The sequence below is a fragment of the Clostridioides sp. ZZV14-6154 genome, from assembly GCF_020657785.1.
Lineage (GTDB): Bacteria > Bacillota > Clostridia > Peptostreptococcales > Peptostreptococcaceae > Clostridioides.
Genome location: NZ_JAGWCY010000004.1, coordinates 173,015 through 270,791, shown reverse-complemented (window position 1 = coordinate 270,791; position 97,777 = coordinate 173,015). Strand labels below are relative to the sequence as shown.

General features: G+C 28.5%; 82 protein-coding genes and 1 rRNA gene (1 of these 83 only partly in view). 13 read left to right on the top strand and 70 right to left on the bottom strand.

The annotated features are described in order from the left end of the window. A 16S ribosomal RNA gene (locus KGF45_RS11755) occupies positions 1 to 316 on the bottom strand; the annotation flags it as partial. Positions 317 to 657: 341 nt separating this feature from the next. Here KGF45_RS11755 and pdaA point away from each other — a divergent pair. Then, complete coding sequence (pdaA, locus tag KGF45_RS11750) at positions 658 to 1,599, top strand: delta-lactam-biosynthetic de-N-acetylase (RefSeq protein WP_227827488.1); 942 nt, start codon at positions 658 to 660, stop codon at positions 1,597 to 1,599. 243 nt (positions 1,600 to 1,842) lie between these two features. Here pdaA and KGF45_RS11745 read toward each other — a convergent pair whose 3' ends face one another. The 7 genes from KGF45_RS11745 to glyA form a co-directional block, all read right to left on the bottom strand. After that, positions 1,843 to 3,216 (bottom strand): hypothetical protein, encoded by a 1,374-nt coding sequence (locus tag KGF45_RS11745; protein ID WP_227827489.1) that lies wholly within the window; start codon positions 3,214 to 3,216, stop codon positions 1,843 to 1,845. Positions 3,217 to 3,328: 112 nt separating this feature from the next. Further along, positions 3,329 to 4,651 (bottom strand): sensor histidine kinase, encoded by a 1,323-nt coding sequence (locus KGF45_RS11740; protein ID WP_227827490.1) that lies wholly within the window; start codon positions 4,649 to 4,651, stop codon positions 3,329 to 3,331. Next, complete coding sequence (locus tag KGF45_RS11735; protein ID WP_227827491.1) at positions 4,644 to 5,348, bottom strand: response regulator transcription factor; 705 nt, start codon at positions 5,346 to 5,348, stop codon at positions 4,644 to 4,646. The genes KGF45_RS11740 and KGF45_RS11735 overlap by 8 nt, the downstream gene beginning before the upstream one ends. A 179-nt stretch (positions 5,349 to 5,527) precedes the next feature. Next, on the bottom strand, positions 5,528 to 6,592 hold the full coding sequence (locus KGF45_RS11730) for a lysylphosphatidylglycerol synthase transmembrane domain-containing protein (protein WP_227842606.1): 1,065 nt from the start codon (positions 6,590 to 6,592) through the stop codon (positions 5,528 to 5,530). A 2-nt stretch (positions 6,593 to 6,594) separates the two neighbouring features. Then, positions 6,595 to 7,293 (bottom strand): polysaccharide deacetylase family protein, encoded by a 699-nt coding sequence (locus tag KGF45_RS11725; protein WP_227827493.1) that lies wholly within the window; start codon positions 7,291 to 7,293, stop codon positions 6,595 to 6,597. Then, complete coding sequence (locus KGF45_RS11720; protein WP_227827494.1) at positions 7,284 to 8,381, bottom strand: MGDG synthase family glycosyltransferase; 1,098 nt, start codon at positions 8,379 to 8,381, stop codon at positions 7,284 to 7,286. Before KGF45_RS11720 ends, KGF45_RS11725 begins: the two co-directional genes overlap by 10 nt. A gap of 247 nt (positions 8,382 to 8,628) precedes the next feature. Beyond that, positions 8,629 to 9,873, bottom strand: a complete 1,245-nt coding sequence (gene glyA, locus KGF45_RS11715) for a serine hydroxymethyltransferase (RefSeq protein WP_227827495.1) — start codon at positions 9,871 to 9,873, stop codon at positions 8,629 to 8,631. Between the two features lie 317 nt (positions 9,874 to 10,190). Between glyA and KGF45_RS11710 the strand changes: the two genes are divergently transcribed. After that, positions 10,191 to 10,979 carry a threonine/serine exporter family protein gene (locus tag KGF45_RS11710; protein ID WP_227827496.1) on the top strand — a complete coding sequence of 263 codons (789 nt, stop codon included), beginning with the start codon at positions 10,191 to 10,193 and terminating at the stop codon, positions 10,977 to 10,979. After that, complete coding sequence (locus tag KGF45_RS11705) at positions 10,979 to 11,452, top strand: threonine/serine exporter family protein (RefSeq protein ID WP_227434511.1); 474 nt, start codon at positions 10,979 to 10,981, stop codon at positions 11,450 to 11,452. Before KGF45_RS11710 ends, KGF45_RS11705 begins: the two co-directional genes overlap by 1 nt. Positions 11,453 to 11,540: 88 nt before the next feature. Here the strand turns inward: KGF45_RS11705 and KGF45_RS11700 are convergent, their stop codons facing one another. From KGF45_RS11700 to KGF45_RS11690, 3 genes are read right to left on the bottom strand one after another with little or no spacing between them, the layout of a single operon-like run. Continuing rightward, entirely contained in the window at positions 11,541 to 11,981 is a 441-nt protein-coding gene (locus tag KGF45_RS11700) for a SoxR reducing system RseC family protein (RefSeq protein ID WP_227827497.1), read from the bottom strand. A 14-nt stretch (positions 11,982 to 11,995) separates the two neighbouring features. Beyond that, complete coding sequence (locus tag KGF45_RS11695; protein ID WP_227434509.1) at positions 11,996 to 12,289, bottom strand: metal-sensitive transcriptional regulator; 294 nt, start codon at positions 12,287 to 12,289, stop codon at positions 11,996 to 11,998. 42 nt (positions 12,290 to 12,331) lie between these two features. Beyond that, positions 12,332 to 12,733: a hypothetical protein gene (locus tag KGF45_RS11690; RefSeq protein WP_227827499.1), complete on the bottom strand. Its 402-nt coding sequence runs from the start codon at positions 12,731 to 12,733 to the stop codon at positions 12,332 to 12,334. Between the two features lie 224 nt (positions 12,734 to 12,957). Here KGF45_RS11690 and KGF45_RS11685 point away from each other — a divergent pair, with 224 nt between their 5' ends. The 4 genes from KGF45_RS11685 (at position 12,958) to KGF45_RS11670 (ending at position 17,934) form a co-directional block, all read left to right on the top strand. Next, entirely contained in the window at positions 12,958 to 15,069 is a 2,112-nt protein-coding gene (locus KGF45_RS11685) for a sigma 54-interacting transcriptional regulator (RefSeq protein WP_227827500.1), read from the top strand. Between the two features lie 232 nt (positions 15,070 to 15,301). Beyond that, positions 15,302 to 16,468 carry a MalY/PatB family protein gene (locus KGF45_RS11680; RefSeq protein ID WP_227827501.1) on the top strand — a complete coding sequence of 389 codons (1,167 nt, stop codon included), beginning with the start codon at positions 15,302 to 15,304 and terminating at the stop codon, positions 16,466 to 16,468. A gap of 24 nt (positions 16,469 to 16,492) precedes the next feature. Beyond that, on the top strand, positions 16,493 to 17,026 hold the full coding sequence (locus KGF45_RS11675; RefSeq protein ID WP_227842605.1) for a hypothetical protein: 534 nt from the start codon (positions 16,493 to 16,495) through the stop codon (positions 17,024 to 17,026). After that, positions 16,996 to 17,934, top strand: a complete 939-nt coding sequence (locus KGF45_RS11670; protein ID WP_255647245.1) for a Na+/H+ antiporter NhaC family protein — start codon at positions 16,996 to 16,998, stop codon at positions 17,932 to 17,934. The genes KGF45_RS11675 and KGF45_RS11670 overlap by 31 nt, the downstream gene beginning before the upstream one ends. 361 nt (positions 17,935 to 18,295) lie before the next feature. On the opposite strand, the gene KGF45_RS11665 is transcribed toward KGF45_RS11670, so the two are convergent. The 3 genes from KGF45_RS11665 to KGF45_RS11655 all read right to left on the bottom strand — a co-directional run bounded on the left by KGF45_RS11665 (position 18,296) and on the right by KGF45_RS11655 (position 22,129). Then, on the bottom strand, positions 18,296 to 19,723 hold the full coding sequence (locus KGF45_RS11665) for a cell wall-binding repeat-containing protein (protein WP_227842604.1): 1,428 nt from the start codon (positions 19,721 to 19,723) through the stop codon (positions 18,296 to 18,298). A gap of 109 nt (positions 19,724 to 19,832) precedes the next feature. Next, a complete protein-coding gene (locus KGF45_RS11660; RefSeq protein WP_227842603.1) occupies positions 19,833 to 20,768 on the bottom strand; it encodes a DUF1177 domain-containing protein in 936 nt (311 codons plus the stop codon). A gap of 299 nt (positions 20,769 to 21,067) precedes the next feature. Next, a complete protein-coding gene (locus KGF45_RS11655) occupies positions 21,068 to 22,129 on the bottom strand; it encodes a DUF917 family protein (RefSeq protein WP_227842602.1) in 1,062 nt (353 codons plus the stop codon). A 171-nt stretch (positions 22,130 to 22,300) separates the two neighbouring features. On the opposite strand from KGF45_RS11655, the gene KGF45_RS11650 reads away from it, so the two are divergent. After that, complete coding sequence (locus tag KGF45_RS11650) at positions 22,301 to 23,170, top strand: LysR family transcriptional regulator (protein WP_227827506.1); 870 nt, start codon at positions 22,301 to 22,303, stop codon at positions 23,168 to 23,170. Between the two features lie 122 nt (positions 23,171 to 23,292). Here the strand turns inward: KGF45_RS11650 and KGF45_RS11645 are convergent, their stop codons facing one another. From KGF45_RS11645 to KGF45_RS11540, 22 genes are all read right to left on the bottom strand, one after another. Further along, complete coding sequence (locus KGF45_RS11645; protein WP_227827507.1) at positions 23,293 to 24,099, bottom strand: nitrilase-related carbon-nitrogen hydrolase; 807 nt, start codon at positions 24,097 to 24,099, stop codon at positions 23,293 to 23,295. Between the two features lie 13 nt (positions 24,100 to 24,112). Next, complete coding sequence (locus tag KGF45_RS11640; protein WP_227842601.1) at positions 24,113 to 25,345, bottom strand: cytosine permease; 1,233 nt, start codon at positions 25,343 to 25,345, stop codon at positions 24,113 to 24,115. 704 nt (positions 25,346 to 26,049) lie between these two features. Further along, on the bottom strand, positions 26,050 to 26,892 hold the full coding sequence (locus tag KGF45_RS11635; RefSeq protein ID WP_227840130.1) for a PTS system mannose/fructose/sorbose family transporter subunit IID: 843 nt from the start codon (positions 26,890 to 26,892) through the stop codon (positions 26,050 to 26,052). Further along, positions 26,876 to 27,634, bottom strand: coding sequence for a PTS sugar transporter subunit IIC (locus tag KGF45_RS11630; RefSeq protein WP_227842600.1), 759 nt, complete (start codon positions 27,632 to 27,634; stop codon positions 26,876 to 26,878). Before KGF45_RS11630 ends, KGF45_RS11635 begins: the two co-directional genes overlap by 17 nt. Before the next feature lie 17 nt (positions 27,635 to 27,651). Further along, positions 27,652 to 28,122: a PTS sugar transporter subunit IIB gene (locus KGF45_RS11625; RefSeq protein WP_227434498.1), complete on the bottom strand. Its 471-nt coding sequence runs from the start codon at positions 28,120 to 28,122 to the stop codon at positions 27,652 to 27,654. After that, the gene (locus tag KGF45_RS11620) at positions 28,122 to 28,865 is read right to left on the bottom strand and encodes a BtpA/SgcQ family protein (protein WP_227827511.1); all 744 of its coding nucleotides are present in this window, start codon (positions 28,863 to 28,865) and stop codon (positions 28,122 to 28,124) included. Before KGF45_RS11620 ends, KGF45_RS11625 begins: the two co-directional genes overlap by 1 nt. 3 nt (positions 28,866 to 28,868) lie before the next feature. After that, positions 28,869 to 29,282, bottom strand: a complete 414-nt coding sequence (locus KGF45_RS11615; RefSeq protein ID WP_227434496.1) for a PTS sugar transporter subunit IIA — start codon at positions 29,280 to 29,282, stop codon at positions 28,869 to 28,871. A gap of 24 nt (positions 29,283 to 29,306) precedes the next feature. Then, positions 29,307 to 30,059 carry a GntR family transcriptional regulator gene (locus KGF45_RS11610; protein WP_227827512.1) on the bottom strand — a complete coding sequence of 251 codons (753 nt, stop codon included), beginning with the start codon at positions 30,057 to 30,059 and terminating at the stop codon, positions 29,307 to 29,309. Between the two features lie 336 nt (positions 30,060 to 30,395). After that, positions 30,396 to 32,183: an aspartate--tRNA ligase gene (aspS, locus tag KGF45_RS11605; RefSeq protein ID WP_227840125.1), complete on the bottom strand. Its 1,788-nt coding sequence runs from the start codon at positions 32,181 to 32,183 to the stop codon at positions 30,396 to 30,398. Between the two features lie 73 nt (positions 32,184 to 32,256). Further along, the gene (gene hisS / locus KGF45_RS11600; RefSeq protein ID WP_227827514.1) at positions 32,257 to 33,519 is read right to left on the bottom strand and encodes a histidine--tRNA ligase; all 1,263 of its coding nucleotides are present in this window, start codon (positions 33,517 to 33,519) and stop codon (positions 32,257 to 32,259) included. Next, positions 33,509 to 35,068, bottom strand: coding sequence for a coproporphyrinogen III oxidase (locus tag KGF45_RS11595; protein ID WP_227842599.1), 1,560 nt, complete (start codon positions 35,066 to 35,068; stop codon positions 33,509 to 33,511). Before KGF45_RS11595 ends, hisS begins: the two co-directional genes overlap by 11 nt. Positions 35,069 to 35,159: 91 nt before the next feature. Further along, positions 35,160 to 35,774 (bottom strand): MBL fold metallo-hydrolase, encoded by a 615-nt coding sequence (locus tag KGF45_RS11590; protein ID WP_227827516.1) that lies wholly within the window; start codon positions 35,772 to 35,774, stop codon positions 35,160 to 35,162. A 14-nt stretch (positions 35,775 to 35,788) separates the two neighbouring features. Further along, positions 35,789 to 36,238 carry a D-aminoacyl-tRNA deacylase gene (dtd, locus tag KGF45_RS11585; protein WP_227827517.1) on the bottom strand — a complete coding sequence of 150 codons (450 nt, stop codon included), beginning with the start codon at positions 36,236 to 36,238 and terminating at the stop codon, positions 35,789 to 35,791. A gap of 24 nt (positions 36,239 to 36,262) precedes the next feature. Then, positions 36,263 to 38,470: a RelA/SpoT family protein gene (locus KGF45_RS11580; protein ID WP_227827518.1), complete on the bottom strand. Its 2,208-nt coding sequence runs from the start codon at positions 38,468 to 38,470 to the stop codon at positions 36,263 to 36,265. Positions 38,471 to 38,543: 73 nt separating this feature from the next. Further along, entirely contained in the window at positions 38,544 to 39,056 is a 513-nt protein-coding gene (locus KGF45_RS11575; protein ID WP_227840122.1) for an adenine phosphoribosyltransferase, read from the bottom strand. A gap of 12 nt (positions 39,057 to 39,068) precedes the next feature. Further along, positions 39,069 to 41,519, bottom strand: a complete 2,451-nt coding sequence (gene recJ, locus KGF45_RS11570) for a single-stranded-DNA-specific exonuclease RecJ (protein ID WP_227840121.1) — start codon at positions 41,517 to 41,519, stop codon at positions 39,069 to 39,071. 12 nt (positions 41,520 to 41,531) lie between these two features. After that, positions 41,532 to 43,196 carry an ABC1 kinase family protein gene (locus KGF45_RS11565; protein WP_227827521.1) on the bottom strand — a complete coding sequence of 555 codons (1,665 nt, stop codon included), beginning with the start codon at positions 43,194 to 43,196 and terminating at the stop codon, positions 41,532 to 41,534. Positions 43,197 to 43,477: 281 nt separating this feature from the next. Then, positions 43,478 to 43,972, bottom strand: a complete 495-nt coding sequence (locus KGF45_RS11560) for a gamma carbonic anhydrase family protein (RefSeq protein WP_227824277.1) — start codon at positions 43,970 to 43,972, stop codon at positions 43,478 to 43,480. Positions 43,973 to 44,000: 28 nt separating this feature from the next. After that, the gene (scfB, locus tag KGF45_RS11555) at positions 44,001 to 45,380 is read right to left on the bottom strand and encodes a thioether cross-link-forming SCIFF peptide maturase (RefSeq protein WP_227840120.1); all 1,380 of its coding nucleotides are present in this window, start codon (positions 45,378 to 45,380) and stop codon (positions 44,001 to 44,003) included. 357 nt (positions 45,381 to 45,737) lie between these two features. Further along, positions 45,738 to 45,884, bottom strand: coding sequence for a cyclic lactone autoinducer peptide (locus KGF45_RS11550; protein WP_227434483.1), 147 nt, complete (start codon positions 45,882 to 45,884; stop codon positions 45,738 to 45,740). A gap of 3 nt (positions 45,885 to 45,887) precedes the next feature. Continuing rightward, complete coding sequence (locus tag KGF45_RS11545) at positions 45,888 to 46,496, bottom strand: accessory gene regulator ArgB-like protein (RefSeq protein WP_227827523.1); 609 nt, start codon at positions 46,494 to 46,496, stop codon at positions 45,888 to 45,890. A gap of 305 nt (positions 46,497 to 46,801) precedes the next feature. Next, positions 46,802 to 48,232 (bottom strand): DUF4116 domain-containing protein, encoded by a 1,431-nt coding sequence (locus KGF45_RS11540; RefSeq protein ID WP_227842598.1) that lies wholly within the window; start codon positions 48,230 to 48,232, stop codon positions 46,802 to 46,804. 343 nt (positions 48,233 to 48,575) lie between these two features. Between KGF45_RS11540 and KGF45_RS11535 the strand changes: the two genes are divergently transcribed. Further along, on the top strand, positions 48,576 to 49,241 hold the full coding sequence (locus KGF45_RS11535; RefSeq protein ID WP_227840118.1) for a hypothetical protein: 666 nt from the start codon (positions 48,576 to 48,578) through the stop codon (positions 49,239 to 49,241). A 442-nt stretch (positions 49,242 to 49,683) separates the two neighbouring features. Here the strand turns inward: KGF45_RS11535 and KGF45_RS11530 are convergent, their stop codons facing one another. The 9 genes from KGF45_RS11530 to KGF45_RS11490 all read right to left on the bottom strand — a co-directional run bounded on the left by KGF45_RS11530 (position 49,684) and on the right by KGF45_RS11490 (position 60,780). Beyond that, positions 49,684 to 50,961, bottom strand: a complete 1,278-nt coding sequence (locus KGF45_RS11530) for a DUF4830 domain-containing protein (RefSeq protein WP_227842597.1) — start codon at positions 50,959 to 50,961, stop codon at positions 49,684 to 49,686. A gap of 312 nt (positions 50,962 to 51,273) precedes the next feature. Continuing rightward, positions 51,274 to 52,986 (bottom strand): phosphoenolpyruvate--protein phosphotransferase, encoded by a 1,713-nt coding sequence (ptsP, locus tag KGF45_RS11525; RefSeq protein WP_227842596.1) that lies wholly within the window; start codon positions 52,984 to 52,986, stop codon positions 51,274 to 51,276. Positions 52,987 to 53,247: 261 nt separating this feature from the next. Then, positions 53,248 to 53,508, bottom strand: coding sequence for an HPr family phosphocarrier protein (locus KGF45_RS11520; protein ID WP_227827528.1), 261 nt, complete (start codon positions 53,506 to 53,508; stop codon positions 53,248 to 53,250). 191 nt (positions 53,509 to 53,699) lie between these two features. Beyond that, positions 53,700 to 54,911: a patatin-like phospholipase family protein gene (locus KGF45_RS11515; protein WP_227827529.1), complete on the bottom strand. Its 1,212-nt coding sequence runs from the start codon at positions 54,909 to 54,911 to the stop codon at positions 53,700 to 53,702. Between the two features lie 230 nt (positions 54,912 to 55,141). Further along, positions 55,142 to 56,875 carry an Eco57I restriction-modification methylase domain-containing protein gene (locus KGF45_RS11510; protein ID WP_227827530.1) on the bottom strand — a complete coding sequence of 578 codons (1,734 nt, stop codon included), beginning with the start codon at positions 56,873 to 56,875 and terminating at the stop codon, positions 55,142 to 55,144. 39 nt (positions 56,876 to 56,914) lie between these two features. Further along, positions 56,915 to 57,313 (bottom strand): RrF2 family transcriptional regulator, encoded by a 399-nt coding sequence (locus tag KGF45_RS11505; RefSeq protein ID WP_227434474.1) that lies wholly within the window; start codon positions 57,311 to 57,313, stop codon positions 56,915 to 56,917. After that, the gene (locus tag KGF45_RS11500) at positions 57,313 to 58,863 is read right to left on the bottom strand and encodes a GGDEF domain-containing phosphodiesterase (RefSeq protein ID WP_227827532.1); all 1,551 of its coding nucleotides are present in this window, start codon (positions 58,861 to 58,863) and stop codon (positions 57,313 to 57,315) included. The genes KGF45_RS11505 and KGF45_RS11500 overlap by 1 nt, the downstream gene beginning before the upstream one ends. A 324-nt stretch (positions 58,864 to 59,187) precedes the next feature. Then, positions 59,188 to 60,012 (bottom strand): N-acetylmuramoyl-L-alanine amidase, encoded by an 825-nt coding sequence (locus KGF45_RS11495; RefSeq protein WP_227827533.1) that lies wholly within the window; start codon positions 60,010 to 60,012, stop codon positions 59,188 to 59,190. 123 nt (positions 60,013 to 60,135) lie between these two features. Further along, positions 60,136 to 60,780, bottom strand: coding sequence for an undecaprenyl diphosphate synthase family protein (locus tag KGF45_RS11490; protein WP_227842595.1), 645 nt, complete (start codon positions 60,778 to 60,780; stop codon positions 60,136 to 60,138). A gap of 137 nt (positions 60,781 to 60,917) precedes the next feature. Between KGF45_RS11490 and KGF45_RS11485 the strand changes: the two genes are divergently transcribed. Further along, positions 60,918 to 61,388: a DUF4358 domain-containing protein gene (locus tag KGF45_RS11485; protein ID WP_227827535.1), complete on the top strand. Its 471-nt coding sequence runs from the start codon at positions 60,918 to 60,920 to the stop codon at positions 61,386 to 61,388. A 138-nt stretch (positions 61,389 to 61,526) separates the two neighbouring features. Here the strand turns inward: KGF45_RS11485 and KGF45_RS11480 are convergent, their stop codons facing one another. Continuing rightward, entirely contained in the window at positions 61,527 to 62,315 is a 789-nt protein-coding gene (locus KGF45_RS11480) for an HAD family hydrolase (protein ID WP_227827536.1), read from the bottom strand. 368 nt (positions 62,316 to 62,683) lie between these two features. Between KGF45_RS11480 and KGF45_RS11475 the strand changes: the two genes are divergently transcribed. Further along, a complete protein-coding gene (locus KGF45_RS11475) occupies positions 62,684 to 63,640 on the top strand; it encodes an LCP family protein (protein WP_227842594.1) in 957 nt (318 codons plus the stop codon). Positions 63,641 to 63,974: 334 nt separating this feature from the next. Beyond that, on the top strand, positions 63,975 to 64,940 hold the full coding sequence (locus KGF45_RS11470) for an LCP family protein (RefSeq protein ID WP_227827538.1): 966 nt from the start codon (positions 63,975 to 63,977) through the stop codon (positions 64,938 to 64,940). Between the two features lie 241 nt (positions 64,941 to 65,181). Here the strand turns inward: KGF45_RS11470 and KGF45_RS11465 are convergent, their stop codons facing one another. The 21 genes from KGF45_RS11465 to KGF45_RS11365 all read right to left on the bottom strand — a co-directional run bounded on the left by KGF45_RS11465 (position 65,182) and on the right by KGF45_RS11365 (position 93,672). After that, positions 65,182 to 67,296, bottom strand: coding sequence for a cell wall-binding glycosyl-hydrolase Cwp19 (locus KGF45_RS11465; protein ID WP_227842593.1), 2,115 nt, complete (start codon positions 67,294 to 67,296; stop codon positions 65,182 to 65,184). Between the two features lie 299 nt (positions 67,297 to 67,595). After that, positions 67,596 to 68,303, bottom strand: coding sequence for an SH3 domain-containing C40 family peptidase (locus KGF45_RS11460; protein WP_227842592.1), 708 nt, complete (start codon positions 68,301 to 68,303; stop codon positions 67,596 to 67,598). Positions 68,304 to 68,501: 198 nt separating this feature from the next. After that, positions 68,502 to 70,415, bottom strand: a complete 1,914-nt coding sequence (locus KGF45_RS11455) for a polysaccharide biosynthesis protein (protein WP_227827541.1) — start codon at positions 70,413 to 70,415, stop codon at positions 68,502 to 68,504. 84 nt (positions 70,416 to 70,499) lie between these two features. Continuing rightward, entirely contained in the window at positions 70,500 to 71,591 is a 1,092-nt protein-coding gene (locus tag KGF45_RS11450; protein WP_227842591.1) for a glycosyltransferase family 4 protein, read from the bottom strand. A 5-nt stretch (positions 71,592 to 71,596) separates the two neighbouring features. Then, positions 71,597 to 72,964 (bottom strand): UDP-glucose dehydrogenase family protein, encoded by a 1,368-nt coding sequence (locus KGF45_RS11445; RefSeq protein WP_413840562.1) that lies wholly within the window; start codon positions 72,962 to 72,964, stop codon positions 71,597 to 71,599. Then, complete coding sequence (locus tag KGF45_RS11440; RefSeq protein WP_227842590.1) at positions 72,918 to 73,670, bottom strand: glycosyltransferase family 2 protein; 753 nt, start codon at positions 73,668 to 73,670, stop codon at positions 72,918 to 72,920. Before KGF45_RS11440 ends, KGF45_RS11445 begins: the two co-directional genes overlap by 47 nt. 47 nt (positions 73,671 to 73,717) lie before the next feature. Further along, positions 73,718 to 74,626, bottom strand: a complete 909-nt coding sequence (locus KGF45_RS11435; RefSeq protein ID WP_227827544.1) for a glycosyltransferase family A protein — start codon at positions 74,624 to 74,626, stop codon at positions 73,718 to 73,720. A gap of 21 nt (positions 74,627 to 74,647) precedes the next feature. Next, on the bottom strand, positions 74,648 to 75,397 hold the full coding sequence (locus tag KGF45_RS11430) for a glycosyltransferase family 2 protein (RefSeq protein ID WP_227827545.1): 750 nt from the start codon (positions 75,395 to 75,397) through the stop codon (positions 74,648 to 74,650). Positions 75,398 to 75,425: 28 nt separating this feature from the next. After that, positions 75,426 to 76,601 carry a CDP-glycerol glycerophosphotransferase family protein gene (locus tag KGF45_RS11425; RefSeq protein ID WP_227827546.1) on the bottom strand — a complete coding sequence of 392 codons (1,176 nt, stop codon included), beginning with the start codon at positions 76,599 to 76,601 and terminating at the stop codon, positions 75,426 to 75,428. 14 nt (positions 76,602 to 76,615) lie between these two features. Next, positions 76,616 to 77,455 carry a glycosyltransferase family 2 protein gene (locus tag KGF45_RS11420; protein ID WP_227827547.1) on the bottom strand — a complete coding sequence of 280 codons (840 nt, stop codon included), beginning with the start codon at positions 77,453 to 77,455 and terminating at the stop codon, positions 76,616 to 76,618. Between the two features lie 2 nt (positions 77,456 to 77,457). After that, entirely contained in the window at positions 77,458 to 78,615 is a 1,158-nt protein-coding gene (locus tag KGF45_RS11415) for a polysaccharide polymerase (protein WP_227842589.1), read from the bottom strand. Positions 78,616 to 78,630: 15 nt separating this feature from the next. Then, complete coding sequence (locus KGF45_RS11410; protein WP_227827549.1) at positions 78,631 to 79,353, bottom strand: glycosyltransferase; 723 nt, start codon at positions 79,351 to 79,353, stop codon at positions 78,631 to 78,633. An 11-nt stretch (positions 79,354 to 79,364) separates the two neighbouring features. Next, a complete protein-coding gene (locus KGF45_RS11405; RefSeq protein WP_227827550.1) occupies positions 79,365 to 80,438 on the bottom strand; it encodes a mannose-1-phosphate guanylyltransferase in 1,074 nt (357 codons plus the stop codon). 21 nt (positions 80,439 to 80,459) lie between these two features. Next, positions 80,460 to 82,166 (bottom strand): phospho-sugar mutase, encoded by a 1,707-nt coding sequence (locus KGF45_RS11400; protein ID WP_227842588.1) that lies wholly within the window; start codon positions 82,164 to 82,166, stop codon positions 80,460 to 80,462. 45 nt (positions 82,167 to 82,211) lie between these two features. Then, positions 82,212 to 83,768, bottom strand: coding sequence for a murein biosynthesis integral membrane protein MurJ (gene murJ / locus KGF45_RS11395; protein WP_227842587.1), 1,557 nt, complete (start codon positions 83,766 to 83,768; stop codon positions 82,212 to 82,214). Between the two features lie 114 nt (positions 83,769 to 83,882). Then, positions 83,883 to 84,938 carry a cell wall-binding protein Cwp7 gene (locus KGF45_RS11390; protein ID WP_227827553.1) on the bottom strand — a complete coding sequence of 352 codons (1,056 nt, stop codon included), beginning with the start codon at positions 84,936 to 84,938 and terminating at the stop codon, positions 83,883 to 83,885. A gap of 94 nt (positions 84,939 to 85,032) precedes the next feature. After that, positions 85,033 to 85,719 carry a sugar transferase gene (locus KGF45_RS11385; protein WP_227827554.1) on the bottom strand — a complete coding sequence of 229 codons (687 nt, stop codon included), beginning with the start codon at positions 85,717 to 85,719 and terminating at the stop codon, positions 85,033 to 85,035. A gap of 219 nt (positions 85,720 to 85,938) precedes the next feature. Continuing rightward, positions 85,939 to 87,963 (bottom strand): N-acetylmuramoyl-L-alanine amidase, encoded by a 2,025-nt coding sequence (locus KGF45_RS11380; protein ID WP_227842586.1) that lies wholly within the window; start codon positions 87,961 to 87,963, stop codon positions 85,939 to 85,941. Positions 87,964 to 88,211: 248 nt separating this feature from the next. Further along, positions 88,212 to 89,363: an acyltransferase family protein gene (locus tag KGF45_RS11375; protein ID WP_227842585.1), complete on the bottom strand. Its 1,152-nt coding sequence runs from the start codon at positions 89,361 to 89,363 to the stop codon at positions 88,212 to 88,214. 109 nt (positions 89,364 to 89,472) lie between these two features. Then, positions 89,473 to 91,050: a cell wall-binding repeat-containing protein gene (locus tag KGF45_RS11370; protein WP_227842584.1), complete on the bottom strand. Its 1,578-nt coding sequence runs from the start codon at positions 91,048 to 91,050 to the stop codon at positions 89,473 to 89,475. Between the two features lie 210 nt (positions 91,051 to 91,260). Next, positions 91,261 to 93,672, bottom strand: a complete 2,412-nt coding sequence (locus tag KGF45_RS11365; RefSeq protein WP_227842583.1) for a cell wall-binding cysteine protease Cwp84 — start codon at positions 93,670 to 93,672, stop codon at positions 91,261 to 91,263. A gap of 227 nt (positions 93,673 to 93,899) precedes the next feature. On the opposite strand from KGF45_RS11365, the gene KGF45_RS11360 reads away from it, so the two are divergent. Next, positions 93,900 to 94,307: a GtrA family protein gene (locus tag KGF45_RS11360; RefSeq protein ID WP_227842582.1), complete on the top strand. Its 408-nt coding sequence runs from the start codon at positions 93,900 to 93,902 to the stop codon at positions 94,305 to 94,307. 101 nt (positions 94,308 to 94,408) lie between these two features. On the opposite strand, the gene KGF45_RS11355 is transcribed toward KGF45_RS11360, so the two are convergent. From KGF45_RS11355 to KGF45_RS11345, 3 genes are all read right to left on the bottom strand, one after another. Further along, positions 94,409 to 96,553: a cell wall-binding repeat-containing protein gene (locus KGF45_RS11355; protein WP_285891646.1), complete on the bottom strand. Its 2,145-nt coding sequence runs from the start codon at positions 96,551 to 96,553 to the stop codon at positions 94,409 to 94,411. A gap of 31 nt (positions 96,554 to 96,584) precedes the next feature. Further along, the gene (locus KGF45_RS11350) at positions 96,585 to 97,292 is read right to left on the bottom strand and encodes a PIG-L family deacetylase (RefSeq protein ID WP_227842581.1); all 708 of its coding nucleotides are present in this window, start codon (positions 97,290 to 97,292) and stop codon (positions 96,585 to 96,587) included. 106 nt (positions 97,293 to 97,398) lie between these two features. Then, positions 97,399 to 97,777: the 3' end of a cell wall-binding repeat-containing protein gene (locus KGF45_RS11345; protein ID WP_227842580.1), read on the bottom strand. It continues 1,493 nt past the right edge of the window; only the last 379 of its 1,872 coding nucleotides appear in the window; its start codon lies beyond the right edge, outside the window — the gene reads right to left on this strand; its stop codon occupies positions 97,399 to 97,401.

Here is a 97,777-nt window from a genome sequence, read left to right as displayed (position 1 = left end):
TGTCTCAGTTCCAATGTGGCCGATCACCCTCTCAGGTCGGCTACTGATCGTCGCCTTGGTAAGCCGTTACCTTACCAACTAGCTAATCAGACGCGGGTCCATCCTGTACTGGCTCACCTTTGATATTCAAGAGATGCCTCTCAAATATGTTATCCCGTATTAGCATACCTTTCGGTATGTTATCCGTGTGTACAGGGTAGGTTACCCACGCGTTACTCACCCGTCCGCCGCTCTTTACCGAAGTAAATCGCTCAACTTGCATGTGTTAGGCACGCCGCCAGCGTTCATCCTGAGCCAGGATCAAACTCTCAAATAAAAGTTTATCAGGCTCAGATACTATTGTTATCAAAATATCTGGCTTTATGGTTTGTTTCTTGTTTTATAAATTAACCTACTGTTTAATTTTCAAAGTTCATTTTATTAAATCAATCATTTTGTACTCATTATTTTCTTGTTCCTTGTTGAGCACATTTATTATAATAACACCTTATCATAATATGGTCAACTACTTTTTTACATTTTTTTTTAAATTTATTAATTATTCATATTTTATAATACTATTGCGACTTTATTTTCAAATATGTAACTATTATTAATAACAATTTCCAACTATAATAATACTATATAATTACTATTAATTTAGAAGGGAGCTATAAAATGCTTAGAAAGATACTCTACTTTTTGACAATACTTTCTATATCTATTTTTTTCATTGTTGGATGTTCAAACTCACAAAAAAAACAAAACACAGACCAGAATAGGGAAATATCAACGCAAGAAGATTCTCAAAATGTTGATGATAATAAATATACTTCCAATATAACTGTTTCAGATGGAACAGACAGTCTATCAAATAAAGATACTGTGAACAATGATAATGAAAAATTAGACGTGTCATCTTTGGACAATACCGCTCTTGATTGGTTTTATATACCAAATACTAAACATCAAACTCCAGAAGTAAATACTGATATCAAATTTAATTTTTCTGACTATAGTGCTATATATAATGGTCCCATCAAAGATGGTCAAAAAACATTATATCTTACATTTGATGAAGGTTATGAAAATGGATATACATCAAAGATACTAGATGTTTTAAAAAAAAATAAAGTAAAGGCTGTTTTTTTCGTTACATCTCCATACATAAAAGAAAATAAAGATTTGATAAAAAGAATGGTTGCAGAAGGTCACATAGTTGGAAGCCACAGTAAAACGCATCCTTCTATGCCAACAAAAACAAGCAATCTAAAAAGCTTTAATAATGAATTTGAAGATGTTGAAAAACTTTATAAAGATTTAACTGGAAAAAATATAGTTAAGTTTTTCAGACCTCCTATGGGTAAGTATTCAGAAAAAAGCTTAGCAATGACTAAAAATCTAGGCTATAAAACTGTATTTTGGAGTTTCGCATATAGGGACTGGGACACTGAAAAACAACCATCACATGAGGAAGCCAAGAAAAAAATAATGGATAATTTACACGATGGTTCTATCTTATTACTACATGCTGTTTCTAAAACTAGTACAGAAATTCTAAGTGATTTTATATCAGATGCTAGAAAGCTAGGATACAATTTTGAACTTCTAAATTATTAACATTTAGAAGTATATTTAAAAGCTATACTTTAAGTCTAATATTTATATATTAATTTACATAAACGATTTCAAATTAAATACTTCCAATAAAAAATAGATGTATAGTTTTTACATAAACAAAAGTCTTTTGATAGGTAATAACTGTGCATCTATTTTTAATTTATATATTTATATAATCTTTTATTTTTAATTTATATATAAGTTTTGTTAATCTACAAGTAAAATAATATTAGTTTTTATTTGCTAAATAATGAATACTGCTACTATAGTTGTTACAATGAGTCCTGTTATAACAGGAATAAAATTCCTTTTTGCCAACTCAATAGGACTAACTCCACAAATTGCGGCTGCTGAAATAAGACCCCAAGGAACTAGACATCCTCCACCAACCCAAATACCACTAATTTGACCTAATGCTGCTAATGCACCAACACTTGCATTAATAGCAGTTCCAAATACAGATGCAAGTGAACCAACTAATGAAATTCCAGAGAACCCAGAACCATCAAGCCCAGTTATTGCACCTACTACAGTTTCTATACCTGATACTGCAAATTTATTAAGTGGTATCGTTTGAGAAAGGGCTATCCCTATATCTGATAATAATCCTTGAGAACCAGGGGTTAATACCTTACCAAATACACCAGTTAAAGGTGCAACTTCTCCCATGTAGAAAAACGCTGCTATTGGTATAATCGCACCAAATATCTTTATACCAAACACAAAACCATCTATTATATTTTCACACACATTTTCAAGACTATCTTTGCCGAAATTTATAGTATTTATAATAATTATTAGAAACACTGCTGTTCCTCCTAAAAGAGCTGATGCATCTCCTCCTTTTAGGTCAAACATATACATAGCAATTATATCAGCAAGAAATCCTAAAGCTACTAAAATAGTTGCTATCTTAGATTTTCCATTAAATTCTTTTACTTCTTCACTTTCAAAATCTTTAAGCTCTTCTCTAAACATTCCTTTATTGATATCCCTTTTTAATGTATAAAATGCCATCGATATCGTTACAATTCCCATTACCCAAAATAAAATCATACCATCATTTATGACATATGATACTGCTACTCCTGCTGCACCAGCTGTTATACTTGGAGCTCCCTGAATAACAAAGTCTGTAGATAAGGCAAGACCATGACCAAATAAGTTTAATGCTACTGCAACACCAATCGCTGGTAATCCAGCTCTAATAGCAACAGGTAAAAATACAGCCCCAACTAAGGCAACGGCTGGAGTTGGCCAGAAAAACCAAGAAAGAATCAACATTACAAATCCAGTTACAAAAAATGCTGTGTTAGAATTTCTTATAACTTTGGAAAATGGTCTTACCATATACTGTATTGCATTATTCGCTTCTAGAGCTTTAGATAAAGCTACCATAATCGCTATAATTAAAATAATCGGTCCCAACTCATTTAAAGATATAATAAACGAGTTAAACACTGCTGTTATAGCTCCAAAGATATTTTTTTCAAAGAATAACCCCATGAAGAAAACACCTAATATACATGGTACTATAGTATCTTTTTTCATAAGCATAGTAATTAAGATAATTACCATAAATACAATGTAAATATAATGCGCTCCTGTTAAAACCATATTATTATGTCCCCTTTTTTTAAGATAATAATATTATATGGTCTTACAAGTAAACTTGTTACTTGGTCATAGGTACATAACAATTAACATGTGCAGTACTTAATTTAGACATTTATGATTCATTTACTGGAATAGATATTTCAATAGAAAACTCTTTGTCACCTGAGTTTATAGTTATACTTCCATTGTGATATGCAATTATCTTTTCACAGTTTTTTAAACCAATTCCAAAACTTTCTACATTTTTATGAATGTTACTAACTTTGTTTTTTTGTATAATTAGCAACTTACCATCTTCAACTTTAATTAAAAATACTATTGGTCTATCCCTTCTTGCATACTTTATTATGTTAGAACATAAATTATCAAATATTCTTCTAAATTGTGTTACATCTACATAAATATGATATTGATTATAAAGTTCATTCTCTATTTTTATATGAAATCCCTTTTCTTCCAATGTATATGAACTATCTAAAAGCAGTTGAAATATAAATTCATTTGCATTAATCTTTTCATACTTTTTAGACACTTCTTCTTCGCAATTAACAAAATGTGTAAAAAGGTCATCTGTCAAATCTTTTATCTGATATGCCTTTAATCTTACATTTTTTATATATTGCTCCAATTGCTCAGGGCTATTATACTTATGATCTTTAATTAAATCCAAATAGCAAATTACTGATGTCAATGGAGTTCTGACATCATGTGATATTGAAGTTACTATATCTTTATTTTTATTCTTCATTTCTCTTTCTTTTATAAGCTGATTATCAAGTGCTTGACTCATCTCATTAATACTAGATGCAAGTGATGATAATTCATCGTTCCCCTTAACAGGAATTCTATACTTTAAACTACCACTTTCTACTATCTTTATACCCATCTCTATTTTTCTTAGATATTTAATCTTTCTACTCAACAACAATAAAAATGTTACAATAAATGTAATTGCCATAAATGTGATAGAAACAGCATCTATAAAGTTTTGAAATCGAAATCTAAACAGTGCTACTATAACTACACTGGCTTTAATATCAGAAAATTGTATCTCATAATGTCTAGCCATAGAGCTACTATAAAATTCATTTTCTTCACTTTTATCAGGTAATTCATTTGGATAGTACAATGTATCATAAAAAATCTTATCTCCTTCATATACTTTCATAGATACAAACCAATTGTCATTATTCCAATTTGATATATCTTCTACATCATTTGAACTTATATTTTTATCATTTACATAGATTTGAAAATCATCCATTAACTGGTCTGCTTCTCTTTTAAAATATGTTTTACCTTCTGATACATCCTTTACTATTGACTCAACAGCAGAATAAAATGGTATATTTAAAATAAAAGCCACCACAGCTGAGATTACTACATATACCAATAGTATGACACCCAACTTTGATGGCTTAATTTTGCTAATCAATATAGTACCCCTTTCCCCATGCAGTTTTTACATATTGTGGATTTTTCTGATCTTTCTCTAATTTTTTTCTTAAATTTCTAATATGTACCATTATAGTATTATTTGCTGTATAAAAATATTGCTCATCCCAAATACTTTCATATATATTTTCAGACGAGAAAACTTTTTTTCTATTTTTTAGCATAAGAACTAATATGCTATATTCTATAGTTGTCAAAAATATAGTTTCTCCATCTAATATGACATCTTGAGTATCCAAATTTACACATAAACCTTTTGTTTGCAATATATTTGGCTCCTTATTCTTTTCCTTCCCCTGATATATATAATAACGTCTAAGTAGTGACTTAACTCTTGAAATTAACTCAGAATATGAAAAAGGCTTTGATAAATAGTCATCTCCTCCTGCTGAAAACCCAATAACCTTGTCGGAATCTTGAGTTTTCGCAGTTAGAAATAATATTGGAGCTGTTGTTTTTTCTCTAATCTCATTACATGCAACAAACCCTGTCTTTACTGGCATAACAACATCCAAAATAATCAAATCAATTGTACTGTCTACTAAATTTACAGCCTCTTCTCCGTTCGTCGCCATAACAACTTCATAACCTTCGCCAGTCAAAAGTATTTCTACAATTTCCCTAATTTCTGGATTATCATCAGCTACTAAAATTTTTTTTGGAATCTCTTTAATCATCGCTAAACTCCTTTTTTACTATATTTCTTAAATATTTCAAACTATATAAAATATTATACTTTATTAGTAAAAGCTTAGCAATGTCATACGTTTTAATACTTTCTACTATTGTAAGTGCTCTTAAAGTTTAATCAAAACGTATACATATATCACTTATATAAAAAATAAACTATACAATACTATCTTACATAAATAACTTCTTTTACTGACTTAACTTTTTCAGAAGACTTAACATGTGCTACAATACATACTAAACCACTTATAGCAACGAATGCATAAAAACTTATTCCTCTGCTAAGTAACATCGCTGGCACTAGTAAATGACCTGGGAAAAATATCTTAAATAATATCATAAAACTATTTTCAGATGCTCCAACAGCTCCTGGTAATGGTAAAGATGAAACAGCAATATTAAGTAATGATTGTATTGCTAATATTTCAAACACAGTATATGTTGATAGATGGAAAGCTTTGTATACAAAGAATGGTACTAAAAACATAGCTGTTATTTGCACAATAGTTATAAGTAAAATCTTAATTACTAACTTTGGATTTTGTTTTATATATTGAGCACCTTTAATATATTCTTCAATTTGAGAAGTTATCACTTTTCGTGAACCTTCAACATCTTTTATTATTCTTAGTTTTCCTAATAAATTTGTTATGGATATTATGAAGTTATTTACTAATTTTTTTGAAAATATAACTGCAATTACTCCAACAACAAGAGCAACATTCGTTATTACACCATATATCAATAAAATATTCATCCCTCTTACATTGTTTAGTATAAATTCACGTTCCATAATGAACATTATTCCGCTATATGCCAATACAACAACTTGGTGAATGACAACAATAACTAATAATATAAGTGAAGAGTAAGATATGTTTATATCATCCTTCTTCATGTAATAAACTTGTGCTGGTTGACCTCCAGATGCTGAAGGTGTAATTGAGCTAAAATAAAATCCAACAAACGCATATCCCATACATTTTAAAAAAGTAGTTTTTTGATTTAAAGCCTTCATACCTAAATATATATTTATACCTTCGCAAGCAACATATATAAACATCATTGCAAATCCAATTAATATAAACACAGGACTTGCACCTTTTAATGATTTTATTAACGATTCAATTGATTGACCTCTAAAAACAAAGTATCCAGTTATGCCCATTAGTAAAACTAAGAAGGCTACACTACCTAAGGATTTATTTCTCTTTTCAGTTTTACTTATCATAACTACATCCTTTCTGGTGTTACAAATTTGAAACCACTGGCTTTAAGTTTTGGAATAGCTATCTTTAATGCTTCAATAGTACGTTCAGGTGCTCCAACTGCCCCTCCTGAGTTTTCTCCTGCATCATGCAAACAAATTATAGAATTTTCTTTTGTTCTATCTATTAATTTATTTACTATAATCTCTACTGTGCTATCTTTACTCCAATCTTCTGCCATTACATCCCATAAGGTCATTTTTAAATTATATTTTTTAACAAATTGATTTGAAAATATATTAGTATGCCCCCATGGTGGACGATAGTAGTTTACGTCTACACCTAAATTTTTCATTATATCTGTACTTTCAATAAAATCTTTTTTAGCATAATTATAACTATAAAGCCATGCATTCTTATGTTCTAGTGAATGTAAGCCAACTATGTGATTTTCTCTTAACATTCTTTTTATAATTTCAGGCTCTTTTTCAGCATTCTTTGCCACTACGAAAAACATGGCCTTTATATCATTTTCTTTTAGTACATCCAACAATTTTTCTGTATACCTTTTGTCTGGTCCATCATCAAATGTAAGAGCAATTTCATTCTTCTCAGTCATATTTTTCAATACATCTTTATTTAATAATTTATTATAATATGTAGGTATAATTGAATGGATTAAAAAAATCAAAGCAACAACTATAATTAAACCTACTACATACATTCTCTACACACTCCTTGTCCATCAAATGAAAATAAAATATTTTCTAATGTATTATTATCAAATTGTTTTTTAAGTTTTTTCATATTCAAACTCATTTCTTTAAGTTTAACATCATCATAGATTAAGTCTTTTATCTCATCTACATAGTATTTTTTATTTTTATCAAGTATTTTTCCAATTCCATTATTTAATATAAAATCAGCATTATTTATCTCTTGTTGCAAAAATGGATTGAATGCTAATATTGGAAGCTCTGAATAAATTGTTTCAAATAATGTTATTCCACCTGGTTTAGAAATAATAAGGTCAGCATTTTCCATATATTTGTATACTTCGTTAGTATAGCCTACAACCTCAATATTTTCATATCTATTGTACAATTTATAGTACATTTTTTTATTATTGCCAGTTATTACAGTAGTTTTTACTCCTTCTAAACTATTTAGCTCTTTATAAAATTGTTCTGACTTAGGTAATAAACCTAATCCTCCACCCATTATAAGGATGTTTTTTTTATCTAAATGATTTATATGTTCTATTTTTTTAAATTCTTTTTTTACAGGTATTCCATTAACTTTTATTTTATCTTCATCTATTCCTTTTAAAATAAGTTCTTCTTTAGTAGATTCACTAGCTACTAAGTAACAATCTGTATTTTTACTAATCCATTCTGAATGGCTACTTATATCTGTTATACATGTTATCAAAGGAAGATTTGAGTTATACTTTTCTTTATATCTTGATACTACTTGAGAACAAAATGGAAAAGTTGAAATAACTACTGTTGGTTGTATTTCATTAAGTAACTTGTCTAATTTAGTTAAGAAATAATCTGAAAAGGTAAATTTTATATCCTTTTTTCCATTTTCAGTACACTTGTAAAATAAATTATAAAGACTGCTTCCCCGATTTACAAGAATAGAAAAAGTTTTATACATTTTATCTGAGTAGTTAGGCATAATATATTCAAATATATCTTTAATTATTATTTCAGAATTATTAAATTTTGTTTTTATATCTTCACTTAAAGAGTTTGATGCTGAGTAATGACCCATACCAAATTTTCCTGTAAGAATTAATACTTTCATAAGATTCCCTCCTCATTAGAGCCTTTAAATACCTTTAATTACTATATTTATAAGTATAAACTTTAAATCTTTAGAAAAACCTAGTATAATTCTTAAGAAATCTTAAAGTTTTAATTAAAAAATACAAAACCCAATTAATATTGGAAGCTATCTCCTAATTAATTGGGTTTTATCTTTATATATATATTTAAATATAAATACTATTATTGTAATTATTTAAATATCTCTTATTTAATTATACTTTTAATTAATCCATAATATTATATTCTTCATATAGAGGATAATTTTCAGTTAAACCAACAACCAGTGTTCTTGCTTTAGATTCTTCATCATAAGTTAAACATAGGTCTATAGCCTCGGCAATTATTGCCATATCTTCCTCTTTCATGCCTCTAGTAGTTACAGCTGGAGTACCAAGTCTTATTCCACTTGTAACAAGTGCTCCATTTGGATCAAATGGTATTGTGTTTTTATTAGCAGTTATATAAGCATCATCTAATCTTTTTTCTGCTGCTTTACCAGTTATATTTTTATTAGTTAAATCTAATAATATTAAGTGATTATCTGTTCCTCCAGAAATCAATTTAAAATCTCTCTTAATAAGTTCTTCAGCTAAAGCTTTTGCATTTTTAGCAACCTGTTGTTGGTATGTTTTAAATTCATCACTTAAAGCTTCTTTAAAACATACTGCTTTAGATGCAATTATATGCTCAAGAGGTCCCCCTTGAATTCCAGGGAATATTGCTTTGTCTATAGCTTTAGCATATTTTTCTTTACAAAGGATAACTCCTCCACGAGGCCCTCTTAAAGTTTTATGAGTTGTTGTTGTAACAAAATCAGCTACTTCACATGGATTTTGATGAAGACCAGCAGCTACAAGACCTGCTATATGAGCCATATCTACCATAAGTAATGCTCCAACCTCATCAGCTATTTCTCTAAATTTTTTAAAATCTATCTCTCTAGGATATGCACTTGCTCCCGCAACTATCATTTTAGGTTTTACTTCGTGTGCTATTTTTCTAACATCATCAAAATCTATAAGTCCACTATCTCTATTTATTCCATATTCATAAAATTTATAATATTGACCAGAAATATTAACTGGAGCGCCATGAGTTAAATGCCCACCTTGAGATAAATTCATTCCCATAACAACATCACCTGGTTTTAGCATAGCAAAATATACACCAATATTTGCATTTGCTCCAGAATGAGGTTGAACATTAGCATGTTCTGCTCCAAATATCTTTTTAATTCTATCTATTGCAAGAGTTTCAACTTCATCTATGTACTCACATCCACCATAATATCTTTTGCCTGAGTAACCTTCTGCATACTTATTAGTAAGATGACTTCCCATAGTTTCCATTACTGGAACTGATACTATATTTTCAGATGCTATCAACTCAATATTCCTTTGTTGTCTTTTTAACTCTCTTTTCATACTTTCATAAATCTCAGGGTCCGCTTTTTTCAAGTTCTCAAACATATTACTCCTCCTAGTTATTATTTAAATTTTACTTTTACAGACATTTCATAATTTTCATTTTTATCAATATGATAATTTATTATTATAGTCTTTTATAAATTAATAGTCAAGTGTTTTACTACTTTTACATGTTTACTTTCTGTATTTTAAGTTAAAATATAATAAATAATATTGTCTAATTCTTTTAATTGGATATAATTTAAATGTGACTATTTTTAAATAAAAAAAAGATAATATAATTTATATATATATAAGGAATATTACTTAAAAATTTGATATAATTTCAATATTATGTTTTTTAATTTGGAGGTGTATTTATGAATCAAAATGAGGAACTTGAATATAAAAAAAATATTCTAAAATTAGCTCTATTTGTAGGGGAACTTATGATAAAAAATGGAGCTGAAACATCTAGGGTTGAAGACAGTGTCCTTAGAATCTGCAGGTCAAGAGGATTTTATCATGTAAATATTTTTACAACTCCTACAGTAATAATTATTTCAGATGAAAAATTTGACGGTTTTTCGTTTATGAAAACGATTCAATCAAGGGGTATAAACTTAAATAAGATTTCCTTATTAAACAGTTTTTCTCGAGAATTTGTAAATGATAAAGAGTATGATATTGATACTGCTATTGCACGTCTTTATGAAATACAAGAGGTAAAACCTTATCCTTTATGGTTGTTTTACTCTTGTACAGGAATTGCATCTGCTTGCTTTGCTTGCTTGCTTGGAGGGAATTATATATTAAATTTTATTCTTACATTTATAATAGCAATATTTGCTGCAATTACTTATGATAAAACCATGAAGATAAGTGCAATATCTGCATTTTCATGTTTAGTATCTTCTTTTTTAATAGCACTTTCAGGAGTTTTACTAGTTGAAATAGGTATTTTGAGTGACCCTAAAATGCTCATAGTTGGAGCAATAATGCCACTACTCCCAGGAGTTGCTTTTATAAAAGCCATCAGAGATTTAATATCAGGTAATTTAATATCAGGAATTTCTCGTGCTTTCGATGCTGCTATGATTATTATTGCAATTGCTTCTGGAGTCGGTTTTGTCCTTGATACATGGTATAGAATTGGAGGTTCTTTCTAATGACTGATATGTCGATGATTTTACATTTTTTATTTTCAGGCATTGCAACTGCTGGATTTGCTGTCTTTTTTAATGCACCACTTTATCTACTTCTTCCAGCTGGAATAACTGGTGGAGTTGGTTGGATTGTGTATGTATATTTATTTAATTTCACTACGAACTCAATTTTTGCGGGTTTTATAGCTGCTGCTTTGGTTTCAGCGTGTAGTGAGATATTGGCTAGAAAACTAAAGCAACCAGCTATTGTATTTGTAATTCCAGGGATTCTTCCTCTGATACCAGGAATTGGATTATACAATACAATGTTATCTTTAATTCAAAAAAATTATGATTTAGCGATGTCAAAAGGTACTGATGCACTATTTTTAAGCGCTGCAATATCGCTTGGTGTATTGGTTGTAACTTCTTTTGTAAGAACATTAAACCTTTTGAAAATACGAAAGAATTTTATTCCTCAAAGAAAATCAAAATAAAAATATAAAAATAGCAATGTACCTAAATCCTATAAATATACATTAAGCATTTATAAGAGTACATTGCTATTTTTAAATTGTAATCATTTTAAAGGTCAATTAATATTCTTGTGATTACTGGTATAAATTCTCTACTATCTCTAAATTTTTTATCATTTTTCTTTAAATACAAATAACAAATTACTGTAAGACAAATCCCAACTAATCCACTTATAGCTTCAACCCCAGAGGTCATGCCAATTGCTTCCAATATATAGTATGTTCCTATTGTTCCAACAAGAAGCGCTACAAGAGGTATTATATAAGCCATCGCAGCTGCTTTTAATACATTCATGTTATCCATACTCACTTCTACATGGTCACCAACCTTCGCACCAATTGTATTGTCTACCTCTACTAATATCTCTTTTGACTCTGATGAGTCAGCAGTAGCACATTTTCCACAAGCAGCACAAGCTGAGTGTCTTTGCATTTTTAATTTTGCAGTTCTATCATCAACAATCTCCATAATAAATCCTTGTTGATTCATACCTAACCGCCCCCTTATTTTGTAAATTTATTTATGGTATCCATAAGTTCTTTTATCATCTCTTCAGTTTTTTCACTATCATCATGTTTGATACTTTCTGCTACACATCCTTTTATATGATTTTCCAAAATAATTGTGCCTACTCTATTTATAGCAGACCTTATAGCGGATATTTGAACTAATATATCAACACAATAACGCTCCTCTTCTACCATCTTTTGTATTCCTTTAACTTGACCTTCTATTCTTTTTAATCTTTTTATAAGAGCTTCTCGCTCATTGTTTGGTGCTAATTTTCTTTCTTCCATAAATTCACCTCATACTCTTATGATGTTCTATACAATTATGATTTACTTACCAATTTGCTTAAAATATAATACAGTTATTACTATTATAAATGCTAAAATTGATATTGCTATAGACCTGCTCTGATGCTTAGTTTGCTCCATACTTAATTTACCATTCATTTTAAACCCTGCTAATGGAAATAAAAATATAACTAATGCGTCAATTCCAAGTACAATTTGGGCTGCAATAGTCCATTTGCTCAAAAAGCAAAATATTCCACCTACACCTAAAAGAACCTCTAATATATTTATAAACTTATACGTAGGTTTTTTTATTATATATTCTTCAATTTTTTCCTTACATTCTGTACGACATGGATATATATCGGTATTGTCATCGTATTTTATAGCCAATTTATTATTTGGTGACTTTATATCCCTGTTACAGTAAAGACATTTTTTCATCTTATGTTCTCCTCATAGTATTCCTCTTAAGAAATTTTATCTAAATTATTATCGTTTCAATACTATTATACCAAATAGATACAAAAAACAAAAATAAAAGGACTCATTTTAGCTATTTCTTTTATATTACTACTTAATTTATAATAATAGTTAGACAAAATTATTTATATTTAGTTTAATTGTTATATAATCTAAAATAAGTCAAATTTGTATGAGAGGTTAAAATGAAACAAATAGAATTAGCTATTGTAAGCTTAAAAAAAGATGCTGGAAAAATTTACGAAGACCAAATAAGACAATTTCTAGGTAACAATATAAAAATAAACTTATACTCATTTGAAGAGGGAAATCTAAAATTTTTTAAAGAAAAACTAATCCTTTTATCTGCTTATTTAAAATATGATGAAATAGCAAAATTATCTCATCATGATGCTCAAATTATCGTTCCTAAGTTGACATTTGAAAAGAATAGTATAGATATGATATCTAAATTAGAAAAAAATAAAACTATTTATGTATATAATCTAAGCAAGGATATGTCTATAGAGACAATCTCTTTAATACATAGACTAGGAATAGATAATATCAATATCTTACCCTGTTATCCAGAAATAGAATTTACTCCTACAGATGCCATAATTCTAACTCCTGGAGAAAAAATCTTGCCTAATTTTAAAAATTGTGAAGTTATAGACTTAAAATATAGAATAATAGATTTAAGTTGTATTGTTGAAATTGCCACAAAAACTAAGTTAAAACATCTAATAAAAGATGACTTAATAAAAAAATATGTAGAAAAAATAATTCCTACAAGCTATAGTACAGGCGAATTATTGTTAGATGCAAATAAATTTGAAAGGCAATTTGATTTGTTGTTATCTATAATTGATGATGGAATTATATGCACAAATAATGATGGAATTATACAATTTTACAATCATATCGCTAGAAAAATTTTATCTATAAATGCAAATGAAATGATTGATGTATTTATTGGTGAATGTATAAAAGATATTAACTTTCAAAACATATTAAACAATAAAACTCTATTTTATGAGAAATTAATTAAGATAAATCATATTGACATAAATTTAGAGATTAAACATATACAATTGAATGTATTTGATGGTTTTATATTAAAGATGACTAAGTTTTCTCAATTAGAAAAAAAACAAGCTAAGCTAAGAGCACAACTAGTAAACTCTGGTAATATCAGTAAGTATACTTTTGATGACATATTAGGTTCTAGTATACAAACTATTAATACTAAAAAAATTGCCAATAAAATGGCTCAATCAAACTCATCAATCTTAATAATTGGCGAAAGTGGTACTGGTAAAGAATTATTTGCACAATCTATTCACAGTGCTTCTAAAAGAAATTGTGGACCTTTTGTAGCAGTAAATTGCAGCACTTTTCAAGAAAGTTTATTGCAAAGTGAATTATTTGGTTATGATGAAGGTGCCTTTACTGGAGCTAAAAAGGGCGGAAAAATGGGTTTATTTGAATTAGCAAACAATGGAACTATATTCTTAGATGAAATTGGTGAGATGGATTTAAATTCTCAATCTAAATTGCTCAGAGTTATACAGGAAAAACAAGTAAGGCGTATTAGTTCAAATAATGTTATTGACATTGATGTAAGAATAATTGCTGCTACTAATAGAAATTTAAAAGAACTTGTATCTAAAGGTAAATTTAGAAGAGATTTGTATTTTAGGTTAAATGTTCTTCCTCTTAAAATACATCCTCTTAGAGAAAGACCTGCTGATATATTTGAAATCTTCGAATCACTAACGTATGATATACCATGCAATTTTAATCTAAGTGACGAAGTTAAGGAAATCTTCAAAATATATAAATGGGAAGGAAATGTAAGAGAATTAAGAAACTTAGGAGAATATTTCTGTTATCTAGGAAAAGATGTTATAGAAATATGTGACTTACCTGAATATATATTAGATACTATAGATGAAAATTATAGCAAAACTGTTTGTAATAAAGTAACAGAAAAAATATCTAAATACCAATTTAATATTAATAAAGACAAAAACTTCATCAAACATGACTATAATTTTAAAAGACCATTAGATGAATATATCTTTATATTGGATAATTTAAATAAAGCTTACGATTTAAAAGAACGAATTGGTAGAAAAAGCTTATACAAAATAGCTTTAAACGAAAATAGATTTTTGACAGAACAACAAATTAGAAATATACTTTTGGAATTACAAGAATTTGGATTTGTAAATATACTTGTTGGTCGTGGTGGTTCAGTTATAACCCTTAAAGGAATCGAGTTTCTAAAAAAAATAAATGGGTTTAATAATTAAAACAGTTCAACCATTTAAACCTATTTAATTGTATTTTAATAAATTTAACAATTTTTTAAAATAACCTTTTCCAAATAAAATTAAATAAATTTAATAATTTCATATCTTCCAACCTCTGGTATTACTTAATATCACGAATTAATTTTTAATTAAATATTTTTAATATCTATTTTGGCATATTGCTTGCTAAATACTATAAGTATAAATTTAAAAATTACTGGAGGTATTTATAATGAATTACAATTTTAATGAAATTATTGATAGAGGTAATAATTTTTCAGCTAAATGGTCAGAGATGGATAAAAAATATGGTACTAATGATTTACTTCCTATGTGGGTAGCTGATATGGATTTTAAAGCTGCTCCGTGTATAATTGATGCCTTAAGACATAGGCTAGAACAAGAGATTTACGGTTATACAACAAGACCAGATTCTTACAATGAATCTATAGTGAATTGGTTGGATAAAAGACATAATTGGAAGATAAAAAGTGAATGGTTAGTTTATAGCCCAGGTGTTATCCCAGCAATAAGCCTTTTAATAAATGAGCTTACAAAAGAAAACGATAAAATAATGATACAGGAACCAGTTTACAGCCCTTTTAATAGTGTTGTAAAAAATAATAATAGAGAACTAGTTATAAGCCCACTACAAAAATTAGAAAATGGAAACTATATAATGGACTATGAAGACATTGAAAGTAAAATCAAAGATGTAAAATTGTTTATACTTTGCAATCCTCACAATCCAGTTGGAAGAGTATGGACAAAGGATGAATTAAAGAAACTAGGAGATATTTGCCTTAAATACGGTGTAAAGGTTATATCAGATGAAATACACAGTGATATTATATTTAAAAATCATAAACATATACCTATGGCATCTATATCTAAAGATTTTGAAAAAAATACAATTACTTGTATGGCACCAACTAAAACTTTTAATATAGCAGGTCTTCAATCTTCATATGTTGTACTACCTGATGAAAAAGATTATAAATTGTTAGATAATGCATTTACTAGAATTGATATAAAGAGAAATAACTGTTTTAGTTTAGTTGCAACAGAAGCTTCATATAACAATGGTGAGCCTTGGCTAGAGTCATTCTTAGAGTACTTAGAATCTAATATAGATTTTGCTATAAAATATATAAATGAAAATATGCCAAAACTTAAAGTCAGAAAACCAGAAGGTACTTATTTATTATGGGTAGATTTTAGCCAACTTGGATTAAGTGATGAAGAATTAGAAAATCTATTAGTAAAAAAAGGTAAAGTTGCCTTAAATCAAGGAAGTAGTTTTGGTATTGGAGGAAGCGGATATCAAAGAATAAACTTAGCTTGTCCAAGAAGCATGGTTGAAGAAGCTCTTATAAGAATAAAAAATGCAATTAACTAAAAACATTTAAGGAGAATTTGCGCTATGAAAATAGGTACAGAAAGAAAAAGACCTTCATTTAGATATTCGTTATTAGTAATGCTTGCGATAATAGCTTTAACATCGGTTGGTATAGTTCTATTTAAAGCTTCTATAACTACAATGTTTTTACTTTCATGGCTTATAGTAGTTCCAGCAGCTATGAGACTTGGTTATACTAATGAAGAAATAGAAGCTTTTGGATTTGAAGTTGGTAAAGATGCCTTTCAATCAAATTTAATTATACTTTCTGTTGGGGTACTAATAGCAGCTTGGATAGCTGCTGGTACAATCCCAACAGTAGTATATAGTGGTCTGACAATAATAACACCTAAGTATTTTTTACTTACAACATTAATAGTCTGTTCACTTACTTCTGTTGCTACTGGTACATCTTGGGGAACGCTTGGAACGTCTGGTATAGCAATGATGAGTATTGGTACTAGTATGGGTATTCCCCTTGGCTTAACAGCTGGTGCAGTCATATCCGGTGCTTTTTTGGAGATAAAATGTCTCCTCTATCCGACTCTACAAATCTAGCTGCTGCGGTTTGTAAAACAGATGTAATTACTCATATGAAACACATGGTTTACACAACAGGACCTGCATATATAATATGTATCGTTTTGTACACTGTAATTGGGCTTAAGTATTCAAATAATACTATTGACTATGTTCAAATAAATCAAATCAAAGATGTATTAAATTCAAACTTTCATATTGGTTTAGTAGCAATGATTCCAATACTATTCTTATTATTACTTTTATTGTTACAAAAGCCTCCTATTATATCTATATTAAGTTCAGCTATTATGGGGCTTATTATAGCTGTAATTCAAGAAGGAGAAAAAATAGGCGATGTCTTAAATTACATGTTATCAGGATTTACTATAGACACAGGATTTGTTTATGCTGATAAATTATTAAATCGTGGTGGAATAATGAGTATGGCTGAAACCGTTTTACTAGTCTTTGTAGTTTTCGTTATTGCTGGAATTCTCCAAAAAACTGGATTCTTAGAAGTATTACTTCAACCAATGATAAATAAAATAGGAAAATCAAGAACTAAGTTAGTTGGCTCTACTTTCATAGTAAGCTACTTTGCAAATGCATTTAGTTCATCCATGATGTTCACATCAGTATTTGTTGGAACTTTAATGTCCCCAATATATAAGGAATTTAGGCTAAAACCACAAAATTTATCTAGAATTATAGAAGATACAGCAACCCTTGGCGGTCCATTAATACCATGGAATTCAAATGCTGTTTTCTGTGCCCAAACTCTTGGTGTAAGTCCACTTGAATTTATTCCATATTGTTTTCTAAGTTGGATTACGCCTATAATTTCATTTATTTATGGTGTCACAGGTTTTACCATGCTTACATATACAGATGATGAAATAGAAGATTTAGAAATATCTACTACTATGCAGAGAAGAGTTGATTAAAATATGCATTTTAAATACTATTACTTAATCCAAGATATTATAGGTGTATTATTGGCATTTATAGGGCTTCGAATGACCATTCTCAGTTTTAAAATAATATCGATAAAGGGTATTTCAATAAATACAATTTTAATCCTAATTAAATACTGTTTATTTACAATTGCAGGGATAAATCTATTGATATTCAATTTTGGCATTAAACATTGGATTTTAAGTATTTGTATGTTAATAATATCTACAATAATAACTCCTAGAATTAAGTTATCAAAATAGAAATCATTATTAAAATCAACATTTCATAATAATAAAGAGACTGCCATTAATATTAAGACAGTCTCTTTATTATTTATTATCTATAAGTTTAGATAACTGGTGTATCAGATAGGTAATCATTACTTACATAACCATATCCACCATTATATTTTATTTTTACCCATCCAGTAGCAAACATTTCTACAGTTTCTACCTTACTTCCATATGGAAGTTGTCCTATTTTTTCATCTTCCGTACTTGGTCCTTTTCTAACATTTAGACCATCTTTTTCTTTTACATATTTTATCTTAACATTTTCACTATTATTATTAGGTTTATTATTTGTTAGATAAGACCCACTGACATATCCAATATCGTCATTGTATTTTATCTTAACCCATCCCGTTTTTAGTACTTCTAAAACTTCTACTTCATCACCATTATTTAGATAACCTACTACAGAAGCTTCTATTGTAGCATCACTTCTTACATTTACTTTATCTGTATTAGCTACATACATTACTTTCTTACCAGTACTACTCTCTTGTAAATCTTTTAGCTCTGTAAATGCATTTTCATTTCCACCACTACCAACTTGAGTTATAACAGCTGCCTTTTTATTTGTAAATATACTCTTTTGAGTTGCACTCAATTTATCTCCTACTATAAGTACTGGAGAATTTTCTTTTGATGCTAATACACCTACTGCTAGAGCATCTATAAGTTGATTTTGTTTTTTCATTCCATCTTTAGCTACAAATACATTATCTAAATTATTTGATGTATAAAATTTTTCTATTACTTTTCCATTTGTTTCATTTCTATCTGCTCCACCTATTCTTTCTGAATTTGGCAGATTTTGTTTTATTTTATCTGACACAGCATTAGTAGAGCCTATTATGTATGACTTACTTATATTTTTAGAGGCTATAAAATCCTTAAAACTAGACACTCCAGATGCATCAGAAACTGGAAGTATAACCATACCATTAGTAGCAGCTACAGAAGCTATACTAACTGCATCTGCAAGACCTGTATATCCATTTATCACAGCTATTTCTGATATCTCTTTTAAACCTTCTATCTTTTTAGCTATGTTCAAAGCTGTCTGATGTCTGTCACTACCACCAATTCTATCAACTGTTAGGTTATTAGATTCTAGTTGTTTTTGTACATTGTCTGATACCGAGCCAGATAGTCCAATTATATAAACTTTTTTAACACCTAATCTTTCTAATTCTTTCTTAGTTTGCAAATTTAAATTATTTTTTTCTGTAAGTAGTATTGGAGCGTTCTTTAATTTAGCAAATGGTGTAACAGATAATGCGTCTACAATAGATTCACTATTAACTATTACAGCCTCATTTGCACTACTCCAACCTTCTTTACTTACTTCAATAGCTGTCTGATATCTATCCTTTCCTATTAAAGTATTTTCTGTTGCCGTTCTTCCCATTTCATTTGCATATGATATTGATGATAAACTTAAAACTAGAGATAAACACAATACTGATGATATTGATTTTGTTAATTTCATATTAACTCCCCCTAAAATTATTGTATCTACAATTTTTATTTACTCTAAATATTATATCACAATAATTTAACCTATATCATCTATTCTAAAGCATCAATAAAATACAACTTTATTCTTCTCCAAAAGTTTGAAACTTATCTAGGCTTCCATATCTATTCATTAGAATATCCCATTCATGCTCATCATAAAACTCACAATTTCCACTGCTATAGTATTTTGCTACTTCAACAACAAATCTTCCTGCACTTTCTAAATCAGAATAATTACTTGCTCCAGTTGCACATCCAGCAACTGTTGTCTCAGTTGTTATAGCAACTCCTACTACAGGTGCTTTTGTAGCTACAGCTGGCTGAAGAATACTATTTATATGATATAAACCATTTCCATATGGAGTTATATCTTGTATTGACACAGGAAATACATAAGGAAGTCTTCCTGTAGTAGTCTGCATTATATCTAATAAATCATTACTTGTTTTTAGAATATATCCTTCTTTTATTGTAGGAGATATAGCAAATCCTCTTGTATTTATAACTCTATTACCTTTAGTTGTATCTATTGATAATATAGCATCACAACTTAAATCAACTTCGTTTTCATTCATAGTTCTCATGTCAATTGGAGAATCCATAAATGGAACTGGTTTATGTTCTTTAGTAGGTGCATCTGGACATATGTGAGTTGAAACTATTACATCTCCATCAATAAAATCTCCCTTATTCTGCATGTCCAATAATTTTGCTCCTACTGCTATTGCTACTAAAGCTCCATCAGCATCAGAAACCATACCTATCATTTCTGGTCTCGCTCCAATACCTCCTAGTCTTCCTAAGACACCTAATGTCTTAGCTGTTCCTCCTGATGATTTTCCATTTTTACCTTGTATTGTAAACTTTACTAAATCAGTAGACCCTTTTTCCGTACTTAAAGTTTTTACTAATATATTCTTCCCACCATAGCTTTCCAAATATTTTTTTACACATTCTCCATCTACTTCTGCGCTATCAATAATATCATAAACTTCCAAAATTTGTTTTAACATCATATTTGCTCACCATCCAATTTTATTTCTTTTATTTATAATTTTTGTGTAAATATTTTTCCTTTTATTTTTATAAATATTACAGCATTTTTTTCTTTTATTTATATCTTTATAAACTTTTTCCTATTGTTTCACTTATTTTATTTGAGCTCTTATAAACTTTTTCTTATAATCTTTCATATCTTATTTATTTTTATAAACTTCTTCCTAAGTATTTGTTTTATTTATAATTTTATAGGTATTGTATTGCTCTTTAAATTTAATTAATTTTAATTCTTCAATCAATTAAATTACTACACATCCTAATTAACTCCAATTATTTTTTTATTTAATATATCTTCTATATCTTTTAATAATTCTTCTTGTGTCATTGTTATTGAAAGTTTTAAATTTTCTTTAGAAGTTTTTATTAAAACTATCTCTTGCCCTTCTCTGATTTCTGCTGATGTAACAGGCATACTTGTGTTTTTATCAAAAGTCATAATTAAATCTGGAAACGTTGCTATTCTATTATTGTCTTTATCTATTGTCATATATTCATTCCAAAAAGTTACCTCATAACCATTTACAATCAATTTACCTACATCAAATCCACCTGTAGTTTCTAACTCTAAAGTTTCTATTGTTCCTTCTGAAACTACCTCTCCATTCAAAAATTCGACAACGTTGTTTATTGCTTTATCTTTTGATATTTCTAAACCTAAGTAGAACTCTTTACCCAAATCTATTGCATGACTTATGCCTCCTATAGCAGCATTTTCTTTTACAACAGAAGCTTTTACAGGATTTCTAGCTACAGCAACTAGTCCTTCTGCTGCTACAGCACACTGTCTAACAAGTCCTGCTGTCTTATTTAAAGAACCCTCTACAAATCCCTCTATATGATTATCAAGTTCTGGATTTCCACCAGACACAGCTTGATAAGACTTATATGTTTTATCTCTATGTAATCCAAGGCTTCCCATCAGGCCTGTTGGATGGGCTCTACCATTACAAGGTGCATCTATTAGTGGTATTTTAAACACAGAAGACTGAAGCCATCCATTTATTGTTGCACACCCTCCATTTTCATTAGTAATAATACCTTGTATATCTAATCCTAGTTTATCAATAAATATTTTGACTGTGTTTATATAATCATCATTATCAGCATACTTAAGTGGTGCTGCTGGAGCTCCTACTGCAGATACATTTAAAACAATTGCGTCATCATGTAATTCATCTATACTTATTAGCTCTGGAAACCCATATTGTAAGGCATATTCCCCCATATCTCTTCCACTTTCCTTTGCACCGCCACCTCCTCCACCTAAAATTGTACCTCCTATTAAAGCATATTCTAATATTTCCTTAGTTAACTTCATATTAAATATCTCCTTTATTAGTTAGATTATGTAAATATATTAGTAACTATTTAAATAACTTTATGATATATTATAGTTTATTATACAAGCTTTGTATTATAATGTATAATATATAATTAATTATCAAATTTATATAATTCAAGTTATATTAAAAGAGGTGTATTTTATATTATGGATTTATTGCATCTTAAGTATTTTCAAACTGTCGCTAGAATGGAACACATAACAAAAGCATCACAAAAACTAAACATAGCACAACCAGCTTTAAGTAAAACCATATCTTCTTTAGAAAAAGAACTTGGAGTTCAGTTATTCGATAGAAAAGGAAGATATATTGTACTAAATGAGTACGGTAGATTATTTCTAAAAAGGGTGGATAGTATTTTAGATTTAGTAGAAATGTCAAAGAAAGAATTACAAGATATTTCCTTAGAAAACTCTGGTGAAGTAAAAATATTAGCTACAGCAGCTGCTAATGTATTACCACCACTTTTGAGTAACTTTAGAAAACTATATCCTAATATTACCTTTAATGTTTCACATACTCTACCATCTTCTTATAAGAAAAGTGATTTTGATTTGTATATATCTTCTTCATTTACAAAATTAAACTCAGAAAATAATATAACATTAACCTGTGAGGAAATATTATTAGGAGTTTCAATAAACCACTCTCTATCCTTAAAGGATGGGGTTTATCTAAATGAAGTTTCAGACGAAAACTTTATCGTTATAACTAAAGGTGAAAATTATAGAGAAATAATAGATATATTATGTGAATCAGCTAATTTCAAGCCAAAAATAGCCTTTGAATCCGATTCTCCATATACAATCTATGCTCTTATAAAATCACTTCAAGGAGTTGGATTTATATGTGGAAAATCATGGGGCTTATCTCGAGACCCTGAAATCAAACTATTACATATAAAAGATATTGAATTTAAAAGATATTTAAATCTTTCATGGTTTAGTGAGAATTATGCATCTAAAGCAGTCTTATTATTTAAAGACTTTCTTATAAACTATTTCAAAAATCTTTAAACCAAAGCTGGTATTATTAAAGAGGATATATCAAACAGAGTTAATAACTTTATCTTTAACGTTTGACATATCCTCCTATTTTTATTTTTTATCGAAATTGTACCTTAACATATAATGTAAAATTATATATTGTAACTATTTTTTCTGTCCTTTAAGTAGGGAATATCATTCCTATATTTTTCTATTTCATCTAGGTCAATCTCTTCTAATATATATTTTTCTCTATATGTATCTAATTGATTTATTATAGTTCCTCTAGGATTACATATTTTACTCTTTCCAAACAGTATCAAATTAGGGTCATTACTTACTAAGTTCACTCCTACTGTATAGACAGTATTTTCTAAAGCTCTTTGAGATACGTTTAAATCCCACATATCTTCATCTTGTATTCTCCATGCAGAAGGTATAAATATTATTTCAGAGCCTTTTAATGTCAATTCTCTAGCAACTTCTGGGAATCCTGCATCATAGCATATCATCACACCAAATTTACCAAAGTCTGCATCATATACATTTACTTTTTCCCCTGCTTTAAAGTATACTGCTTCCAATGACCATAGGTGATTTTTACAGTATTCCCCCATCAGATTACCCTGTCTATCGAATATAACAGCTGAGTTGAAAACATGTGTAGAGTCCTTTTCTAAAGTTCCATATGGAGATATTAGGTATACATTATTTCTTTTAGCTGCTTCTGACATTGATTCTTCTATGTATTTGTTATGTTCTCTTATTAGGTCTAATGTTTTAATTCCGCCTAAATATTCTAAGTTATATCCTGTAGCAAATAATTCTGGCAGACAAATAATATCTGCACCTTGATTTCCTAAATCATCTATCATATCTACTGCTTTTTCTATATTTTTTTTAACATCTCCAAGTACACTATGTTGTTGAATTATACCTATTTTCACTTTGCGACTCATACAAATTCCCCCTTTATTTATCTTTACTTCCAAAACATTTCATTAGTATATAATAAAGAATCATACTCACTACGATTCCATTTATTGGTGGTATTAAAAAACTTATTTTTGAAGTATAATATGATGCTGCAAAACCAATCAACCAACTTATTACTGCAATCCAATTTATTCCTTCTCTGTGTTTATAAGTTCTTCCTTGTATAAAATAATATTCACACCACATAATTCCTGCTATAGCTGGAACTGCTATTCCTAAGAAAGATAAGAATGATTGGAATTTGAATATTATACCAGTAGCTGCTATTGTTGTACCTATTAGACCTGCAACCAAAGTTAATACATTTCTCTTTACATTTGGAAAAATAGTTTTTAGTGCCAATCCACCAGAATAGGCATTTGATACATTGGTTGACCAAGATGCAAGTATTAAAATAACAAATGCTATCCATCCAAACCCTAAATTAGCCAATACTTCTGTTATATCCCAAGTAGGAGCACCCATAGACATTACACCTGCTGCAACTTGTTGGAACAATGAAATAATACCTAATCCTAAAAAACCAATTATCCAAATATCTTTTACTCCTCTTGTATATCTTAATTGGTCAGGTGATATAATCGCACCGACTATGATAAGACCAACAACCATATTTAATCCTTCAACCATGCTCATTGTTGTCTGAGGAGTGTAATTGTAAATGGCTTCAATTCCATAAGTAGAAAAAGCTTTAAAAACTCCCCAAGCCATTAATATTATAAGTGGTGGTATAACTAAGTAATTAAACTTAGCCATTGCCTTAAAACCATACAAAGCAAAAACTACCATTAATAATCCAAGTATAACTGTGACTAGTGTTAAGTTTACACTTGGAAATATTTTTTGTACTGATAATCCAGCAACTCCTGCTTGTACACCAAACCAACCAAAGCTAGTTATTCCAAGTAATAGAGATATAAGATATTTTCCACCTATCTCTCCAAATGCCCCCTTAGCTAATACATATGTATTTAACCCTTCTTTGCAACCAATATAACCTTGTATCATAATAATTGCGACTAATATTAAGTTCCCTATAATTGATGTAATAATCATATTGGAAAGAGTCATTCCTAAAATTAAGGTTCCTCCAACCATTAATTCTGATATGGCTATATTAGAGCCAAGCATATTAAATAATGGAGCTAACCATCCAACTCTTTCCTCTTTTGGAACTGGATTTAAAACTAATTCTTCTCTCTCTTGCAAGATTATCCCTCCCTTTCTTTGTAAAAGAATCTTTTCTACTTTTTTCTACATTTTTTTCATGCTTGATAGTTTTTTTTCTTTCTATAATTATAATTCTACTCTACAAAAAAGTATAATATATAGTTTATTATCAATTTGATATAATTTAAGTTATAGATAGATAAATGGTCTAAAATTATTATTTAAATTTAGACTATTCACACATATTTTAAATTTATTTCAGTTTTATTAGAATTATACTTTTTTTATTAAAATTTTATAACATATAATTTATTCTCAAATATTTTTTATAAACGCTTATAAATACTTCTAATTTAACCTATTCTAACTTATTTTTAGTGAATTTATTACAACTTTACTAATCAAATTTAGTCTAAATTTTCTGATTATTACTATAAAAATAGTTTTTCAAACAAAATTTACTTAAAAACGAATTCACGATAAAATTTTTAAATATAGTATTTTTGTTATAGTGAATATAAATATAAAGAAGGATGTGTAAGATTATGGTTAAAAGACCAAAGATAAAGATAACTTTAATAGATAAAAAAGAAAAAGGTGCTTGCCACTATGGGCATAAAATTAGTAATTCTTTTGGATTTATTTTTTATTAAAAAAGGGAGTCGCCTATTTTTTAGTGCGACATCCCCTTTATAGGTTTCAATTGTAGAAAAGATTATCAAAAATCATATTCATAATTTTATTTATACTACCCCAACTGCAGCTAATATTATACAAATAACCATAACTGAAATTAATATCGTAGTTGTCTTGACTTTTTTTCCTAATAACCAATACATAATTCCAAATATCATAGCTGGAAGCATACATGGCATTATTTGGTCTAAGTAAGTTTGAATAGGCTCTGCCCATTCCCCACTACCTACATTAACACTAAGTTTTAGTATTACATTAGAGGCAGTCATACCTCCAATTACCATAAGCCCTAGCATTGATGCTGCTTCCATAACTTTTGAGACTATATTTGAGCCACTTACATCTTTAAAAAATTGAGTTCCATACTTAAATCCTTTATCTAGACATATATAACGAATAATAAAGTGAGGAACATTTATTATTAGAAGAAATAAAATTGGACCCATTATATTCCCCTGAGAAGCTAAAGCTATACCAACTCCAGCTGCTATAAGCTTTAATGTTCCCCAGAAAAATGAATCTCCTATTCCAGAAACTGGTCCCATTAAACTTGACTTAACAGCATTTATACTCTTTGCATCAAATTCTTCATTCTTTGCATTTTCTTCTTCCATAGCTCCAGATATACCAACTAAAAGAGTACTTATATGAGGTGTAACTGACATAAATTCAAGATGTCTTTTTAAAGCTTGAGCTTTTTTTTCTTTATCATCTTTATATAATCTACGGATTATTGGTGCCATCATATATGCATATGCTATATTTTGCATACGTTCGTAGTTCCAAGATGAATCTAATGTTAGAGATCTTCTAAAACATTTCCAAAAGTCTTTTCTTGTTATTTTGCTATCTGGCGAAATTGTTTCTAATTTCTTAGAATTCGTTGTCATCCACTACTACCTCCTTTTCTCCTACAAAGTTAACATATATTAGAGCTACTGCTAATCCAAATAATGCAACTCCTGTTACTGTTATTTTTAAATAAGCAACCATTATAAATCCTAATAATAAGAATGCTATCGTTTTCTTATTAAGCATCATTCTAGCTAACATGGCAAAACCTATTGCTGGTATCACGCCTGCTGCAACATCCATACCATGAATTACATATGATGGTATAAATGAAAGTATCTTTTCTATTACTGGAACACCTAATGAGAATCCTATACCTACTATTACTGCTAGTATTAATTTATTACCTATACCAAATAATAATTGTATACGTTCTACACCTTCAATGTTACCATCTTCTGCATAACAGTCAGCAAGATGAGCTCCCCATGTAAGTACTACTGTCATTAAGAAGTTGTCTATAAGTAATACTAAAGTTGCTATAGGAACTGCAAGTACAACTGCTGCGGATACATCTTGACCAGTTAATATTACAAATGCCGTAGCAATAATAGAACCAGATACAAAGTCAGGAGGATTACTTGCTCCAACTGGGAATGCACCCATAAATACTAGTTCTAATGTTGACCCTATTACTATACCTGTACGTAAATCTCCTAGTGCTAAACCAACAAGCGGTGCAACCACTATAGGTCTATTATGCATTGTAGAACCTACAAAACAATGCATATATGCAAAGAATGCAATTAGAGTTATTAGAATAACTTGTGTAAATTCCATTTTTATCCCCCTAAAAATTATATTAATTTCATTACATTTGTAGCATCATCATCAGGAACTAATTGTACGAATACATTTACACCTTCTGAATCTAATTCTTTAATCATGTTTATATCATCCTTTGATACATGAACTGCCTTAGATATATTTTCACGATTATCATCTGATTTTGTTCCACCAAGGTTTATTGATTTAATAGATTTAACTTCTTTAGATAGTCTATAAACATCTTCTACAGATTCGCAAAGTATCAAAAGATTGTATTTATCAGTAACACCTGAATTAAGTGCTTTTATAGAATCTGCTATACTTTTCATTACAAGTTTGACATTAGATGGCTTAGCCATTTTAAGCCCTGCCATTCTTAAATCATCCTTTAATAATTCATCACTTGCTATTAGTATGCAATCTGTATTTAAAAACTTTGTCCATGTAAATGCTACTTGTCCATGTATAAGTCTGTGGTCTACCCTTACTAATTTAATCATTATAATTCCTCCCTAATTCTTTTTATTTCATCCATAAATGTTTTTACGTGTTCTGCACTAACATCTCCAAAGTCTTGGTAATTATCTTTGAAGTAACTTCCTATTATTGCCATATCCCCTATTTCAAGTTGCTTTTTTGCGTTTTCTAATGTAACTCCAGCTGCAATAACTAAAGGGAAATCTCCTACATTTTTACGGAATAATTCTATTTTTTCCATTGATGTTTCTTGCCCTGTGGCATTTTCTGTAACTGCTATAGCATCACATCTTGTCATCCCTATTTTTAAATCTTCTTCAACAGTATTTTCTGATAAAACTGGTTGGTACTTAAAACGTACCCCTCCAATTAAATAAGCTTGACATTTTGAGCGGTGTAATTTGAAAAATTCTTCTAAAGTAGCCTCATCTCTAGGTTTAACATGACCTACTACAGAATCAACTTGTACATATCTTGCATTATATCTTGTTGCTAGTTCAAATCCCATAGTATCAATGTTTAAGCAGTTTACTCCATATGGTATTGATAAATTGGATTTTGATACATATTCAAGTATTCTTTCTAAATCATAGTAATTGCCGTAGTAATTTTCTAACATTATTCCATCTACACCATTTTCTTCTAAGATACTAATTTCTTTTTTAGCTCTTTCAAAAATATCATCTGAAGTATCTCCCTTTAAGTGTATCATTGCTATAATTGGCTTTTTGTTTTTAAAAACTGATAATATTCCCTTATTGTCCATAAACTAAAATACCTCTTCTTCTTCATTTATTTGTAATGTTACATTTTGTATTCCCATTCTAGATTCTTTTGCTAACTGTTCTGCATCTTCAGTTGTTAATTTATCAGAAAATCTTGTAAGAAGCTCTAATACCATATTTAAGTTCATTCCTGAAAATAACTTAACATTATGTAACTTAGTTAACCTTAACATAGCAGTACATACACTTGCTCCGTATAAATCAGATAAAATTATATATTCACATTCTTTATCTTCTACTATTGTTTTTTCTAACTCTAAAGCAAAATCTGAAGCGCTTTGTCCAGGATATAAACTGTATGAATTAACGCAATTTGCTAAATCTCCTACTATCATTTTCACTGAATCTAAAAGCCCTTTTGAAAAGTCTCCATGAGACGCTAATATTATTTTTCTCATATTTATTCCTCTCCTAAGTGTAAATTATATTTCTGCTGATACTGCATATTTATACTTATCACTTCTTATAAATTGTTCATTGTAATATAAAACATCATTATTCTCTGTATATACTAATTGTCTTACTTTTAATAATGGCATATTGCTTGCACATTTAAGGTGGTCAGAATATTCTTTGTTTGAGTGTTTTACTTCAAATATATTTTCCACACGATTAGGCAATGTACTTATATTGTTGGATATAACTTCCATTAAAGACTTATCTTCCAGCTCTTCTTTTAATAAAAACATGTAATCTATTCTAAAGTAATCAACTTCAAAAATAACAGGTACTTCATCTATTAATCGAAGTCTTTTAATACATATTATCTTCTCTTCTAGTTCAATATTTAAAGCTTCAGCCACCTGCTTATCAGCTTTTTTTATTAAAATAGAGATTATCTTAGTACTTGGTTTTGCATTAATACGATGACAAGAATTAGTGAAACTATTTCCCGCACATGTTGCTTCTATTCTCTCTGGTATAGTTACATAAGTTCCTTTTCCACGCTTTTTACATAATATATCTTCTTTTACAAGTTCATTAAGCGCATTTCTCACAGTTATACGACTTATATTAAACTCCTTACATAAGTCTACTTCAGATGGAAGTTTATCTCCTGGTTTATATATACCAGCTGCTATTTGTTTTTTTATATTGTCATATAGTTGTTGGTACAAAGGAATAAATGAATTTACCTCTAAGTCCATTTCTTTTTTATGCTTTTTTTCATCCATTTTAGTCACCTCCTCATGTAGTATTTTTATAACATTATATAACAAGTTCTTTATTACATATTATAACAACTTGAAATCGTTGTCAATTTATTTTTAAATAATTTTTAATTTGGTAATTTTTTGATTTTTTTGTCTAATATGATATTTTATTGTTTGTAGTATCAGGTAGGAATAGTTTGACTTTTACTAATCTAACAGAATTCTTTTTTAGGATTGTGTAAACAATAGTTAATGGTACTTTTAATTGACAATTATTACTATTAGATAGTATAAAAAAAAGACGTCGCCCTATTTTTTAGTGCGACAGTCTTTTATATATTATCTCTTATTCATATATTACTCTTTATCTTTTATATCAACTTTTATACTTAATTCATCCAATTGCTCATCATCTGCTACTGTAGGAGCATTTGTCATAGGACAAACAGCATTTTGATTTTTAGGGAATGCAATAACTTCTCTTATATTTTCCGCTCCTGCAAGCAACATAACAAGTCTATCAAGCCCAAAAGCTAGTCCAGCATGAGGAGGAGTTCCATATTTGAATGCTTCTAATAAGTAACCAAACTTCTCATTAGCTCTTTCTTCTGTAAAACCAAGTGCTTTAAACATTCTTGATTGAACATCTGAATTTGATATTCTAACACTTCCTCCACCTATTTCATATCCATTTAATACAATATCATAAGCTTTAGCTCTTAAAGATGATTTATCTCCATCTTCTAGTTTATCTAAATCTTCATCCATAGGTGATGTAAATGGGTGATGCATTGCTGCAAACTTACCTGTTTCTTCATCTTCTTCAAAAACCGGGAATTCAGTTACCCATAATAAGTTATATACATTCTTATCTAGTATATTAAGTCTATTTGCCACTTCAAGTCTAACTTGTCCTAAAGCATCAAATACTACTGAGTTTTTATCAGCTACAAATAAAAGTAAATCTCCTACTTCTGCATTCATTCTTGTAAGTATAGCATTCATTTCCTCTTCACTAAAGAATTTTGCTATCGGAGAAGTTACTCCATCTTGACCTACTTTCATCCAAGCAAGTCCTTTTGCTCTATATGTTTTAGCATGTTCTTCTAATGAAGATATTTGTTTTCTAGTAAAATCGTCAGCTTTTCCTTTTACATTTATACCTCTCACACTTTTTCCTGGTTGTGTAGCATCAGCAAACACCTTAAATCCACAATTACAAACAACATCAGATATATCTGTTAGCTCATAACCAAATCTAGTGTCTGGTTTGTCTGAACCATATCTAGCCATAGCTTCTGCATAAGTCATTTTAGGAAGTGGAAGTGTCAATTCTACATTTAAAACTTCTTTAAATATAACTTCAAGCAAACCTTCAATCATACTCATAACATCTTCTTGTTCAACAAAAGACATTTCACAGTCTATTTGTGTAAATTCTGGTTGTCTATCAGCTCTTAGGTCTTCATCTCTAAAACACTTAACTATTTGGAAATATCTATCCATTCCACTTACCATTAATAATTGTTTGTATAATTGTGGTGATTGTGGTAATGCATAAAATTTCCCTGGATTAACTCTACTTGGTACAAGATAATCTCTTGCTCCTTCTGGTGTTGGAGCAATTAAAAATGGTGTTTCTATTTCACAAAATCTATTATTTGATAAGTAATTTCTTGTAATATTCATTACTTTGTGTCTTAATTTTAAATTTCTTTGCATAGATGACTTTCTAAGGTCTAAGTATCTATATTTTAGTCTTAGTGCTTCTGAAACATCATCATCATCTTTTATATAAATAGGTGGAGTTTCTGATTTATTTAAAAGTCTAAGTTCAGTTGCAAATATCTCTATATCCCCAGTTGGCATGTTAGGGTTTTTAGACTGTCTTTCACATACTTTTCCTTTTACTGCTATTACAAACTCAGCACCTAATTTTTCAGCTTTTTCAAAAGCTTCTTTATCTACATCTGTGTCAAAAACTATTTGGCATAATCCACTTGTATCTCTTAAATCAACAAATACAAGTCCTCCTAAGTTTCTTTTTTTCTGTACCCATCCCATAAGTACAACTTCTTCATTTATGTTTTTTTCTCTCAACTCTCCACAGTAGTGAGTTCTCTTTAAACCCTTTAAAGTTTCCAAGATACTACCTCCATTTTATTTAATTTTAATGCTATATATTTATCTAATACACAAAACATCATACTTTCTTATTTTACAGCTTTTGCTTTAATTCTTCAACTAATGTACTTAATTTTACAGTAGTTTGCTCTGATGTTTTCATATTTTTTAATGTTGCAGTGTCATTTTTTAACTCGTCATCACCAATTACTATTGTAAATTTTGAATTTATTTTATCTGAATACTTAAATTGTGCTTTTACACTTCTTTCTATATGGTCTTTATCCGCACTTATATGATTTTGTCTCAAATCTTTCAACAATTTAAAGCTTCTTGTATTTGCTTCTTCACCTATAGTTACTATAAATATGTCTGTAGATTGAGGGTTTTCTATTTCAATTCCATTGCCTTCAAGTGTAAGTAAAAGTCTTTCAATACCTAGTCCAAATCCAATTCCACTTATACCTTTTGGACCCCCTAGTTGTTCAACAAGACCATCATATCTACCTCCACCACATACAGTACTTTGAGCACCTATATCATTAGATATAATTTCAAAAGCAGTTTTTCTATAGTAATCTAATCCTCTAACTATTGTTTTGTCAATTACAAAGTTTATATTCATTTCCTTTAAGTATTCTTGAAGTTTATCAAAGTGAGCTTTACAATCATCACACAAATGGTCTGCAATAAATGGTATATCTTTGATATTTTCTTTACATGTAGGGTTTTTACAGTCTATAACCCTCATTGGATTTTTTTCTCTTCTCTCATTACAAGTCTCACATAATATATCTGCTTTTGAATCAAGATATTCTTTTAATAAAGCATTGTACTCTTTTCTACAAACTGGACAACCCACTGAATTTATACTCACTACCAAATCATTTAATCCAACTTCATTAAAAAATTGAACAGCTAGTGCTATTATTTCAGCATCCATTGAAGGAGTATCACTTCCAAGTGCTTCTATACCAAATTGATGAAATTGTCTCTGTCTACCAGCTTGTGGTCTTTCGTATCTAAAACAAGGTGTAACATAAAATAATTTTGTTGGTTGAGTATCTGCATATAATTTATTCTCTATAAATGCTCTGACTACACCAGCTGTACCCTCTGGCTTTAGAGTAATTTCTCTATCCCCTTTATCTTTAAAAGAATACATTTCTTTTTGAACTATATCTGTAGTATCTCCAACACTTCTCTTAAAAAGTTCTGTATGTTCAAATATAGGAGTTACCATTTCCTCATACCCATATAAAGCACATATTTCTCTAAATTTATTTTCTACATAACGCCATTTATAAGCCTCTTTTGGAGTTATGTCTTTAGTTCCTCTGGGAGCTTTAGTCAACATTTTTATATACCTCTTCTTTCTTCCTTTTTATCATTTCATCTACTCTATCAATGTATTGTTCAACATTCTTTACATTTTCTACTCTTTCAATTCTATCTTCATCTACATAAACAAATTTTGATATAGCACCTGCACCCAAGGCATAGTTGCTTTGTTTTTCCTCCATAATTTGTATATTGTAAATACACTCATATCCTTCTTTAGCATAACCTATATTTTCTAAGTTACCTAGCATATGTTTTTGTCTGTACATATAATATGGATTAAGTCCCATATCTTTAGCATATTTCATTGATAAATCTATCATTTTTATCATTTCTTCATACTGAGTTAAATGTTCTTTGTACTTATCCATATTTATATTTAGGTTAGAAGCTCTTTTTATAGCTAATGTATGAACTGTAAGACTTTCAGGAGAAAGTTTTTTTATTTCCTCTAATGTATTTCTTACCATGTCTAAGTCTTCATCTATAAGTCCTAAAATTATATCCATATTTATATTGTTAAATCCCATATTTCGAGCCATAATAAAACAATCTACTAAATCAGAAACTTTATGTTCTCTTCCAATTTTAACCAAAGTCTCATCATTCATAGTTTGAGGATTTATACTAATTCTACTTACATTGTGTTTTTTTAATACACTTAATTTTTCTTTGGTAATAGTATCTGGTCTACCTGCTTCTACCGTAAACTCTTTAATTTTGCTTAAATCCAATTCTCTAAATAGAGCATTTATAAGTAAATCCAATTCTTCCTCATCCAATGTAGTAGGAGTTCCACCACCGATATATAGAGTTTCAATTTCTTTATTAGTATCCTCAATAACCTTGGCAAATCCTTTAATTTCTTCAATCAATTTATAAACATATTCTCTTTTTAAATGGCCAAATTGCTTTAATGAGTTTGAGGGAAATGAACAGTATACACATCTAGTTGGGCAGAATGGAATACTTACATAAAGAGAAATTTTATTTTTATCTATTGGATACATAAATAAGCGTTCTCTTTTAGCTATTTCAAGAGCTAAATCTATTTTCTCATCCATTATAAAATAGTTATCTTTTAAAATAGTTCTTATACTATTATCATCTAGTTTTTCATCCATCAGATTGTGGACAATTTTGACTGGTCTGATACCAGTCAAAATGCCCCATGGAACATAAGAATTAAATATTTGTTTAAGTACTATAAACATACTTTTTTTAATACTTTCTTTGCATAATTTTCTAATCTTTCTCTTACTTTCATTATCTAGTCTATCTAAAAACTCTTCAATCGTCTTATTATTACAAAATTCATTTAAAAACTCAGTATTTATATCTTTAATATTTTGCATTGATTCATACTTTAAGTTACCACCTTCATAATACTCAGTAATTGAAAGTAAAGTATCATTTTCACAAACCAATCTATTTATTAAGTATCTTGACTCCATACTATTGCTATAATCAGCAAAGTCATTAAATTTAAATTCACTAGTAAACAATTTTATAAGTTCTGCTACTTCATACTTATAATCATGTCCTTTTAAAAAAACATCCAACATCAACTTAACTCCTTCTATTAAACACTAGAAGAACCCCCTCACTGATACAGTTATTAAATATTTGATACTATTTTTAAATATTAATATAAAATTACATGTAAGGATTTGTCTTCTTTTCAACACCTAGAGTACTAGTTGGTCCATGACCAGGGTATACTCTAACAGCATCTTCATATTTACATAATTTTTTAAGTGATTTCTCCATTTGGTGGAAATCTCCACTATATAAATCAGTTCTACCAATACTTCCAGCAAACAACGTATCTCCTGTGAACATGTCATCTTCAACTCTTATACACATACACCCTTGTGTATGACCTGGAGTATGCAAGAAAGTCATTTTTAGTTCACCAAGTTCAAGCTTATCTTTATCATTTACATATATATCTGCATCAAATTCTTGTGCACCACATCTCATTGTATAACTTAAGTTTTTATTTTTATCATTTAATAATTCTTTTTCATCAATATGTGCAACTACCTTAGCACCAGTCTTCTCTTTAATATCTTTAACATACCCTATATGGTCACCATGTCCATGAGTAAGAATTATATATTCAACATTCAATCCATTTTCTTTTACAAAGCTTAATGTATCTACTAAACTTCCTCCTGGGTCTATAACTACACATTTTTTAGTTTTTTCATCACCTAATACATAAGTGTTTACTCCAAAATAACTATCTACAAATTTTTTTATAACCATTAAAGTTTTCCCCCTTAAAAAGATTTACTTGAGTCTAATAGTATTGTTACTGGTCCATCATTAGTTAATTCTACCATCATATGAGCTCCAAATTGACCTGTACCTACTGTTACACCTTTATCTTTTGCTTTTTTTACAAATTCTTCATACAAATCATTTGCAAGCTCTGGTCTAGCCGCGTTACTAAATCCAGGTCTTCTTCCTTTTCTACAGTCTCCATATAAAGTAAATTGAGATACTACTAAAAGTTCTCCACCTATGTCCATTAGAGATAAATTCATCTTATCATTTTCATCTTCAAAAATTCTTAGGTTTAATATTTTATCAATCATGTAGTCTACATCACTTGATTTATCATCATGAGTTACTCCCAACAGTACTAGCAACCCCTTATTTACTTGACCTATAATGTTTTCATCTACTGTAACTTTAGATGAAGATACTCTTTGTACTACTGCTCTCATATTTTCCTCCCTATTATTTTAACTCTAATTTGTCATTCTATAAATACTTTCTACACCAGGAATTGCTTTTAATTTTTTCATTAGAATTTTCAATTCCTCCGTGTCATTAACTTCTACAAGTAGATTTATACTTACAATACTATCTTTTCCTTTTCTTGCATTTATTCCATTTAAGCTAAGTTTATCCATTGCAACAATATGAGTTATTTCATTAACAATTCCTCTTCTGTCAGCAGCCTTTATTTGAATCTCAGCTTCAAACTTGCCTTTACCTGCTGAACTCCATGAAACTTCCACTAATCTATTTTGGAAGAAATCTCCATTATTATTTGCATTTGGACAATCCGCTCTGTGTATAGCTACACCTCTACCTTTAGTGATATACCCCACAATCTCATCTCCTGGAAGTGGATTACAACATTTAGCAAACCTTACTAAGATATTATCAAGTCCTTTTACTATAATACCTTGTGATGAATTTTTCTTTCTCTTTTTGCTGTATTCTGTTTCACTCATATTGTGTTTATTTAAATCTTCTTCTTGCATCTGTTGTTCTTTTTTTACTTTTTTAATTTCTTTTAAATACAAATCTTTTACTTTAGATACAACTTGAGATGACATTATACCACCATAACCTACAGTTGCAACTAAATCTTCAACACTTGGCTGATTAAATTTCTTGGCAACTAGTGCCATGTATTTTTCAACAAGAGGGTCTTTCTGTGGTATATCATGTTTCTTAAATTCTCTTTCTAATATGGTATTCCCACGGTCAACATTTTCTTCTCTTCTTTCTTTCTTGAAAAATTGTCTAATTCTACTCTTTGCATTTGGTGTTTTTACTATGTTAAGCCAGTCTCGACTTGGACCATTAGAATTAGATGATGTAAGTACTTCAACAATATTACCATTTTGAAGCTTATAATCAATAGGTACTATTCTTCCGTCAATTTTTGCTCCAACACATTTATTTCCTACATTTGTATGAACTCTATAGGCAAAATCTATAGGAGTTGATTCTGCTGGTAATTCAATTACATCTCCTCGTGGAGTAAATACATAAACCTGACTATTAAATACATCTTCTTTAAGTGCATCCATAAATTCTTGTGGGTCTTTTAAATCTTTTTCCCACTCCATCATTTGTCTTAACCACTGAAGTTTCTCTTCAACTTTTACTTCTTTGCCAGAAATACCTTCTTTATATTTCCAGTGTGCTGCAATACCATTTTCTGCTATATTATGCATTTCATGAGTCCTTATTTGTATCTCTAAAGGCTCTCCATCAGGCCCTACAACAGTAGTGTGTAATGATTGGTACATATTTGGCTTTGGCATTGCTATATAGTCTTTAAATCTACCTGGAATAGGTCTCCATAATGTATGAACTATACCAAGTACAGCATAACAGTCTTTTACATTATCTACTAGTATTCTTACGGCTGTTAAATCAAAAATTTCTTCAAAAGTCTTGTGTTTTTTCTGCATTTTTCTATAAATGCTGTAAAAATGCTTTGGTCTACCATATACATCACATGGTATACTTAAATCTTTAAACTTATCTTTAAGAAGCTCAACAATCCCTTGTATATAGTCTTCTCTTTGACTTCTCTTCATTGACACTCTATCAACTAATTCATAGTACCCTTCTGGGTCCATAAACCTTAATGCTCTGTCTTCTAGTTCCCACTTTATCTTAGATATACCTAATCTGTGGGCTATACCTCCATAAATCTCTAGTGTTTCTTTTGCTTTATACTTTGCTTTTTCTGGAGGCATGTATTTTAATGTTCTCATATTATGCAATCTATCAGCAAGCTTTATAAGTATAACCCTTATATCTTTTGCCATTGCTAGAAACATTTTTCTTAAATTTTCAGATTGAGTTTCTTCTTTTGAACGATATTTTATCTGACCAAGTTTTGTTACTCCATCAACTAAATCCGCTACTTCTTTCCCAAATTCTTTTGTTATGTCTTCATAGGTATATTCTGTATCTTCTACAACATCGTGAAGCAAACCTGCTGTTATAGTTTCAATATCTAATTCCATCTCTATTAAAATATTTGCCACTGCCAATGGATGAATAAAGTATGGTTCCCCAGATTTTCTATATTGTCCATCATGCGCTTTTTTTGCAAGATTGTAGGCTTTTTCAACCTTTTCAAAATTTGCATTAGGTGCATAAACTTTTATCTTTTCAATTATTTCTTGTAATTCTTTATCATGCATATAACCACCTATTTTGTATAAAATTTTAATATATATGAAAATAGTTGGTGCTATACCAACTATTGTAAAAGTACTAGTATTTTATAAGAGAATTAACATCATAGTTAGATAACTTTTCTCTCCCATTTAAGAATTCTAGCTCAATTAAAAATTGCATAGAAACTACTTCTCCACCTAATTTTTCTACAAGCTTAGCAGCAGCTTCCATAGTTCCACCAGTAGCCAATAAATCGTCTACTATTGCCACTTTTTGACCTTTTTTAATTGCATCTTTATGTATTTCTAAAGTATCCGTACCATACTCTAATCCATACTCATAACTCTCAACTTCTCCAGGTAACTTTCCAGGTTTTCTAATTGGAATAAATCCTACTCCTAATGCATATGCTACAGGTGTACCCATCAAAAATCCTCTTGCTTCTGGCCCTACTACTAAATCCACACCTTTGCTTTTCAATTCTTCAGCCATAGAATCTACTGCATATTTAAATGCCTCTCCATCTTTAAATAGAGTTGTAACATCTTTAAAATCTATACCTGGCTTTGGGAAATCATCAATATTCCTTATAAAGTTTTTTAAATCCATGGGAAACGCCTCCTAATAACTGCTATTGTATTGTTTTTCTAATTTTTTTAGATTATTGAGTATTAAACTCTCATTTAAATCTAATTTTTTCTGTGGTTTTGGCAATATTCTTATGAGTACAGAATTTTTTTCATAATTTAAATTAAAGTCAAGTAAATTTAATTCTCTAAACACATTCAATATCGTAAAAAACTTTAATGGAATTACATTAAAAGTTCCCTTTATATTTACCATATCTAAATCAATTTCTTTTTTTATAAGTGCTTGTTTATAAATTGTTATAAATTCATCTCTTGATGGAACTATATTACTAACTACATTCTTTAAATATAATAGGTCTGTTTTATTATAATATTTTATAATTTCACTTTCTTCTCTTTTATTCTCATATATATACGAATATTCGCCTTTATTGTATAAATAATCATAAAGAATAATATTATTATATCTTTTTAAGTCTATTTTATCAATATTAGGAGAAAATATAAGCTCTAATTTATCAGTATTTTTGTTAATATCTTCAATAATATTGTAATTTATGTTAAAATCCAAGTCTATGAGTGATACATCTGATATGGCTCTATAGAATCCATTTATAGAATTAGATATTATCAATGTCTCTTGTTCAAAATAATCAAATATATTTATATCTGTATTTCCATCAAACAATTCAAAACCAGACTCAGATATATTATACAAGCTTTGTGAATCTTTTGGTATTATTTTTGACATTAATTTTAGCGAAAGTTTGTCATTACTTGCACTTTTAGGTCGAGCTAATCTAATATCTTTAAGTAAAAACTGCACTTTCCTATTTCCCATATAGTTATTTTCATCTAGTTGGAACAATACATCGACTTTATCTCCTACCTTATACAATGATTTTAAATGACTCATATTGAACCCTATACATTCATAGCACTTTTCATTTTCTACGCTTAATTTCAAATGTTGTTGATTTTTACCTATGATTTTTAAATCTTTTAGAATATAATTTCTAACTATAAATCTAGGATTAGGATTATTTAATCCAAATGGTTCTAATTTATGTAATTCCTCCACAAGATTTAAACTTATTACATTTTCTTGTAGTTCAAATTCAACATTTACATTTTCTATCATATCATCTTCAGTCAAATTATAATCTGCAAACTTATTTATTTCATTAGCCAAAGCTTCCACATTTTCTGAATTTAAAGACAATCCCGCTGCTTGTTCATGCCCACCAAACTTAGTCATTAAGTCTTTGCACTTTACAAGAGCCTCAAATATATTAAATCCTTTTATTGACCTTGCTGAGCCAGTAGCTTCTCCATGTTCTACACCTAAAAGAATCGTTGGTTTGTAGTATTTTTCAGTCAACTTAGATGCTACAATTCCTATTATTCCATGTTGCCAACCTTCTTTAGCTAGAACTAATACTTTATCATCATTATATCTGCTATTAGACTTTAACATTTCCTCAGCTTCATGATACATCTGAGCCTCTATCATCTGTCTTTCGTTATTTTTTTCTTCCAATATATTAGCTATTTCAACAGCTTCATCTTTAGATTGAGTAGTAAATAACTCAACACCCAAATAAGAATATCCTAAACGTCCTGATGCATTTATTCTAGGCCCAATTGCAAAACCTATATGAGAAGAACCTATTTTATCACTTTCTACACCACAAACTTTTATAAGCTCTCTTAATCCAATATTTTTGCCTTCTTTCATTAATTTTAAACCATTTTTTACAATTATTCTATTTTCATCCACAAGTGGAACAATATCACAGATAGTTGCCAATGTTACTATTTCTAAATAATCGTACATGCTAGCCTTAAAATCTTCTTTTGGAGTAAGTGCTTGTATCATTTTAAATGCTACACCACATCCACATAGTGCATCAAATGGATAGTTACAATCTTCTTGCTTTGGATTTATTACTGCAAAAGCTGAGGGAATTTCATTTTGGCATTCATGATGGTCTGTTATTATAACATCTATACCCAAATTATTTGCTAGATTAACCTCAGATACTGATGTAATTCCACAATCAACACTTATAATCAAATCACATCCCCTAGAGCTTATAAGCTTTATAGCATCTTCATTTATACCATAGCCTTCTTCTAGTCTATTTGGAATATAGTAATCCACATGATATCCTATACTATTAAAATATAAGCATAAAATAGAAGTAGAAGATACGCCATCAACATCATAATCCCCATAAATCCAAATTTTTTCTTTTTTATCAATAGCTAACTTTATTCTATCTACAGCCTTTTGCATATCTTTCATTAATAAAGGGTCTCTTAAATAGTCTAAAGATGGATTCATGAATATTTCTGAATCTTTTTCAGTATATATACCTCTATTTTTTAAAATTTGGCAGATTTCCGGGGAAATATTAAGTTTTTTGCTAAATTCACTTTCCTCTATCTTCCCTTTGTATTTCAGTGTCCATTTTTTCAAATTTAATTCCCCCTAATCTTTTTTGTATTTTGACCTAATACTTCTTATAACTAAGCATAGCCCTATTATAAAAGAAATAAAGAACCCTGCTATAGCAGTAAATTTTATCCATATATTATTTTCTATATTTGGTGATGCAATTATAAGTGAAGAACCTACTATAATCGATGCTAACACTAAACTCAGTGATATTTGAGACGTTAACTCTAGTATACAATTTTCTAATCTTATCATTTTAACATCTTCAATTTGCATTTTTATATTATTTCTTTCTACATTTCTTAAGATTGCTTTTAACTGTTTTGGAATAGTTTTTACATCAAGTAATATCTCTTCTACATTTTGTCTTGAGTTTAAAACTACATTCTTTGGATTGAATTTATTTTTATAATGATGCTTCATAAATTCTTTTCCCATAGAGCCAAGAGAAAAATCTGTATTTAAAGTTCTACTTGTACCCTCTAATGTTATAATAGTCTTTGCAAGTGTTACAAACTGTGCAGGCATAATTATCTTATACTGTCTAAAAAATCTAAACAATTCATTTAATATATCTGTCACATTTATCTTTTCTATAGAGATATCATAATAGTAATGTATTAGATACAGTAAATCCTGTCTAAGACCTTTAACATCAGCTTCTCCATTTAATGCATCCATTTCTATTAACAAGTATATTATTTTATCAACATTTTTTTCTACACCAGCTAATGCAATTTCATTTAATTGGTTCAAAGTTTTGTTATCAATAATTCCAATCATTCCAAAGTCTATATATGCTATCTTGTTTTTACCAACTATAAATATATTACCTGGATGTGGGTCTGCATGAAAAAAACCATGTGACAATACCTGTATAAAAAAAGACCTAACACCTATTTCAACAATAGTTTTTGTATTGTAGCCTAATTTTCTTATTTTTTCTACATCACTTAACTTTGTACCTTTAACTTTCTCCATTACTAAGATTCTCTTACTGTTATATTCTGAATATACTTTTGGTATATATACTTCATCACTATTTTTAAATATCCTAGAAAATTTAGTTGCATTTATAGATTCAAAATTGTAGTCAAGTTCTCTCATTAATTGAGTTTGAAATTCTTCTATCATTTGTTCTAAATCTAAATTAAAGTCTTTTTTTAAGTCTTTTAATGTATGCGCAATAGTTCTAAGAATCTCCAAGTCAGATTTTATTATCTTCTCTATATTAGGTCTTTGAATTTTTACAATTACTTCTTCTCCTGTTTTAAGTATTCCTTCATAAACTTGACCAATTGAAGCTGCTGCTATTGGTTCTTCTTTAAATTCTGAGAATACTTCCTCTATGCTTAATCCTACTTCTTCTTTAAATATTTCAATGGCTATATTTGAATCAAACTTCTCTACATCATCTCTAAGCTTTGATATTTCATCAATTATATCTTGGTCTAACAAGTCTTTTCTTGTACTCAATATTTGACCTATTTTTACATATGTAGGTCCTAGTTCTTCTAAGACTCTTTTCATTCTCTCACCAGTTGTCATATTTTTTATTTCTTCTGGTGGGTCAAATAGTGGTATTTTATATGCTATGCCCTCTATATTTAATCTTTCTACAATAAAGCTAAAACCATACTTTATCAAAATATATCCAATTTCTCTATATCTCTTTAAATTCCTATAACTTATTCTCAAATTTTTTCACTCCTAGAATAGGTATACCCAAAAACTTACACCTTAATTTATCTATGCCTACGACATTATTTTACTAATTGATATACTAATATCTTATATCCTCTTTAATATTTAATTTTATCACATATACTAGTAATTTTATTAAATTTCTTTAACTCAGTTAATTTTTATTTTTGACATTTCATACCTATTCTAAACAACTGCTTTCTCAAAATTAAAATAAATTAGTGGTTGCCTCAAAACAAATTTAAGCATGTTTTGAAACAACCACTCTTTAATTATTATTTTTGATTCTGTGCTGCTTCTAAATACCATTGATATGACTCATCAATATATTTTTTATCTTCTTCAGTAAGTTCTCTAACTACTTTTCCAGGAGAACCCATTATTAAAACTCCTGGTGGAAACTTTTTATTAGATGTAATTAATGTACCTGCTCCTATTAAAGTGTATTCTCCTATTTCAGCATTATCTAGTATTATTGAACCCATTCCAATTAAAACATTGTCACTAATCTTGCAACCATGAACTATTGACCTATGTCCTACTGTCACATTATTCCCAATTACAGTATTTTCATCTCCATGTACTATTGAACAATCTTGTATATTAGTATTTTCTCCAATAGTTATTGGCCCTTCATCTCCTCTAACTACTGCATTGTACCATACACTTGAATCTTTACCGATTTTAACATTTCCAATTATATCTGCTGATTTTGCTACAAAGACACTTTCATCAATTAAAGGTTTATCTTCTAAATAATCTCTAATCATATATAAACAACTCCTCTAAGATATAAATTTAATTATTTGCTCCTTCTAACATTAATTTTGCTTGTATCATAATAGAACATTCTGTACGCTTTCTTTGCATTTCACAGCCCAACTCATATGGTTTTGATATATCATTGTTGAAATTTATTGCATTGGCATGACATCCACCTGAACAATAGAACTTATTCCAACATTTTTTACACTCTTCCTTAGTATATACATGAGCTTCTCTAAATGTATTTTTTAACTTTTCTGGAAGTACAATTTCTTTATCCAATATATTTGCCATTTTAAATTCTTCATTTCCAACAAATTGATGACATGGGTATATGTCTCCACTTGGTGTTACAGAAAGATACTCATTTCCAGCACCACATCCAGTTATTCTCTTTATTACACATGGTCCTTGATTTAAATCTATCATAAAATGGAAAAATTTAAATCCATCTCCTTGTAATTGTCTATCTGCATACTCTACAGCAAATTTCTCATATTCATCAAATATCTTTGGTAAATCTTCCTCCCTAAGTGCATATGGATTACTTTCATCTCCAACAACTGGCTCTACAGATGTTAATTTAAATCCTAAATCTGCAAAATGCATAACATCTTTAGAAAAATCTAAGTTATCTCTTGTAAATGTACCTCTTATATAATAATACTTATCTTTTGCTCTTCCTTCTACAAGTTTTTTAAATCTTGGCAATGTAATATCATAACTACCTTTGTCATTTAAAGTTGGTCTCATATTATCATTGACTTCTTTTCTTCCATCTAAACTTAAAACTACATTATGCATATTTTCATTTATATAATCTATAATTTCATCATTTAACAGCACACCATTTGTAGTTATTGTAAATCTTATATTTTTATTATAATCCTTTTCAATACTTTTTCCATACTCAACTAATTGCTTTACAACTTCAAAGTTCATTAGAGGCTCTCCACCAAAGAAATCTATCTCTAAGTTTTTTCTACTTCCTGAATTAGCAATCAAATAATCTATTGCTGCTTTACCAACTTCAAAACTCATAAGTTCTTTTTCTCCACCGAAATCCCCTTGAGCAGCAAAACAATACTTACATTTCAAATTACAATCATGGGCTACATTTAAACATAGTGCTTTTACTACAGGCTCTCTATGTACAAAACTTGGATGATATTGATATGTATCTTCTGTATATAAAAGACCTTCTTTTTCTAAATTTAATATTTCTTCATATGCTTCATTTATTTTTTCTTCTTGATATTTAGATTTTAATATATCTAGCACTTCTTCTTTACTTTTGTCTTTATAAAAATCTAATAAATCGTATGCAACATCATCTAATACATGAACAGCTCCTCCATTCACATCTAAAACGATATTATATCCATTCATAGAAAATTTATGTATTATACTCATAACCTACCTCCTAAACTACTATCTATACTAAAGTTTTTTACTGTTTTAATTAAACTTTACCCTTCATTATATCATACAGTTTGCTTAAAATACATACAATACAAAAATGACTTACTACTAGTAAGTCATTTCAATGGATACACTATATCCCCCTAAATTAGCACACTTATACATTACAAAATAAAGTATATTATGTGCTCATAAAATAAAATATTTGTTCATAATTGCTTGTTTTATATTTATTAAAGTATAACAATTTCTTTTTTATAATAATTATATGTAAGTAATTTACTTGTTTTATATTTATTAAAGCATAATATTTTTTTATAATGATTTCATATGAATAATTGCTTGTTTTTAATTTATCTTTTTTAAATTCTTAATTTCTTTTGGTACCTTAGGTTGATGTATAATCCATGGACAAGTGCTATTTGCTGACAAAATTGCAGTACTCAGTGCTAATGAACTAGCACACTTCATAATTTTCACAATAAACTTTTTCATAATTTAATTCTCCCTCATACACATTTTACTTATACTTTTTTTAGATTTTAATTTACCTAATACTAGCATTATACAAATCCAAAACATTGCAAAAGCACTATATATAAAGTAATCCATAAACACATTTAATGAAAAACTTGAAACTGTCATTAACAAGACTACTGTAGATATAGATATAGCAATTTTTTTATAAGTTAACTTTTCTACCTCACTTATAGGATTACTTTTATGCTCTACTGGACACATAATACAAATTCCAATCCAACTAATACTAGCAATAATCATAATAATATTTTTAAATAAATCTACATTTAGATTTTCTATAATAAATATTGTAGATAAAATTATAAAAACAAAGGTTAATAGACATCTAAAATAGTTATTTGCATGATACCCTCCAGAAAATTGTCTTATTGGACAGTAACATATTAAAAAAAATAATATATATGTAAATTTCCCAAATAAAAAACCTAAGAGTAGTATGGTCGTTATATTAACTATAAAAGCAATTAATATTTCAAATCCATAAGAATACACCCTAGATTCATTGCTATCTATCATATTTTTATAAATTAAAACAGATGTCATTTTATCAGCATATCTCTTAAACATTATTACCTCCAGAAAAAAATTTTACATATATAGAATAGCGTCTTTTTTGAGAAAATTCAATATATTTTTCAAAACTAGTTATTGAAATTGTAAAACTGGTCAAAAAAAGACCTATATAATCATTTTGTTATTTTTTATATAATAAAAAAGTTATAATAAAAGAGTTTTATTAAGCTTTATATGCATAAAAGCACATAACTTATAGCGTATAAGTTGTGTGCTTTTATTTTTATTATAAATCTTTAATTTTATATTTATTTTTATGATATATCTTAGCTTTGCTTTTACTTTCATAATATATATGTTTAACTTTGTTTTTGCTTTACATATTGAAGTGCTTTTCTATTCTGTTTTACTGCCTCTAAACAAACTTTTTCTGTTTGATTTTCTACATATTCCAAAGCTCTGTAATTCTGTTTTACTGCTTCTAAGCATAGCTTTTCTGTTTGATTTTTAACATATTTCAGCATTCTATAGTCTTGTCTTACTGCTCTTAAACAAACATCCTCTGTTTGTTCTTTTACATATTTAAGTGCCTCAAAACTTTGATTTACTGCTTCCAAGCAAACTTTTTCTGTTTGCTCTTTTACATATTGTATAGCACTGTAATTTTCTTTTACTGCCTCTATACACATTAATTCTGTTTGCTCTTCTATATATTTAAGAATATTTCCATTTTGCTTTACTGCCTCTACACATATTTTTTCTGTTAGTACCTTTATATAGCTCAATATCTCTTTTATTTCAAAATCTTTAAATGAGCCCCTTATAGCTTCTATACATATTTCTTCGGTCTGTTTCTTTACATATTGTAATACTTTTCCATTCTGTCTTACTGCCTCTAAGCAAATGTCCTCTGTCTGCTCTTTTACATATTGTAGTGATCTTCCATCATTTCTTACTGCCTCTAAACAGATTTCTTCTGTCTGCTTATTTACATATTGAAGAGCCATATAACTTCGTCTTACTGCTTCTATACATATTTTTTCTGTCTGTTCATTTACATAATACAAGGCAAAATCATTTTGCTTTACTGCTTCTATACATATTTCTTCTGTCTGTTCTTCTACACAAGGCAATGCACTATAGTTTTCCTTTACTGCTTCTAAACATATACTATCATTTTGTTCCTTAACATAAGCTAAAGACTTTCCATCTTTTTTTACTGCTTCTAAGCATATTGTTGGAGTTTGCTCTTTTATATCCTTTAATATTTCTGCCACATCATTTTTTGATGCCCTTTCTATTAATTCTAAGCATACTTCTTCTGTCTGCTCTTCTACAAATCTAAAAACTTCCATAACATCATGAGTTGATGCACTTCTTATAGCCTCAATTAATATATTTTCTGTCTTGTCATTTATGTAATATAAGGCTCTGTAATTCTGTTTTACTGCTTCTATACATATAGCTTCGGTTTGATTTGTTATGTATTTGAGAGCTTTATAAGTCTGTTTTACTGCCTCCATACATACCCTATCAGTCTTATCTTTTACAAATTCTATTATTGTACCATCTTGCCTTACTGCTAGTAAACACATTTCTTCAGTTTGATTTTCTATGTCTTTTAATTCTCTATAGTCATATTTCACTCTGCTTAAGTCATTTAAATGCACATTATTATCTTCTTCTGAATTATCCTCATTAATTTCTATATCATCCTCAAATTCTTCATCATCTAAATAGTCATCTTTTTCTGGCAAAAACATAGATTTAATTTTATTTTTTATATCCATAAAATTAACCTCCTTTAATACGATTTTATCATTAAAGTAAAGCATTTTTAAGTATTTATTTAATTAATTTTATATTAAGTTCTTTTAAAAGTCCATTCATTGTCGATAGATTCTATTTTATATTAATAATTTAATTATAAACATGCGGGGTAATAAAGTTAATAGTGGACATTTTCCATCCCATTAGTATACACTATTTATATTTAATACTCATTTATAGTTATTTTTTTCAATTTTTTCATCATTTACTATATCATATTCATTTAATTTATGATATTATTTAAATATAATATAAGTTTTATAAAGTATATTAAATATATTATAAGATGGAGGTCGAGTAATTTTGAAAGGAAACATAGTACAATATAATTTTGCAGATATAGAGGAAGAAGTATATTCATTGGATTATGCTATAGCATGGAATACAGACGAGGAAAACGTAAACATTATACCATTTACAAATAAATTCTGTAAAGAATCTATAGAATCTTTTTGTTTAGGTAAAATTGACAACTTTGTTGAAATATTAAATGAAGGCTTTGTTGAAAATCATCATTATGTACATTTAGATAAGATGGTAAGTGTTCCTAAGAAAAAAGTTAATTTAGTATATCAACAAGACACATATGGTTCTCTTTTAAGAGATAGCAATAGTAATCTTATTCCTGTAAAAATAACTTCAGAACAATCTAAGTCTATATCAAATAAGGTTGATTTATTTTGTGCTGGTGAAGAAAAATGTTTAATTAATATATTACTAAAGGCTGACCCATCATATGTTTTGGATGTAGATAGCATAAAAGATAAGGACATCTTAAATTTAGGTTATAAATCTATTGATAGATACAAAGAATACAACTTTGATGATGATAAGATTTTAATATTTTTTATCAATAAAAAGCGTTATTCTGTAATTATGAAAAAAACAAATAATTCTAGTGGAGATTTAGCTACTAGAAACAATCTTATTAAGGAGTTATTTGCTAATAAAGCAGGAAATATCAACTAATCTTAGAATTTTAATGTGCTACTTTTTAATTAAATAATAATATACAAAGTGGGAGTAGAAAAATCTACTCCCACTTATTTATAATAAACAAATAAATCCATAAATCTATTGAGTGATTATAATTTTTAGATTGTACTAGCTTACATTTTTAAATTTACATTTTAAAATTTAAGGTGCACTTTCTATTCTAAACTTTAATCTCTACATCAATATCATCAACTGTAACAACTTACAATTAAATCTTTAATAATCAAACCTTAGACCATATATATTAAAACTCAAATTAAATTTAGGATTTATTTGGATATCACATTAAAATTATACATTCATATTCAATATCTTAAGTTCTTAATTTATTTTACCCTTAATTCTATTATTAAATACTTTTAATTATTTTTCAATACAATATCAAATTTTAACATTAATAATTTTAAGTTTAAATTTATTTCGTAAATCCAGATACTTTCCACACTCCACCATCATTTATAACATCAATATTAATGTCAGAAAAACCTAATTTTCCACCAGCCTTTTCTACCCCATCATTAGCAAATATTACATTATAACTTTTTTTATCTTTTTCTTCTTCTTCTCCTAAATCCATTTTTTCTATATATACAATTGTATCGCTATTAATATAATCTGGTAAATTCATTTCAAATCTAGTATCATTAAAAAGTTTACGATTATCCAAATTAATAAATAAAGTACTTATCTGACTTTCTACATCCATAGTTGCTAACAACTCATTTGTATTATTTTCTTCCATAGCCTTAAGATGCATTCTTATTAAATCTTCATTACTCATTTTTGATATATCCTTATATAGAGAATTAGTTTTATCTATACAGTTATCAACTATCCACACATTTAAATCTTCTTTTTTTACTTCTTTAAAAGTATGTCTTTTTAAACTAATAGCCTTTCCTTCATGTCTGCCCGAATCAATGTATGCTCCTACAATCCTTCCATCATGTCTTATTACAATTCCTCTAGCATCTAATAAATGTTCAAATGAGTCTGGTAATGGTTCAATTAAGCTATATATCTCAGCAGTAATGTCATTTGAATTTAAATTAGAAAAATCTAATCCTATATCTTTAGACAGTTCCATATTATAAGCCCAATATATTTTCTCTGTTGTATTTTCTGATGAATATTTAAAATTGTTGGGAAGTGTTTTTCTTTGAGACGATATAAGAAAACTTGGTGTCCAACTATACTTTTTAAAAAGTTCATTCACATCATTAGGAACTTTTGTATTTTGAGGTTTAAATTCATCAAGAGAGTTTATTAACCTGAAAAAATCATATGGTAAGTTAAATTTCTCATTATTGTATTTAATCTCTCCAAAATTATGTAGATTATCATATAAGTAGTTTATAATTTTTTGCTCATTATTGCTATTATAAAAACTTATCTTTTGATTCTTTACAGCTACCCCGCTCATATCTCTATCCACAAAATCAGTTACCTTACTCATAAAACTTAATATCTCATTTATTAATTTTTCATCTGTAACTACAATTGGTTCATAGTTTTTTTCAGCCTCTCTATTAAACTTATGATAAATTTCTATTCTCTTTGTATCTTTCAAATCTGAATATATTTTGTTGTACTGCTTATTATCTATTAAGCTACGTTCTGTACTTAAAAATAATATTACAAAAGCTAAGACAGGTAAAATTATGATAAATAGTTTTGTTTTTGTAATTTTCAAATTGTATACCTCCATTAAATATATACTCTTTAAACCATTCACCCTTAATATATATTACCATATTTCAAGAGTACATCCACATAACATTAATACATATTCAGGTGCAATTACCTAAAAAATAAGTCTACAAAAAAACACAAACTATAATTAAGGTATTATAAATTTTAATTTATAATAGTAAAAAAGCCATAGCGTATAAAATAAACTATGGCTTTTCTTTACTTATTGAGTTATTCATATTATTTATAACATATCTACATGTATATTTTATATAATATAAGTTTGTAAATTACATATTATATATTTTATAAATTACATGTTAAAAGTTGTTTCAATATATCTTTTTATTTCTTCAGCAGTACCCATATTAAGTACTTCATCAGCTAATTTTTTCATATCGGCTTCTTTAACTGAAGTTATTAATTTTCTAGCAGGAAGTATTGATATTGGAGACATAGAAAACTCGTCTAATCCCATACCTAAAAGTATTGGTATCATTTTTTGGTCTCCAGCAGATTCTCCACACATACCTGCCCACTTACCTTCTTTATGTGCATTATCTATAACTGTCTTTATAAGTCTTAAAACAGCTGGATTAAATTGATTGTAAAGATAGCTTATCTTTTGGTTCATTCTATCAACTGCACAAGTATATTGGATTAAGTCATTAGTTCCTATTGAGAAGAAATCTACATGTTTAGCAAGTACATCAGATATTACAGCAGCAGATGGTACTTCTATCATCATACCGATTTCTACATCTTTAGCATAAGCTATACCTTCAGAATCAAGTTCTGCTAACACTTCTTTTACAACTTCTTTAGCTTGTAATAATTCTTCTAAAGATGAAATCATAGGGAACATTATTCTCAATCTTCCATGAACACTTGCTCTATATAACGCTCTTAATTGAGTCTTAAATATATCTGTTCTATCTAAACAAAGTCTTATTGCTCTGTAACCTAAAAATGGATTCATTTCAGGTTCCATAGTCAAGTAACTTAACTCTTTATCTCCACCTATATCTAATGTTCTTATAACTATAGGTTTACCTTCCATTCCTTCTAATACAGCTTTGTAAGCTTCATATTGTATTTCCTCAGTTGGGAAAGAATCTCTATCCATATATAAAAATTCTGTTCTATAAAGACCAACACCTTCAGCATCATTCTTTATTAGACCTTCTATATCATTAGGAGTTCCTATGTTACCAGCTAATTCCACATGCTTCCCATCAAGAGTTACTGATTGCTTTCCTTTTAATAATTGTAATGCTTTTCTTTCTTCTTCATATTTAGCTTTTAACTCAGTATATTTGTTTATAGTATCTTCATCTGGATTAACGATTACTTCACCAGTATCTCCATTGAAAACTACAAAATCTCCATCTTTAACGTTTGAAGTTATATCACTTAGTCCAACGATTGCAGCGATTTCTAAAGTTCTAGACATTATAGCTGTATGAGAAGTTCTTCCACCTATATCAGTTAAAAATCCTAAAACCATTTTTTTGTTCATAGTTGCTGTATCTGATGGAGTTAAATCATGTGCTATTAATACTACTTCTTCACTTAAAGCAGATAAATCAACAACTTTGATTCCTAATATATGTCTAAGTATTCTATTTGTAACGTCTTTTATGTCTGCTGCTCTTTCTTTCATGTATTCATTGTCCATAGACTCAAACATGCTAACAAACATTTCTTTTATTTCATTTAAAGCATATTCTGCATTTACATTTTCAGTTTTGATTTTATCAATTGCAGAACCAATTAATTCTGGGTCTTCTAAAACTAATAAATGTGCTTCAAATATTTCTGCTTCTTCTTCTCCTAATTCTTGAGAAGCCTTTTCCTTAACTTTTATTAATTCTTCTTTAGAAACTACAACTGCATTTTCTAATTTAGCAACTTCCGCTTCAACATTATCTATAGATTTTTTCTCAATTACTAATTCACTATGCTCAACTACTAACGCTTTCCCTAAAGCAATACCAGGAGAAGCTCCTATTCCTTTGTAAGCCATAACCCTACCTCCTAAAAATATCTTCTGTATTTTGATTACAAATTTATAATTAAAAATATCTTACTTATTTCATCATTTAAAATATTTGTATTTTCATACCCAATTAACAATAATCTTAATCTTCTGATTAAATAAACATGAAAGTAACAAAGAAACTAAATATTTACAAACTTTTGTCTGTATATTTTTAATGTTTCTCTGTTACTTTTACTCTAAGCAATGATTAGATTATAAATACCAAATTTTTAGAAACTATTATATCTACTCTCCAAATCCACTTTCAACTAATTCAACCATTGCTGCTAAAGCTACTGCTTCATCTTCTCCATTTACAACTAATTTTAATTCTTCTCCTTGAGCTAAACCTAAACTCATTATTCCCATGATTGATTTTGCATTTACAGTTTTGTCTTTTGCTACAACTTCTACTGTTGATTTAAACTCAGCAGCCTTCTTAACAAACATTCCTGCTGGTCTAGCATGTAATCCACTTGCATTTTTGATACTAACTACTTTTTCCATTTTTTAAATCCTCCTATAAACCTAACATTTTATATTTTTTAAAATTGTTTTCCTATTTTTTACTTTAATGGCACTTAGTGGTACTTTTTTGTCCTATGGTACTTTTTTGTTCCCACTAGTGCTACAAAAATATTATACTACTAATATACACTTTTTTCGAGTATAATTACAAATTTTTTTTTGTTTTTTATTTAACTTTGATTTTTTAAGTCTTTTATAATACAATTTGTCAATAATTTTGTGTTTTTGTTCTTTTTAATACTAATTTTAGGTCTAATTTCAAAATTTGATGCTAAATTCTTATTAGAATCAATATTTGTATTTACAACATCTATAACCTTGTTAAAATCATATAATTTTACCCTATTTATACTATTTTCTTCAAGTTTTTTCTCATATACACAGTAAAATAAATCTTTATATGAAAAATTTTTGGGTAAACCAAGTGTCTCACCAAGCTTTGGTATTACATTTTCCATAACAGTTCTAAGCGAAACATCTCTTTTTATATTCAATAAGTTACAAATACATTGTATTGTTTCATTACTCATTCTTCTAAATCTATCAAAACAATACTCTTCATCGTACTTATATTCTACATCAAAGTAATATTTAATACCATCGCATCTTTCATAAGCTTTCATAGTATCTAAATATCCTAATCGAATATTTTTTTCTACATTATCTCTATCTTTATTAAGAGAGCCACCTAAATATTCTGATGGTATTATGGTTTTTATATTTATATTCTGATGTTTGTTTAGGTTCATTTTTCCAAGAAAATCATCAATTAACCTAATTACAACAACATCTTCATATCCTTTATCTTCTAAAAGCCCTATTGGCATATTATCACAAAACATTCCATCCAAATACAATTTATCATCCATTACATTTGTTTGGAAAATAGGCAAACTAGAACTAGCAATTAAGTAGTCAACCAATCTCCCTTGTGGCATATCTTCTATATACAATGGATGAGGATTAATTTTTTTATCCCACCAAACCGTAACAAGTCCAAAGTCTTTTTTTGATTTTCTTATTATATCTTCATTTAATGTAGTTTCCATTAAGTGTCTTAATGGGCTTATATCTATACCTTCATTTTTTCTGGCTTTATTTATAAGTTCAAAAACTGCATTGATATTTTTCGTAGTGAAATCTACATTTTTAAATCTCTCATAGCTTTCTTTGTCAATATTCATAAAATGAGTATAATCATAGTTTAGCCAGATATCTTCCATTACCTCAATATCATTTTGAATTATATATGCTCCATTTAAAGCCCCAATTGATGTTCCTGTTACTCCTTGAAATTCTATACCAAGTTCTCTTAAAGCTTTATATGCGCCTATTTGATAAGCTCCTTTTGTTCCTCCACCTTCTAAAACTAATCCTTTCATATTATCACCTACTATTTAAAGCGTTCCTGATTTATATTCCTCAGCAAATATTAATTCAAAAAACTACTTTTAGTTATTGGAGAAAAATAAAATTGCACAAATTTATTTTTATTTTATCAAAAAAATATTCAAAAGTATATATTTTTAATATTTTTTATATGGTTAACTTTTTCTTTATAAATTTAGATAAATTATTAACATTCAACGTATTTTTTCATAGCCATATTTATTTATATACCCAAAGAATCTATTACTAATTTATCTATTTTTATCTGCAATTTTTCTACTTTTTCTTTATCTATTTTTTCATTTAATAAAATTGATATTATTTGTTTTGATAAATCCTCTATTTCTTCATAATTATTATCTCTAAAAATTCTTATCTTCATAACCTTATTAGGATAATAATCATATATATTTTTACTCATTTTTTTGGCTGTTATTTTAAAGTATTTATCATATACACTAGAATTTAAAATTCCAACTAAATATTCATATGAAAATTTATCTAAATACTCATCTTTTATGAAAAAAGAATATACATCTGCACTTGAAAAATTATTATCATAATCTATAGCAAATCTATTTTCTTTGGATTTATATGGATACATTATCTTTTTTCTTTCGAAAAAAAGCTTTTCTCTACCCCATTGAAGTTCATACCACTTTCTTATTCCACTTTTACATTCTCTTCTATTTTCTAATTTTGTCTTATATACTCCTATAATTTCATCAAGTATTTTCTTGTTTTTAACCTCATCATCTATATCATTTGAGTATATTAGCTTATATTCACTCTTCTCTACTACATACTTGTTTATATTTTTGCTTTTTATCCAATCTTTTAAAAGCTTCTCATCTACAAAATCTAATTTTGAATCCCCTTCACTTAAAATAAATGCTTTATCACATCCTGTAATTATACCTTGAAAGCTTACAGCTATATCTTCTAGGCTATATTTACCTTTTTCTTGTATTTTATTATAAAAAGATTCATTATCCTTATTTACAATTATCCATTCATCAGAAAGCAAGTTTTGATTTATATTAAAATATTCAAATTTACTACTGTTTAAAAGTTCTTCTAGTGTTTTAAATTTATTTATAGATACATCTTCATTCTTTATTCTAAATATATCTATAGGTGTATCATTCAATTTTTTTTTATTAAAAGTAAGAATGCAACTAGAAACACCTATGTTTTTAAATATATTTGCACCCAAAAAATCTACTATTTCTTTAATATTAACATTTGACTTAATATAATCTCTCAAATCTTTTCCCGATAAACTTTCTAAGAAATACCTTGGAGTTATAACACTTCCTGTTCCTCCACATTTTAAGATATCTATAATCTTTTTATAAAAACAAAAATATAAGTCAGCTTTATCTTTATAAACCTCACTGTATTTTTCTAAAAGAAATTTTTTATATTTTTTTTCAAGTTTTTTATGTCCAATATACGGAGGATTACCGACTATGTAATCAAACTTATATCGCCAGTTTTTCTTTAGACTATCACAACAAAATAGGTTGATTTTAATATCGTCATATTTTAAATCAGTTCTTGTCTTTTTGTTTTTTAAGCTATCTTTTAGTATATTTATAGCATTTTCATCAATATCAGCACCATATATACAATGGTTTAATATATGATTGTGTATATTATCAATCTTCCAATAATTTTCATCGTATTTATTTTTTAATTCATAAATATTTTTTTCAAATAAGTCATATAAAATATCATATACTTCTAAAAGAAAGTTTCCACATCCACAAGATATGTCAAGAATTCTCGGATATGGATTTTTAATTATATCGTGATTTCTCAAGGTTTTTTTAACAATATAATCGACAATGATTTTAGGTGTATAGTATATTCCACCTGCTTTTTTAGTATCTACATCTAAACTATTCTCATACTCTTTAGATAATAGAAAGTTATCTTGAGATATATCATCCATAACTGAAAACCTCCAACTATTAGCTAAGCTAAAAATTTATTATTCTAATATCTGTCTTATAGATTTTCTTGATAAAAGTTTATAGATTTCTTTTTCTATCTCTAGTAATTCCTGATTTACCTTGCAACCTTTTAAACAATTACTACAATTAGATACATATCTAGTACATTTATTTATATATATTTTCCCATCTATTATTTCTACAATCGTTCTCAAACTTATTGTATCCAATGATACATTTAACATGTATTTCTTTCCATCTTCTTTATTAAAAGTAAGTAAGTTATTTGCACAAAGTTTTCTAAGTAGTTTATATAATGTTAATATTGGTATATCTTCATTTTTTAATATTGTTTTGACATCTATTGGATTGTTTTCTCCATTATTAAATATAGCTCTTACAATTCTTATTGCATAATCTACGTCTTCTGAAATCATTATTCCACCTCCTCAACTGCCATATATTCTTTCAAAAGACTCTCTTCTAAACTTATATTACTTCTTCCAGTAAGAAGTTCCTTGTAACTACATTCATCTATTGGTTTAGAAAATACATAACCTTGTATAAAATTACATCCCATACCATTTAAAACTTTAACTTGTTCCATATCCTCTACACCTTCACATATAACAGTTAAATTTAAATCATGCGAAAGATTAACAATGGCTTTTATCATAACCTTTGTTTTTGAGTTAGTCACTATATCTAATATAAGTGACCTATCAATTTTTATAACATCTACTGGTATCCCCTTAAGATTGACAAAATTTGAGTTACCTATACCAAAGTCATCCAATGATATATTCATACCTAAAGATTTAATTTCATAAAGTCTCTCACTAATAAACTTTACATCATTTAAAGCTGTTGTTTCTGTTATTTCTATTTCTACAAGTTTTCTAGGAACATTATATGTATCAAACATTGACTTAAAAAAATCTACTAAATCATTCTTATAAAGTTCTACTCTAGATAAATTTATTGAAACTGGTAAAACATTTATCCCTTCTGAAATCCACTTATCAATAGTAATAAAAACTTCTTCAATCACCCATCTACCAATATTATTTATCAAACCACTTTTCTCAGCTATAGGTATAAAATTATTTGGAGCAACCATACCTAAAGTTGGATGAATCCATCTTATTAATGCTTCTGAACCTATAATTTTATTTGTTCTTGAATCAAATTTAGGCTGGTAGTGAATTATGAACTCTTTGTTTTTAATAGCTAAAAATAAATCTTGTTCTATTTTCATAAGTGATTTTATTTCTTTTTCCATAGCATCATCAAATTCCACATATTCTATATGCTTTAATCCTTTTGATTTAATTCTTGCCATATCAGCATTGTCTATAGCTTTTTTTATGTCAATTTCATTACTATTAAATTTATAAATACCAATAGAAGCTTCAATATTTATATTCATTTTAAAACTATCTATCTGACTCAAGGTCACAATTTTATTTTTAATAAGGTTTACCAAATTATGAATCTTTTCATCTCTATCTTCAAGTTTTATTATTAATACAAAGACATCGCTTTTTAACTTTCCATAAATAGCTTCATTTCCAAAATAATTTTTTAAGTTGTTTGAGATATTGTCTAATACTTCATCCCCTAGCTTATAACCATATATATCATTTATAAGTTTAAGTCTACATAAATCAAAGCATGCTAACACACAATTTTCTCTCTTATTAGCAAATATATAGCTTTGAATATGTTCTAAAAAATTATCATTCTTAGTAATGTTTATAAGTTTATCTGAATTACTTGTGACATCTAAATTAATTTCATCTTCATATGTCTTAACCTTAAGGTATGAAATAAACATACTTATGCTAAATAAGATTAATAAAATCAAAATTTGACTCTTAATGTCTATTCCAATATGCCTTGTAAGTAAAACTATTCCTAAAATCCCAATTATAATAAAAACTATTTTATTTAACCAACAAATTTTCATTATATTTTTTTTATTCATATAAATTCCCCTATATTATTTTTTAAATTATTTTATGAGCAAACTTTTTCTATATTCTATATTAATTATAAGGCACAATTGATAGTAAATCAATCTAACTTAAAATCACATATAAATAACTCTATTTCTACGATTTTATTTCTCTATTTTTTGCAAATACCAACTAATTTTGACAAAAAAACTATGAAATCAGACATATATAAAGTAGTCTGTAGTTTCATAGTTCTTGAATCTAAATAGTATTTTTAGTATGAAATTATACTTTTAATATAATTCACACCTTTGTATTTTTAATTTAATTTTTACATTTAGATAATAATTAAATTATTTATTTCCCTTAGAATCCAAATATGAAAGTATACCTTGAACAATTCCCTCTGTAAGTTGCTCTTGATATTTCTCATTTATTATTTTTTGCTCTTCTGAAGGCGTTGTTAAAAAACCACACTCTATTAATATAGCTGGCATATTTGATTCTCTAAGTACTTCAAAATTATTTTCAATTATTCCTCTATCCCTTACTTTAACATAAGATACTATTGTACTTTGAACTGTTTGTGCAAGTTCTTTTGAGCCATCTGTAGCTTTATTTCTATACCATGTTTCTATACCTGTTGCTGTATTTCCATTTTTTTCTGCATTTAAGTGTATAGAAACAAGTACATCCGCAGAGCTATTTTTTGCTAAGTTTACTCTATCCATTAATGATACATATGTATCATCAGTTCTAGATACAACTACTTGAATGTCTTTTTGCTTAGCTAATTTATTTGCTAATTTCTTTGAAATTTGTAAAGTGAGGTCTTTTTCATATCTGTTACTAGTTTTACTTTGAGTTCCTTTATCATTTCCTCCATGACCTGGATCTATAAATACAGTATATTTTTTGTTTTTATTTTCATTTTCATCACCAAGGTCAAATTGTTCTGAGTCAACTTTTTGTTGTTGATTTGTTTTATTATTTTTATCCATCCCTTTGACCAAAGCTACTACACCTTGAGTAGCCTTAAATGCAATAAATAAAAATAACACTGTAAAGCAAATCAGTAGTACTAACTTTTTTTTATTTATTTTTCTTTTTTTTCTGTTCAGATGGCTGGTATTTTTAGATTTGTTTCTTGAATTATTGTTATTATTGCTTTTTGACATTTCTTCACCCTTCTTGGTATAGATTTTTACATTTTTTCATATTATTAGTGTTATTTTACCACCAAGAAGTTTTTTTTTCAATAATTTAAAATACTCTACAATCTAAAAACTGAAATTTCTTAATTATCCGCCTAGAGTGACATCTTGTGTATCATACCAACTAAAGGCATCTTTTATATCATCACCTTTGAAATCTGGCCAGTAATTATCTATAACATAAAAGTCTGCATAAATTGATTGCACAGGCAGGAAACCGCTTAATCTACGTCTTCCACCCCATCTAATTATCAAGTCCAGTCTTGACACATCAAATGACTGTATGTAATCCTGTATGTTATTCTTATTTACATTTTCTACCCCTGATATATTATTTAAATCCCAATACCATCCATAATTTACCAGTAAATTTGCTCTTATCTGTCCGTCTTTAGCTTGAATTCGATTTGTATATGGTAATAATTCTTCTGGGAACATTGGAGATTTTGTGTTTCCAACAACTAGTAAGGCTGCACCTTCTTCTATTAGTATATTTGCTGCATCAATACATGCTTTTGTAAACGCTTTAGTCTGAACTGATGGACGTCTTGTATTATCAGTTGTAAACCCATAAAAAGTTACTTCTTCACAACCTAAATCTCTACATAATCTATAAGATTCTAGTCCAGGATCTATTCCACTTTCATATCCTCTATCCTTTGTCATTCCATTTTGACTTGCCCATCTTCTATTTCCATCTGGTATAATTCCTACATGTTTTGGTACTCTCATTTCTAATCACCTCTTAATAGGTATTATTATCAAAATATTACATTATTAATCAAAACTGTAACATTAAATACATTTATTTTTATATAATTATGTAGTAAACTAAATTAAGATAGAGTTAAAAAACTTGGAGGTTTCTCATGAAAAAAATTTTAATGTTGTTTTTTTCAATAATCTTATCCTTTGGAATGGTTAGTTGTTCTTCAAGTAGCGATTATAAAAACGTTTCTACATCAAAAATTGAAAAAGCATTAAAGTCTTCTGATTTACTTATAAAAGAATCAAAAATTTTTGATGCAAAAGAATTTAATTATTTTAATGATGTGGAAGAAGACATTACACAAGGTTTTGTAATCAATTCTTCTGAAAAATTATATCTAGAAGATATCATTGTCATAAAAACTGATGATGTAAATAAAATCTATAAAACTCTAGAAAATTATAAAAAAGACATGATTCAAGCACCTTTTGGAGAAGGACATGGAGAAAAAAGCAATTCTGAAATAGCAAACAATACTATCGTTGAAAAAGCAGGTAAATATGTTTATTTGATTTCTGCTGAAAATGCATCTCAAATAGAGGAAAAGATATTAAGTATTATAAAAAAATAGATATTAGTTATCTAATATCTACCAAATATCAATGTAATTTTCATTTTAATAATATTGTTTAATGAAAATTACATTGATATTTCTTTATTTCAATTCCTTTAAAATAATCTTTTTCATTTAGACCCCCATCATAGATGGCTATCCAATTTTTATGACTTCTTTTATCTTATCTACAACACCATTTTCAGTATTTCTTTTTGCTCTGAATCTAGCAATTTCTTTCAAATACTCATTGGCATTCTCCATGGCATAGCTATGATAAGCACTCTTCATCATTTCTACATCATTCAATTGGTCACCAAATACCATAGTTTCTTCATATTTTATATCTAACATTCTTTGTACTTTTTTTATGGCACTTCCTTTATTTGCACCTTTTGCAGTTAAATCAAGCCACTCTACCCCAGAAATACATACTTGAGCTCTATCAGAAAACTTGTCAAAGTAGATACTATTGTTATGTTCTGCACCTTTGAAGTCAAATATGGCTATCTTTAATATATCACCTTCTACTTTAGTCAAGTCATCTACAACTTTAAACTTTGCATAGTAAGTACTAACTTCTTCTATAAACGCTTCATCTTTGCTCTCTATATAGGCGTATTTTTTACCACTCATTACAATTTTTTTCCCTTTTATACTTCTTGTTGCCTCTATGATTTCATTTACTAACTCTTTATCCAAAGGATTTGATAATATTTCTTTTCCTTTATATACTACTAATGTTCCATTTTCTGAGATAAACATCATATCATCTTTTATATCTTCAAATTTTTTTATAAGATTTTGATACTGCCTGCCACTTGCAGCAGAAAACATTATCCCCCTCTCTCTTAATTTTTTAAATACTTTATAAAACTCTGGATTTATTTCGCTCTTTTCATCTAACAAAGTTCCATCTAAGTCTGTTGCTATTAATTTTATCATATATTTCCTCCCCCAAATTATATAATTTATAATTATTTTTTATTAATTTTTATCAGTTTAATTTTTCAATTCCTATTATACACCAAAAATTCTAAATTACAATTTACACCTTTTGTAAGATAATATAACTACATTCAGGAAAATATTTTTTTCAATATATACATCAACTTATAAAAATTTAAATCTTTATATAATTATATTCCAAGAAAATTAATAATAACTACACGCTTCCTTCTATAAAATATTATAAAAATAATTATATTATGACAAACTTATGCTAATTTATTGTGTTTTTTATTGCTTATGTAACAATTTTTTAATATAATTAACTATGTGTAATTAAAAAATTTAGAAAGTAGGGGATATTATTGTCAGGACTCAAAAAGTTCGTTATATTTCTAGCCCTTTTAGTCATAGCATTTCCTGTTAGTGTATACGGATATGTTTTTACTAAATTAAAAACTATCCAAGATGATAGTATAAATACAGAGGCTCTTAGCAGTAATGACTATAAAAATGAAGAAGATATTACAAATATATTATTATTAGGTACAGATGCAAGACCAGGTGAAGAAGTTTCTCGTTCTGATGCCATGATGATATTAACTATTGATAATAAAAATAAAAGTCTTAAATTAACTTCATTAAATAGAGATACGTATGTCAACATACCAGGACATGGAGAACAAAAATTAACACATGCTTATGTATATGGTCAAGCTAATTTATTAATAGAAACTATAGAAGAAAATTTCCAACTCGATATACAGAATTATGCTGTAGTTGACTTTTTTTCTTTTATGGATATAGTTGATGCTCTAGGAGGGGTTACTGTTACAGTTGATAAGAGTGAAATAAGAGAATTAAACAAATTTATACCTGAAACTTACAAATGGAATAAAAACTCTGACAAAGGCTCTCTTGAGTATATAAGAAGTTCAGGCGAGCAAAAACTAAATGGATATCAAACACTTGCATTTTCTCGTATAAGAAAAAATGATAGTACAGATGAGAGAGATAGAAGACAAAGAAGTGTTATACAAAGTTTAATAAATGGTGTTAAGGATTTACCAGTTACCAAATATCCTAATCTAGTTAATACTATACTTCCATATGTTAAAACTAATATGAGTCCTAATGAAATAATTTCTCTAGGAACAAAACTTTTAAGTATTGGAAACTTAGACTTAAAATCAATGGAATTCCCTCTTTCTACTGAAAATGGTAGAAAAATTGGTAGTGCAGGCTATGTAATTCCTTTTGAAGAATATGAATTAGATGCAATGCACGATTTCATATTTGAAGATATTATGGTTGAAGAGTAAAATATTTATTTAAAGTAATAAAAAATCATGTACAGAATTTGACAGTAAGTACATACCTTTCAAGAAGCAAATTATTTTGTAATTGACAGGTGTGTACTTATTTTTATTGTAAAAAATATACAAACCCTATTTTTCTTTAAAATTTTAATTAATTTTTTACATGATATACTACACATACTTTTAATTATATATAAATTGACAAATTTTCTTATAAATTATATCATTGTCTTTTTTTTGTAACTGAAACAAGTATTGAATATATCTCAATACTTTAATATAATTAAGTGTATGCTATTAAAAAATATACAGGAAAAAGAAGAAAGAAGGGGTACTTTTGTCAAAATTAAAGAAATTTGTTATACTACTGGCTTTCTTGGTAGTAATATTCCCTATAAGCGTCTATGGATATTTTTATTATAAATTATCTACTATTCATGACTCGAGCATAAATAGTGATTTATTAAATAATAATGACCATAAAAATGAAAATGGAATAACTAACATACTACTTATGGGAACAGATGCTAGACCAGATGAAGATTCTTCAAGGTCAGATGCTATGATGATATTAACTATTGATAACAAACATAATGATATCAAACTTACATCATTGGCTCGTGATAGCTATGTAGACATCCCTGGTCATGGTAAACAAAAACTTACTCATGCCTATGCTTATGGACAAGCTGATTTGTTAATACAAACAATTGAAGAGAACTTTAATGTTGATATTCAAAATTATGCTTGTGTTAATTTCGAATCATTTATGTATATAATTGATGCTATTGGTGGCGTTGAAGTTACAATTGAAAAAGGAGAAATAAGTGAATTAAATAAATTTATTCCTGAAACTTATGGTTGGAATAAAAGTGATGATAAAGGTAGCATACAATATATTAGGAAATCTGGAGTACAAACTTTAAATGGATATCAAGCATTATCTTTTGCACGTATCAGACATAATGATACTGCCTTTGCAAGAGATGGAAGACAAAGAGAGATTATACAAGCTATAATCAAGAAAACAGAAACTTTACCTGTTACTAAATATCCAAGTTTATTAGATGCTGTTCTTCCATATGTTAAAACTAATATGAAGCCTAATGCAATACTTTCTCTAGGAGCTCAAGTTTTAAAAATGGGCGACTTAAATATTAAACAATTTGAATTCCCTATTGATGATGAAATTCATAGTACAGGTGGTATATATGGAAAAGCTGGTTGGGTTCTTAGATTTGACCCAGATACTTTAGATATATTACACGATTTTATATTTAATGATATAGAATTTAAACAATAATAACAATAAAAAACATTTAACGCAAATATTATTATAGAATATAAGATTAAATATATAAAAAGAACTATATTACATAATTATTTTCAAGTTATTATCCATGCTTGATTATAAAATGTATATAGTTCTTTTTTTACTTTCTACTTTAATTTAATACTTTTTAATTTAACATTTTCCAATTTGATACTTTTATTTTAATTTGCCTTTATAGCATTTATAATATAGTATCTTTATTAAATTCTTACTATTGAACTAGGTTTAATAAACTGTTTAATGCAGTTTGATTTATTCCATCTCCAGCTTCATATACTAGGCTTGTCTTTTTAGGCTCTAGAGCAGTTTTCTGAGCAGATGTTACACTATTTCCAAGCATAACTACTGGTGATTTTAATTTTGCTGCTAAAGGTCCTGATGTTAATGCATCTACTAACTGATTACTCTTACTTACAAACATTGATGAATATTCAGCATTTGGATAGAATTTCTGTATTACTTTTCCATTTGTTTCTTCTCTATTTTCTCCAGCTATTCTATTTTTAGATACATCATTTGTAATAACTTTATCTAATTTATTTATTACTGAATCAGATATACTTAAATTACCACCTATAAAGTATGCATCTTTTACATTTAAATCTGATACCCAATTATAGATTTCATCACTTACATTATCTTTTGATACTAATACGATTGGCTGTTTTTCTTCTCCTGCTTTTGAAGCTATAGAAAGAGAATCTGCTTCACCTGTACCACTTGTTATATATAGTTTATCTACTGGATTAGTCTTTGCTAATTCTTTTGCTATTAAAAGAGATGTGCTATATCTATCTGAGCCACCCACTCTGTTTATTGATACATTTGATAATGTATCTTTTATCTCACTTTCAACTTTATCTCCAATAGAATTATTTCCTCCTATTAAGATAACTTTACTTGGATTAAGTCTTTTTATTTCATTTTTAGTAGATGTTGGTATATCACCCTTATTTACTAATAATATAGGTGCATCATTTGCAGTAGCAAGTGGAGTTGATGTTATACCATCGACTATAGAATATCCATTTACTAATACTACTGTATCTGAATTTGTAGCCCATCCTTTTTTACTTATTGCAACTGCTGTATCATATCTTTCAGCACCTCTTAATTTTTCCACCTTGACATTAGATGGTGGAGTCACTGGCTGTTCATTACTGTCAGAGTACAAGCTCTTTAAATCATTTTGTATAGATGTACTATTTGCTATATCTTTAGCTGAAAAATACATACTACCCTTTATTTCACTATATTTTCTATTTAATGTTACTTGCTTCACTATTTCTTTTGCTATGTTTTGCCCATTATAACTTGATTGCCCTTGTTTATATATACCTTGTCCTATGTATAAGTCTACATTTGTTCCTTTTACTTCATTTGCCCACCATGAAACTAATTTAGAGTAGTCTGCGGCTTTAAGACCAATTGGCCAGTAAAGTTGTGGAACTACATAATCAACTAATCCTTGTTTTATCCATGCTCTTGTATCTGCATATGTACCTACATAACTTTCATTACCTGATGTATCTGAACCTGTTGGGTCACTACTCTTGTTTCTCCATATTCCAGCTGGACTCACACCAAATACAACTTCAGGCTTTATACTCTTTATAGACGCCTTTACATCTCTAAGTAGAGTATTTACATTTTCTCTTCTCCAATTGTCTTTGTTTTGTCCTTGTCCATATTTTTGATATGTAGCAGTATCGTTGAAACTTACTCCTGGATAGAAATAATCATCAAAATGAACACCATCTATATCATAATTTTGAACTACCTCTGCTATACTATCAACTATGTACTTTCTAACTTCTGGTAAACCTGGGTCATAGTAATACTTATTTCCATGTTTAACTACCCAACTTGGATTTTTCTTTGCTGGATGGTTTGCTGGCAATTTATCTATGCTCTCATCTGCCATAGTTATTCTGTATGGATTAAACCATGCATGGAATTCCATTCCTCTTTTATGTGCTTCTTCTATTAAAAATGGTAATGGGTCATATCCAGGGTCTTTACCTTGAGTACCTGTAAGATATTCAGACCATGTGTTTATCTTTGATTTATATAAAGCATCTGATTTTGGTCTTACTTGAACCACTGCTGTGTTTATTCCTGCACTTTTTAATTTGTCTAATAAGTCTGTGTATTCCTTTTTTTGCTTGGCTTCATTATTTTTAGTCTTAGGCCAATCTAAGTTATAAACTGTAGATATCCAAGCAGCTCTCATTTCCTTATCATTTGACGAATCAGCAAATGAACTTACACTACACATTGTAAGTGTCATTACCAACGATAATAGTAATATACTTGTCTTTTTCATTTCATCCCCCTTAATTTCTTAAATTTATTTTTTTCTACAATATACTCCTTACTAAGTATATCTAAAGTTCATATTATCTGTCAAATATTGAATAATATAGTTAATATTTATATTTAATATTTAATTATAATATGAAATAATTTATTATAAAAAAAACAGCAAAGAAATTTATATTCTTTGCTGTTTTTATAACGTTCATCACTATTTTAATATTAATTAATACTTCACTTTCTATGTAAAACATTAAACATAACTATATTTAATGTTAATATTCAATCCTATGTAAATTAAATCTATTATTATTGTAAAACACGTGTAGCAGTTATAAGTCTTCTAGCATAATTAGTTCCTGGAGCCATACTAGTAACTTTTACTACATCTCCTGTTTGTGGTGAATGTATAAATTTAGAATCTCCTATATACAACCCAACATGATTTATTGAACCACCTGAACCAAAGAAAACTAAATCTCCTGCTTTTAATTCTGCTCTAGATACTTTCTTTCCTACTGTTGCTTGTGATCTTGATACTCTTGGTAAATTAACTCCTGCTCCATTTTTGTAAACATACGAAGTGAACCCAGAACAATCAAAAGAGTTTGGTCCAGTTGCTCCCCATCTATATGGTTTACCTTGTTGCTTAAATGCTAAGTTTAAAACATTTTGTACCTTTGCGTCTACATTTCCACCTTCAATAGTTAAATAATCTCCATTTACCCATCCTGTAACATTGTCAACTGTTCTTATTTTTATCCATCCATTTGAATGTAGTTCTAAAACTTCAACTTTGTCACCTGTGTTTATCTTTCCTACTATTGCATCATTTGCACTAGCTCCACTTCTCATGTTTAAGAAATCACATTGATCTACTGTCGCATTCATAGGTGAATTAGATAACTCTGCTGCACTAGCTGTTATTGCTCCTGCCTCTACTGTAACAACTCCTGCTATTAACACCATTGCTATAAATTTTTTCAATATATGTTTTTTATTTTTAATATTCATCATAATCTCAAATACCTAATCCTTTCGAAAATTTAACATTTTGTTCCTTCGTTTCCAATTCCTAATTAACATTCTAACTTACATCAAAATAAATTGCAACCTTTTTTGTAATCTTTTTGTAATCTTTTTGTAATCTTTTGTTTCTTTTTAGTATCTATTTGTTTCTTTTTGCTCCCCCTGGTTACAAATTAGAAATATATTCTACTTCTCTCGAGTTGTTGCAATTTCTTTGATATTAGCATCTTCTGGTTTAATGTAAGTTGGTACTAATTTTCTCATGACACCATCTATTTTTTCAGTTTCTTCATTGTTTGTAATTTCTTTTAAAAGTTTTAAGTATTTTGTTATTTTTTCTCTATCAACATCTATTGGCCTACCAATAAAAATCTTTTTATGCTCTGTATCTAACAGACCTTCTTCTGACATAAGAAGTTCTTCATACAATTTTTCTCCTGGTCTAAGACCAGAAAATTCAATTTTTACATCAACATCTGGTTCAAGCCCACTAAATTTTATTAAATTTTTTGCTAAATCCAATATTTTTACAGGCTCTCCCATATCAAGTACAAATACTTCTCCACCTTTAGCCATAGCTCCAGCCTGTATAACAAGCCCTACAGCCTCTGGTATTGTCATAAAATATCTAATAATATCTGGATGTGTAACAGTTACTGGTCCACCATCTTCAATCTGCTTCTTAAAAAGGGGAATTACACTTCCATTACTTCCAAGTACATTTCCAAATCTAACTGCAACAAACTCAGTCTGACTTTCATCATTCATTGTCTGTATAATCATCTCGGCAGCTCTTTTAGTAGCTCCCATTATATTTGTCGGATTTACAGCTTTGTCTGTAGATATGAGGACAAACTTCTTAGCTCTATATTTTGAAGATAAACCTGCTATATTTAAAGTTCCAAATATATTATTCTTTATAGCCTCACCAGGGCTTGACTCCATAAGAGGAACATGTTTATGAGCTGCTGCATGGAATACCACTTCTGGCTTATATTTATTAAATATTTCATCCATTCTTTTTTCTTCTCTTATTGAAGCTATTATTGCTTTTAAATCCAACTTATTTTTATATTTTCTAAGCAATTCTTGCTGTATTGCATAAGCATTATTTTCATAATTATCAACTATAATAAGCTCTTTAGGATTAAACCCTGCAATCTGTCTGCAAAGCTCTGAACCAATTGAGCCTCCTCCTCCAGTTACAAGGATTACTTTTCCTTCAATATAGTTACTTATCTCTTTTAAATTTGTTCTTATAGGCTCTCTACCCAATAAGTCTTCTATTTCTACCTCTCTAATCTGTTTTATATCAACTTTTCCATCTATAATTTCATAAATTCCTGGTATTGTCTTTATTTTACAATTAGTATTCTTACACATATCAATAATTTCTTTTTTTCTGTGTTTTTCTATGTTGGCAATAGAAAAAATTATTTCATCTACTTTATATTCTTCAACTATATCATTTATCTTTGAAGTTGTTCCTACAATCTTTACATTATGAATTATTCTTCCGATTTTATTTTTATCATCATCGATTATAGCTACTGCTACTTTTTTAAGTTCTGGATTTCGCTTTAATTCTTGTATAACCATCTCTCCAGCATCTCCTGCTCCAATTATAAGAATGTTAGAAACCTTCCCTCTAGAGTATGTCTTATTCATGACTATTCTTATAGCCCTGTAGCCTATTCTCACTCCACTTGTAAACATTATAATAAATATCGTATTTAATACATAAAGCATTATAGGATAATCGAGTCCCAATATTCTATTTATCACATAAGCTGGAATTAGATAAGCTAAAGTTGCAATAAAAATCGAAATAATTTCTTCTTCTCCTGCATATCTCCACAATGTGTTGTAACACTTAAACAATCTAAATGACACTATATGGAGTCCAATATATATACAAACTGAAATTATTACATTATTAACATTGAATACATCTAAATTGCCTGTCAAACTCAAAGACATTCGAAATGCTACTAGCACGCTACAAATATCTAGAATTAATAATGATAGTTGTCTAAATTTATATTTTTTTAAAAGCTTATTAAAAAAGCTTTCTTTCTCTAAATCTATACTTTCTCGCATAACTAGAAGCCCTCCATTAAACAGCAAAAGCTACGCACCTAAGCATAGCCAACAACATCTATCTTTTGCTGTATTTTTCAATTCTTATTTTTTATATTTATCTAATATAGAGTCGTATATTTTTTCTATATCATTAAAATTTAAATTAACTTCATAATTTTCTCTAACAAACTTACGCCCTTTTTTACCCATATTAAGTCTAAGCTCATCATTTTCCATTAGTTTTATTATAGCATTTTTTATTTCTTCTGCTTGCTTTGGCTCTACAATTAGCCCCGTTTCATTTTCCAATACAGATTCTGGATGCCCACCTACATTTGTAACAATAACAGGAACTTCACAAGACTCTGATTCTATTGCAGCTACACCAAAACCCTCTCTCAAAGAAGGAAATACTGTTACATCAAAAGAATTAAAAGTCTTACTGACATCCTCTGGAGATATTCTACCTAAAAATTGAACATTATCTTCCACGCCTAATTCCTTAGTCAGATTCACTAAGTTATCCATTTGACTTCCAGAACCACCTATTTTTAAAATTATTTTCTTTTCTTTATATTCATCTTTCAACATCTTAAATGCTTGTACTAAATATTCAATTCCATATTTTTTTTCCAAACTCTTTATAATTCCTATTACAAAAGCATCTTCTTTTTCTACTTCCATAGGTTTAAATCTATCCATATCTACTCCGAAAAAGGTTACATCTACATGCTTAGTTGTATATTTATTAGCTTCTTTAGCCATGTCTCTACTATTTGAAAATATATAATCTGCTTTTCTAAAGTTATGTTTTATAATTTGTTTTTGTATAAAACCATTGTTTGGGAAATCATAAATATCAGTACCCCAAACAGAAATAATATATGGATGATACCCAAGTAAACTACCTATAAATCCATAACTACTTGCATATTGTGCATGAAGTATATCTGGCTTTATTTCATTTACTAGTTTCTTTATTTGTTTTATTGAACCTAAGTATCCTGTTTTTTTAGAAATATTTTCATTTTTCAGTTCTTCTACATTAGAACCAAAGTCATAAATTTTAATTCCTTCCATGTGACCTCCATTTAAAGAGATAACATGAATGTTGTATCCTTTATTTTTAAAAAAACTACACCATTTTAAAGTATGAGGATTTGACCCATCAGCCAAATAACAAACAGTCTTCATAATATTTACCTTCCTATCGAATAATACTCAATACCTAGTTCTTTCATATCTTCAAGCTTGTAACAATTTCTTCCATCTAGAACTAAAGGATTTTTCATCTTTTCCTTATACTTATGTATATCATAATTTAAGACATCTTTCCACTCTGTCATTATAAAACATATCTCTGCATCTTCTATTGTATCATCTATAGATTTAGCATAAAGTATAGAATCCCCAAATATTTTCTTAGTATTTTCAACTCCTATTGGGTCAAATGCAGTAACTTTTGCTCCTCTTTCAAGTAAATATTTTATATTTGGAATAGATGGGGCTTCTCTTATATCATCAGTATCTGGCTTAAATGTTAATCCTAAAACAGCAACTTTCATATCTTGAAAGCTCTCTACTAGTTTAGATGCCTTTCTAACTAATTTAAGTTTTTGACTTTCATTCACTTCTATAGCAGCCTTTACTGTTTTTAATTCATAACCGTTATGCTCAGACAGCCAATGAAGGGCTTTTGTATCTTTAGGGAAACAAGAACCTCCATAACCTATACCTGCTTTTAAGAATTTACTTCCTATTCTATCATCATAACTCATTCCTAAAGCGACATCTTCCACATTAGCACCTGCTATCTCACAAAGATTTGCAATATCATTCATAAAAGATATCTTAAGTGCTAAAAAGTTATTTGATGCATATTTTATCATTTCAGCACTATTTCTATTAGTTACTATTATAGGTTGATTAAAAGGTTTATAAATTTCTTCCAGTATTCCTCTTGCCCACTCACTTTCCACTCCTATAACAATTCTTGAAGCATGTAAAGTATCTCTTACTGCACTACCTTGTGATAAAAACTCTGGATTAGATGCAAGTTCAACTTTTACATCATTTTTTAAGTTTTTATTTATATAATCTTCTATTTCTTCATTTGTTCCAATTGGTACTGTAGATTTTATTACTACTAAAGTATCTTTTGTTACAGTTTCAGCTATTTGCTTTGCAACTGCCTTTATATAATCTAAATTAGCTGAACCATCACTTCTTTCTGGAGTTCCTACAGCTATTAGTATTATATCTACATCTTCATAAGCTTTTTTATAATCTGTAGTATAATCTATTCTTCCTTTTTCATAATTTCTAACCATAAGTTCTTCTAGGCCTTCTTCATATATAGGTGCTATCCCAAGTTGCATTGATTTAACTTTGCGTTCATCTATATCAACACAAATTACATTTTCATTGCCTACCTCTGCTAGACAAACACCTGTTACTAGCCCTACATATCCAGTCCCAGCTATAGCTATTTTCATTTTTTTACCTCCAAGTATATAAAACTTATACTCTTTTTTTAATGGCATTAAAAACATAGAAACAAAATACATATAGGCTTTTTGGTAAACTTAAATTTTCAACATTTCTATAGGTATTCCAAGTTCGTTTTAATGCTTTTATCTTATTGCTTGATATAGAATTTCCAACTAGCCTATAATTCACTAAATCTTCCTGAATTCCATATGCATATTTTTCCTTTTTAAGTAATTGTAACCAAGTTGCAGTATCTTGTCCTCTTCTTACTAAAGGCATACTAAATTCACCTATGACATCCCTATCAATGACTACAGTAGAACACCCTATTATAGTATTTTTAAGTAATCCTTCATAGTCAATCTTTTTAGGTGCTCTTGCAACTTTACTCGTTTTTGTTCCATCTTGTCTCATATATCTATAAGATGTAAAAGAAAACCCGATATTTTCTTTTAACATATGTCCTATCTGAATTTCTAACTTTTTACTATCCCATAAATCATCACTATCTACAAATGCAATAAATCGCCCTTCCGCATTTTCAATACCAACATTCCTAGATACTGCAGCTCCAGAATTTTTTTCAAGCTTTATATATTTTATTCTAGCATCTTCTTTTTGAAAACTTTTTATAATTTCACTTGAATTGTCCTTAGAACAATCATCCACTAATAAAAGCTGCCAATTTTTATAAGTTTGATTTTGGATTGACTTTATTGTCTCTGATAAAAACTCTTCTGAATTATATACAGGAGTAATTATCGATACTAAAGGCTCATTCATATTTTTACTCTCCTTATATAGCAACTAGCAGTACTATACCAACAAGTTTACTTAGATACTAACTTTCTTTGTCCAATATATTTGTAATATCCTAATGGGAACAACACTAAATACAATAATTTATCAGATATTTTTTTGATTTCGCCAAAATAATGACTGTCAGATAACAATGAGTATCTAGCTAAATTTATGTAATTCTTTATCCACATATATGGATATCTACCTAAAGGATATGTATTTTGATTTATTAAATATAAAAACTCTAATGCTCTACCTTTTAATGCATTTTTATTTAATATATTCTTAGTCAAACCATCATCCAAATAATCTCTTATTATCATAGGTTTGTTTACACATTTAACTTTATAGTATTTAGACATTTCATTCCATACTACACTTTCTGGTAAAAATCTCACTTCTTTTCTTTCTGGAAAAGGAAATTTTATAAGCTCATCAGTTACAAATACAATGCTTTTATCTCCCTTAACACCATATTTAAAATATAGGTCTGCAAAGTGACATATTTTTTTATCCTCAGGCATTTCTGTGCCTATTAAATCTCCGCTTGGGTATACACAAAGTCCAACAACCCCACTAAATCCTTCTTTATTTTCTACAGAATTCCATTCATCATTAGCAATTTCAAGAGAATCTTTAATTAAACCATCATCACTATCTACAATGAAAAATAGTTCTCCATCTGCATTTTTCACACCTAGATTTATTGCAGTATGTTTTCCTCCATTTTCTTTGTATATATATCTTATATTTAATTTATCTTCTGATATAAATTTTTCAACTAATTCTTTAGTACCGTCGCTACTTCCATCATCGACAATCAACCATTCAAAGTCGTTGAAATCATATGTTTGAGCTTTTAAATCATTGTACAAATTTTCAAGTAAATGAGCTCTATTGTATGTTGGAGTAAATACAGTAAATTTATATTTATACATTAATTAAATCTTCCTCTCTATCTAACTTTTTTTAATTCCATTTATTCCATAATTAATAAAGTAGTATATAGCTTTGTATAGAGGTATTTTTTCTATATTTCTATATATATTCCAAGTCCACATAGCAGCCTTTATCTTATTACCACTAAGGGAGTTACTAGATTTTCTATATAATGCTAAAACTTCATTTATTCCATGAGCGATATGTCCTCTTTTCAATATAGATAACCACAAGACATAATCTTCATGTCTTACACCACTCATCTTAATTTCAAAATCCAGTTTAGACTTATCAATTACAACAGTAAGACATCCCAAAATATTTCCCTTTAATAACCTTCTGTAATCCACATTAGGTGGCACTTTTATTACTTTATTTAACTTTTTATCATTTTCGTCCATCAGTTCATATGAAGTAAATGAGATTACATAGTCATTTTCTAACATAAAGTTTACTTGTTTTTCTAACTTACTACTATTCCACTGGTCATCACTATCTAAAAAAGCTATAAATTGTCCTGTCGCATTACTTAATGCTAGATTTCTAGCATTAGAGACACCCTTATTAGTCTCAGTCTTTATGCATTTTATTCTACTATCCTGTTGCATATAAGATTTGACTATATTAGGACTATTATCTGTTGAGCAATCATCAATAATTAACATTTCCCATTCTTGATAAGTTTGGTTTAATACTGATTTTATGGTTGCTTCAATAAATTTTTCAGAATTATACATGGGAGTAATTATAGATACTAAATTCTTCTTCATATTACCTTCCTCATCATTTATAAAATATTTATTTAATTTTACTTAATACACAATCATATATCCTCTTGCAGTTCTTATTGTCATTATATCTGAAAAACTTATTTCTTTCATTTTTTTGGTTATCCATAACCTCAAAATTATTTTCAATAATATCAATAAGTTTATTCACAGCTTCATCATTATTATAAGCCAAAGACCCAAACATTTCACTTTTTAAATCTATATACGAATCAACTTTTTCCATATATTCATCTAAATCAAATTGATAAAATAAAATAGGTCTGTTCATATATAGAAAGTCTATGGCAACACTTGAATAATCAGTTATGTTTACAGCTGATTTTCTTATTTCATTTGCTAGAGTTACCCCTTTATCTAAAAATACAATTCGTTTACCAGTTATGTTTTCTTTTATATCATCTATAAACTCATGCATAAGATGATGCATATAAATTTTTACATTTATATCCTTCTCATCTAATATTTTATTTAATTTATCATCATTCAAGAAATTCATTATATTTTTAAAATAATCTGTATCTGTAAATTTTCCTGAACTAAATTTTATCCAGTCTCTCCATGTAGGAGTATATAATATATCTCGTGTTTGTGCAACTTCATTTGTTGGTAAATTGTCATATCTTGCATTTCCAATTATATAAACTGAGTCATCTAACATTCCCCAATCATTTACCATGACATTTCTTTCAAACTCAGAACTTGCTGTAACTATATTATAGCTTTTATATAGGTTATCTATAATATTTTTGAACTTTTTATTCATTGGTTTTCTCTTTTTAAAACTTATAGTTCCATGATTTAAGAACACTTTTATCGTCTTTTTATGAAAATAATTAAGAACAGGTACAGCAAAGTTATAAGGTGCTATATCTGCTGATGGCGCATGTGAAAATACTATAGCTTTTGAATTGTAATAATATAGATAGTTTTCTACACTTCCTCTTATTAATTTTTTGCCTGGAATTTTATCAAATACTTTACTGTCTTTATTTACTACCCAATAAGTTTCTACATCATTATGCTCTTTCAACATATACTCATAAAAGAACTTGGAATTATCATTGTATATATCTCCTGAATGTCCACCTATAAGCCAGATATTTCTACCATTAAACTTATGCTTACTAAATGGATACATAAAAAAAGCCAAAAGCATATTTATTAAAAATTTAACCTTGTCCATAAACACCATCCTCATTATAACTTATACTGTCTAAATCCATTAATTCTTCCTTTTATAGTGGCACTATGATAATCTCTGTTGGAACTCAATATAAGACCGCCTATATTTCTTACAAGTTTTGATGCCATAACCTTTACAAACTTATAATTCTTTCTATAGACTATTTCTTTTTTGCAAAGGGCTCCAAAACCTCTTCCATAGTTATAATCTTTTTGATACTTTTCTTTAGATTTAGAATGTTTTTTTGCAGGATGGTAAATTATATCATTCCCAAAGTATTTTCCTTTAAATCCTAAACTCAATAAGTTTAAAACATAATCTATCTCTTCACCAGCACCAAAATCTCCACCAACACCTAATTTTTCATCAAATCTTGTATATTCTTTCTCTCCATAATCAACAAAAAAAGTTATGGATGTTATAGTATTTAAAACGTTGGAACTTGTGATATCACAAGTTCCATCATACATTTTCTTAAATGCATCAATTTTATTTGCATCCATAGTTTTACAACTGTATATTTTATAATCTTTATTTTTATTAAAGAAGTTTATAACTTTTTCTAATGTATCATTTTCGTAGACACAGTCATCATCAGGAAAACCTATAATTTGCCCTTTAGCATTGTCTATTCCTACATTTCTATTATAACTTAATCCCATCTTATCGCTTTTTATATACTTTATATCTAACTTATCAACGTATTTATCAACTATCTCCCTAACTTTGCTATTATCGTTTTGATCTACTACTATAAGTTCAAAGTTTTTGTAAGTTTGATTTTCTAGGCTGTCCATAAGTAAATATATATCATCATATCTATTTAATGTTGGCATTATTAATGATATTAACATTACTACCTCCTACTTTTCACTTTCCACAAATCTACCTCTCTTTTATCGTTTAATATTACTTCTTTTATTAGTAATACTATTGCAAAACTAAATGAAGCTTCTAATAATAAATTTTCTGCAAAAGAGTATATTAAAAATAGAAATAAAGCTACTAAATACTCTTTTTTATCTTTTTCTATAAAACTTTCTATACCTTTATACATCAAATACATAAATAATATGCAAGCAACTACTCCTAGTACACTAATTATATATATATAAGAACTATCTAATGGATTAGTTGCTTTTATAGCAGCGCTATATGAATTTCCAAAAGGTTTCATAAAATTTCCCTCTTGAGCTAAGTATACATTCCAAAACTTAGGTCTACTTGCTAATAATCTATTTAGTACACTACTTTTAGAAAACATTATACCAATAAGTACACTAGATAAAGTAAGTATTATCGGTGATGTCTTTATAAGCATTGGTAGTCCTTTTACTTTTTTTAGGTCTATCAATCTTATTATTTCTACAAATATTAATCCTCCTAATATAGTAAAAAAACCAGTTCTACTATATGTAGTTTGATAAACAAAAAATGCAGATCCAAATAAAATTATTCTATCCCATTTATTATAGTTTTTATATCTTAAGAATATATATGCTGCATATATAGTAACCATATGATAAAATACCCCATTTGGATTACCAAGTCCAAAATCCATTCTTGTAACAAGCGTATCTAATTTTCCTATATATCTATAGTGGACTTCCTGATTAAATACTAATGAAGGAAATAAATTAAATAATAATATAGCTCCTATTAAAAAACATGCAGATATTATTAAATAACTTTTAACTATATATTTATCATCTATTTGTTTAGCTGATACAGCTAGCAAAACAATTAATAATATAGCCCCTTCTCTATTTAATATATAAAGTAATACACAGGCTCCAACTAGCACCATTTCTGTTATACTTTTTCTCTTATCAAATAAAAAAAGTAGCATTAGTATTCCTATTGAAGAATAAAATAACGCTGATTTAATCATCCCTATACTCATATCTGGGTCAATAAATGATATCATATACTTTCTAAGTAATATGATAAACAAAACAAATATATAAAGATATTTTTTAATCATAATATTTCTATCATCGTTTAAAGTCTTCATTTCACTTTCTCCCTTTTAGCTTCGTAAAGTATTACTTGCAAATATTTTACAACACTTCCATATCTTATTTACACCTGTTAAGTGCTTGCTTTCTAAGAAATAATTTCTTTTCTTAGCCCAACTTTTTCCCCACCAATGTATTCCATAAGTATTTTCTGTAATACATTCTGGTGTAAAGTCTTCTTTAAATCCAAAAGGATAAAAATATTCTTTATCATAGACACGGATACCTTCTTCATAGTTATTTTGGTCAATCTTTTTATAATTTTTTTCCATAAGATAAGTCATAACCTTTGGTATTGTAAACAATGAAGAAGTCAGGACTTCTTTTTCATAGTACTCTAATAAGTCTTTAAAAAAAGGATGTCCTTTTTCTACACCTACTATGGCTGCATTCATGTATTCTCCATCATCTTCATATCCACATATAAGCCTATTATTTTCTAAAAGAGGAGTTATATCCTTTAATATTTGCATATCTGTATCCATATAAACTCCACCTTGTTCATAGAGTACTCTTATTCTTGTATAATCTGATATGAATGCCCAAAGCTTTCTTTTATAACATTCTTCCAAAAACTTATTTCCTTTTATTTCTTTCTCTATATCAAAGTTTTTTTCATTCCACTCTACTATCTCATATTCTGGAAGTTTCTCTTTCCAGGAATTTATACATATATTTTCTATATTTCCTTTTGGTCCACCAAACCATACATAATGTATTTTTTTAGGAATCAAATGAACACCTCCTACATATATTCTTGTCTATCTTCTTCTTTTAATTGCTCTACTATCTTTTTGACATCTTGAGCTTTATCTTTTCTACAAACCATAACTGCATCATTTGTAGATACTACTATTAAATCACTAATACCTATTGTCGATATTAATTTGTCATCTGAATATATAATTGAGTTTTTAGTATCTATAGTAATATTTTCACCTCTTTTGATGTTACCTTCATCATCAGTTGGATATATTGCACCTAGAGAGTCCCAAGAACCAACGTCATTCCACCCAAAATCACCAGGAACTACTATAACATCATTACTTCTTTCCATAATACCATAATCTATGGAAATTGATTGTATTGTTGGATATATTTCTTTTATTTTTCCTATTTCTTCTTCTGTTCCTAAGTAATTACTGATTTCCTCTAATTTTTCATATACTTTTGGTAAGTATCTCTTAAAATCTTCCAATATCTTAGATACTTTCCATACGAACATTCCACTATTCCATACATATTTTTTAGAGTTTACATATTCTTTAGCAATTTCATAGTTTGGCTTTTCTACGAACTCCACTACCTCATATGCAACATTTTCTATTGTGTTTTCTCTATTGAAATTTATGTATCCATATCCTGTTGATGGAAATGTAGGAGTTATCCCAATAGTTACTAGTTTATCATTATTTTCTGCTATATAGATAGCTTTTTCTAAAATAGATTTAAATTCTTTTTCATCTTTTATATAATGGTCAGCTGGATATACACACATAACACCATCACCATATTTTTTCATTATGTTAAATGCTGCAAAACCTATAGCTGCTGCCGTATTTCTGGCACATGGTTCTGGCAAGATATTGCTATCTAAACATTTATCTTTTACTGTATCCTTTAAAGCTTCCAATTGCTTCTCATTAGTTACTATAAATAAATCCTCTTTTTTTGCTAGAGAATCTATTCTATTTATAGTTTCATTTATTAAAGCATCTTCTCCACTTAAATTTATAAGCTGTTTAGGTACTTCTTGTCTACTAAGTGGCCAGAAACGAGTCCCTCCTCCACCAGCCATTATGACATTGTATGCTTTCATTATTTATCTCCCCTTAGCTCTTTATATAGAATCCACCACATTTAATATATAAGATATTAAATTATTCAACTTAGATTCTACATCTTCTTGGTTGTCTGAATTTGCTCCAAAGTAAAATTTAATTTTAGGTTCTGTACCTGAAGGTCTTATAGCTATCCAAGAACCATCTTCAAGTAAAAATTTAAGTACATCTGATTTAGGTAAATCATCGACCCCATCTTTATAATCTAAAATCTTATCTACTTTTACATCAGCCACATTATCTATTTTAACACTTCTAAAGTAAAGCATCATCTCTTTTATTTTTTTTATTCCATCTATGCCTTTTAAAGTAACTGACTTTAAGTCCTCTTTGTAGTATCCAAATTTATTATATGTATCTATCAAAGCTTCATACAAATTCATACCTTTTGAAAAATAATATGCTGCCATTTCACATATCATAAGTGAAGATACAACACCATCTTTATCTCTAGCATGAGTTCCAATTAAGTAACCATAGCTTTCCTCATATCCCATTATAAAGCTTCTATCATTACTTTCTTCAAACGCTTTTATTTTTTCTCCAATAAATTTGAATCCTGTTAAAGTATTTAAACAATCTACATTATAAGCCTTTGCTATTTTTGCACCTAGTTCTGATGTAACTATAGTTTTTATTATTGTAGGATTGTTTTTAGGAAGTTTATTTTCTTCAACTAAACTCTCTAATATATATCTAACTAAAAGTGAGCCAACTTGGTTTCCATTTAATACTACATACTCACCACTAGAATCTTTTACAACAACACCTACTCTGTCACAATCAGGGTCTGTTCCTATTATCAAATCCGTACCATTACTCTTTGCCATTTCAATAGCTATATTAAATACTGACTTTTCTTCAGGATTAGGATACTTGACTGTTGAAAAATTAGAATCTGGCAATTCTTGCTCCTTAACCACCATTACATTTTCAAAGCCACATTCATTTAAGACTCTTCTTACTGGTTTATTTCCAGTTCCATGAATAGGTGTATATATTATTTTTAATTTTTTTCCATATTCACCTATTGTATTTTGTCTTAAAACTTGCTTCTTAACAGCCTTTATAAACTCATCATCTACTTCATTATCTAATATAGTTATTAAATTTTTAGATAAAGCTTCTTCAAAATCTGCACTTTTAATAATACTGTAATCATCAATCTTATTAACTTCTGCAATTATATCATTTGCCATATCTATACAGATTTGACCACCATCTGAGTCATATACCTTATATCCATTGTACTCTTTAGGATTATGGCTTGCTGTTATTACTATTCCCATAGCACACTTTAAATATCTAACAGCAAAAGAAAGTTCTGGTGTAGGTTTTAATTCTTCAAAAATATAAGCCTTTACACCATATGCACTTAAAGTTTTAGCTACTTCTATACAAAACTCTCTTGACATGTATCTACTATCATGTGCTATAATAATTCCTTTTTGCTTTCCTTCTTCACCTTGTGTCTTCATAATATAATTTAAAATTCCAAGTGTTGCACGTCTAACAGTATAAATATTTATTCTATTAGTTCCCGCTCCTATTATACCCCTTAGACCACCTGTCCCAAATTCTAAATTTTTATAGAATCTATCTTGTATTTCTTTTTCATCATCCTTTATATTTAATAGCTCTTCTTTGGTTTGTTCATCAAAATAAGGAGAATTTAACCACATCTCATAATTGTTTTTATAATCCATATTTTCATCCTTTCTGACTCTATTTTAATTTTTTAAGATAAATGTCTATCTTTTAAGTAGTTTTTGTTTTCCTTTTCTCAAAAACTCAAAAGCTAAATCCATTTCTTCTACCTTAAATAAAACTATCAATATTGTATATACAGAAGCCCCACCTAATACTCCAGCTCCAACTGATATAATTTCTTTAATTGTTCCTGCACCTATAAATGCATATAGATTGTTATATATCAATAAAGTGACTACTGCCATCACACCTGATGCTACCAAACTTTTAAGGCCAGTCTTTATGATTTTATCTCCTCCAAAATATCCATTTTTCTTTTTAAGAGATATAAACAATAATATAACTGTAATTATATTAGATGTACTAGTTGATATAGCAATACCTGCATGACCAAGTGGTCTTATCAATATTAAATTAAGAACTATATTTATTATTAAGGCTATACTTCCATTTATCATTGGTGTTTTTGTATCTGAAAGAGAATAGAAGGCTCTATATAAGACATCTCTTACCCCACAAGCCAATAATCCTAGCGAATATAATCTAAGAGCTATAGATGTAAGGTCTGTTGATAAGGCGTCAAACTTACCTCTTTGGAATAATATTCTAACAAGAGGTTCTGCCAATATAATAGCTCCTATAGATATCGGAAGCACCACCAATATAATACAATTTGATGATTTTACAATAGTACTTATAAATCCTTCTTTATTATCTTTACCTGACATTTTTGCCAGCTTAGGATATATAACGGTTATTATAGATGTAACAAATAATGCCATAACAAACTCATTCAGTCTATTTGCATAGTTAAGAGCGGACAACTTCCCATCCCCTAAAGTAGTTGCCAATAACCTGTCAACAAATATATTTAACTGTCCAACAGCTACACCTATTAACATAGGCAGGACTAGATTCACTAGTTCTTTTATGGACTCATCCTTTAAATTTATATATGGTTTATACTTGTAGGACTTCTTAAATGCAAATGGAAGTTGAAACAATAGCTGACTTGCCATAGCAACCAGTGCTCCTGCTGGTAGTATCCATATATTTTTTCCTGCACTTAGTGCTATTGCTACTATTATTATGATATTATATGGAATTCCTATAAGTCCAGGAATTACAAAACTGTCATTCACCTGTAAAAATGAACTAAATATTTTACTTCCACTCAAGAACAAAACTCCTGAAATCATTATTTTAGTAAATAATATTGCTGCTTGAAACTTAGCAGGGTCACTTCTAAATCCTGCTGCAAATACTGTAACAAATTGCTCTGTAAATAAAAGCCCAAAAATAGCTATTATTATAGCCATTATATAGCATATATTTAAAACATTATTAGTAAATTTTAAGGCACCTTCATCTCCGAGTCTTTTCTTCGTCTCAAAGTACATAGGTATATAAGTTGTAGCAATTGCAGAACCTATGACTGCTATGATTAAACCAGGTATATTTAGTGTTAATACAAATACATCTGCATACATACCTGTTCCATAGAAATTTGCAAGTACAAGTTCTCTAAGGAAACCTAATACTTTTGAAAACATAGTGGCGGCCATAATCCACAATGCTGCTTTAGCTGTTTTTGACATTTTATTTCTCCTTATCTAATTTAAACTCTAAAAGTAGAACTTTTAAAACTGCTTATAAACATTATTCTAATTAAGTAAATTTAACCTATGAAAAGCTTCCTTATAAATTAAATACTATATTGACTCATATCTAAGTGCCCTAAATGTAATCAATAGTAATAATAGTATTAATATTATACAAGATAAGAATGTTAGATTAAATATACTCTTAAGTAAACTATAATTACCTACTGTATACCCAACTTCAATTACATCACTTATGTTGTTATCTTTCAAGAATTTATCTTGTGCACGACTTAAATTATCACTACAAATCAGTATTGGCATATTTTCTTTAGCCGATACTACTCCCAAAGAAATATATTCGTTTACATCAGCTCTACTTCCAAAGTCTAATCTAGCAGTATAGATTTTATTTATATCTTTTACATCATAAAACTTCTTTATTAAATCGATATTTGTCGCTGACTTATTTATTTGCTTTATACCTTCTATATTCTTTAAGCTAGAATCAATATCTGCAATAAACTCTTTTGAATCACCTAAGGCATATATTTTTTCAAGGTTTTTACCTTTTAAGAAATCAATTTGTTCTTCAAAACCTTCATCTTGAGCCCATATTATTGGCATTCCACTTTTAGCTGCATAAGAATACACAGATATGGCATTTTCTAATCCTGTAGTTGAGCTAAGTAAAAATGCTTTATCGAATCCTACTGTTCTGTACATTTCTCTAGCTATCTTTAAAGATGTATCATATCTGTCTTTTCCTCTTATTCTTTCTACTTTCATTCCCATTTTTTCTATATTACGTTCAGCATCTTTAGATACTGCCTTTAAACCACCTATTATCGTAACCTTCTCTGGACCTAGTTCTTTTAGATAATTTCTTGTTACTCTACCAAGATTTTTACTCTTAGTTACAACTATTGGAGCATTTTTTGCATATGCTAAAGGTGTTGCACTTATACTATCTACAATTGACTCTTCATTTACAAGAATTACTTCTTTAGAATTCTTAAATGCTCTTTTATTTAATTCTGTTGAAATCTCTGGTATACTACCTTCTATCAACTCTTTTTTAGGATTTGCATCTGCAAATACTCCTATCGTACTAGAAATAGAGATTAGCAAAACTAACGATAATATAGTAGAAAATTTTTTAATCATAAGTTCTCATTCCTTTTCTTTTTTGTATTTTTTGACAATAAAAAAGCTCTTTTTAAAGAGCTTTTTCATTGATTAGTAATCTAATATTTTAAAATTATCTAGCTCCGTCTCCTGTCAATACTACTTTAACAGTTTTAAAGAGTATCTTAAAGTCAAGTAATATACTCCTATTTTTTATATAGTAAATATCTTCTTTAAGTTTTTCTTCAGGAGTGATTTCGTATCCACCATTTACTTGTGCCCAACCTGTAAGTCCAGGTTTTATAGCAAGCCTGTTGATAAATCCAGGTATTTCCTCATTAAATTGAACAGTAAAGTTTGGTCTCTCTGGTCTAGGGCCTATCAAGCCCATGTCCCCCTTTAATATATTAAACAGCTGTGGAATCTCATCAATTCTAGTTTTCCTAATAAACTTTCCAACCTTAGTTATTCTAGGATCATCTTTTTCAGCCCATTGTGCGCCAAATTTTTCTGCGTCTGTTCTCATAGATCTCAATTTATATATATAGAATCTTCTCCCGCATTTTCCTAGTCTTTCTTGCTTATAAGTTATTGGTCCTTTGTCCTCTATTTTAATAAGAATTCCAAATATTGCTATTAAAGGTAAACCTACTACAAGCCCTAATATCGATAAAACTAAATCCATAACTCTTTGGTACAAGTCAAATAAAACTGTCCCTTTTACTATGCTATAGTCAATCTCACTTGCAATTTCTTTATCTGCCCCTGGATAGCTTGTAACTTTAGGTATTTCACATTCATCATTAGTATATCCAGACATAGTTACCTCCATATTGGAATAAAAAATTTTTAAATTCTCAATTTCAACGTATTTCTATCTTATTTTTGACTTATTTCTATATTATACTCAATAATGAGCAGTTTATCAATACAATAAACGTCATTGTAAATAATTTGATTCTTTGCAAAAATATATCATCTCTTGCTATATTTTATATTATAACAGGAGATGATATATTTTGCTTTAATATTTTTTATTTTATTTTACTGTATCTTCTATTCCTATTCCAATTTGAGTTCCCATTGTTTTTACTTTTTCTGTTGTATTTAACTTATCCATGTCACTTTTGTTGTCTATAAATGCACATTCAACAAGTATTGCTGGATAATTATTGTTTCTTAAAACATATAGGTAATCATTTCCATTTGCAAGTGTTCTTGTTTTGATTCCTCTATTTTTCATGTTAAATTTTTCTAGTATTCTTTTTAAGATATTTGATGCAGCAGTCTTAGTTGTTCCACCATTTTTATCTTTTACTTTGTAAAAAATTTCCACACCATTACCTGCTCCATTAGATGCATTGTAATGTATACTTGTAAATAAATCTGGCTTTATAGTATTTGATAATGTTGTTCTTTCTCCTAAAGCCATCGTTTTATCTGTATCTCTTGTCATAACAACATTTATACCTTTTGAACGTAAGTATTCAGTAGTTGCTAAAGCTGTATTAAGAGTATATTTCTTTTCTTGAGCTCCACCATTTAGTCCACTAGTTGCACCTGAATCAGAACCCCCATGACCTGGGTCTATCACTACAGTCTTTCCTGCTGCTGAACCAGAATTATCTGGTTCTGTTGGTGCATTGTGTTTTGATAAACTAGATGCTATAGAGCTTATAACACTCTCTTTCATTCCATCACCAATTTGATATACTGTTCCTGCTGTTTTTTCTGATAAGTTTGTACTATGATATGCAGAAACGTAAGTTTTTGGAGTTATAAGTATTGGAGATTTCAACTTAGCTGCTAAAGGTCCTGCTGTTATTGAGTCAACTATTATGTCAGATTTTGCAACTAACATTGCACTCAACTCTTTATCTGGATAGAAAGTCTTAATTACCTTTGCATTAGTTTCATGTCTATCAGCTCCAGACACTCTGTTTTTTGAAGTTGCATTTTTTGCTATCTTAGATATTTGGTCTATAATTTTTGATGATAAACTTTGGTCTCCACCTATGTAGTAAGCTTCTTCTAAACCTTGTGAAGATAACCAATTATATGTACTTTCTGGTACAGAATCTTTATTAGCTAATATTATAGGTTGTTGGTCTTCACCTGCTTTTGATGAAATATTAAGAGCATCATACTCACCAGCATATCCATTTGCTATATATATCTTATTAACATCATGATACTTATCGATTTCTTTTGCTATAAGTAAAGATGTTTCATGTCTATCAACTCCACCAATACGAGTTACATTTACATCTACAGCAGATTTAATTTGAGATACTGCCTTCTGTGAAACTGAACCATCATCACCTATGATTATTACATCACTTGGATTTAGACGTTTTAATTCTGCCTTTGTGCTTTCTGGTATATCATCTTTGTTTGCAAGTAATATTGGTGCATCATATGTAGAAGCAAGTGGAGTAGCTGTTATTCCATCTGCTGCTAGTTCTCCATTAACTATTACAACCTTACTAGCTCCATCTTTCCATCCTTGTTTACTTATCTCAACAGCTGTCTCAAATCTAGTAGCTCCTGCAAGTTTTTTTACTGGTGCAGAAGTTTTTCTCATATATTCATTTACTGCTTTTGTCGAGTTAGCATCACTTATTATAAATTCTTGTGTAACATCATAATCTTTAAGATTTAATCCCATAGATTCTAAGTCTTCTTTGTTTAAAACTTTCTGTTCATCTTTACCATTTACTTTTATGCTTTGAAGTTCCCATACATTTAAATATTCTGGGTCTTTATTGTAATTTATTACACCTTCATATGCATCTGTCTTTTCATTGTAATTTAAAGTAGCTTCAAGTGGCATATCATAACACATAAAATTTAATGTTATTGAATCAGCGTTTAATTTTTCCTTAAATTTTACACTTGCATTCGATTTACTTCCTAACACTACACTTTTTCTTTGTAAATTTATATTAATATCTGAATTAGATTCTGTATTTGCAGTAGTATTTTCTGCTGCTAAAGCCACGTTTGGTGCCACCATTGCTATAGACAACATTCCTGTTGCTAATAATTTTGTTCTTTTTCTCATTGTATCCCCCCTAGATTTTTAGATCTTTAAATCTTATTTAATTCTTCTTGAACTTGTTTTATATTACATAAATTCAATATTATGTAAATCTTTTTTCATTATAGCACAAAAGATTACAAATTGTAATCTTTTTGTAATCTTTTATGGCATGTTTTTTTAATTTTCGCTAGGGAAAAACCGGATTATTCCTGAGAATTTCTGCATATTTGAACAAATTAAAGAAATATTTTTTTAAACAAAATACTACATTAAATTTTAATAAATATTTTCTTTTTATACATAAACGACATTATTATAACCCAAAACAATACATACAAGAGAGAAAATACAAGAGAATCCCACGTTGTACCTGCCCAAGGTGTTATAAGTTCATATGTAGTCCATTCCACCAAGGTAGTGGGATAATCTACTTTATCAGTAAGTTTTGGTAAATTCCAAAACACATGACTCAATATCTCAAGACACATATATGTAAAAATAGGGCTACTTCCAAGTGCTATTATTGGAGTAAATATTTTGCTTTTATTTTTGATGTCACATATAAAGTAAAATATTGCCAATAAAATACCATAACTTCCAGCCATTAAAAGTACAAATGAGCTTGACCATAATCTCTTATTAAATGGAAAATATTGATTAAAAGCAAAAGCACATGTAAGTAAAATGATACTCATAATTAATATTTTAAAGAATTTTTTATACTCTCCTATATTTTCTTTTAGAAGTACACATCCCATAGTACAGCCCAACATTCCTGAGGAAATAGCTACTATACTTGTTAAAAATCCGTCTGGTTCAAACTCTGGCTTGTACAAATGTCCTTTAAAAAAATGGAAATCCACTAATTGTGCAAGAGAACCTTCTAATTCAAATCCATAAGGTTTTGCAACTATGTAATACCCCACTATAATAAATGCAGATATACACAAGAAAGTAATTATAGTTGCAGTGCTTCCTACATTTAGCTTTTTTAGTAGTAAATACACTAAACTAGTTACAAGATACACTAGCCCCATACGTTGAAGCACTCCAAGTATTCTCACAGTACTTAAGTCATGATTTCCTAGGTAATTTAAGAAAAATCCAAACAACATTAGTAAAATACTTCTCTTAAATATACTTAGTATTATTCGTATTGTAGACTTATTATTCTTTAGTTTACTGTTTATTGATATTGGAATTGTAACACCTAAAGATATAACAAAGAAAGGGAATGCAAAATCTGCAAGTGTTACACCATGCCATATAGCATGTCTTAGTTGTGGATACATTCTCATCCAAGTCCCAGGATTATTGCAAACTATCATGAGGGCTATTGATAGCCCTCTTATTATGTCTATTGATTTAACTCTACTTTTTATAGTTTTTGTATTTAATTTACCTTCAAATCCACTCTCCATATTACCTCCCCCAAGATTTAACTTTATATTTAGCTTTAGCTATGATTCTATCTAACTATATATCTTCATACATAAGTCTAAAATATAGTTCTCTTAAATATACATCTTTTTAGTTAAGAAATTTCTTTAGAAATCCAAGTTTATCTAGTATGTCTTGTATTTTATTGACTTTCTGGCTTATAGAATCTATAGCTTTTTCAATAGAATCAACCTTAGCCTCTAAATCCTCAACCTGATTTACTTTTTTGTCTATAGTACCATGATTAGTTATATCACTATTAGATGAATTATCTATAAGTTTTCCTATATATCCATCATTAATCAATTTTGTATCATTAGCAGATGCTAATATCATCAACGTATCTATATCTGAATTTCTAGTATTTTCTATAACTCTACCATTTTTGTCACGAACTGACAATATAGATATTGTATCATGATTATTAAATCCACCTTCACCAATATTTCTCACTATAACATTTACTAAAGTAGCATAGTTATTTACCTCACCATTAGGCATATCAACAGTGATAGTCTTTGAACAATCCCCTTTTATATTCACAGTTATTGGTTTATTTGTTACCATTCTAAAAGCTTCATTTACAGTATCCTCTTTTGGATTAAAGTTAATAATGTCATTAGGACTTGCAATATTTATCATATTAGTTAATTCTTCAACAGTTTTAGCTTCAAAGATAGTCTTATCTTGTAAAGTCTTAATCTCATTAAAAGCTTCTTCATTTCCATTTCCACCAACTTGTGTTACAGTACTTAATTTTTTAGTACTAAGTACATCCCTTTGCTTTGTATTTAGTTTATCACCGACCAAAACAACAGGTGATTCATTTTTTGCTGCCAATACTCCAACTGCCAATGAATCAATAAGTTGATTTTCATTTTTACTTCCATCTTTGGTTACATATAGATTATTTAAATCTACATCAGAATAAAACTTTTCTATAACCTTAGCATTAGTCTCATTTCTATCTTTTCCACTCAATCTTTCTGCATTAGGGAGGCTCTTTTCTACAGCTCTTGAAACAGAATTTGTACCTCCAACTACATATGCTTTTATAACTTTCTCATCTTTTATAAATTTTTCAAATGGTTCTACTCCATCTTTAGGACTAGATAAAACTACAGGCATATTATTTTGAGCAGATGGTGCTCCAACACTTACAGCATCACTTAGCCCTTTTTCCCCATTCACAACAGCTATCTCCTTAACATCTTTAATATCTTTTAGTTTATTTGCTAAAAGTAATGAAGTCTCATATCTATCATTACCACTAATTCTTTCCACATTTAATCCATCATTTTTTAATTGATTCTCTATATCCTTATTTAACACAGCAGTCCCACCAATTAAATAAATATCCTTAGCTCCCAAACGCTTTAGCTCTGTTTTAGTTCTATCATCCAGTTTATTACTTTCTGTTAAAAGTATTGGAGCTCCTTTAGCTTTTGCAAATGGTGTAGCTGAAAGAGCATCAGCTAAAGAACTATCATTCACTAATACAGCATTATTACTTGAACTATATGCTTTTTGACTTATCTTTACAGCAGTTTCATATCTCCCTTCACCTATTAATTTTTCTTCTGTAAGTGCATATGATGAAGTTATAGAAATCCCACTTAAAGTAAGCGCTATTGTCAATATTGTTAAAATAGTTTTTGGTGCTTTCATTTTATTCCCCCCTTATTTCGTTTAAAATCTTACCATCTTATATTATAGAGTATCTTTACACTATTTTACAGTTTAAAATTATTACATTTTTCTCTATAGAAAATTTCTCAAGAAATAAGCCCCAACCATATTAACGGTTAGGGCTTATTTCTTTAATATATCTTTAAAGCTATATTAAATATTTTTTAAATTACAAAATATCTAACATTATTATTTTCCTAAAAGACTATTTAATTCATTAAAAGCACTTTCATTTCCATTTCCACCAACTCTAATTGGAGTTTCAATCTTCTTAGATTTAAGTACAGTCTTTTGACTCTCATCTAATTTATTTCCAACTAAAACAACTGGAGAATCTGTCTTAGCACCCAATGCTCCTACTGCTAGTCCATCTATTAAGTCACCTTGACTTTTTGAACCATCTTTAACAACAAAAGCATATTTTAAATCTGAATTAGTATAGAACTTATCTATTATCTTAGCATTAGTTTCATTTCTATTACTTCCTGCAAGTCTTGTTGGGTTTGAAAGCTTACTTTCTAAGTTTGATGATAAAGTAGCTGTACCACCAATTATATAAGTCTTACTTATTTTTGATGAATTTAAAAACTCATCAGCACCTTGTAACTCACTCTTTTCATTAGTAAGTATTATTGGCATATTGTTGTCAGCTGCTGCTGCACCAACACTTATTGCATCCGCAAGTCCATTGACACCATTTGCCACTGCAACTTGTGAAACAGATTTTATACTGTTTAGTTTTTGAGCTAATGATATACTAGTCTTGTATCTATCACTACCACTAATTCTCTCTATTGATATACCCATATTGCTAAGTTGAGTTTGTATATTCTTACTTAGAGAATTTTCTCCACCTATTAGATAAACTTTTTTAGTTCCTAATCTTTGTAACTCTGCCTTAGTTTTTGAATCTAAGTTATCTTTTCCTGTTAAAAGGATTGGAGAATCAATTGCTGCTGTAAATGGTGTAGCTGTTAAAGCATCCACTATTGCATTACCATTTACTAGTACTGCATTTTGTGAAGAAGTCCATCCTTTTTGACTAACTTTAACTGCTGTTTCATATCTATCTGCTCCAGTTAAAGATTCTCCTGAAGTAGCTTGTCCAGAAGATGTCTTTGTTATAGCTTTTATAACAAAGTTACAAGGAGAGAACTCGCTATATGTATTTATATCTTCAAATTTATTATTTTGAAGTATGTAACTTTCACCTAAGTTTGCTTTAGCTTCATATAAATAGTATGCATCTATGTTAGTTTCATATGCTAAAGTTGATTTTTCTCTATTAGGATTTGCTGTGTTGTCTATAACTACTACTATTGCTCCTTTACCTTTTGGTAGGTTATAAGAGTTAGTAGGTACATTTATGTATCCAGAATATGATACTGTTCCATTTGCAAGTTTTGTCATTGAGTTGTTTTGAGGAACTCCATTTACTACTGGTGCATAATATACTTCATATTTTGCTCCTACAGAGTCTGTTTCAAACATAACTGAGTCAAGTTTTTCAGAGTCTCTGCTGAAATCAAATACATTTGCTGCTGTTATTTTATTTGACATTATCTTGCTAAGACCAGCATATTCAAGTTGGTACATTTTTTTATCACTATCTGGTTTTGATACTGATTTCATTGCATAGTTATCTGTATCTGTAAGTAAAGTTTTATCTTCATAGGAAATCCAGAAAAATCCTTTCATAGAATTGAATTCTCCCCAGCTACTTTTTACTAACCATGCTCCATTTGACTCTGGTTTAACATCAGATGCAAAATTATCTTTTGAATAATTATCATCCCATCCTACTATTGCTACAGAATGATTTAAAGGAGCTCTCTTATTTGTACAATTATATGCTGTTTCATCTTCATTAAAATAATTTGAATAATGAGCATATCCAGACGTTACTGAACCATATTGCATTATAGCATTTTTTACAGTTTCTTTATCTTTTCCAAGACGAATAACATCTGTCACATTAAATTGTGTAGGTGCAGTATCCATATTTGAAGGTCTAGTTGCACCTTGTGATTCAGATTTAAGGTTATATGGTATATCCTTTTCTAATTTAGGCCCTGCCCATGCTGTCAAATATCCTATAGCTGTTACATTTGAACTACCTGACATATCGTCTAAGTTCCATCCATATGTTCCGCCAGTTGACCACCATCTGAAGTGTTCTTCTGAAAGGTCATAAGTTCCATAACCTTTTAGCTTTAGGTATGACTCTAAAGTTGACATACCAGAAAATGCCCAACATGTGTTAAGGTTTCCTTGATTTTTTGCTGGTGTAGTCAACCCTAAGTTCGTTGGGTTGTATGATGCACTTGATTTGTATGATGATGGAAGACTGCTTCTTCCCTTATTTTGAAGTATTGTACCTTCCATTTCATGTGGAACTGGTATTACTCCATTATATTTTGCTGTATCTCCATTTTTGACATCTTCTAAGTATTGAAGATAGCTTTCAGAGTACTCTGCAGTTTCTACTCCATCTAGAGTTTTATTGTTTTCTGCTGAGACAGGTATTGTTGACACTATTAAAAAGCAAACTGTCAACAATGCCAGTAGGCTTGACAATTTTTTTGATTTGTACTTTCTCATATTTACCCCCTTGTATGTATTTAATTTTTATTATATCAGATTTCTAAATTTAGGTCATATTTTATTTTGATAAAATATAGATTATTGGTGTATATTAACTGTAAAATATTATAATTTTATTTTTTATTATATTTTACAATATATTGATTAGTTAATGAATGTGTTATACTAAAATGTGTTAGTAGTCTTTAAAGAAATTATATTTGATTAGTTTAGGAGGGTTATATTTGATTTTTAAAAAACATAAGGAGACAATATTATATTTATTTTTTGGAGCATTTACTACCCTTGTAAATATAGTTTCATATTTATTTTTTACTAGAATTATTTCATTTAATTTTATGGTTGCAAATGCTTTGGCGTGGATACTTGCTGTTTTATTTGCTTATGTTACTAATAAATTTTTTGTGTTTGAGAGTAAGAAAGTTGAGATAAAGTTCTTGTTTAAGGAGTTTTTGTCTTTTGTTAGTTTTAGATTGCTTTCTGGTATTATTGAAATGGTTATTATGTATGTAATGATTGATTTACTTTTTGTAAATGATATTATAGTGAAAGTCTTTACTAATGTAGTTGTTATAGTTTTAAATTATTTGTTTAGTAAAATGATAATTTTTAAGAAAGATAATATAAATTAATAAGCAGTATACTTATATAGTTATACTGCTTATTAATAATTTTTAAGCTATGTCTATTATACATACTTATATTTATAAATGATATACTACCCTCTTATTTATTATACTTCTGAATTTGTCGCAACTATCTTATCAGTCTTACCCCATCTAGTCACTAAATTAGTTGAATTATCTAATTCTACTAGCTCTATATACTTTCCATCTACATCATTAAATTTTAATTCTATATTGTTATCTATAACACTATCCCAACTAGATAAATTAATTTTTTCTCCAACATTCATTGCTGCTGGCTTAATTTGAGAAATCCTATAATAAATTTGGCAGTTAGAGTTCGCTTTTGGTGTAGTTACTTGTACATTATCACCAATTATATTTACATCTGTATCTAGACCCTTTGCAACTTCTTCAACTTTTACACCATCACTTGTTTCACCTGTGCGTCCCCATCTTCTAACACTTTTGTTTGATTTATCTATTTCAACACATTCTATATAAGATCCATTCATAGCATTTACTTTAAAAGGAGTTGTTCCTTTTACAATCTCCCAATCATCTATGTCAATCTTATCGCCTATTTTAATTGCTGATGGCTTACTTTTTACTACTCTATAGTATATTGCATAATCTGAATACTTAGGTTCTTGAGAAATATGTAGCATTATAAAGTTATTTTGAGTAGGAGTACATGATTTTACTTCTGGATATAATCCACTAGCTTTATCTTTATCATCCTCTATAGTATTATTAATTCTAGGTTTATTCCCAACTATAGCTAATTCTTTATTTCCACTTATCGTATCAACGCTTCCATAATTTTTTAATGTGACATCAGATGAACTATTAGATATTTTTATTATATCTCCATCATTTTCTATATATACATTTTTTGCATCTTTAAGTATTGTTATAAGCCATATATCTCCAGAACTTTGATTTTCTATCTTACATCCATTTTTAGAATGAATATCTATCTGATTTATATCACCTTTATTGACTAATGTATTATTCTTTATATTATTAATCACAAAACTTCCATCTATTTTACCAAAATTATTTATATCTCCATTTGGCATATCTATAGTTATTGTTTGGGTATATGTTCCATCAAATTCAACAGTTATAGCTTTTTTAGTTTCCAACTTAAATGAGTCTGTTATTTTCTTATCTTTATCTGCTTTAAATTTAATTATATCATTAGCATCCGCTTTTTTTAATGCGACATTAAGCTCCTCAATTGATTCAACAGTATATCTAGTTTGCTCTTGCATATCAGCTATATTTTTTGTAGCACTTTCATTACCTAATCCACCAACTTGAGTTATTTTATCAAATATTTTTGTATTTATGATGTCTTTTTGAGAAGAATCAAGTTCTTCTCCTACTAATACAACTGGAGAACTATTTTTTGATGCTAAAACTCCTACTGCTAATGAATCAATTAAGTCACTTTGATTTCTCATTCCATCTTTAGTTATATATGCATTTTTTAAATTTGTAGACTTATAAAATTCCTCTATAACTTTTGCGTTCGTTTCATTCCTATTATTACCTGAAATTCTCTTAACATTTAGTAAATTTTGTTCTACAGATTCAGAAACAGAATAGTTCCCTCCTATTATATAGGATTTATTTATATTTTTTTCTTTGATAAGTTTATCTGCTAATTTTATTCCATTTTCTGGATTTGAAAGTATAATTGGCATACCTTCTTGAGCTGCTACTGACCCTATACTTACTGCATCTGCTAATCCGCTTTTACCACTAACTACAAATATACTAGAAAAATCTTTTTCTTTGCCTAATTTTTCAGCTAGTTTTACAGATGTATCATACCTGTCATTTCCTGATATTCTCTCAAAACTCATCCCCTCTAGTTTCAATTCTTTCTCAATATTTGAGCCTAATGCATTAATCCCACCAACTAAATATACATTTTTTACACCTAGTCGCTTTAATTCTAGCTTTGTCCTATTATCTAATTTATCACTTTGAGTAAGTAAAATAGGAGCATCTTTCACTTTCGCAAATGGAGTTGCAGATAGTGCATCTGATATTGAATTATCATTTACCAAAACAGCGTTTGTAGTATTCGACCACCCTTTTTGACTTATTTTTATAGCTGTTTCCCATCTTCCTGAACCTACTAGAGTATCTTTTGTAGCTGCATTGGCTTTATTAACATATAAACCAGTTGATATAAATGATATTGTTAATAAAAGCAGTATTTGTTTTGAAATTTTCATTAATTATTCCTCCTAATTTTAGCATAAACTTTTATGGAGCATGAACATATTGTATTTTATTGGATTTTAATTCATCAAAATGCGATTTTACAGAATGATATCCAATTGCATAATATCCGCTTTCTGGATGCCATTTTTTATATGCATTCATTGCACTTAATAATTTCTCTTCTTGAGTAGTTAATACCTCCCATACTTTTACATTTGGATTAACTTTTTTAAAATCATCATAATCATAAGGTTCTACATAAAATCTTAAATCTTTTATTTTACCTTCCTCATATAATTCTAATGCTGCTTCTCCTAATGCTCTATGATCTTCATGTATTCCACTAGCTTTATAAGGAGTGACAGTCTTTACTTTTGCATTTGGATATTCATCCAAATATTTAAGTATTATTTCTTTTGCTTTTTCTTTACTTAGCTCACCATCATGAGCTCTATTTTCCTCTATATGTATATTACTAGACTTTACTCCCATTTCTTTACAACTATCTTTAAATTCTTCATCTCTATCTTTTGAAAATTCACTTTCTGATAGAGAATACTTATGCACATCTTTAATATGATAAGAACATGATCCTCCATCATCTAAGACTTTTCTTATTATTGATTTACTACCATCTGTACATAATATAACATGTGTATCAGTCTTTTCAACATGCTCAATTATAGCACTACCCATACTTAAAGTTTCATCATCTTGATGTGGTGTAAAAAATAAAGTTGCATCTACCACTACTATATCCTCCTATTTCATAAAATGTTATAATTTACAATAAATAGCATAACTATAGAAAAAGATTCCTCTGTTTATTAAGGAATCTTCTCCACAGTATAAGTTATTACCAACCTAGTATCTTAGCTATCTTTTGTATTACTGTCAATTCAACTCCATTACCTATTTGAGTTACTTCTGCACCAAAATTTAATTTTTTATCAAGAGCACTCTTTTGTGAGTCTGTTATATCAGTTTTAGCTAGAAGTATTGGACCTTTACCTGCTGCTAGAGGTCCTGCTGCCAATGCATCTACTAGCATACCATTATTTCCATATCCATCTTTTGCTATATATAATTTATCTAATTTATCATAATATGTTTCTATGACTTTAGCATTGGTATCGTGTCTTGTTTCTCCTTCAACTCTTTGAACTTTTCTATCTTTATCAATATCAACAAGTTGATTTTCAATTTGGCTAGATACATTGTTAGAACCACCAACT

What these genes read in the sequence shown, in the direction of transcription:
- pdaA (WP_227827488.1), top strand. Translation starts at nt 658, where the DNA reads ATGCTTAGAAAGATACTCTACTTTTTGACAATACTTTCTATATCTATT.
- KGF45_RS11745 (WP_227827489.1), bottom strand. Translation starts at nt 3,216, where the DNA reads ATGGTTTTAACAGGAGCGCATTATATTTACATTGTATTTATGGTAATT.
- KGF45_RS11735 (WP_227827491.1), bottom strand. Translation starts at nt 5,348, where the DNA reads ATGATTAAAGAGATTCCAAAAAAAATTTTAGTAGCTGATGATAATCCA.
- KGF45_RS11730 (WP_227842606.1), bottom strand. Translation starts at nt 6,592, where the DNA reads ATGATAAGTAAAACTGAAAAGAGAAATAAATCCTTAGGTAGTGTAGCC.
- KGF45_RS11725 (WP_227827493.1), bottom strand. Translation starts at nt 7,293, where the DNA reads ATGTATGTAGTAGGTTTAATTATAGTTGTTGCTTTGATTTTTTTAATC.
- KGF45_RS11720 (WP_227827494.1), bottom strand. Translation starts at nt 8,381, where the DNA reads ATGAAAGTATTAATTCTTACAGGAAAATTTGGTATGGGTCATTACTCA.
- glyA (WP_227827495.1), bottom strand. Translation starts at nt 9,873, where the DNA reads ATGTTTGAGAACTTGAAAAAAGCGGACCCTGAGATTTATGAAAGTATG.
- KGF45_RS11710 (WP_227827496.1), top strand. Translation starts at nt 10,191, where the DNA reads ATGAATCAAAATGAGGAACTTGAATATAAAAAAAATATTCTAAAATTA.
- KGF45_RS11705 (WP_227434511.1), top strand. Translation starts at nt 10,979, where the DNA reads ATGACTGATATGTCGATGATTTTACATTTTTTATTTTCAGGCATTGCA.
- KGF45_RS11700 (WP_227827497.1), bottom strand. Translation starts at nt 11,981, where the DNA reads ATGAATCAACAAGGATTTATTATGGAGATTGTTGATGATAGAACTGCA.
- KGF45_RS11695 (WP_227434509.1), bottom strand. Translation starts at nt 12,289, where the DNA reads ATGGAAGAAAGAAAATTAGCACCAAACAATGAGCGAGAAGCTCTTATA.
- KGF45_RS11690 (WP_227827499.1), bottom strand. Translation starts at nt 12,733, where the DNA reads ATGAAAAAATGTCTTTACTGTAACAGGGATATAAAGTCACCAAATAAT.
- KGF45_RS11685 (WP_227827500.1), top strand. Translation starts at nt 12,958, where the DNA reads ATGAAACAAATAGAATTAGCTATTGTAAGCTTAAAAAAAGATGCTGGA.
- KGF45_RS11680 (WP_227827501.1), top strand. Translation starts at nt 15,302, where the DNA reads ATGAATTACAATTTTAATGAAATTATTGATAGAGGTAATAATTTTTCA.
- KGF45_RS11675 (WP_227842605.1), top strand. Translation starts at nt 16,493, where the DNA reads ATGAAAATAGGTACAGAAAGAAAAAGACCTTCATTTAGATATTCGTTA.
- KGF45_RS11670 (WP_255647245.1), top strand. Translation starts at nt 16,996, where the DNA reads ATGTCTCCTCTATCCGACTCTACAAATCTAGCTGCTGCGGTTTGTAAA.
- KGF45_RS11665 (WP_227842604.1), bottom strand. Translation starts at nt 19,723, where the DNA reads ATGAAATTAACAAAATCAATATCATCAGTATTGTGTTTATCTCTAGTT.
- KGF45_RS11660 (WP_227842603.1), bottom strand. Translation starts at nt 20,768, where the DNA reads ATGATGTTAAAACAAATTTTGGAAGTTTATGATATTATTGATAGCGCA.
- KGF45_RS11655 (WP_227842602.1), bottom strand. Translation starts at nt 22,129, where the DNA reads ATGAAGTTAACTAAGGAAATATTAGAATATGCTTTAATAGGAGGTACA.
- KGF45_RS11650 (WP_227827506.1), top strand. Translation starts at nt 22,301, where the DNA reads ATGGATTTATTGCATCTTAAGTATTTTCAAACTGTCGCTAGAATGGAA.
- KGF45_RS11645 (WP_227827507.1), bottom strand. Translation starts at nt 24,099, where the DNA reads ATGAGTCGCAAAGTGAAAATAGGTATAATTCAACAACATAGTGTACTT.
- KGF45_RS11635 (WP_227840130.1), bottom strand. Translation starts at nt 26,892, where the DNA reads ATGACAACGAATTCTAAGAAATTAGAAACAATTTCGCCAGATAGCAAA.
- KGF45_RS11630 (WP_227842600.1), bottom strand. Translation starts at nt 27,634, where the DNA reads ATGGAATTTACACAAGTTATTCTAATAACTCTAATTGCATTCTTTGCA.
- KGF45_RS11625 (WP_227434498.1), bottom strand. Translation starts at nt 28,122, where the DNA reads ATGATTAAATTAGTAAGGGTAGACCACAGACTTATACATGGACAAGTA.
- KGF45_RS11620 (WP_227827511.1), bottom strand. Translation starts at nt 28,865, where the DNA reads ATGGACAATAAGGGAATATTATCAGTTTTTAAAAACAAAAAGCCAATT.
- KGF45_RS11615 (WP_227434496.1), bottom strand. Translation starts at nt 29,282, where the DNA reads ATGAGAAAAATAATATTAGCGTCTCATGGAGACTTTTCAAAAGGGCTT.
- KGF45_RS11610 (WP_227827512.1), bottom strand. Translation starts at nt 30,059, where the DNA reads ATGGATGAAAAAAAGCATAAAAAAGAAATGGACTTAGAGGTAAATTCA.
- hisS (WP_227827514.1), bottom strand. Translation starts at nt 33,519, where the DNA reads ATGTTGACTAAAGCTCCCAGAGGAACTAAAGACATAACTCCAAAAGAG.
- KGF45_RS11595 (WP_227842599.1), bottom strand. Translation starts at nt 35,068, where the DNA reads ATGTTGGATGTTTTTTTAAAAGGACATGATTATAAGTATGAAGTAGCA.
- KGF45_RS11590 (WP_227827516.1), bottom strand. Translation starts at nt 35,774, where the DNA reads ATGGTTATAAAAAAATTTGTAGATAGTTATTTTGGAGTAAACACTTAT.
- dtd (WP_227827517.1), bottom strand. Translation starts at nt 36,238, where the DNA reads ATGAGAGCAGTAGTACAAAGAGTATCTTCATCTAAAGTTACAGTAGAT.
- KGF45_RS11580 (WP_227827518.1), bottom strand. Translation starts at nt 38,470, where the DNA reads ATGCATGATAAAGAATTACAAGAAATAATTGAAAAGATAAAAGTTTAT.
- KGF45_RS11575 (WP_227840122.1), bottom strand. Translation starts at nt 39,056, where the DNA reads ATGGATTTAAAAAACTTTATAAGGAATATTGATGATTTCCCAAAGCCA.
- KGF45_RS11560 (WP_227824277.1), bottom strand. Translation starts at nt 43,972, where the DNA reads ATGATTAGAGATTATTTAGAAGATAAACCTTTAATTGATGAAAGTGTC.
- scfB (WP_227840120.1), bottom strand. Translation starts at nt 45,380, where the DNA reads ATGAGTATAATACATAAATTTTCTATGAATGGATATAATATCGTTTTA.
- KGF45_RS11550 (WP_227434483.1), bottom strand. Translation starts at nt 45,884, where the DNA reads ATGAAAAAGTTTATTGTGAAAATTATGAAGTGTGCTAGTTCATTAGCA.
- KGF45_RS11545 (WP_227827523.1), bottom strand. Translation starts at nt 46,496, where the DNA reads ATGTTTAAGAGATATGCTGATAAAATGACATCTGTTTTAATTTATAAA.
- KGF45_RS11540 (WP_227842598.1), bottom strand. Translation starts at nt 48,232, where the DNA reads ATGGATATAAAAAATAAAATTAAATCTATGTTTTTGCCAGAAAAAGAT.
- ptsP (WP_227842596.1), bottom strand. Translation starts at nt 52,986, where the DNA reads ATGGCTTACAAAGGAATAGGAGCTTCTCCTGGTATTGCTTTAGGGAAA.
- KGF45_RS11520 (WP_227827528.1), bottom strand. Translation starts at nt 53,508, where the DNA reads ATGGAAAAAGTAGTTAGTATCAAAAATGCAAGTGGATTACATGCTAGA.
- KGF45_RS11515 (WP_227827529.1), bottom strand. Translation starts at nt 54,911, where the DNA reads ATGAAAGGATTAGTTTTAGAAGGTGGAGGAACAAAAGGAGCTTATCAA.
- KGF45_RS11510 (WP_227827530.1), bottom strand. Translation starts at nt 56,875, where the DNA reads ATGGATGATATATCTCAAGATAACTTTCTATTATCTAAAGAGTATGAG.
- KGF45_RS11505 (WP_227434474.1), bottom strand. Translation starts at nt 57,313, where the DNA reads ATGATTTCAGAAGACGTAGATTATGCAATAAGAATTGTAAGAGCTATA.
- KGF45_RS11500 (WP_227827532.1), bottom strand. Translation starts at nt 58,863, where the DNA reads ATGAATAAAAAAAATATAATGAAAATTTGTTGGTTAAATAAAATAGTT.
- KGF45_RS11495 (WP_227827533.1), bottom strand. Translation starts at nt 60,012, where the DNA reads ATGTCAAAAAGCAATAATAACAATAATTCAAGAAACAAATCTAAAAAT.
- KGF45_RS11490 (WP_227842595.1), bottom strand. Translation starts at nt 60,780, where the DNA reads ATGAGAGTACCAAAACATGTAGGAATTATACCAGATGGAAATAGAAGA.
- KGF45_RS11485 (WP_227827535.1), top strand. Translation starts at nt 60,918, where the DNA reads ATGAAAAAAATTTTAATGTTGTTTTTTTCAATAATCTTATCCTTTGGA.
- KGF45_RS11480 (WP_227827536.1), bottom strand. Translation starts at nt 62,315, where the DNA reads ATGATAAAATTAATAGCAACAGACTTAGATGGAACTTTGTTAGATGAA.
- KGF45_RS11465 (WP_227842593.1), bottom strand. Translation starts at nt 67,296, where the DNA reads ATGAAAAAGACAAGTATATTACTATTATCGTTGGTAATGACACTTACA.
- KGF45_RS11460 (WP_227842592.1), bottom strand. Translation starts at nt 68,303, where the DNA reads ATGATGAATATTAAAAATAAAAAACATATATTGAAAAAATTTATAGCA.
- KGF45_RS11455 (WP_227827541.1), bottom strand. Translation starts at nt 70,415, where the DNA reads ATGCGAGAAAGTATAGATTTAGAGAAAGAAAGCTTTTTTAATAAGCTT.
- KGF45_RS11450 (WP_227842591.1), bottom strand. Translation starts at nt 71,591, where the DNA reads ATGAAGACTGTTTGTTATTTGGCTGATGGGTCAAATCCTCATACTTTA.
- KGF45_RS11445 (WP_413840562.1), bottom strand. Translation starts at nt 72,964, where the DNA reads ATGTATTTTGTTTCTATGTTTTTAATGCCATTAAAAAAAGAGTATAAG.
- KGF45_RS11440 (WP_227842590.1), bottom strand. Translation starts at nt 73,670, where the DNA reads ATGAATGAGCCTTTAGTATCGATAATTACTCCTGTATATAATTCAGAA.
- KGF45_RS11435 (WP_227827544.1), bottom strand. Translation starts at nt 74,626, where the DNA reads ATGTATAAATATAAATTTACTGTATTTACTCCAACATACAATAGAGCT.
- KGF45_RS11430 (WP_227827545.1), bottom strand. Translation starts at nt 75,397, where the DNA reads ATGAAGAAGAATTTAGTATCTATAATTACTCCCATGTATAATTCTGAA.
- KGF45_RS11425 (WP_227827546.1), bottom strand. Translation starts at nt 76,601, where the DNA reads ATGGACAAGGTTAAATTTTTAATAAATATGCTTTTGGCTTTTTTTATG.
- KGF45_RS11420 (WP_227827547.1), bottom strand. Translation starts at nt 77,455, where the DNA reads ATGTTAATATCATTAATAATGCCAACATTAAATAGATATGATGATATA.
- KGF45_RS11415 (WP_227842589.1), bottom strand. Translation starts at nt 78,615, where the DNA reads ATGAAGACTTTAAACGATGATAGAAATATTATGATTAAAAAATATCTT.
- KGF45_RS11405 (WP_227827550.1), bottom strand. Translation starts at nt 80,438, where the DNA reads ATGAAAGCATACAATGTCATAATGGCTGGTGGAGGAGGGACTCGTTTC.
- KGF45_RS11400 (WP_227842588.1), bottom strand. Translation starts at nt 82,166, where the DNA reads ATGGATTATAAAAACAATTATGAGATGTGGTTAAATTCTCCTTATTTT.
- murJ (WP_227842587.1), bottom strand. Translation starts at nt 83,768, where the DNA reads ATGTCAAAAACAGCTAAAGCAGCATTGTGGATTATGGCCGCCACTATG.
- KGF45_RS11390 (WP_227827553.1), bottom strand. Translation starts at nt 84,938, where the DNA reads ATGATTAAAAAATTTTCTACTATATTATCGTTAGTTTTGCTAATCTCT.
- KGF45_RS11385 (WP_227827554.1), bottom strand. Translation starts at nt 85,719, where the DNA reads ATGTCTGGATATACTAATGATGAATGTGAAATACCTAAAGTTACAAGC.
- KGF45_RS11380 (WP_227842586.1), bottom strand. Translation starts at nt 87,963, where the DNA reads ATGAGAAAAAGAACAAAATTATTAGCAACAGGAATGTTGTCTATAGCA.
- KGF45_RS11375 (WP_227842585.1), bottom strand. Translation starts at nt 89,363, where the DNA reads ATGGAGAGTGGATTTGAAGGTAAATTAAATACAAAAACTATAAAAAGT.
- KGF45_RS11370 (WP_227842584.1), bottom strand. Translation starts at nt 91,050, where the DNA reads ATGAAAGCACCAAAAACTATTTTAACAATATTGACAATAGCGCTTACT.
- KGF45_RS11365 (WP_227842583.1), bottom strand. Translation starts at nt 93,672, where the DNA reads ATGAGAAAGTACAAATCAAAAAAATTGTCAAGCCTACTGGCATTGTTG.
- KGF45_RS11355 (WP_285891646.1), bottom strand. Translation starts at nt 96,553, where the DNA reads ATGAAAATTTCAAAACAAATACTGCTTTTATTAACAATATCATTTATA.